Annotated in this window: 88 protein-coding genes, 1 tRNA gene and 2 pseudogenes; 48 read left to right on the top strand and 43 right to left on the bottom strand. The window is 62.9% G+C overall.

What is annotated here, in order from left to right:
* Together LVS58_RS20610 and LVS58_RS20605 are read left to right on the top strand one after the other, a co-directional pair.
* Positions 1-490 (top strand): annotated as a pseudogene (locus tag LVS58_RS20610) (type IV secretion protein Rhs); the annotation flags it as partial.
* A 251-nt stretch (positions 491-741) separates the two neighbouring features.
* Positions 742-1,419 carry a DsbA family protein gene (locus LVS58_RS20605; RefSeq protein WP_233692593.1) on the top strand — a complete coding sequence of 226 codons (678 nt, stop codon included), beginning with the start codon at positions 742-744 and terminating at the stop codon, positions 1,417-1,419.
* Between the two features lie 157 nt (positions 1,420-1,576).
* On the opposite strand, the gene LVS58_RS20600 is transcribed toward LVS58_RS20605, so the two are convergent.
* From LVS58_RS20600 to LVS58_RS20570, 7 genes are all read right to left on the bottom strand, one after another.
* Positions 1,577-1,652 (bottom strand) — tRNA-Gly (locus LVS58_RS20600).
* 63 nt (positions 1,653-1,715) lie between these two features.
* Positions 1,716-2,276, bottom strand: coding sequence for a CDP-diacylglycerol--glycerol-3-phosphate 3-phosphatidyltransferase (gene pgsA / locus LVS58_RS20595; RefSeq protein ID WP_021783204.1), 561 nt, complete (start codon positions 2,274-2,276; stop codon positions 1,716-1,718).
* 33 nt (positions 2,277-2,309) lie between these two features.
* Positions 2,310-4,133, bottom strand: coding sequence for an excinuclease ABC subunit UvrC (uvrC, locus tag LVS58_RS20590; protein ID WP_233692592.1), 1,824 nt, complete (start codon positions 4,131-4,133; stop codon positions 2,310-2,312).
* 6 nt (positions 4,134-4,139) lie between these two features.
* Positions 4,140-4,778, bottom strand: a complete 639-nt coding sequence (gene gacA, locus LVS58_RS20585) for a response regulator transcription factor GacA (protein ID WP_233692591.1) — start codon at positions 4,776-4,778, stop codon at positions 4,140-4,142.
* Positions 4,779-4,841: 63 nt separating this feature from the next.
* Positions 4,842-5,231: a helix-turn-helix domain-containing protein gene (locus LVS58_RS20580; RefSeq protein WP_233692590.1), complete on the bottom strand. Its 390-nt coding sequence runs from the start codon at positions 5,229-5,231 to the stop codon at positions 4,842-4,844.
* A 106-nt stretch (positions 5,232-5,337) separates the two neighbouring features.
* Entirely contained in the window at positions 5,338-5,781 is a 444-nt protein-coding gene (locus LVS58_RS20575; protein WP_233692589.1) for a GNAT family N-acetyltransferase, read from the bottom strand.
* Positions 5,782-5,791: 10 nt separating this feature from the next.
* Positions 5,792-6,178, bottom strand: a complete 387-nt coding sequence (locus LVS58_RS20570) for a DUF488 domain-containing protein (protein WP_233692588.1) — start codon at positions 6,176-6,178, stop codon at positions 5,792-5,794.
* Positions 6,179-6,306: 128 nt separating this feature from the next.
* Between LVS58_RS20570 and LVS58_RS20565 the strand changes: the two genes are divergently transcribed.
* Positions 6,307-7,923, top strand: coding sequence for an inorganic phosphate transporter (locus tag LVS58_RS20565; RefSeq protein ID WP_233692587.1), 1,617 nt, complete (start codon positions 6,307-6,309; stop codon positions 7,921-7,923).
* A gap of 764 nt (positions 7,924-8,687) precedes the next feature.
* On the opposite strand, the gene LVS58_RS20560 is transcribed toward LVS58_RS20565, so the two are convergent.
* The 3 genes from LVS58_RS20560 to LVS58_RS20550 all read right to left on the bottom strand — a co-directional run bounded on the left by LVS58_RS20560 (position 8,688) and on the right by LVS58_RS20550 (position 11,408).
* Positions 8,688-9,383, bottom strand: a complete 696-nt coding sequence (locus LVS58_RS20560; protein WP_233692586.1) for a glutathione S-transferase N-terminal domain-containing protein — start codon at positions 9,381-9,383, stop codon at positions 8,688-8,690.
* A gap of 87 nt (positions 9,384-9,470) precedes the next feature.
* A complete protein-coding gene (locus LVS58_RS20555) occupies positions 9,471-9,968 on the bottom strand; it encodes a PaaI family thioesterase (protein WP_233692585.1) in 498 nt (165 codons plus the stop codon).
* A gap of 57 nt (positions 9,969-10,025) precedes the next feature.
* On the bottom strand, positions 10,026-11,408 hold the full coding sequence (locus LVS58_RS20550; protein WP_233692584.1) for an amino acid permease: 1,383 nt from the start codon (positions 11,406-11,408) through the stop codon (positions 10,026-10,028).
* A 255-nt stretch (positions 11,409-11,663) separates the two neighbouring features.
* On the opposite strand from LVS58_RS20550, the gene gcvA reads away from it, so the two are divergent.
* Both gcvA and LVS58_RS20540 read left to right on the top strand, forming a co-directional pair.
* Complete coding sequence (gene gcvA / locus LVS58_RS20545) at positions 11,664-12,560, top strand: transcriptional regulator GcvA (protein ID WP_233692583.1); 897 nt, start codon at positions 11,664-11,666, stop codon at positions 12,558-12,560.
* 172 nt (positions 12,561-12,732) lie between these two features.
* Positions 12,733-13,983 carry a 2-aminoadipate transaminase gene (locus LVS58_RS20540; RefSeq protein ID WP_233692582.1) on the top strand — a complete coding sequence of 417 codons (1,251 nt, stop codon included), beginning with the start codon at positions 12,733-12,735 and terminating at the stop codon, positions 13,981-13,983.
* Positions 13,984-13,986: 3 nt separating this feature from the next.
* On the opposite strand, the gene LVS58_RS20535 is transcribed toward LVS58_RS20540, so the two are convergent.
* Positions 13,987-14,289, bottom strand: coding sequence for a hypothetical protein (locus LVS58_RS20535; protein WP_012051778.1), 303 nt, complete (start codon positions 14,287-14,289; stop codon positions 13,987-13,989).
* A gap of 210 nt (positions 14,290-14,499) precedes the next feature.
* Here LVS58_RS20535 and LVS58_RS20530 point away from each other — a divergent pair, with 210 nt between their 5' ends.
* Both LVS58_RS20530 and fusA read left to right on the top strand, forming a co-directional pair.
* Positions 14,500-14,925 carry a hypothetical protein gene (locus LVS58_RS20530; protein WP_233692581.1) on the top strand — a complete coding sequence of 142 codons (426 nt, stop codon included), beginning with the start codon at positions 14,500-14,502 and terminating at the stop codon, positions 14,923-14,925.
* Between the two features lie 73 nt (positions 14,926-14,998).
* Positions 14,999-17,110, top strand: coding sequence for an elongation factor G (fusA, locus tag LVS58_RS20525; protein WP_233692580.1), 2,112 nt, complete (start codon positions 14,999-15,001; stop codon positions 17,108-17,110).
* A gap of 112 nt (positions 17,111-17,222) precedes the next feature.
* On the opposite strand, the gene LVS58_RS20520 is transcribed toward fusA, so the two are convergent.
* The 3 genes from LVS58_RS20520 to LVS58_RS20510 form a co-directional block, all read right to left on the bottom strand.
* On the bottom strand, positions 17,223-18,665 hold the full coding sequence (locus LVS58_RS20520) for a SulP family inorganic anion transporter (protein ID WP_233692579.1): 1,443 nt from the start codon (positions 18,663-18,665) through the stop codon (positions 17,223-17,225).
* A gap of 83 nt (positions 18,666-18,748) precedes the next feature.
* Positions 18,749-20,458, bottom strand: coding sequence for a S8/S53 family peptidase (locus LVS58_RS20515; RefSeq protein WP_233692578.1), 1,710 nt, complete (start codon positions 20,456-20,458; stop codon positions 18,749-18,751).
* Between the two features lie 53 nt (positions 20,459-20,511).
* Positions 20,512-21,687 (bottom strand): hypothetical protein, encoded by a 1,176-nt coding sequence (locus LVS58_RS20510; RefSeq protein ID WP_233692577.1) that lies wholly within the window; start codon positions 21,685-21,687, stop codon positions 20,512-20,514.
* 125 nt (positions 21,688-21,812) lie between these two features.
* On the opposite strand from LVS58_RS20510, the gene LVS58_RS20505 reads away from it, so the two are divergent.
* The 16 genes and pseudogenes from LVS58_RS20505 to nuoN all read left to right on the top strand — a co-directional run bounded on the left by LVS58_RS20505 (position 21,813) and on the right by nuoN (position 40,265).
* Entirely contained in the window at positions 21,813-22,577 is a 765-nt protein-coding gene (locus tag LVS58_RS20505) for a secretin N-terminal domain-containing protein (protein ID WP_233692576.1), read from the top strand.
* 490 nt (positions 22,578-23,067) lie between these two features.
* Positions 23,068-24,393: an isocitrate lyase gene (gene aceA, locus LVS58_RS20500; RefSeq protein ID WP_012051772.1), complete on the top strand. Its 1,326-nt coding sequence runs from the start codon at positions 23,068-23,070 to the stop codon at positions 24,391-24,393.
* Positions 24,394-24,842: 449 nt separating this feature from the next.
* Positions 24,843-24,929: pseudogene (locus LVS58_RS25140) on the top strand (lysoplasmalogenase); the annotation flags it as partial.
* Between the two features lie 382 nt (positions 24,930-25,311).
* Positions 25,312-25,725 (top strand): NADH-quinone oxidoreductase subunit A, encoded by a 414-nt coding sequence (locus LVS58_RS20495; RefSeq protein WP_003251427.1) that lies wholly within the window; start codon positions 25,312-25,314, stop codon positions 25,723-25,725.
* A 9-nt stretch (positions 25,726-25,734) separates the two neighbouring features.
* Positions 25,735-26,412, top strand: a complete 678-nt coding sequence (locus LVS58_RS20490; protein WP_003251429.1) for a NuoB/complex I 20 kDa subunit family protein — start codon at positions 25,735-25,737, stop codon at positions 26,410-26,412.
* 79 nt (positions 26,413-26,491) lie between these two features.
* Positions 26,492-28,273, top strand: coding sequence for an NADH-quinone oxidoreductase subunit C/D (gene nuoC / locus LVS58_RS20485; protein WP_233692575.1), 1,782 nt, complete (start codon positions 26,492-26,494; stop codon positions 28,271-28,273).
* Between the two features lie 2 nt (positions 28,274-28,275).
* Positions 28,276-28,773: an NADH-quinone oxidoreductase subunit NuoE gene (gene nuoE / locus LVS58_RS20480; RefSeq protein ID WP_233692574.1), complete on the top strand. Its 498-nt coding sequence runs from the start codon at positions 28,276-28,278 to the stop codon at positions 28,771-28,773.
* Positions 28,770-30,131: an NADH-quinone oxidoreductase subunit NuoF gene (gene nuoF / locus LVS58_RS20475; protein ID WP_233692573.1), complete on the top strand. Its 1,362-nt coding sequence runs from the start codon at positions 28,770-28,772 to the stop codon at positions 30,129-30,131. The genes nuoE and nuoF overlap by 4 nt, the downstream gene beginning before the upstream one ends.
* 132 nt (positions 30,132-30,263) lie before the next feature.
* Positions 30,264-32,978, top strand: a complete 2,715-nt coding sequence (nuoG, locus tag LVS58_RS20470; protein WP_233692572.1) for an NADH-quinone oxidoreductase subunit NuoG — start codon at positions 30,264-30,266, stop codon at positions 32,976-32,978.
* The gene (gene nuoH / locus LVS58_RS20465) at positions 32,975-33,982 is read left to right on the top strand and encodes an NADH-quinone oxidoreductase subunit NuoH (RefSeq protein ID WP_233692571.1); all 1,008 of its coding nucleotides are present in this window, start codon (positions 32,975-32,977) and stop codon (positions 33,980-33,982) included. Before nuoG ends, nuoH begins: the two co-directional genes overlap by 4 nt.
* Positions 33,983-33,993: 11 nt before the next feature.
* Positions 33,994-34,542 (top strand): NADH-quinone oxidoreductase subunit NuoI, encoded by a 549-nt coding sequence (gene nuoI, locus LVS58_RS20460; RefSeq protein WP_003251442.1) that lies wholly within the window; start codon positions 33,994-33,996, stop codon positions 34,540-34,542.
* A 10-nt stretch (positions 34,543-34,552) separates the two neighbouring features.
* Positions 34,553-35,053 carry an NADH-quinone oxidoreductase subunit J gene (nuoJ, locus tag LVS58_RS20455; RefSeq protein ID WP_233692570.1) on the top strand — a complete coding sequence of 167 codons (501 nt, stop codon included), beginning with the start codon at positions 34,553-34,555 and terminating at the stop codon, positions 35,051-35,053.
* A 3-nt stretch (positions 35,054-35,056) separates the two neighbouring features.
* Entirely contained in the window at positions 35,057-35,365 is a 309-nt protein-coding gene (gene nuoK, locus LVS58_RS20450; RefSeq protein WP_003251446.1) for an NADH-quinone oxidoreductase subunit NuoK, read from the top strand.
* Positions 35,362-37,215: an NADH-quinone oxidoreductase subunit L gene (gene nuoL / locus LVS58_RS20445; RefSeq protein ID WP_233692569.1), complete on the top strand. Its 1,854-nt coding sequence runs from the start codon at positions 35,362-35,364 to the stop codon at positions 37,213-37,215. The genes nuoK and nuoL overlap by 4 nt, the downstream gene beginning before the upstream one ends.
* 40 nt (positions 37,216-37,255) lie before the next feature.
* Positions 37,256-38,788: an NADH-quinone oxidoreductase subunit M gene (gene nuoM, locus LVS58_RS20440; protein ID WP_233692568.1), complete on the top strand. Its 1,533-nt coding sequence runs from the start codon at positions 37,256-37,258 to the stop codon at positions 38,786-38,788.
* Positions 38,789-38,795: 7 nt separating this feature from the next.
* Complete coding sequence (gene nuoN / locus LVS58_RS20435) at positions 38,796-40,265, top strand: NADH-quinone oxidoreductase subunit NuoN (protein ID WP_003251449.1); 1,470 nt, start codon at positions 38,796-38,798, stop codon at positions 40,263-40,265.
* A gap of 90 nt (positions 40,266-40,355) precedes the next feature.
* Here the strand turns inward: nuoN and LVS58_RS20430 are convergent, their stop codons facing one another.
* Positions 40,356-40,619 carry an ogr/Delta-like zinc finger family protein gene (locus LVS58_RS20430; RefSeq protein WP_233692567.1) on the bottom strand — a complete coding sequence of 88 codons (264 nt, stop codon included), beginning with the start codon at positions 40,617-40,619 and terminating at the stop codon, positions 40,356-40,358.
* Between the two features lie 179 nt (positions 40,620-40,798).
* Here LVS58_RS20430 and LVS58_RS20425 point away from each other — a divergent pair, with 179 nt between their 5' ends.
* A complete protein-coding gene (locus LVS58_RS20425; protein ID WP_233692566.1) occupies positions 40,799-41,179 on the top strand; it encodes a helix-turn-helix domain-containing protein in 381 nt (126 codons plus the stop codon).
* Here the strand turns inward: LVS58_RS20425 and LVS58_RS20420 are convergent.
* From LVS58_RS20420 to LVS58_RS20410, 3 genes are read right to left on the bottom strand one after another with little or no spacing between them, the layout of a single operon-like run.
* On the bottom strand, positions 41,176-41,538 hold the full coding sequence (locus tag LVS58_RS20420) for a hypothetical protein (RefSeq protein ID WP_233692565.1): 363 nt from the start codon (positions 41,536-41,538) through the stop codon (positions 41,176-41,178). The two genes, LVS58_RS20425 and LVS58_RS20420, sit on opposite strands and share 4 nt — an antisense overlap.
* A complete protein-coding gene (locus LVS58_RS20415; RefSeq protein WP_233692564.1) occupies positions 41,531-41,878 on the bottom strand; it encodes a head completion/stabilization protein in 348 nt (115 codons plus the stop codon). Before LVS58_RS20415 ends, LVS58_RS20420 begins: the two co-directional genes overlap by 8 nt.
* An 11-nt stretch (positions 41,879-41,889) precedes the next feature.
* A complete protein-coding gene (locus LVS58_RS20410; protein ID WP_003251454.1) occupies positions 41,890-42,138 on the bottom strand; it encodes a helix-turn-helix domain-containing protein in 249 nt (82 codons plus the stop codon).
* A gap of 220 nt (positions 42,139-42,358) precedes the next feature.
* Here LVS58_RS20410 and LVS58_RS20405 point away from each other — a divergent pair, with 220 nt between their 5' ends.
* Complete coding sequence (locus tag LVS58_RS20405; protein ID WP_233692563.1) at positions 42,359-44,422, top strand: TonB-dependent receptor family protein; 2,064 nt, start codon at positions 42,359-42,361, stop codon at positions 44,420-44,422.
* Between the two features lie 100 nt (positions 44,423-44,522).
* On the opposite strand, the gene chrR is transcribed toward LVS58_RS20405, so the two are convergent.
* Complete coding sequence (gene chrR, locus LVS58_RS20400; RefSeq protein WP_233692562.1) at positions 44,523-45,083, bottom strand: class I chromate reductase ChrR; 561 nt, start codon at positions 45,081-45,083, stop codon at positions 44,523-44,525.
* Between the two features lie 156 nt (positions 45,084-45,239).
* On the opposite strand from chrR, the gene LVS58_RS20395 reads away from it, so the two are divergent.
* Positions 45,240-45,458: a hypothetical protein gene (locus LVS58_RS20395; RefSeq protein ID WP_010954911.1), complete on the top strand. Its 219-nt coding sequence runs from the start codon at positions 45,240-45,242 to the stop codon at positions 45,456-45,458.
* Here the strand turns inward: LVS58_RS20395 and LVS58_RS20390 are convergent.
* The 4 genes from LVS58_RS20390 to LVS58_RS20375 all read right to left on the bottom strand — a co-directional run bounded on the left by LVS58_RS20390 (position 45,442) and on the right by LVS58_RS20375 (position 49,969).
* Positions 45,442-47,691: an Orn/Lys/Arg decarboxylase N-terminal domain-containing protein gene (locus tag LVS58_RS20390; RefSeq protein ID WP_233692561.1), complete on the bottom strand. Its 2,250-nt coding sequence runs from the start codon at positions 47,689-47,691 to the stop codon at positions 45,442-45,444. The two genes, LVS58_RS20395 and LVS58_RS20390, sit on opposite strands and share 17 nt — an antisense overlap.
* Before the next feature lie 233 nt (positions 47,692-47,924).
* A complete protein-coding gene (dnaQ, locus tag LVS58_RS20385) occupies positions 47,925-48,683 on the bottom strand; it encodes a DNA polymerase III subunit epsilon (RefSeq protein WP_233692560.1) in 759 nt (252 codons plus the stop codon).
* A 50-nt stretch (positions 48,684-48,733) separates the two neighbouring features.
* Positions 48,734-49,180, bottom strand: a complete 447-nt coding sequence (gene rnhA / locus LVS58_RS20380; protein ID WP_233692559.1) for a ribonuclease HI — start codon at positions 49,178-49,180, stop codon at positions 48,734-48,736.
* Positions 49,181-49,195: 15 nt separating this feature from the next.
* Positions 49,196-49,969, bottom strand: a complete 774-nt coding sequence (locus LVS58_RS20375) for a class I SAM-dependent methyltransferase (RefSeq protein WP_233692558.1) — start codon at positions 49,967-49,969, stop codon at positions 49,196-49,198.
* Between the two features lie 85 nt (positions 49,970-50,054).
* On the opposite strand from LVS58_RS20375, the gene gloB reads away from it, so the two are divergent.
* The 8 genes from gloB (at position 50,055) to LVS58_RS20335 (ending at position 63,188) form a co-directional block, all read left to right on the top strand.
* Entirely contained in the window at positions 50,055-50,834 is a 780-nt protein-coding gene (gene gloB / locus LVS58_RS20370; protein WP_233692557.1) for a hydroxyacylglutathione hydrolase, read from the top strand.
* Between the two features lie 100 nt (positions 50,835-50,934).
* Entirely contained in the window at positions 50,935-52,365 is a 1,431-nt protein-coding gene (locus LVS58_RS20365; protein WP_233692556.1) for a lytic transglycosylase domain-containing protein, read from the top strand.
* Positions 52,366-52,586: 221 nt separating this feature from the next.
* Complete coding sequence (locus tag LVS58_RS20360; RefSeq protein WP_233692555.1) at positions 52,587-54,416, top strand: extracellular solute-binding protein; 1,830 nt, start codon at positions 52,587-52,589, stop codon at positions 54,414-54,416.
* Positions 54,413-56,248, top strand: a complete 1,836-nt coding sequence (locus tag LVS58_RS20355; protein ID WP_233692554.1) for an extracellular solute-binding protein — start codon at positions 54,413-54,415, stop codon at positions 56,246-56,248. Before LVS58_RS20360 ends, LVS58_RS20355 begins: the two co-directional genes overlap by 4 nt.
* A gap of 1 nt (position 56,249) precedes the next feature.
* Positions 56,250-57,323, top strand: a complete 1,074-nt coding sequence (locus tag LVS58_RS20350) for a microcin C ABC transporter permease YejB (protein ID WP_233692553.1) — start codon at positions 56,250-56,252, stop codon at positions 57,321-57,323.
* A gap of 1 nt (position 57,324) precedes the next feature.
* Positions 57,325-58,344 (top strand): ABC transporter permease, encoded by a 1,020-nt coding sequence (locus LVS58_RS20345; protein ID WP_233692552.1) that lies wholly within the window; start codon positions 57,325-57,327, stop codon positions 58,342-58,344.
* A 1-nt stretch (position 58,345) separates the two neighbouring features.
* Entirely contained in the window at positions 58,346-59,953 is a 1,608-nt protein-coding gene (locus LVS58_RS20340; RefSeq protein WP_233692551.1) for an ABC transporter ATP-binding protein, read from the top strand.
* 304 nt (positions 59,954-60,257) lie between these two features.
* Positions 60,258-63,188: an aminotransferase gene (locus LVS58_RS20335; protein ID WP_233692550.1), complete on the top strand. Its 2,931-nt coding sequence runs from the start codon at positions 60,258-60,260 to the stop codon at positions 63,186-63,188.
* Between the two features lie 3 nt (positions 63,189-63,191).
* On the opposite strand, the gene LVS58_RS20330 is transcribed toward LVS58_RS20335, so the two are convergent.
* The gene (locus LVS58_RS20330) at positions 63,192-64,427 is read right to left on the bottom strand and encodes a flavin monoamine oxidase family protein (protein WP_233692549.1); all 1,236 of its coding nucleotides are present in this window, start codon (positions 64,425-64,427) and stop codon (positions 63,192-63,194) included.
* 77 nt (positions 64,428-64,504) lie between these two features.
* Here LVS58_RS20330 and LVS58_RS20325 point away from each other — a divergent pair, with 77 nt between their 5' ends.
* The gene (locus LVS58_RS20325) at positions 64,505-65,410 is read left to right on the top strand and encodes a LysR family transcriptional regulator (RefSeq protein WP_233692548.1); all 906 of its coding nucleotides are present in this window, start codon (positions 64,505-64,507) and stop codon (positions 65,408-65,410) included.
* A 54-nt stretch (positions 65,411-65,464) separates the two neighbouring features.
* Here the strand turns inward: LVS58_RS20325 and LVS58_RS20320 are convergent, their stop codons facing one another.
* The 14 genes from LVS58_RS20320 to LVS58_RS20255 form a co-directional block, all read right to left on the bottom strand.
* Positions 65,465-66,160, bottom strand: coding sequence for a response regulator (locus LVS58_RS20320; protein ID WP_233692547.1), 696 nt, complete (start codon positions 66,158-66,160; stop codon positions 65,465-65,467).
* Positions 66,157-68,811, bottom strand: coding sequence for a sensor histidine kinase (locus LVS58_RS20315; RefSeq protein ID WP_233692546.1), 2,655 nt, complete (start codon positions 68,809-68,811; stop codon positions 66,157-66,159). The genes LVS58_RS20320 and LVS58_RS20315 overlap by 4 nt, the downstream gene beginning before the upstream one ends.
* Positions 68,812-68,952: 141 nt before the next feature.
* A complete protein-coding gene (kdpC, locus tag LVS58_RS20310; RefSeq protein WP_233692545.1) occupies positions 68,953-69,504 on the bottom strand; it encodes a potassium-transporting ATPase subunit KdpC in 552 nt (183 codons plus the stop codon).
* 10 nt (positions 69,505-69,514) lie between these two features.
* Positions 69,515-71,566 (bottom strand): potassium-transporting ATPase subunit KdpB, encoded by a 2,052-nt coding sequence (gene kdpB, locus LVS58_RS20305; RefSeq protein ID WP_233692544.1) that lies wholly within the window; start codon positions 71,564-71,566, stop codon positions 69,515-69,517.
* Between the two features lie 9 nt (positions 71,567-71,575).
* Positions 71,576-73,270, bottom strand: coding sequence for a potassium-transporting ATPase subunit KdpA (gene kdpA, locus LVS58_RS20300; RefSeq protein ID WP_233692543.1), 1,695 nt, complete (start codon positions 73,268-73,270; stop codon positions 71,576-71,578).
* A 9-nt stretch (positions 73,271-73,279) separates the two neighbouring features.
* Positions 73,280-73,369, bottom strand: a complete 90-nt coding sequence (gene kdpF, locus LVS58_RS20295; RefSeq protein ID WP_233692542.1) for a K(+)-transporting ATPase subunit F — start codon at positions 73,367-73,369, stop codon at positions 73,280-73,282.
* Between the two features lie 176 nt (positions 73,370-73,545).
* Positions 73,546-74,598, bottom strand: coding sequence for an AI-2E family transporter (locus LVS58_RS20290; protein WP_233692541.1), 1,053 nt, complete (start codon positions 74,596-74,598; stop codon positions 73,546-73,548).
* A 12-nt stretch (positions 74,599-74,610) separates the two neighbouring features.
* Entirely contained in the window at positions 74,611-75,405 is a 795-nt protein-coding gene (locus tag LVS58_RS20285) for a DUF4892 domain-containing protein (RefSeq protein WP_233692540.1), read from the bottom strand.
* Positions 75,406-75,514: 109 nt separating this feature from the next.
* Positions 75,515-76,369: an alpha/beta hydrolase gene (locus tag LVS58_RS20280; protein WP_233692539.1), complete on the bottom strand. Its 855-nt coding sequence runs from the start codon at positions 76,367-76,369 to the stop codon at positions 75,515-75,517.
* Positions 76,366-77,154, bottom strand: a complete 789-nt coding sequence (locus LVS58_RS20275; RefSeq protein WP_233692538.1) for an alpha/beta fold hydrolase — start codon at positions 77,152-77,154, stop codon at positions 76,366-76,368. Before LVS58_RS20275 ends, LVS58_RS20280 begins: the two co-directional genes overlap by 4 nt.
* A 92-nt stretch (positions 77,155-77,246) precedes the next feature.
* Positions 77,247-77,621 (bottom strand): hypothetical protein, encoded by a 375-nt coding sequence (locus tag LVS58_RS20270; RefSeq protein ID WP_233692595.1) that lies wholly within the window; start codon positions 77,619-77,621, stop codon positions 77,247-77,249.
* A gap of 162 nt (positions 77,622-77,783) precedes the next feature.
* Positions 77,784-78,242: a phosphohistidine phosphatase SixA gene (gene sixA / locus LVS58_RS20265; RefSeq protein ID WP_233692537.1), complete on the bottom strand. Its 459-nt coding sequence runs from the start codon at positions 78,240-78,242 to the stop codon at positions 77,784-77,786.
* Positions 78,239-78,586, bottom strand: coding sequence for a DUF4389 domain-containing protein (locus LVS58_RS20260; RefSeq protein WP_003251499.1), 348 nt, complete (start codon positions 78,584-78,586; stop codon positions 78,239-78,241). Before LVS58_RS20260 ends, sixA begins: the two co-directional genes overlap by 4 nt.
* Positions 78,587-78,622: 36 nt before the next feature.
* Complete coding sequence (locus tag LVS58_RS20255) at positions 78,623-79,648, bottom strand: NAD(P)H-dependent glycerol-3-phosphate dehydrogenase (protein WP_233692536.1); 1,026 nt, start codon at positions 79,646-79,648, stop codon at positions 78,623-78,625.
* A gap of 250 nt (positions 79,649-79,898) precedes the next feature.
* Here LVS58_RS20255 and LVS58_RS20250 point away from each other — a divergent pair, with 250 nt between their 5' ends.
* From LVS58_RS20250 to fabB, 5 genes are all read left to right on the top strand, one after another.
* Complete coding sequence (locus LVS58_RS20250) at positions 79,899-82,013, top strand: TonB-dependent receptor plug domain-containing protein (RefSeq protein WP_233692535.1); 2,115 nt, start codon at positions 79,899-79,901, stop codon at positions 82,011-82,013.
* On the top strand, positions 82,013-82,903 hold the full coding sequence (locus tag LVS58_RS20245) for an ABC transporter substrate-binding protein (RefSeq protein WP_233692534.1): 891 nt from the start codon (positions 82,013-82,015) through the stop codon (positions 82,901-82,903). The genes LVS58_RS20250 and LVS58_RS20245 overlap by 1 nt, the downstream gene beginning before the upstream one ends.
* Positions 82,900-84,831 (top strand): response regulator, encoded by a 1,932-nt coding sequence (locus tag LVS58_RS20240; protein ID WP_233692533.1) that lies wholly within the window; start codon positions 82,900-82,902, stop codon positions 84,829-84,831. The genes LVS58_RS20245 and LVS58_RS20240 overlap by 4 nt, the downstream gene beginning before the upstream one ends.
* 207 nt (positions 84,832-85,038) lie before the next feature.
* Positions 85,039-85,554: a 3-hydroxyacyl-[acyl-carrier-protein] dehydratase FabA gene (gene fabA, locus LVS58_RS20235; RefSeq protein WP_003251509.1), complete on the top strand. Its 516-nt coding sequence runs from the start codon at positions 85,039-85,041 to the stop codon at positions 85,552-85,554.
* A gap of 11 nt (positions 85,555-85,565) precedes the next feature.
* The gene (gene fabB, locus LVS58_RS20230) at positions 85,566-86,786 is read left to right on the top strand and encodes a beta-ketoacyl-ACP synthase I (RefSeq protein WP_003251511.1); all 1,221 of its coding nucleotides are present in this window, start codon (positions 85,566-85,568) and stop codon (positions 86,784-86,786) included.
* A gap of 130 nt (positions 86,787-86,916) precedes the next feature.
* Here fabB and LVS58_RS20225 read toward each other — a convergent pair whose 3' ends face one another.
* The gene (locus LVS58_RS20225; RefSeq protein ID WP_233692532.1) at positions 86,917-87,924 is read right to left on the bottom strand and encodes an amidohydrolase family protein; all 1,008 of its coding nucleotides are present in this window, start codon (positions 87,922-87,924) and stop codon (positions 86,917-86,919) included.
* 116 nt (positions 87,925-88,040) lie between these two features.
* Between LVS58_RS20225 and LVS58_RS20220 the strand changes: the two genes are divergently transcribed.
* Complete coding sequence (locus LVS58_RS20220) at positions 88,041-88,904, top strand: pirin family protein (protein WP_233692531.1); 864 nt, start codon at positions 88,041-88,043, stop codon at positions 88,902-88,904.
* A gap of 246 nt (positions 88,905-89,150) precedes the next feature.
* Here LVS58_RS20220 and LVS58_RS20215 read toward each other — a convergent pair whose 3' ends face one another.
* The 4 genes from LVS58_RS20215 to LVS58_RS20200 form a co-directional block, all read right to left on the bottom strand.
* Positions 89,151-89,876, bottom strand: coding sequence for a dienelactone hydrolase family protein (locus tag LVS58_RS20215; protein WP_233692530.1), 726 nt, complete (start codon positions 89,874-89,876; stop codon positions 89,151-89,153).
* Positions 89,877-89,940: 64 nt separating this feature from the next.
* A complete protein-coding gene (gene htpG / locus LVS58_RS20210; protein WP_233692529.1) occupies positions 89,941-91,845 on the bottom strand; it encodes a molecular chaperone HtpG in 1,905 nt (634 codons plus the stop codon).
* Positions 91,846-91,914: 69 nt separating this feature from the next.
* Complete coding sequence (locus LVS58_RS20205) at positions 91,915-92,397, bottom strand: PaaI family thioesterase (RefSeq protein ID WP_233692528.1); 483 nt, start codon at positions 92,395-92,397, stop codon at positions 91,915-91,917.
* A complete protein-coding gene (locus tag LVS58_RS20200; protein WP_233692527.1) occupies positions 92,394-92,870 on the bottom strand; it encodes a PaaI family thioesterase in 477 nt (158 codons plus the stop codon). Before LVS58_RS20200 ends, LVS58_RS20205 begins: the two co-directional genes overlap by 4 nt.
* Positions 92,871-93,024: 154 nt before the next feature.
* Between LVS58_RS20200 and LVS58_RS20195 the strand changes: the two genes are divergently transcribed.
* The 7 genes from LVS58_RS20195 to LVS58_RS20165 form a co-directional block, all read left to right on the top strand.
* Positions 93,025-93,297: a hypothetical protein gene (locus tag LVS58_RS20195; RefSeq protein WP_003251523.1), complete on the top strand. Its 273-nt coding sequence runs from the start codon at positions 93,025-93,027 to the stop codon at positions 93,295-93,297.
* Positions 93,298-93,502: 205 nt separating this feature from the next.
* Positions 93,503-94,666: an efflux RND transporter periplasmic adaptor subunit gene (locus LVS58_RS20190; protein ID WP_233692526.1), complete on the top strand. Its 1,164-nt coding sequence runs from the start codon at positions 93,503-93,505 to the stop codon at positions 94,664-94,666.
* On the top strand, positions 94,667-96,637 hold the full coding sequence (locus LVS58_RS20185) for a MacB family efflux pump subunit (RefSeq protein ID WP_233692525.1): 1,971 nt from the start codon (positions 94,667-94,669) through the stop codon (positions 96,635-96,637). It abuts the gene before it with no gap.
* The gene (locus LVS58_RS20180; RefSeq protein WP_267954592.1) at positions 96,634-98,073 is read left to right on the top strand and encodes an efflux transporter outer membrane subunit; all 1,440 of its coding nucleotides are present in this window, start codon (positions 96,634-96,636) and stop codon (positions 98,071-98,073) included. Before LVS58_RS20185 ends, LVS58_RS20180 begins: the two co-directional genes overlap by 4 nt.
* 77 nt (positions 98,074-98,150) lie before the next feature.
* Positions 98,151-99,170, top strand: coding sequence for a GNAT family N-acetyltransferase (locus tag LVS58_RS20175; protein WP_233692524.1), 1,020 nt, complete (start codon positions 98,151-98,153; stop codon positions 99,168-99,170).
* A 22-nt stretch (positions 99,171-99,192) separates the two neighbouring features.
* The gene (locus tag LVS58_RS20170; protein WP_233692523.1) at positions 99,193-100,842 is read left to right on the top strand and encodes a cyclic peptide export ABC transporter; all 1,650 of its coding nucleotides are present in this window, start codon (positions 99,193-99,195) and stop codon (positions 100,840-100,842) included.
* A 205-nt stretch (positions 100,843-101,047) separates the two neighbouring features.
* Positions 101,048-102,548, top strand: a 1,501-nt coding sequence (locus LVS58_RS20165; protein ID WP_233692522.1) for a condensation domain-containing protein, incomplete at its 3' end; no start/stop codon positions are given.

Here is a 102,548-nt window from a genome sequence, read left to right as displayed (position 1 = left end):
TCGCTACGACGCACGTGGCTATCTGGTCGAAAGCGAACGACCGGACGGTCGCATTGACCGCTACGAAATTGATGTGGCCGGCCAGCTGACGCGCTATATCGACCCTGCCCAGAAAACCCTGCAATTTCGCTACGACCCCAGCGGCCGGTTGGTCGAACGCACCGACGCCATGGGCTACAGCGTGAAGTTCCGCTACGACGCCTATGGTCGGCTACTTCAACTGACCAACGAGAATGACGAGTCATACCGCTTCGGCTGGGACGAGCTGGACCGGCTGGTGGCACAAAAGGACCTGGATGGCAGTGGCCGCCTCTCTGCCTACAACGTGCTGGATGAGGTCGTTCGTCTTACCCATGTGCCCTCGCCTGACGAGCAGCCGCCCCTGTCCGACAACGCCCCGCCGACACGGACGGCTGCCATCCGTCATGACTTCGAGCGCGACGCAATCGGCCGGCTTGTCAGCAAGCGCACTGAAGATGGCACCCTCTGAATACGGCAACGACGCCAACGGGCAGCTGCTCAGCGAAACATCGTTGAAACAAAGGAGTAGCCGTTGTTCCGCACCGTGCCACCCGTTCATATCTGGCACTGGCAAGGACGGAACCTGAAGAGGAAGCCAGCGTCATAGCCTCATGCAGCAACTCGGCATCAGTGGACTCGATGCCGCCATCCGCATGACTCAGGATGGAGACGGCGCACCGGTTTCTAGCCGTTCGATCTGGAATTGCCAGGAGCAACAACATGCGCAAACGGATGAGTGCAACCAACCTAAAGTGGGCCTGCGGCTGGCTCGCAGCCGCGGTTTTGGCACTGTGCTGGTGGCTGCCGTTACCTTTTCGTTCCACCGCCGATGATGGCCCGCAGCGGATTTATGGCAACCCCGAAGCGCGCTTCACCATCACCCTCTACGCCGACCTCGAATGCCCGCGCTGCCAGGGCTATCTGCCGCAACTGCAACGCTGGATCGTCACCAACGATCACGTCAACCTGGCCTGGCGTCACCTGCCTCTCCCCCAGCATGAACCGGCCGCCAGTCGGGAAGCGCGACTGATCGAATGCATGGGCCAGCGTGAGGGTCACGAAGGCGTTTGGGGGCCAGTGCTCCGGGTCTACCTGAATACCCAAGGCAACGGCCGTGGGTTGGCTGCTGGACACGACTATCCGGACATCAGCCCGCCCCTGCAACGCTGCCTGGCCGGCGAACGGGCTGCCCAAGTCGTGGACACGCAAAAAGCGCAAGCCTTGGAGAATGGATTCAACGCTACACCCACGCTGCGCCTGACCGACAATCACACCCAGCACACGCTGATCCTGGAAGACCCAATCGATCCCGATGTCTTGCTGTCCGCAGTGGACCTGTTGAGCGCACCCGAGATCTTTGAAATGCCCGCTGACGTGATCAGCAATATGTCGAGGTAGCCCACGGCGTCACGGCCAGGGCGCCGCGTTGTGGTGTTTGTACTTGAGTTTCGTGGAGGGAGGGGATTGAGGCAGAATGCATTCGAACGAAAAAAGGCCCCGAAGGGCCTTTTTTCAACGACTTACAGACTTCAACTGAAACCTGTAGATCTTTATTTGGAGCGGGAAACGAGACTCGAACTCGCGACCCCGACCTTGGCAAGGTCGTGCTCTACCAACTGAGCTATTCCCGCGTCGTGATGGGTGCCATTCTAGCGATTTCTAAAACAGCGTCAACCCCTTGATTCAAAAAACTTTTATTTTTTTTCCGAGCCTTCGCGCAGGTGCGGCCAGGCGGCCAACAGGTAGTGCACCATCGACCACAGCGTCAGCCCCGCTGCCACCAGCAGCAGCCCGTAGCCCAGGATCACCCAGAAGGTCACCGCCGGCGGGTTGCCCAGCAGAATCACCAGCGCCAGCATCTGCGCCGCAGTCTTCCACTTGCCGAGGTTGGACACCGCCACATGCGCCCGCGCCCCTAGCTCAGCCATCCACTCGCGCAGCGCAGACACCACGATCTCGCGGCCGATGATCACCGCGGCTGGCAGGGTCAGCCAGAAGTTGGCGTGGGTCTGCACCAGCAGCACCAGGGCCACTGCCACCATCAGCTTGTCGGCTACCGGGTCCAGGAAGGCGCCGAACGGCGTGCTCTGCTGCAAGCGACGCGCCAGGTATCCGTCCAGCCAATCGGTGGCGGCGGCAACCGCGAATACGCTGCTGGCGGCCATGTAGCTCCACTCATAGGGCATATAGAACAGCAGAATGAAGCACGGAATGAGCAGGACGCGTAGAACGGTGAGCAGGTTTGGAATATTCATCGGTACGACTGGCTGCAAGTTGAGCCCGGCATTCTACTCGCTATGCAGGCTGGCATAAATCGACTCGGCAAGCTTTTTACTGATGCCGGGGGCTTTGGCGATTTCATCGATACTGGCGCGGTTGAGCTCCTGCAGGCCGCCGAAATGTTTCAGCAGGTCGCGGCGGCGCTTGGGCCCTACCCCGGCCACATCTTCAAGGCTGGAGACTCGACGAGCCTTGCCACGACGGGCCCGGTGGCCGGTGATAGCGAAGCGGTGGGCTTCGTCGCGGATCTGCTGGATCAGGTGCAACGCCGATGAATCGCCCTTGAGGGTGAATTCGTGATGCACATCGTTCAGGTACAGGGTTTCGAAACCCGCCTTGCGTGTGACGCCCTTGGCCACACCCAGCAGGGTCAGGTCGGTGAAGCCCAGCTCCTGCATCACATCGCGGGCCATGTTCAGCTGGCCCTTGCCGCCGTCCACCAGCAGCACGTCGGGCAGCTTGCCCTCGCCGTCCTTGATGCGCCCATAGCGGCGGGTCAGTGCCTGATGCATGGCCGCATAATCGTCACCTGCGGTGACGCCTTCGATGTTGAAGCGGCGGTAGTCGGACTTGATCGGCCCTTCTGGGCCGAACACCACGCAACTGGCCACGGTAGCTTCACCACTAGAGTGGCTGATGTCGTAGCATTCCAGGCGTTGCGGCACTTCATCCAGGCCCAGCACTTCGGCCAGGGCTTCGAAGCGAGCGGCCATGTGCTGACGGTTGGCCAGGCGGGCATTCAGCGCCTGCTCGGCATTGGTCACGGCCAGTTGCTGCCAGCGGGCGCGGGTGCCACGCACCCGGTGGCTGATGGTCAGTTCGCGGCCACGCAGCGTGTGCAGCGCTTCGGTGATGGCAGCAAAATCTTCGTGAACGACGTTGACGATCAACTCGCCGGGCAGTTCGCGTTCTGCGTTACCCAGGTAGTACTGGGAAAGGAATGCGGCCATGACCTCGGCCACCTCCTCCTCGATGCCCACCTGCGGGAAGAAGTTCTTGCTGCCCAGTACCCGCCCGCCGCGCACGCTGATCAGGTGCACACAGGCACCACCCGGGTTGACGAAGGCGGCGATGACGTCGACATCGCCACTGCCGCCCTCGATGTACTGCTGGTCCTGCACGCGGCGCAACAAGGCGATCTGGTCACGCAGCTCGGCGGCTTTTTCGAAATCGAGGGCCATGGCGGCCTTTTCCATCTCGGCATTCAACTCATTGCCCAGTTGCTGGCTACGCCCTTCCAGAAACATCACCGAATGGCGCACGTCTTCTGCGTATTCCTCGGCAGTCACCAGGTCGGTGCAGGGCCCTTTGCAGCGCTTTATCTGATACTGCAGGCATGGCCGGGTGCGGTTGGCGTAGTAGCTGTCTTCGCACTGACGCACAGAAAAAGCCTTTTGCAGCAGGCTGAGGCTTTCGCGAATGGCCCCGGCACTGGGGTACGGGCCAAAATAACGGCCCTTGGCCTTTTTCGCCCCTCGGTGAATGCCCAGGCGCGGGAACTCGCCATCGGACAGAAACACGTAGGGGTAAGACTTATCGTCGCGCAGCAGGATGTTGTAAGGCGGCCGCCACTCCTTGATCAGGTTCTGCTCCAGCAGCAACGCCTCGGTTTCGTTGGCGGTGATGGTGGTTTCAACCTGGGCGATGCGCGCAACCAGGGCGGCCGTCTTGGGCGCAAGGCCAGTCTTGCGGAAATAGCTGGCCAGGCGCTTCTTCAGGTTCTTGGCCTTGCCCACATACAGCAGGCGGGCCTCGCCGTCGAACATCCGGTATACGCCCGGGCGACCACTGCAGGTCGCCAGGAATGCGCTGGCATCAAAGACTTGGGACATGAGGTTTTACAGGCTTGCGTCAACCATACCGTGGCGAACGGCCAGCAAGGTCAGTTCGACGTCGCTGGTGACAGAGAGTTTTTCAAAGATCCGATAACGGTAAGTATTGACGGTCTTGGGCGAGAGGCACAACTTGTCAGAGATGATCTGCACTTTCTGGCAGCCGACGATCATCAGGGCAATCTGGATTTCCCGTTCGGACAACGCGTCGAACGGAGACCCCTGCGGCTGGAACGGTTTCAGCGCCAGCTGCTGGGCGATCTGCGGGCTGATATAGCGCTGGCCGGCAAAGGCCAGACGAATGGCCTGGACCATTTCGTCAAGGCCTGCCCCCTTGGTCAGGTAGCCGGCAGCGCCGGCCTGCAACAAGCGTGTGGGGAACGGGTCTTCCTCGCACACCGTCACCGCCACTACCTTGATGTCAGGATGGCTGCGCAGCAGCTTGCGGGTGGCCTCCAGGCCGCCGATGCCGGGCATTTTCACATCCATCAGGACAACGTCCGGTTTCAGCTCCCGGGCCAGTTTCAGTGCCGCTTCGCCTGAATCTCCCTCACCCACCACCTGCAGGCCGTCGATGTCGGCCAACATGCGTGTAATACCGGTTCGTACCAGATCGTGATCATCGACCACTAAGACCCTAATCAAGCACACACCTCGTCAGCAGGGCGATTGGATCCCGCCACCTTAACAAAATTTTTCACGGTGGGCCTAACGCATTGCTTCCGTCAGAAACGACTGACGTTGGACCGTGAGAGGCCTCACTATTTGCCGGGGCTTGGCGTCGTGGGTCAACCGCCCCAAAAGGTGCAAGAGCGCCGCCTGATCATCCGAGCGCAATTGCCGAAAAGCCGCCAGCAAAGCGGACTCATCCGTGTTCAAACCTTCGCGCGCTGCCGGGGTGCGCAGGCCGCTGAGTACATACAACGCATCCACGCCACGGGCCGCCAATGCCGCCAGGTAGTCTAGCCGCGGCGTGCGCTCACCGCTTTCGTACTTGCCCTGAGCGTTGGGCTCGACGCCACCGATATCGCCAAATACACGCTGGGTCATACCCAGCCGCTCACGCTCTTCCCGCAGCCGTGGGCCGATTCCGTTCATAGGGGTTCTCCTTTTCCCTTATATCCTCAAGCACGGTCTGCCCGCCTGCAGGCAGCCGTTAACGTATGGATTCACTATGCCCATGCGCTGCGGTCGCGACAAGCCATCATTTAGCTATTAAATTGATATCCCGCTGCATCCGCACAAAGCATTCGTCTTCACCCATTTCGACGAAGCCATGACGCTGGTACAGCAGGCGGGCCGGGTTGCTGCGGAACACCATCAGCCGCAACAGGGGAAGGCGCCGCTGCCTGGCCCACAGCGCCAGCTCTTCCAGCACCCAGCTACCGACGCCCCGCCCACGGTGCTCAGGCAACAGGTGCAACTCGCGGATGAACAGCGCCTGGCGGTCCTGGCTGAGGCTGCAAAAACCCAACAGGGCGTCGCCATCGATCACCAGCCACTGCTCGCGCCAGCCCCAGGCGGCGTCGAAGGCTTCCTCGATCCACAGCAGGTCGTATTCACGGTAGTAGGGCAGCATGGCGCGGCGCGTGAGGTCGCGGGCGAAGGTGCAGTGGACGTCTTTGGCGGGCATCAACTGTAAAGGCATCGCATCGCACTCATTGGGCATAGCACACTGGCGAACTGCCAGGGCCATGCCTGTCCAGTTCGTTTTCCAACCAATCGGCCAGCACCTGGGCATTGTTGTGCCCGGTGTCCTTGCCGGCATAAAGCAATGTCAGTGTCCCCTTTCTGGCCATGTCCAGTAGCGGGTACCAGTGCTCGGGGTGGGCCGCCAGCTCTTGCTGGTACCGCTGGGTAAAACCGGCGAAATCCACTTCCCCCTGATGAAACGCCTTTCGCAATTCATTCGAAGGTGCCACTTCGCGCAACCACTGCCCATGGAGGTCTTCCTTGCGCTTGTTGCGCGGCCACAGGCGGTCGACCAGTACACGCTGGCCATCTTCATCCTCAACCGCATCATAGACACGCTTGCAGCGAATCATGGGCGTCTCCTGCCATTACCGTCCGTCTTGAGCCTAGATAATTCATTGATCGAGGTCACGGCCAGGTTACGAATTGTTTCTATGCTCAAGGCCTTCGGCATTTTCGCCCAACGCCAACCGGAGCGCCCATGGCAACCCCGTCAGTGGCCAGCAGCCCACAACTGGCCCAACACGACGCCCGCCCGCAGCTCGCCCACAAGCCTGGGCGTGCCACCCTGGTGCTGTTCTTCAGCCTGCTGCTGGCAGGCATCGCCTACACTGCCTGGAGCCTCAAGCAGGATGTAGCCGCCAGTGGTACGGCAATCACCACGGTCACACCGTTCCTTCTGCTGGGCCTGGCGCTGCTGATTGCCCTGGGCTTCGAGTTCGTCAACGGCTTCCACGACACCGCCAACGCGGTAGCCACAGTGATATACACCCATTCGTTGCCGGCGCCGGTCGCGGTGGTGTGGTCCGGGCTGTGCAACTTCTTGGGCGTGCTTTTTTCCAGTGGCGCGGTGGCGTTCGGCATCATCGCCCTGCTACCCGTAGAACTGATTCTACAGGTCGGCTCTTCGGCCGGCTTCGCCATGGTCTTCGCCCTGCTGCTGGCGGCGATCATCTGGAACCTGGGCACCTGGTGGCTGGGCCTGCCGGCATCGTCCTCGCACACCCTGATTGGCTCGATCATCGGCGTGGGCGTGGCCAATGCGCTGATGCATGGGCGTGAGGGCACCAGCGGTGTGGACTGGGCCCAGGCCAGCAAGGTGGGTTATGCCCTGCTGTTCTCACCGCTGATCGGTTTTGTGTGCGCCGCCCTGTTGCTGCTGGCCCTGCGTGCGCTGGTCAAACGCAAGGCGCTGTACCAGGCACCGGAAGGCCAGACACCGCCGCCGTGGTGGATCCGCAGCATACTGATCCTGACCTGCACCGGGGTATCTTTTGCCCACGGCTCCAACGATGGCCAGAAAGGCATGGGGCTGATCATGCTGATTCTGGTCGGCACCCTGCCGATGGCCTACGCGCTGAACAAGACCATGCCCAACGGACAGGCCCTGCAGTTTTCCGCTGTCGCCGAGGTGACCCGCCAGGCACTGGTACGCAGCGACCCGCAGGCGGCCCCGGCGGACCCGCGCCAGGTACTTACCCTGTTCATTGCCGAGCCCAAGGCCAGCCCGCACCTGGTCCCGGCATTGGCGGCGCTGACCGGGATGATTGGCGAAGAGGTAAAAGGCTATGGCTCGCTCAAGCGCGTACCGGCTGAAGCCATGGCCAACGTGCGTAACGACATGTACCTGACCAGTGAAGCCATCCGCCTCATGGAGAAAAACCACCTGGTGACATTCGATGCCGACACCCGCAGCCATGTGCAGCTGTTCAAGGCCCAGTTGGACGACGCCACCCGCTATATTCCGCTGTGGGTGAAGGTGGCTGTAGCCATCGCGCTCGGGCTGGGGACCATGGTTGGCTGGCGGCGTATTGTGGTCACCGTTGGCGAGAAGATCGGCAAGACCCACCTCAGCTATGCCCAAGGCGCATCGGCCGAAGTGGTGGCGATGTGCACCATTGGCGCCGCGGATATGTTCGGGCTGCCGGTGTCGACCACGCACGTGCTGAGTTCGGGGGTGGCCGGCGCCATGGTCGCCAATGGGTCGGGGATTCAGAAGCGCACTTTGTTCAATCTGCTGATGGCCTGGGTACTGACCCTGCCAGCGGCAATGCTGTTGGCGGGCAGCCTGTACTGGTTGCTGAACCACCTCTTCTGAACCCGTGCGCCTGTGCCCAATCACCGATGTGTATCCACCAGGTGTAGGAGCAGGTTTACCCGCGAATACGGTAGCGGCTGCGACGGTGAACGTCGGGTAAAAATTGGCCTGCAGGCCCGGCCCTTTCGCGAGTGAACCCGCTCCTACGACGACCTGTGCCCAACACCCAATGTGTGTCCACCACCGGACAGGTGTAGGAGCGGGTTTACCCGCGAATACGGTAGCGGCGGCAACAGTGAACGTCGGGTAAAAATTGGCCTGCAGGCCCGGCCCTTTCGCGGGTGAACCCGCTCCTACGACGACCTGTGCCCAACACCCAATGTGTGTCCACCACCGGACAGGTGTAGGACGGGTTTACCCGCGAATACGGTAGCGGCGGCAACAGTGAACGGCAGGTGAAAATTGGCCAGCAGGCCCGGCCCTTTCGCGGGTGAACCCGCTCCTACGACGGCCTGTGTCCAACACCCGAGGTGTGTCCACCACCAATCTGTGTAGGAGCGGGTTTACCCGCGAATACGGTAGCGGCGGCAACAGTGAACGGCAGGTGAAAATTGGCCTGCAGGGCCGGCCCTTTCGCGGGTGAACCCGCTCCTACGACCCTGTGCCCAACACCCAATGTGTGTCCACCACCGATCTGTGTAGGAGCGGGTTTACCCGCGAATACGGTGGCGGCTGCCACGGTGAACGGCAGGTGAAATTGGCCTGCAGGGCCGGCCCTTTCGCTATCAGATTTTGCGCAAGGCAGTTGTCCCTACTCGGGTTGATCAGCCCGGGATTTTCAGGCCACGCTGCACGGCTGGCCGTTCGAGAAAACTCGCCAGCACGCGCTGCACTTCCTTGAACTGGTCGAAGCCCACCAGGTCACGGGCGTTATAGCGCTCCACCAGGTTACGCACCCAAGGGAAGATGGCGATGTCGGCGATGCTGTACTCCTCAACCATCCACTGCCGACCTTTCAAATGCCGATCCAGCACGCCCAGCAGCCGCTTGGACTCGTTGACATAGCGGTCGCGCGGGCGCTTGTCCTCGTATTCCTTGCCAGCAAAGAAATGGAAGAACCCGACCTGGCCAAACATCGGCCCGATGCCGCCCATCTGGAACATCAGCCACTGCAGGGTCTGGTAGCGCTGAGCAGGGTCCTGGCTGAGCAGCTGGCCGCTCTTCTCTGCCAGGTACTGCAAGATCGCCCCCGATTCGAACAGCGGCAGCGGCTGACCGCTCGGCCCGTTCGGGTCGAGGATGGCGGGGATCTTGTTGTTCGCGCTGAGCGAGATGAACTCGGGGCTCAATTGGTCATCGTTGTCGAAGCTGACCTTGTGCGCCTCGTAAGCCAAGCCAATCTCTTCGAGCATGATCGAAACCTTCACCCCGTTGGGCGTCGGTAGCGAATACAACTGCAGGCGTTCGGGGTGTTTGGCGGGCCATTTGCGGGTGATGGGGAAAGCACTGAGTTCAGTCATGATCAACCTTGCCAAGGGAATGAACCTGTCACTTTAGAGACATCCCCAGCCGCTGACCATCACCGACCACTCATCAGCGTTGGCAGCTCAGGCCTGACCGTGGGCCTTGAGCTTGAGCTTTTCGGTATCGACGCGGACAAACACGGAGTCGGCGGTCACCGTCAGTACATCGTCTGCCCAGACTTCGCAGATGACCCGGCTCTTGCGCCCCACTTCGCCTTCGACACGCGCCTTGAGCAACAGCTCGACACCCATCGGCGTAGGTTTCAGGTACGTCAGGTTGAGCGTGCCGGTAACGCAGTCGATACGCGGTAGGCTGCCCGGTTCGCGGCCTTCGTTACGGTAGTGGTAGGCCATCGCCGTCCAGTTGGAGTGGCAGTCGACCAGCATCGCCAGCAGGCCACCGTAAACCAGGCCAGGCCAGCCGATGAAGGTGCTGTCGGGCGAGTGTCGGCACACCAGGTGAACACCGTCGGCGTCCCAATGGCTTTGCAGGTGCAGGCCGCTGGGGTGGGAACAGCCGCAGCCGTAGCAAGTACCCTCAGGGGCCGCGAGGGCTTGAAGGGAAAGTGTGTGATCAGTCATACGCTTCCTGTGCTTGTTGGAATGGGGGCGCGCAACGCCCCCATTAAAGCAGAAACATCAGGCCGTCTGGGCAACCATCTTGGCACGCCGCTGGGTCAGCGAAACCAGCAGGATGAACGCGGTTACCCCGGCAGTCATCAGCGTTTCATAGCGGTAGGCATCGCTGAACAGCATGTAGCCCAGCACCATGACGATGGTGCCGATCACCAGCCAGGTCAGCCATGGGAACAGCCACATCTTCAGCTCCAACGGGCGCCCTTCACGCTCGGCACGGGCACGCATGCGCAGCTGCGACACGGCAATGACCAGGTACACCAGCAAGGCGATGGCGCCGGTGGTCGACAGCAGAAAGCCAAACACCTTGCCCGGGAACACATAGTTCACGAAGCAACCAGCAAAGCCCGCCAAGGTGGAGAAGATCACCGCCACGGTCGGCACGCCGGAACCGGAAATGCGCTTGGTCACGCTCAGCGCCTGACCACGGGCGCCAAGCGAATAGAGCATGCGCGACGCCGTATAGAGCCCCGAGTTCATGCAACTTGTCACCGCCACCAGCACCACCAGGTCAACCAGCAACTTGGCGCCCGGTACGTTCAGCACTTCCAGTACACGCTGGAACGACCCTACCGCTTTCAGCCCGGGGTCGTTCCAGGCCACCAGCGACACCACCAGGAAGATCGACGCCAGGTAGAAGATGGCGATGCGGTACACCACCAGGTTGGTGGCGCGGCGAATCTTGTCTTTCGGGTTGGCGGTTTCGTCAGCCGCGATGGTGACGATTTCGGCACCGAAGAACGAGAAGATGGTGATCAGCACGCCCCCAAGCACCGTCCCGAAGCCATTGGGCATGAAGCCGCCGCTGTCCCACAGCCGGCTGACCCCGGATACCTCCGCCAGTGGCCAGAAGCCGGACACAGCCAAGGTGCAGACCCCGATGAAGCCAATGATCGCGACCACCTTGACCAGCGCGAACCAGTACTCGAAGGCACCGAAGTTCTTCACGCTGACCAGGTTGGTGCCCGACAGCACCAGCATGATCAGGAAGGCGAACAGCCAGGACGGCACGCCAGGGAAGTAGGCATGCAGGATGTCAGCACCGGCAATGGCTTCCACCGGAATGATCAACACCCAGAACCACCAGTACAGCCAGCCAATGGTAAAGCCCGCCCAAGGCCCGATGGCTTCCGAAGCGTAAGTGGAAAAAGAGCCGCTGTTGGGGTTTGCGATGGCCATTTCACCCAGCATGCGCATGACCAGCAAGACCAGCAGGCCCGTCATGGCATAGGAAATGAGGATGGCCGGACCGGCGGTGGCAATGGCGTTGGAGGACCCGATGAACAGCCCGGCGCCGATGATGCCGGCAATGGAGATCATGGAAACCTGACGGGATGTCAGGCCGTGCTGCAGTGAGCGCTGTTTCTTGTTGTCTTGCGAAGCCATGAAGAACCCTCGAATGGGTCGGCCGCAGCAAAGCGGCTGAAGGTCTGAGCAGAATTCTTATAAATTTCTGATGTGTGTTGTTGTTGTTTTGCAGATGACGGAAGCGGGTATTGACCTCCTCTTCGCATGACCGGTTGTAATCGTTGATCCAGGTCAGTATTAATCTATAGGCCGGGGTCAACAAACGACCTTTTCGAACCACATAATTCCTTAATGGAATGAACTCCTTCCTTTTTTGCTCGGTATTCGCCCGTCATGTCCAAACGCCTGATGCCTTCGACCACCGCCCTTCAGTGCTTCGAAGCGGCCGCTCGCCACCTCAGCTTCACCCGCGCGGCCCAGGAACTGCACCTGACCCAAAGCGCCGTCAGCAAGCAGGTCGCGCAACTGGAGGACATGCTCTCGCACTCGCTGTTCCAGCGCATTCGCCGGCGCCTGCACCTCACCCCGGCCGGCGCGCTGTACCTCACCGAAGTGAACAAGATCCTCACCCAGATCGACATCTCCAGCCGCTACATCCTCAGCTACGGCGACGAAACCGAAGTGCTGCGCATCGCCACCCAGCCGACTTTCGGCGCCCGCTGGCTGGTGCCCAGGCTCAAGGGTTTTGGTGACCGCTACCCGCGCATTCACCTGGATGTGCGCAACGAGCTGGAGCCGTTCGATCTGGTACAGGCCAAGGCTGACGTCGCCTTCTTCTTCGGCCAGGGCACCTGGCCCGGGGCGACCTGCATCGAGTTGTTCAGCGAAGAAGTGGTGCCGGTGTGCAGCCCGCAGCTGCTGGCCAGCCACCGTTTCGACAGCGCCCAGGCGTTGACAGAGCACCGCCTGTTGCAATGCGTGTCGCGGCCGGAGGCCTGGCATGAGTGGTTTCTGGGGCTTGGGCTGCATAGCCAGAACAGCTACCACGGGCCGCGCTTCGACACGTTCTACCTGTGCATCCGCGCCGCCATCTCTGGCTGCGGCATAGCCCTGATTCCCCGCTATCTGGTGGCCGAGGAGCTGAGCGAGGGCAAACTGGTGGTGGCCTGGGACCACCCAGTGCCAAGCAACGGGAGGCACTTCATTGCGCATGCCGAGCATGCGGCCGAAGTGCCCAAGATCAGGGCCTTTGTGCAGTGGATCCGGGAACGGGTGGCTGAGGGGGATTGATTAACCTACTCCAGCCTCTTCGCAGCTTGCCCGCGAAGAGGCCGGTACAACCAACCCAAAAAACAGCCAAGATCACGAATCCATGGAATGATCGCAATCGAATAATTCGTTTGCGGAATAACCCGCCGACACGCTTGGATAATAAGAAACTCGAACAAGGTCCGCGTGCCCCATGAACCAGGAAAGTATCAGCCAATCCATTGCCATCGTTCACCCGATCACACTTTCCCATGGCCGTAATGCCGAAGTCTGGGACACCGACGGCAAACGTTACATCGACTTCGTCGGCGGTATCGGCGTGCTCAACCTGGGCCACTGCAACCCCGCTGTAGTCGAGGCCATCCAGGCTCAGGCCACCCGCCTGACCCATTACGCTTTCAACGCCGCCCCTCACGGCCCGTACCTGGCCCTGATGGAGCAACTGAGCCAGTTCGTGCCCGTCAGCTACCCACTGGCCGGCATGCTCACCAACAGCGGCGCGGAAGCGGCGGAAAACGCCCTGAAGGTGGCCCGCGGCGCCACCGGTAAACGCGCCATCATCGCGTTCGACGGCGGCTTCCATGGACGCACCCTGGCCACCCTGAACCTCAATGGCAAGGTCGCCCCCTACAAGCAGCGGGTCGGCGAACTGCCCGGGCCGGTGTACCACCTGCCCTACCCCAGCGCCGATACCGGGGTTACCTGCGAGCAGGCACTCAAGGCCATGGACCGCCTGTTCAGCGTCGAGCTGGCCGTGGAGGACGTCGCGGCGTTCATCTTCGAGCCGGTGCAGGGTGAAGGCGGCTTCCTTGCCCTGGACCCGGCCTTCGCCCAGGCCCTGCGCCGCTTCTGCGACGAGCGTGGCATCCTGATCATCATCGACGAGATCCAGTCGGGCTTCGGCCGCACCGGCCAGCGCTTCGCGTTTCCGCGCCTGGGTATCGAGCCGGACCTGCTGCTGCTGGCCAAGAGCATCGCTGGCGGTATGCCGCTGGGTGCAGTGGTCGGGCGCAAGGAATTGATGGCAGCGCTGCCCAAGGGCGGCCTGGGTGGCACCTATTCGGGCAACCCGATTGCCTGTGCGGCGGCCTTGGCCAGCCTGGCGCAGATGACCGACGAAAACGTTGCAACCTGGGGTGAACGGCAGGAACAGGCCATCGTCAGCCGCTATGAGCGCTGGAAGGCCTCGGGCCTAGGCCTGTCCATCGGCCGCCTGACCGGCGTGGGCGCCATGCGAGGGATCGAGTTCGTCAATGCCGATGGCAGCCCGGCACCGGCACAACTGGCCAAGGTGATGGAAGCGGCCCGAGCCAAGGGCCTGCTGCTGATGCCCAGCGGCAAGGCGCGGCACATCATTCGCCTGCTGGCACCGCTGACCATCGAGGCCGAGGTGCTCGAGGAAGGGCTGGATATCCTCGAGCAGTGCCTGGCAGAACTGAACTGAGGCTTACAGGCCGAGTTCTTCCGGAGTCAGCATGTCGGACTCGAAGGCGATCCAGCCGCCTTCCAGTTCGGCATGGCCGTTGACGATCGGGCCGTAATAGGTCAGGCCGTTCTCCAGGGTTACGCAAATGTGCGTCGCTGGTTTCTCAGGGGCCGCGAGCGTACCGACGAAATGCACCTTCTTCAGGGTTTCGGTCACCGCTTCCAGACCCACGCGCATTTTGGGGTTTTCCGAAGCCTCGGTATCTCCACCACGGTCTTCAGCGCTGATGGTCACGGTGGCGATGTACGGGTACTTGGTGCTCAAACGGGGTTACCTCGGTGGGTGTATGGACGTACGGGCGCGTAGAGTACGGCAGGCGGTCTCTGTTGTCTCTACTGGCCTTTTCGCGGGCACGCCCGCCCCACAGGGATCACATGTTGCTTGGGGTATACAGGGCACCTGCAACAGGTGATCTGGATGCCCCGATCTGTTAGGGTGCCCGCCGATGCACGCCACACCACACGAGGATCCCGAGTGAGCGCCGAAGAACCCCTGATCGCCGACCTGTTCGAAGTCGACAAACGCCTGTCCCTCAAGCCCGTCGTGGACTTCAACAACTACCTGCGCAACGCCTTCGGCGAGGGCCCATGCCGCTGCCACCGCTGCGTAGAAGGCGCCGACCAAAGCACCTACAGCCACGCGCACAATTTCACCTTCGAAGGCCGCCAGTGGCACCGCCGGTTCGCCAGTACCGCCGGCAGCGACGTCGCCCAGGTGCTGAAAAAAGCCTGGCTGTCGTACACCAAGACTGATCTGAACCTGGTCGGCGCGCTGGACCTGACCACCCTCAAGATCTTCACCGAGGCCGCCCTGCACACGCGCCTGCTGGCCTTGCTGCCGGCCAGTGGCCTGGCCCGCGAAGTGGATGGCCAGTGGATGCTGCAAGCCCAGACCGACTGACAGCCCGGTGGCAGCGCAGGATTCCACCGGTCTGCTAACTTGGTGGAATCCGCCCATCCACAGGTAGTCTGCCATGGCCCGCACAACGCCCATCGAGCTGTACCGCAATATCGGCATCGTCGCCCACGTGGATGCCGGCAAGACCACGACCACCGAGCGGATCCTCTTCTACACCGGGGTCAACCACAAGATGGGCGAAGTGCACGATGGCGCGGCGACCATGGACTGGATGGCCCAGGAGCAGGAACGCGGCATCACCATCACCTCGGCGGCGACCACTGCGTTCTGGCAAGGCTCGACCAAGCAGTTCGCCCACAAGTACCGTTTCAATATCATCGACACCCCCGGCCACGTCGATTTCACTATCGAGGTGGAGCGCTCATTACGCGTGCTCGATGGCGCGGTCGTGGTGTTCAGCGGCGCTGACGGCGTCGAGCCGCAGTCCGAAACGGTCTGGCGCCAGGCCAACAAGTACCATGTGCCACGCCTGGCCTACATCAACAAGATGGACCGCCAGGGGGCCGACTTCCTGCGCGTGGTCAAGCAGATCGATCAGCGCCTAGGGCACCACCCGGTCCCCATCCAGCTGGCCATTGGCAGCGAAGAGAACTTCATTGGCCAGATCGACCTGGTGAAGATGAAGGCCATCTACTGGAACGATGCCGACCAGGGCACCAGTTACCGCGAAGAAGACATACCCGCCGAACTGATGGCACTGGCCGACGAATGGCGTGCGCACATGATAGAAGCCGCCGCCGAGGCCAATGACGAACTGCTCAACAAGTTTCTCGAAGGCGAAGAGCTGAGCGTCGAAGAGATCAAGGCCGGATTGCGCAAACGCACCATCGCTAACGAAATCGTGCCGACCATCCTCGGCTCCTCTTTCAAGAACAAGGGCGTGCCGCTGATGCTCGATGCGGTAATCGATTACCTGCCCGCCCCCTCGGAAATTCCAGCCATCCGCGGCACCGACCCGGACGATGAAGAAAAGCACCTGGAACGGCACGCCGACGACAAAGAGCCATTCTCGGCACTGGCCTTCAAGATCGCCACCGACCCGTTCGTCGGCACCCTCACCTTCGCCCGCGTTTATTCCGGCGTGCTCAGTTCAGGCAATGCGGTACTCAACTCGGTCAAAGGCAAGAAGGAACGCATCGGCCGCATGGTGCAGATGCATGCCAACCAGCGTGCCGAAATCAAGGACGTGTGCGCAGGCGATATCGCCGCGCTGATCGGCATGAAGGACGTGACCACCGGCGATACCCTGTGCGACATGGACAAACCGATCATCCTCGAACGCATGGACTTCCCTGACCCGGTAATTTCCGTGGCCGTGGAGCCAAAGACCAAGGCCGACCAGGAAAAAATGGGCATCGCGCTGGGCAAGCTGGCCCAGGAAGACCCCTCATTCCGCGTGCGCACCGATGAAGAGACGGGCCAGACCATCATCTCGGGCATGGGCGAGCTGCACCTGGACATCATCGTCGATCGTATGCGCCGCGAGTTCAATGTCGAGGCCAACATCGGCAAGCCGCAGGTGGCCTACCGCGAGAAGATCCGCAACACCTGCGAGATCGAGGGCCGCTTCGTTCGCCAATCCGGCGGCCGCGGCCAGTACGGCCATTGCTGGATCCGTTTCGCACCCGGTGATGAAGGCAAAGAAGGCCTGGAGTTCATCAACGAGATTGTCGGCGGCGTGGTGCCGCGCGAGTACATCCCGGCGATCCAGAAGGGTATCGAGGAACAGATGAAGAACGGCGTGCTGGCCGGCTACCCACTCATCAACCTCAAGGCTGCCGTGTTCGATGGCTCGTACCACGATGTCGACTCCAACGAGATGGCCTACAAGATCGCTGCCTCGATGGCCACCAAGCAGTTGTCGCAGAAAGGCGGCGCCGTGTTGCTGGAGCCGGTGATGAAGGTAGAGGTGGTGACGCCGGAGGAATATCAGGGTGACATTCTGGGCGACCTCAGCCGGCGCCGCGGGATGATCCAGGACGGTGACGAAACGCCCGCCGGCAAGGTGATCCGTGCGGAGGTGCCCTTGGGCGAGATGTTCGGCTACGCCACCTCGATGCGCTCGATGACACAGGGCCGGGCCAGCTTCTCGATGGAGTTCACCCGCTATGCCGAGGCGCCGGCGAGCATTGCCGATGTCATCGTCAAGAAGAGCCGCGGGGAGTAAGCGGTTCTCCTGTGCCGGCCTCTTCGCGGGTAAACCCGCTCCTACAGGGGTATGCGCCCCCCCGTAGGAGCGGGTTTACCCGCGAAGAAACCGACACAGACACCAACTGTTTTCAGTGCTGCTCACCCGCCCGCTTCAGCAGCTTCTTGCACCGCTCCGACAAATGCACCACGCGCAAATGCTTGCCCGCCCTGGCATAGCGCTCGCGCAGGGTTTTCAGCGCCGCAACCGCCGAATAATCGACAAAGCTCAAATGCTGGCAATCCAGCGTGACCTGGGCCGGGTCCCCGGCCGTGTCGAACTGGTTGAGGAACGAGGTGGTCGAGGCAAAGAACAGCGTGCCATGCAGTTGATAGCGCTTACCGCCCTCCGCGTCCTCATGGATGTCGGCGTACAGCTCCCGCGCATGCTGCCAGGCAAAGTTGAGCGCCGCGATGATGATGCCGAACAACACTGCCATGGCCAGGTCGGTGAGCACCGTGACCACGGTCACTGCAATGATCGCCAGCACATCATTCACCGGCACCTTGTGCAATACCCGCAACGACGCCCAGGCAAAGGTCTGCTGGGCCACCACGAACATCACCCCAACCAGCGCCGCCAGGGGAATACGCTCGATCAGCGGCGACAGGAACAGCACGAACAGCAGAATCATCACCCCGGCCACTACCCCCGACAACCGGCCCCGGCCATTGGAGCTGAGGTTGATCACCGTCTGCCCGATCATCGCGCAGCCGCCCATGCCGCCGCACAGGCCCGACACCATGTTCGCAGCGCCCAATGCCACACACTCGCGGTCCGGAAAGCCACGGCTCTCGGTGATTTCGTCGGTCAGGTTGAGGGTGAGCAGGGTTTCCAGCAGGCCGACCATGGCCATCAGCACCGCGTAGGGGGCGATGATCTTCAGGGTTTCCAGATTCCAGGGCACATCCGGCAGTGCCAGCCCCGGCAGGCCACCGGCGATGTGCGCCATGTCGCCCAAAGTGCGGGTAGGCAGCCCGAGCACGTACACCAACAGGCCAACACCGAGGATCGCCACCAGAGCCGGCGGCACTGCGCGCGTCAGCTTCGGCACCACATACACCACCGCCATCGTCAGCGCCACCAGGCCGATCATCAGGTACAGCGGCGTGCCGCTGAGCCAGTGTTCGCCGTCCTTGAAATGCTCCAGCTGAGCCATGGCGATGACGATGGCCAGGCCGTTTACGAAGCCGAGCATGACCGGGTATGGCACCAGGCGCACCAGTTTGCCCAGACGCAGCAGGCCGAACAGGATCATGACCACCCCTCCCAGCAGCACCGTGGCCAACAGGTACTGCACGCCGTGCTGCACCACCAGGGCGACGATCACCACCGCCATCGAGCCGGCCGCGCCTGAAATCATCCCCGGCCGCCCGCCGAACAGCGCCGTCAGGGTACAGATGATGAACGCGCCATACAGGCCCATCAGCGGGTTGAGGTGGGCCACCAGGGCAAAGGCGATGCACTCGGGGACCAAGGCGAACGAGGTGGTGAGACCGGCGAGCAGGTCGGCGCGTAGTCGGGCGGGCTTCATGGGCTTCCTGTGGTGCAGTCCTGACGGACGTTAGTAAAACGAGGGGCGCGATGTTACGGAATTTGTCTGACAGCGGCCACCGCTCAACGCACACGGTCCAGGCTCTGCACGGCCAGGTCCAGCGCACGCTGCATGTCCAGCCGTGCCGAACGCCCCAGGTCCGGGTCGTTCAGGCGGCCACCACGCTCTGAGGGCAGGATCGGCGCCGTGAGGTCTTCGGCATCCATCGCTTCGAAATCCTGCTCGGCGCCCAGGGTCAAGGCACTGCGCCGCAACAGCATGCGCACCTGTTCCGGGGTAAGTGACGGGTTGATCGACAGCATCGTCGCCACAGTGGCAGTCACCAAGGGTGTTGCGTACGACGTGCCGCAATGCGCAGCCTCGGCAGACACTGGGCGTATGCAGGCAGCCGCACTGACATCCACGCGCATGTCGATATTGGAACTGTGACGCTTGCGCACATGATCGTGGGCTTCAACTGCCGTAGCCTTGCCACTGCGCTGATGCCCGCCCACCACCAGCAGTTGTTCGGTGATGAACGACGAAGGCAGGCGATATTCATCGGTCCCCGACCAGGACGCACCATTGCCCGCCGAATTCACCACCACCACATCAGGGTGCTCCTTGCGCAGCCAGAGGAAGAACTCCTCAAGTAACTCCTCGTAGCCACTCATTGCCAACCCGGAGCGCACCAGCGAATCGACCTCATCCCCCTTCACATTGCGGGCCCCGACCCGGTGAATGCCCCAGCTCCAGTTCAGCACCCGCACGCCATCTTCGACCAGATTCACCGAGGCCGCGATGTTGGCGGTGATACCGGCATCCGAGTTGCGCTCGACCATCACCTCGAAGCCAGGGCTGTGCTTACCCAGCCCTGGCAAAAAGCCCTCACCCTGCGCAGCGAGAATGCCTGCGACATGGCTGCCGTGGCTTGTCGGGCGATCACCGTCGCGCGCGTAGAGGCATGTCTGGCCTTTTTCGCAGCCCCCTTGATAAGGACTGAACCCTGGGGCGTCAAAGTCCACTTCGCGCTCGATTACCCCGACCCGCACGGGCTTTACTGGCAAGCGAGAAGCGGCAATCCGGCGCTGGTAGAAATACAGCGCGTCCATGAAGCGGTTGGCGGCCCATTCGTCCGCCTGATTGAGGGCCCGGGTGCCGCGCCCATTGCCCTCCTCCCCGCGCTCGGGGCCGGACTCTTCGACAATCACGGCATCCACGCTGACTTCAGTGCCCATGCGCAGGACCATCGCATCGCGCTGCACCAGGTCATCTACCGGCAAGCGCAGCTGGTATACATTCAGCGGCGGTATGGCACCGACAACCTGGGCGCCGTATTTACCGGCGATGCGCCGGGCCTCGTCGAGGCCGTCGTGTTTTTCTTCGATCAACAGGCTGACCAGATCGACATAGGTGGTCAGGCCGTCCATGTTCTTCGCCACTTCATCGGGCCCTGCGGCGATCACGTGACTGCGTTGGCGGGTCAGCCATACCGGGTTGCTGGCGCGGCCGCCATAGGCCAGCCAGAGCGGGGCGCTGCGCTGGGCTTCTCTGCCCAGTCTCAGCGTGAGCCGGTCACCTTGTCGCTCGATATCGGTTTCCGACAGCCGCGTATCGCCGAGCCATACCGCTGGCAGGTTTGCCCCGAGCCCTTCGGCACGCAGGCACCATCGCTGCTGGCTATCGCTGAACAAGTCGCCGCAACGCTGCAGCTGCTTGATGCGCAGCGTGTCCGCTGCAGCCTGTGCACCAAGACTGCAAAGCCATAACAGCAAGATCAGGACACCGTTCATGCAATCACCCCGCGCGCTCCCTGTGAGTGCGACTTACGGGGCACCTCAAAGGTTCACCTGTGGCTGGCAACTGCCTGGTCGCGGGCGAGCCATTCGGCCATGGAAGTATCCTCCAACGCGTACTCGCCACGATTGGCCTTCCATACCAGCTCCTTGTCGCGCAGGGCATCGAGGGCCTTCTGTACGTTTGCCGTGTTGACGTTGGCTACCGCCTGGGCCTGCTCCAGCTTGCGGCTGACCTCAACCAGGGTTTGCTCGGTAAACGGGGAAAACGGCTGCCGGCCCAGCGTGCGCTCGGCCATGACCTCCAGCACTGCCTGCTGCAACGGCGTCAGTTCGTTCCAAGCGCTTTCGTAGTCACTCCACACCCCGGCCTGATGATTCAGCGCCCCATTGCGCAGCAGTTCACCCAGATTGCCCGCCTCACCCAGGCCGACGCTAACTTCGGCCAACAGTTTGTTGAGCATTTCCGGGCGCCGGCCGACCAATTCGAACGCGTAGGCCAGGTCCTCCACCTTGAACTGGTTACTGTCGGCCAGGCGACGGTTCCACAAGGCGGTGATGAATTCGACATATTCACGCCCCAGCAACGGAAATGGCGTGATGCTGGCACCAAAGAATGGCTGCTTGCTCTTGAGTACCAGGTTGGCCAGCTTGTCACGACTGGAGCCCGTGAACACCAGGCGCAAGCCGTCCGGACGGTCGCCACGGTTAAGGTGGTCACGCGCGGCTTTCAGCGCGAACATCGCATTGAGGCCATCTTCGCTGTTAAGGGCGTGCTGAGCCTCGTCGATGATCAGCACTACCAGCTGCCCTGACACTTGATGCAACACAGCAAGCGCCTGGGCCAGGGTAGTACCTGCAGGCAGTTGCGGGCGGGTGAAATCCCAGCTCAGGGTGCGCAGCAGGTTGATCTTGTCGATACCGGCCTTTTTTGCAGTCCTGGCCAGCGCACCTTCGAAACCGGCCAGCGCAGTGCCGATGGCGCCACTGATGAGCTGCGCGGGGGCGGCGTCGCGGTCCGACCACAGGTCGACGTAAACCGGTAGCCAGCCGCGCTGTACGCATTCCGGTATGAAGTCGTTGTTGAGGAAGGTGCTCTTGCCCGTACGCCGGGGTGCGGCCAGGAACATGCCCGAGCTGTAATCGACCAACGACTCGCCGGCCAAGTCTTGAGCCAGCGCGCTGGCCAACTGATTACGGCGTAGGAGCGGACGAACGGGAGACATGCAATTACCCTCAATTATCCTGCCTACTATAATTTATAGCCTACAAGATAAATCAGGATAACACGACCCTCTGCGACAGTGCCGGCGTGATCCAGATCCGGCAGGAAGTCAGCAAATTTGCCATCATGTTGGTTCACCCTGCGGAGATCATGGACATGCCGCTACGCCCCCTTTTCGCCTCCCTGTTGCTGGTCGCCAGCCTCACCGCCCATGCCGCCACCGAGGTGGTGCCACTTCAGCATCGCAGCAGCGCCGAACTGCTGCCCGCCCTGCAGGCATTCATCGGCAAGGACGGCACGGTCAGCGCCTTCGAGAACAAACTGATCGTCAACGCCAGCCCTGAGCGCATCGACGACCTGCGCGCCCTGCTGCAACAGCTCGATACCGCGCCCAAGCGCCTGCTGATCAGCGTCGACAACAACGACAGCAATTTCCAGGACAACCGCGGCAGCGCACGCGTCATTCACTACGGCACCAGCAACCGCGACGGCGGCATGCAGCAGATACAAGCCAGCGAAGGGCAACCGGCACTGATCCAGGTGGGCCAGAGCATCCCTATTACCAGCACCAGCACAGACGGCTATGGGCGCATTCAGAGCAACACCGAATACCGCAACGTGACCCAAGGCTTCTACGTCACCCCGAGCCTGAGCGGCGAAACGGTTCGTCTGCAAATAAGCAGCAATAATGACCGCATCAGCCATGAACGTGCAGATGTAGTGAAAGTACAAAGTACCGACACGACAGTCACCGGCAAGCTCGGCGAATGGATCACCCTGGCGGGGTTCAACCAGCAGAGCCAAGCCGACCGCAGCGCGTCAAGCCATACGTACAGCACCCAACGGGGTGAAAACATGACAGTGCGTGTCAAAGTCGACCTTGTTGACTGATCCCAGGCAATTCAAGGCTTCGACCAAAGGCCTTGAAACTGACTGCCAAGTCGCATTAGACCAAAGATGTAGTAAGGACAAAAAAGCACTACAAAACATTTGACAGGGTCTTTTTCCCAAGGGCATGATGGCCTCGCTCCCGCTAATCAGGGGCCCTGGCAAGGGCCTTCGAGGCGTGCTCCTCCCACCCCTGGAGGCGCCTCGTGTCTATACGGCCCACAAGGCGGTTCGACGGGATTGCGACTGCAACGAAGAAGTTGTCCCGAGGGACGGAAGCGCATCATCGCAGTACTGGCAATCGCGTCGCACCGCAGCAAGGCAACCACGAGCCGACCTGCCGGAGCACACCTTCGCCTGAACTGCCCACCCTTCCCCTTCGAGCCTTCGCGTTCGCCGCCGCATACCTGCGAACAGGACAGCCGTCAGGCACCTGATCTGCCCAGAGCATCAGCACAATTAACCCAAGATCGATGCGACGAGGTTTATTTCCATGGCACTGACACGCGAACAGCAAATTGCAGCCCTCGAGAAAGACTGGGCCGAGAACCCGCGCTGGAAAGGCGTGACCCGTACCTACACCGCCGCTGATGTCGTTCGCCTGCGTGGCTCCGTGCAACCTGAGCACACCTTTGCTCGTCAGGGCGCAGAAAAACTGTGGAAGCTGGTCACCGAAGGTGCCCACCCATCCTTCCGCCCCGAAAAAGATTTCGTCAACTGCATGGGCGCCCTGACTGGCGGCCAGGCTGTACAACAGGTCAAGGCCGGCATCCAGGCCATCTACCTGTCCGGCTGGCAGGTTGCCGCCGACAACAACTCGGCCGAGTCGATGTACCCTGACCAGTCGCTGTACCCGGTCGACTCGGTACCGACCGTGGTCAAACGCATCAACAACGCGTTCCGCCGCGCTGACCAAATCCAGTGGAAAGCCGGCAAGAACCCGGGCGACGAAGGCTACATCGACTACTTCGCGCCCATCGTGGCCGACGCCGAAGCCGGTTTCGGCGGCGTACTGAACGCCTACGAGCTGATGAAGAACATGATCGAAGCAGGCGCCGCCGGCGTGCACTTCGAAGACCAGCTGGCCTCGGTAAAAAAATGCGGCCACATGGGTGGCAAGGTACTGGTACCCACCCAGGAAGCCGTACAGAAGCTGGTGGCTGCTCGCCTGGCCGCTGACGTATCGGGTGTACCGACCATCATCCTGGCCCGTACCGACGCCAACGCCGCCGACCTGCTGACCAGCGACTGCGACCCATACGATCAACCGTTCGTGGTTGGCGAGCGCACCCGTGAAGGCTTCTACAAGGTACGCGCCGGCCTTGACCAGGCCATTGCCCGCGGCCTGGCCTACGCCCCGTACGCCGACCTGATCTGGTGCGAAACTGCCAAGCCAGACCTGGACGAAGCCCGCCGCTTCGCCGAGGCAATCAAGAAGGAGTACCCGGACCAGATCCTGTCGTACAACTGCTCGCCTTCCTTCAACTGGAAAAAGAACCTGGACGACGCCACCATCGCCAAGTTCCAGCGCGAACTGTCGGCCATGGGTTACAAGCATCAGTTCATCACCCTGGCCGGCATCCACAACATGTGGCACGGCATGTTCAACCTGGCGCACGACTACGCCCGCAACGACATGACCGCCTACGTGAAGCTGCAGGAGCAGGAATTCGCTGATGCCAGCAAGGGCTACACCTTCGTGGCGCACCAGCAGGAAGTGGGCACTGGCTACTTCGACGACATGACCACCGTGATCCAGGGTGGCGCATCGTCGGTAACTGCCCTGACCGGCTCGACCGAGGAAGAGCAGTTCCACTGACAGTGGGTTGCTGTTGAACAAAGGGCCCGGGGCTTGCGAAAGCTCCGGGCCTTTGTTTGTGCGTGCACTAACCTCCCCGAGCAACAGGGCAGCGCCGAACATGCGGAAGCCCTTGCGTCGCGATAGGGCCGCAAAGCGGCGCCGGGAATTCTGCGGTGATTCACAGATCCCCCTTCTCCGACCGGTCCGGCGCCCCGGCAAGGTGCCTGCCTTGGTTTTTGCGGTACCGCGCAGATCGAGCGCCGCGCGGGCGGCGCTCGATCTCAAAGGCGCTGCATTCCTTTCGCCCTACCCATGGCAGCCCACCCAATCCAATGGCGTCACCAACAATCTCCACAATCAGGTCTATGCTTGTGGCAGCCCAGCAGCAAGGACCGCCCATGCTTCGCCCCAGCCACCTGACCATTTTTCGCCGTTGCCGCCGCGACCCTCTATTTATATGCACTGACCAATGGGCCATCGCTTCATCAGTCGGTCATTGCTCAACCGATAAAGTATTGACCCAGAGCGGTGCGCGCAGGACCGAGAGCTGTTAGAACAAGGGTTTTTTGCATTTGCAAGTAGGGGGAATCGCCAGATGAACTTTACAAGGCTCAGAACAGCCAAATTCAAAGGCAGCAGCTCAAATGCTATTAATTATCATTACAGAGCTTACACTTCGTTACCCATCGCAAGAAACATAATTGACAAAACCGCGCGTAATGCCCGAATTCCAAGGCTCTCAGCCAGTTACGAGGGTTTTTGTACTTAATCCTACGAATAAATTTGCTACAGAAATTTTACTTGCACCAGGTTTACCCATAAAATCAGCGCGATTGATTCGGCTGCGACATTTGGTCACTGCATGTGCGACGCCAAGTCGCCGCTCTACACTTATTTCAGACTGCAGAGCTGGGTCTCTGTATAAGGATTTCTAGCATGTCCGATTCGGCAGGACTCATCGCCCACAACTGGGGCTTTGCCATCTTCCTCCTGGGTGTCGTCGGCCTGTGCGCCTTCATGCTCGGCCTGTCCAGCCTGCTCGGTAGCAAGGCCTGGGGCCGCGCCAAGAACGAACCCTTCGAATCCGGCATGCTGCCCGTCGGCAGCGCTCGCCTGCGCCTGTCCGCCAAATTCTATCTGGTCGCGATGCTGTTCGTGATCTTCGATATCGAAGCCCTCTTTCTCTTTGCATGGTCTGTGTCCGTCCGCGAAAGCGGCTGGACCGGATTCGTCGAAGCACTCGTTTTCATAGCAATTCTGTTGGCAGGTCTTGTCTACCTATGGCGCGTCGGGGCACTTGATTGGGCTCCCGAAGGTCGCCGCAAGCGGCAAGCGAAGCTGAAACAATGAGGCTTTGGCATGCAATACAATCTCACCAGAATCGATCCGGATGCGCCCAACGAGCAGTACCCGGTCGGTGAACGGGAAACCGTCACCGATCAACTGCTAGAGGACCAGGTCCACAAGAACATCTTCATGGGCAAACTTGAAGATGTGCTGCGTGGCGCGGTCAATTGGGGCCGCAAGAACTCCCTCTGGCCGTACAACTTCGGCCTGTCCTGCTGCTACGTGGAAATGACCACGGCCTTCACGGCACCCCACGACATCGCCCGCTTCGGCGCCGAAGTCATCCGGGCCTCGCCGCGGCAGGCCGACTTCATGGTCATTGCCGGTACCTGCTTCGTGAAGATGGCGCCGATCATCCAGCGCCTGTACGAGCAGATGCTCGAGCCGAAATGGGTCATTTCCATGGGTTCGTGCGCCAACTCCGGTGGCATGTACGACATCTACTCGGTCGTTCAGGGGGTCGACAAGTTCCTCCCCGTGGACGTCTATGTGCCTGGCTGCCCGCCACGCCCTGAGGCTTTCCTGCAAGGCTTGATGCTGCTGCAGGAGTCGATCGGCCAAGAACGACGCCCGCTTTCCTGGGTTGTTGGTGATCAAGGTATTTACCGTGCCGAGATGCCAGCCCAGAAAGACCTGCGTCGTGAGCAGCGCATTGCAGTAACCAACCTGCGCAGCCCCGACGAAGTCTGATCCAGCGACCTGCCGCCCGCTCCCGAAGGAGCCGGCGGCCTGGCTTCATTCTTAACGTTGACCCAAAGCGACCGAGACCATGACAGCGGACAACGCTATTTTCATTCCGCCCTACAAGGCTGACGACCAGGATGTGGTCGTCGAACTGAACAACCGTTTTGGCGCCGAAGCATTCGTCGCCCAGGAAACCCGCACCGGCATGCCCGTGTTGTGGGTAAAACGCGCCCAGCTCAAAGAGGTGCTCAGCTTCCTGCGCGGCGTCGCCAAGCCTTACAGCATGCTGTACGACCTGCATGGCGTCGACGAGCGCCTGCGCACCCAGCGCCGTGGCCTGCCAGCCGCCGATTTCAGCGTGTTCTACCACCTGCTGTCGATCGAGCGTAACAGCGACGTGATGATCAAGGTGTCGCTCAGCGAAGGCGACCTGAACCTTCCAACCGTGACGGGCATCTGGCCGAACGCCAACTGGTACGAGCGCGAAGTCTGGGACATGTTCGGCATCGACTTTGCCGGCCACCCGCACCTCAGCCGCATCATGATGCCGCCGACCTGGGAAGGTCACCCGCTGCGCAAGGACTACCCTGCCCGTGCGACCGAGTTCGACCCTTACAGCCTGACCCTGGCCAAGCAGCAGCTTGAAGAGGAATCGGCACGCTTCAACCCGGAAGCCTGGGGTATGAAGCGTCAGGGCGCCAACGAGGACTACATGTTCCTCAACCTCGGCCCCAACCACCCTTCGGCGCACGGTGCGTTCCGTATCGTCCTGCAGCTGGACGGTGAAGAAATCGTCGACTGCGTACCGGACATCGGCTACCACCACCGTGGTGCCGAAAAAATGGCCGAGCGCCAGTCCTGGCACAGCTTCATCCCCTATACCGACCGTATCGATTACCTCGGCGGGGTGATGAACAACCTGCCGTACGTGCTCGCGGTAGAAAAGCTGGCCGGCATCAAGGTGCCGCAGAAGGTCGACGTGATTCGCATCATGCTGGCCGAGTTCTTCCGCATCACCAGCCACCTGCTGTTCCTGGGTACCTACATCCAGGACGTTGGCGCCATGACCCCGGTGTTCTTCACCTTCACCGACCGCCAGCGCGCCTACACCGTGATCGAAGCGATCACCGGTTTCCGCCTGCACCCGGCCTGGTACCGCATCGGTGGCGTCGCCCACGACCTGCCACGCGGCTGGGACAAGCTGGTCAAGGACTTCGTCGAATGGCTGCCCAAGCGCCTCGACGAATACACCAAGGCCGCCCTGCAAAACAGCATCCTCAAGGGCCGTACCATCGGCGTTGCCGCGTACAACACCAAGGAAGCGCTGGAATGGGGCACCACCGGTGCCGGCTTGCGTGCCACCGGTTGCAACTTCGACCTGCGTAAGGCCCGTCCTTACTCCGGCTACGAAAACTTCGAGTTCGAAGTGCCGCTGGCCCACAACGGCGATGCCTACGATCGCTGCATGGTCCGTGTCGAGGAGATGCGTCAGAGTATCCGCATCATCGACCAGTGTCTGCGCAACATGCCGGAAGGCCCGTACAAGGCGGATCACCCGCTGACCACGCCGCCGCCGAAAGAGCGCACCCTGCAGCACATCGAAACCCTGATCACGCACTTCCTGCAAGTTTCGTGGGGCCCGGTCATGCCGGCCAACGAGTCGCTCCAGATGATCGAAGCGACCAAGGGCATCAACAGTTACTACCTGACGAGCGATGGCGGCACCATGAGCTACCGCACCCGGATCCGCACCCCGAGCTACCCGCACCTGCAGCAGATCCCTTCGGTGATCAAAGGCAGCATGGTTGCCGACCTCATTGCGTACCTGGGCAGTATCGACTTCGTTATGGCTGACGTGGACCGCTAAGCATGAACAGCACGCTTATCCAGACAGACCGTTTCGCCCTGAGCGAAACCGAGCGCTCGGCCATCGAGCACGAAATGCATCACTACGAGGACCCGCGCGCGGCGTCCATCGAAGCCCTGAAGATCGTCCAGAAGGCGCGTGGCTGGGTGCCGGACGGCGCCATTCACGCCATCGGCGAAGTGCTGGGCATTCCGGCCAGCGACGTCGAGGGTGTCGCCACCTTCTACAGCCAGATCTTCCGCCAACCGGTCGGCCGCCACATCATCCGCGTGTGCGACAGCATGGTCTGCTACATCGGCGGCCATGAGTCGGTCGTCAGCCAGATCCAGAGCGAGCTGGGCATCGGCCTCGGCCAGACCACCGCCGACGGCCGTTTCACCCTGCTGCCCGTGTGCTGCCTGGGCAACTGCGACAAGGCCCCGGCGCTGATGATCGACGACGACACCTTCGGTGACGTGCAGCCGGCTGGCGTTTCCAAACTGCTGGAGGGTTACGTATGACCATTACTTCCTTCGGCCCGGCCAACCGCATTGCGCGCTCGGCCGAAACCCACCCGCTGACCTGGCGCCTGCGTGACGACGGCGAGCCGGTCTGGCTGGGTGAGTACGAATCGAAAAACGGCTACGCCGCAGCCCGCAAGGCGCTGGCGCAGATGTCCGCCGACGACATCGTGCAAAGCGTCAAGGACTCCGGCCTCAAGGGCCGCGGCGGTGCAGGCTTCCCCACGGGCGTGAAGTGGGGCCTGATGCCCAAAGACGAATCCATGAACATCCGCTACCTGCTGTGCAACGCGGACGAAATGGAACCGAACACCTGGAAGGACCGCATGCTGATGGAGCAACAGCCCCATCTGCTGGTCGAGGGCATGCTGATCAGCGCCCGCGCCCTCAAGGCCTACCGCGGCTACATCTTCCTGCGTGGCGAATACACCACCGCAGCGAAGAACCTCAACCGCGCCATCGACGAAGCCAAGGCCGCCGGCCTGCTGGGCAAGAATATCCTGGGCAGCGGTTTCGATTTCGAGCTGTTCGTGCACACCGGTGCCGGCCGCTACATCTGCGGTGAGGAAACCGCGCTGATCAACTCGCTGGAAGGCCGCCGCGCCAACCCGCGCTCCAAGCCGCCCTTCCCTGCAGCCGTTGGCGTGTGGGGCAAGCCGACCTGCGTGAACAACGTCGAAACCCTGTGCAACGTCCCGGCCATCGTCGCCAACGGCAACGACTGGTACAAGTCGCTGGCCCGCGAAGGCAGCGAAGACCATGGCACCAAGCTGATGGGCTTCTCCGGCAAGGTAAAGAACCCCGGCCTGTGGGAACTGCCATTCGGCGTTACCGCGCGCGAGCTGTTCGAAGACTACGCCGGTGGCATGCGCGATGGCTTCAAGCTCAAGTGCTGGCAGCCAGGCGGCGCCGGTACCGGCTTCCTGCTGCCCGAGCACCTCGATGCGCAAATGTACGCCGGTGGCATTGCCAAGGTCGGCACCCGTATGGGTACTGGCCTGGCCATGGCGGTCGACGACAGCATCAACATGGTGTCGCTGCTGCGCAACATGGAAGAGTTCTTCGCCCGCGAGTCGTGCGGCTGGTGCACCCCATGCCGTGACGGCCTGCCGTGGAGCGTGAAGATGCTGCGCGCACTGGAAAAAGGCCAGGGCCGCGCCGAAGACATCGAGACGCTGCTGGGGCTGGTCAACTTCCTCGGCCCAGGCCGTACCTTCTGTGCTCACGCACCGGGTGCCGTCGAGCCGCTGGGCAGTGCCATCAAATACTTCCGCTCGGAGTTCGAGGCCGGTGTGGCGCCAGAAAGCGCTGCCACCCTGCGCCCCGACCTGGCGAAGCCGATCGTGGTCGGCGCATAACAAGATGATTAGGCGGGTGGTCCGTGCCACTCGCCAGCTTGCCGGCAGGCCCGAGCAATCGAGGCGTGTCGCAAGCTCACCGATTTCCATTAGCCACGCCCGCTCACGCGGGCCAACGAAGAACTTTGAACAATGGCCACTATCCACGTAGACGGCAAAGCGCTCGAAGTCAACGGTGCAGACAACCTGTTACAGGCATGTCTGTCGCTCGGCCTCGACATCCCTTATTTCTGCTGGCACCCGGCGCTTGGTAGCGTTGGCGCCTGCCGGCAATGCGCAGTCAAGCAGTACACCGACGAGAACGACACCCGTGGTCGTATCGTCATGTCCTGCATGACCCCTGCTTCCGACGGCACCTGGATCTCCATCGACGACGAAGAGTCGAAGGCGTTCCGCGCCAGCGTCGTCGAATGGCTGATGACCAACCACCCGCACGACTGCCCGGTGTGCGAGGAAGGCGGTCACTGCCACCTGCAGGACATGACGGTAATGACCGGCCACAACGAGCGCCGCTACCGTTTCACCAAACGTACCCACCAGAACCAGGACCTAGGCCCGTTCATCGCCCATGAGATGAACCGCTGCATCGCCTGCTACCGCTGCGTGCGCTATTACAAGGACTACGCCGGTGGTACCGACCTGGGCGTATACGGCGCCCACGACAACGTGTACTTCGGCCGCGTCGAAGACGGCGTGCTGGAAAGCGAGTTCTCCGGCAACCTGACCGAGGTCTGCCCGACCGGGGTATTCACTGACAAGACCCACTCCGAGCGCTACAACCGCAAGTGGGACATGCAGTTCGCCCCAAGCATCTGCCATGGCTGCTCCAGCGGCTGCAACATCAGCCCGGGTGAGCGCTACGGCGAGCTGCGCCGCATCGAAAACCGCTTCAACGGTTCGGTCAACCAGTACTTCCTGTGCGACCGCGGCCGCTTCGGCTATGGCTACGTCAACCGCAAGGACCGCCCGCGCCAGCCACAGCTGGCCGACGGCACCAAGCTGGGCCTGGACGCTGCCCTGGACAAGGCCGCCGACCTGCTGCGCGGCCGTACCATCGTCGGTATCGGCTCGCCACGCGCCAGCCTCGAAAGCAACTACGGCCTGCGTGAACTTGTCGGCGCCGAGTACTTCTACTCGGGCATGGAAGCCGGCGAACTGGCCCGCGTACGCCTGGTCCTGAACGTGCTGAACAACAGCCCGCTGCCGGTGCCGACCCTGCGCGACATCGAAGACCACGACGCCGTCTTCGTGCTCGGTGAAGACCTGACCCAGACCGCTGCCCGCGTTGCCCTGGCCGTGCGCCAGGCCACCAAAGGCAAGGCTGAGGCCATGGCCGAAGCCATGAAAGTGCAGCCGTGGCTCGACGCTGCCGTGAAGAACATTGGCCAGCACGCGCTGTACCCGCTGTTCATCGCGTCCCTGGCTGAAACCAAGCTGGACGACGTCGCCGAAGAGTGCGTACACGCTGCCCCGGCCGACCTGGCCCGCATCGGTTTCGCCGTGGCCCACGCCATCGACCCGAGCGCCCCTGCCGTCGCCGGCCTGGACGACGAAGCCAAGGCCCTGGCCCAGCGCATCGCCGACGCCCTGGTCGCCGCCAAGCGCCCACTGGTCGTTTCCGGTACTTCGCTGGCCGATCCGGCGCTGATCGAAGCGGCTGCCAACATCGCCAAGGCCCTGAAGCTGCGCGAGAAAAACGGCTCGCTGAGCCTGGTGGTACCTGAGGCCAACAGCCTTGGCATGGCCATGCTCGGTGGCGAGTCGGTCGATGCGGCCCTGGACGCAGTCATCAGCGGCAAAGCCGACGCCATCGTCGTGCTGGAAAACGACCTGTACGCCCGCGTACCGGCCGCCAAAGTCGATGCAGCCCTGGCTGCAGCCAAGGTGGTGATCGTTGCCGACCATTCCAAAACCGCCACCGTCGACCGCGCCCACCTGGTGCTGCCGGCCGCCTCGTTTGCCGAGGGTGACGGTACCCTGGTCAGCCAGGAAGGCCGTGCCCAGCGCTTCTTCCAGGTGTTCGACCCGCAATACCTGGACAGCAGCATCCAGATTCACGAAGGCTGGCGCTGGATGCACGCCCTGCGTGCCACCCTGCTGAACAAGCCGGTCGACTGGACCCAGCTGGACCACGTCACCAGCGCCTGCGCCGAAGCCGCGCCGCAACTGGCCGGCATCGTCAACGCCGCGCCAAGCGCTGCGTTCCGCATCAAGGGCATGAAGCTGGCTCGCGAGCCGCTGCGCTACTCCGGCCGTACCGCCATGCGCGCCAACATCAGCGTGCACGAGCCGCGCACCCCGCAAGACAAGGACACCGCGTTCGCCTTCTCCATGGAAGGCTACTCGGGCTCGGCCGAACCGCGCCAGCAGGTGCCGTTCGCCTGGTCGCCGGGCTGGAACTCCCCGCAAGCCTGGAACAAGTTTCAGGATGAGGTCGGTGGCCACCTGCGTGCCGGTGACCCCGGCGTGCGCCTGATCGAATCGCAAGGCGACCGCCTGAACTGGTTCAACGCCATTCCGGGGGCCTTCAACCCGGCCCGTGGTACCTGGACTGCCGTGCCGTTCTTCCACCTGTTCGGCAGCGAAGAAAGCTCCTCGCGCGCCGCCCCGGTTCAAGAACGCATCCCGGCTGCCTACGTGGCCCTGGCCAAGTCCGAAGCCGACCGCCTGGGCGTCAACGAGGGTGCCCTGCTGAGCCTGAACGTCGCCGGTGTGGCCCTGCGCCTGCCGCTGCGCATCAATGAAGAGCTGGGCGCTGGCCTGGTCGCGCTGCCGAAAGGCCTGGCTGGCATTCCGCCTGCCATCTTCGGTGCATCCGTCGAAGGTCTGCAGGAGGCAGCACAATGAGCTGGTTCACCCCCGAAGTGATCGATGTGATCCTCACCGTGCTGCGGGCCATCGTGGTCCTGCTGGCCGTGGTGGTCTGCGGTGCGCTGCTCAGCTTCGTCGAGCGCCGCCTGCTGGGCTGGTGGCAGGACCGTTACGGTCCGAACCGCGTCGGCCCGTTCGGCATGTTCCAGATCGCTGCCGACATGCTGAAGATGTTCTTCAAGGAAGACTGGAACCCACCCTTCGTCGACCGCGTGATCTTCACCCTGGCACCGGTAGTGGCCATGAGCGCCCTGCTGATCGCCTTTGTGGTCATCCCGATCACCCCGACCTGGGGCGTTGCCGACCTGAACATCGGCCTGCTGTTCTTCTTCGCCATGGCCGGTCTGTCGGTCTACGCGGTACTGTTCGCCGGCTGGTCGTCGAACAACAAGTACGCCCTGCTGGGCAGCTTGCGTGCTTCGGCACAGACCGTGTCGTACGAAGTGTTCCTGGGCCTGGCGCTGATGGGCGTGGTGGTGCAGGTGGGCTCGTTCAACATGCGCGACATCGTTGAGTACCAGGCGCAGAACCTGTGGTTCATCATTCCGCAGTTCTTCGGCTTCTGCACCTTCTTCATCGCTGGCGTCGCCGTGACTCACCGTCACCCGTTCGACCAGCCGGAAGCAGAACAGGAACTGGCCGACGGCTACCACATCGAATATGCCGGCATGAAGTGGGGCATGTTCTTCGTCGGTGAGTACATCGGCATCATCCTCATCTCGGCGCTGCTGGTAACCCTGTTCTTCGGCGGCTGGTACGGCCCGTTCGGCATCCTGCCGCAACTGTCGTTCCTGTGGTTCGCCCTGAAGACCGCGTTCTTCATCATGCTGTTCATCCTGCTGCGCGCCTCGATCCCGCGCCCACGCTATGACCAGGTGATGGACTTCAGCTGGAAGTTCTGCCTGCCGCTGACCCTGATCAATTTGCTGGTGACCGCTGCGATCGTGCTCTACAACACGCCAGCCGTCGCGGCCCAGTGAGGATTTGACCCATGTTCAAGTATATCGGCGACATCGTTAAGGGCACCGGCACCCAGCTGCGCAGCCTGGCAATGGTGTTCTCCCACGGGTTCCGCAAGCGCGACACCCTGCAGTACCCCGAAGAACCCGTGTACCTGCCGCCGCGCTACCGCGGCCGCATCGTCCTCACCCGCGACCCCGATGGCGAGGAGCGCTGCGTAGCGTGCAACCTCTGCGCGGTGGCTTGCCCGGTTGGCTGCATCTCGCTGCAGAAGGCCGAGACAGAGGACGGCCGCTGGTACCCGGAGTTCTTCCGCATCAACTTCTCGCGTTGCATTTTCTGCGGCCTGTGCGAAGAAGCGTGCCCGACCACCGCGATCCAGCTGACTCCGGATTTCGAAATGGCCGAGTTCAAGCGTCAGGACCTGGTGTACGAGAAAGAAGATCTGCTGATCTCCGGCCCCGGCAAGAACCCTGACTACAACTTCTACCGTGTTGCGGGTATGGCAATCGCTGGCAAGCCGAAGGGCTCTGCACAGAACGAAGCCGAGCCGATCAACGTGAAGAGCTTGCTCCCATAAGGACAGAAAGATGGAATTCGCTTTCTACTTCGCATCCGGGATTGCCGTGGTCTCCACCCTTCGGGTGGTAACCGGCACCAACCCCGTGCACGCCTTGCTTTACCTGATCATTTCGCTGATTTCCGTGGCCATGATCTTCTTCGCCCTGGGTGCGCCGTTTGCCGGCGCCCTGGAAGTGATCGCCTACGCCGGCGCCATCATGGTGCTGTTCGTGTTCGTGGTGATGATGCTCAACCTCGGGCCGGCTTCGGTCGCCCAGGAAAGGGGCTGGCTCAAGCCCGGCATCTGGGCCGGGCCGGTGATGCTCGGCACCTTGCTGCTGGCGGAGCTGCTGTACGTCCTGTTCGTCGCCCCGAGCGGCGCCGGCATCAGTGGTACCACCGTGGGCCCGAAAGCCGTGGGCATCAGCCTGTTCGGCCCGTACCTGCTGGTGGTCGAACTGGCGTCGATGCTGCTGCTGGCTGCAGCCGTCACCGCCTTCCACCTGGGCCGCAACGAGGCGAAGGAGTAAATCATGGGTGCTATCCCTCTCGAGCATGGTCTGGCGGTCGCCGGCATCCTGTTCTGCTTAGGTCTGGTTGGCCTGATGGTCCGCCGCAACATCCTCTTCGTGCTCATGAGCCTGGAAGTCATGATGAACGCCTCTGCCCTGGCGTTCGTCGTCGCCGGTGCCCGTTGGGTCCAGCCCGACGGCCAGGTGATGTTCATTTTGGTGATCAGCCTGGCAGCCGCCGAGGCCAGCATTGGCCTGGCCATCCTGCTGCAGCTGTATCGCCGCTTCCACACTCTCGACATCGATGCTGCCAGTGAGATGCGCGGATGAACCTTCTCTTCCTGACTTTCGTCTTTCCCCTCATCGGCTTCCTGCTGCTGTCGTTCTCGCGCGGACGGTTCTCGGAGAACCTGTCCGCCCTGATCGGCGTCGGCTCGGTAGGCCTGTCGGCCGCCACGGCCGCTTACGTCATCTGGCAGTTCAATGTCGCTCCGCCCGAGGGCGGTGCGTACAGCCAGCTGCTGTGGCAGTGGATGTCGGTGGACGGCTTCGCGCCGAACTTCACCCTGTACCTGGATGGCCTGTCGGTCACCATGCTCGGTGTGGTCACCGGTGTCGGCTTCCTGATCCACCTGTTCGCATCCTGGTACATGCGTGGCGAAGCCGGCTACTCGCGCTTCTTCTCGTACACCAACCTGTTCATCGCCAGCATGCTGTTCCTGATCCTTGGCGATAACCTGCTGTTCATCTACTTCGGCTGGGAAGGCGTGGGCCTGTGCTCGTACCTGTTGATCGGTTTCTACTACAGCAACCGCAACAACGGTAACGCGGCACTCAAGGCATTCATCGTCACCCGTATCGGCGACGTGTTCATGGCCATCGGCCTGTTCATCCTGTTTGCCCAGCTGGGTACCCTGAACGTGCAGGAACTGCTGGTGCTGGCACCGCAGAAGTTCCAGGCTGGCGACACCTGGATGGTGCTGGCTACGCTGATGCTGCTGGGGGGTGCGGTCGGTAAATCGGCACAGCTGCCACTGCAGACCTGGCTGGCCGATGCAATGGCGGGCCCGACTCCGGTTTCGGCACTGATCCACGCCGCAACCATGGTGACCGCGGGCGTGTACCTCATCGCCCGTACCAACGGCCTGTTCCTGCTGGCGCCGGACATTCTGCACCTGGTAGGCGTGGTCGGTGGCGTGACCCTGGTACTGGCAGGCTTCGCGGCGCTGGTACAGACCGACATCAAGCGTATCCTCGCCTACTCGACCATGAGCCAGATCGGCTACATGTTCCTGGCCCTGGGCGTGGGTGCCTGGGACGCGGCGATCTTCCACCTGATGACCCACGCCTTCTTCAAGGCCCTGCTGTTCCTTGCCTCCGGTGCGGTGATCGTTGCCTGCCACCACGAGCAGAACATCTTCAAGATGGGCGGCCTGTGGAAGAAACTGCCGCTGGCCTACGCCAGCTTCGTGGTCGGTGGCGCGGCACTGGCGGCCCTGCCGATCGTGACCGTAGGCTTCTACTCCAAGGACGAGATCCTCTGGGAAGCCTTCGCCAGCGGCAACACCGGCCTGCTGTATGCCGGCCTAGCAGGCGCGTTCATGACCTCGCTGTACACCTTCCGCCTGATCTTCATCGCCTTCCACGGCGAAGCCAAGACCGAAGCCCACGCGGGCCACGGCATCAGCCACTGGCTGCCGCTGGGCGTGCTGATCGTGCTGTCGACCTTCGTCGGCGCCTGGATCACCCCGCCGCTGGCCGGTGTGCTGCCAGAAAGCGCCGGCCATGCCGGTGGCGAAGCCAAGCACGCGCTGGAGATCACCTCGGGTGCCATCGCCATCGCCGGTATCCTGCTGGCCGCCCTGCTGTTCCTGGGCAAGCGCCGCTTCGTCAGCGCCGTCGCCAACAGTGGCATCGGTCGCATCCTGTCGGCCTGGTGGTTCGCTGCCTGGGGCTTCGACTGGATCTACGACAAGCTTTTCGTCAAACCGTACCTGCTAATCAGCCACATCCTGCGCAAGGACCCGGTTGACCGCACCATCGGCCTGATTCCTCGGATGGCGCGTGGTGGCCACGTTGCCATGAGCAAGACCGAGACTGGCCAACTGCGCTGGTACACCGCCTCTATCGCCGTGGGTGCCGTGCTGGTGCTCGGTGCCGTGGTAGTGGCTGCGGTATGACTATGAATCTTGCGACTTTGCCAAAGGAAACCAACCCGTCATGATTTTGCCTTGGCTGATCCTGATCCCCTTCATCGGCGGCTTCCTGTGCTGGCTGGGTGAGCGCTTCGGCGCCACCCTGCCGCGCTGGATCGCGCTGCTTACCATGTCCCTGCTGCTTGGCATCGGCCTGTGGCTGTGGGGTACCGGCGACTACACCCTTGCCCCTGCCCCGGGCGCCGAACCGGCCTGGGCCCTGGAATACAAAGTCCAGTGGATCCAGCGCTTCGGCATCAGCATCCATCTGGCCCTTGACGGCCTGTCGCTGCTGATGATCCTGCTCACCGGCCTGCTCGGTGTGCTGTCGGTACTGTGTTCCTGGAAAGAGATCCAGCGCCACGTCGGCTTCTTCCACCTCAACCTGATGTGGATCCTCGGCGGCGTGGTCGGTGTGTTCCTGGCCCTGGACCTGTTCCTGTTCTTCTTCTTCTGGGAAATGATGCTGGTGCCGATGTACTTCCTCATCGCGCTCTGGGGTCACAGCTCGGCAGACGGCAAGAAGACCCGGATCTACGCGGCGACCAAGTTCTTCATCTTCACCCAGGCCAGCGGCCTGATCATGCTGGTGGCGATCCTGGGCCTGGTGCTGGTCAACTACAACACCACTGGCGTGCTCACCTTCAACTACAGCGACCTGCTCAAGGCCGAGTTGCCAGCCGGTATCGAGTACGTGCTGATGCTGGGCTTCTTCATCGCCTTCGCGGTGAAGCTGCCGGTGGTGCCGTTCCACTCCTGGCTGCCTGACGCTCACGCCCAGGCACCAACTGCTGGCTCGGTCGACCTGGCGGGTATCTTGCTGAAGACCGCGGCCTACGGCTTGCTGCGCTTCGCCCTGCCGCTGTTCCCGAACGCCTCGGCCGAGTTCGCGCCGATCGCCATGACCCTGGGCCTGATCGGTATCTTCTACGGTGCCTTCCTGGCCTTCGCACAAACCGACATCAAGCGCCTGATCGCCTTCTCCAGCGTCTCGCACATGGGCTTCGTGCTGATCGGTATCTACTCCGGCAGCCAGCAGGCCCTGCAAGGTGCGGTGATCCAGATGCTGGCCCACGGCCTGTCGGCTGCGGCGCTGTTCATCCTGTCAGGCCAGCTGTACGAGCGCCTGCACACCCGTGACATGCGTCAGATGGGTGGCCTGTGGCACCGCATCGCCTACCTGCCGGCCATCAGCCTGTTCTTCGCAGCGGCATCGCTGGGCCTGCCAGGCACCGGCAACTTCGTCGGCGAATTCCTGATCCTGATCGGCAGCTTCGCGCATGTACCGTGGATTACCGTGATTGCCACCACCGGCCTGGTGTTCGGTTCGGTGTACTCGCTGATCATGATCCACCGCGCCTACTTCGGCCCGGCCAAGGCCGACACCGTGCTGGCCGGCATGGACGGACGCGAACTGATCATGGTTCTGGGTCTGGCGGTATTGCTGATCCTGCTGGGCGTGTATCCGCAGCCGTTCCTCGACACCTCTGCCGCCACCATGAGTGGTGTGCAGCAGTGGCTCGGATCCGCTTTCACTCAACTCGCTTCGGCCCGGTAAGAGCGCTATGGAATTCACCACTCAACACTTCATCGCATTGGCGCCGATGCTGATCACCACCATCACCACGGTGGTGGTGATGCTGGCGATCGCCTGGAAGCGCAACCACTCGCAGACCTTCCTGCTGTCCACCGTGGGCCTGAACCTGGCCCTGCTGTCGCTTCTGCCGGCGCTGAAGGTCGCGCCGCTGGCGGTCACCTCGCTGATCACCATCGACAAGTTCGCCTGCCTGTACATGGCGATCATCCTCATCGCGACGCTGGCCTGCGTCACCCTCGCCCACGCCTACCTCGGCGAGGGCTCCAAGGGTTTCCCGGGCAACCGTGAAGAACTGTACCTGTTGCTGCTGATGTCGGCCCTCGGTGGCCTGGTGCTGGTCAGCGCCAACCACCTGGCCGGCCTGTTCATCGGCCTGGAGCTGCTGTCGGTACCGGTCTACGGCCTGGTGGCGTATGCCTTCTTCAACAAGCGATCGCTGGAAGCCGGCATCAAGTACATGGTGCTGTCGGCCGCAGGCTCGGCTTTCCTGCTGTTCGGCATGGCCCTGCTGTACGCCGACGCCGGCAGCCTGAGCTTCGACCAGATCGGCAAAGCCCTGGCGACCACCAGCATGCCAAGCCTGGTGGCCCAGTTGGGCCTGGGCATGATGCTGGTGGGCCTGGCCTTCAAGCTGTCGCTGGTACCGTTCCATCTGTGGACCCCGGACGTGTACGAAGGCGCTCCGGCGCCGGTCGCCGCGTTCCTGGCAACCGCCAGCAAGGTGGCAGTATTCGCCGTTGTCGTACGCCTGTTCATGCTCTCCCCTGCTGCCAGCAGCGGCGTGCTCAGTACCGTACTGGCGGTGATTGCCGTAGCCTCGATACTGATTGGCAACCTGCTGGCGCTGACCCAGAGCAACCTCAAGCGCCTGCTGGGTTACTCGTCCATCGCCCACTTCGGTTACCTGGTCATCGCGTTGGTCGCCAGCAAGGGCCTGGCCCTGGAAGCCATGGGCGTTTACCTGGTCACCTACGTGATCACCAGCCTGGGCGCCTTCGGCGTCATCACCCTGATGTCCTCGCCATACGGCGGCCGTGACGCCGATGCACTGTACGAGTACCGCGGCCTGTTCTGGCGCCGCCCGTACCTGACAGCGGTACTGACCGTGATGATGCTGTCGCTGGCGGGTATCCCGCTGACCGCCGGCTTCATCGGCAAGTTCTACATCATCGCTACCGGCGTCGAATCGCACCTGTGGTGGTTGGTCGGTGCGCTGGTGATCGGTAGCGCCATCGGCGTGTACTACTACCTGCGCGTCATGGTTACGCTGTACCTGGTCGAGCCAAACCTGCGTCGTCACGACGCCCCGCTGAAGTGGGAACAGCGCACCGGCGGTGTCATGCTGCTGGCTATCGCCATTCTCGCTTTCGTACTGGGTGTGTACCCGCAGCCACTGCTGGAACTGGTTCAACAAGCGGGCCTGCAACTGATCGGTTGATCACCCTGGCAGCCCCCGTAACAGAAAACACCCCGCCTAGGCGGGGTGTTTTTTTATCTGCACGTTTTGTTACCTGCGCCCAATGGTGCCTCACTCACTCGGGCTGCCCTGGCCTGCACCCGGCAAGGCGGCCTTGCGCAAATCACCATGGGCCGAAGGCAAGTACACTTCCGGGTTGGGCATGCCGCTGGGGGAAAGTTCATGGGTCATTTCGAATTCGGCGCGTACTGACCAGCCACACGCCTCGGTGGTGCATTGCAAATAAGCGATCCGCAGGAAAATATGGCGCCCTTCGCTAGTACGTATGCGCATCCGGCTGTGGCAATGCGGGCAAACCAGCTTGTAAGTACTCACGGCAAGTACCTGCTAGCATTGCCCAGGCTAGTCTGTGTGTCAGTATTGGCTGCAACTGTGGGTGTATTCTTCAATTTGATGGTTCTCATTGCAGAAGTGCTCCTTAAAACGCAGGGCTGTATTCATAACGAGTAGTTTAAGCCCATGGAATATCATTAAACCAGTCATGGATATTTGTTATGAGTACTCACATACTTGCTGAGGTGCTCACGCGCCTTAAGCTTCTCACGGGCGCAAACACTGATGCCGAGCTGTCACGTGCACTGTCTGTCAGCCCGCAAACGCTGAGCAGTTGGAAGGTTCGCGAAAGCATTCCTTACTCACTTTGCATAGAAATTGCCAAAAAGCATGCATGCTCACTGGACTGGCTGTTGCTCGGCCAAACCGAGCACAACGCCACCGGCCCAGGTAATGCGGGTTGGGAGTGCGACATGCTCGAACGTTTGCGCACGCTCTCGCACAGCGATCGCCAGGCCATCCTGCTGTTCATCAAGGACAAACAGCGCATCCAGCAGTTGGAACAGCAATTGAGTGAGCTCAGCGGCGCAGCCAATGGCTAACCCCGACGGCGCCAGCGCTGGATGAGTTCGCGTGGGTCGAGTGTATCCAGCCATACCATGACCTTGAGGCTAATGGGGATCACCACCACAGCGGCCACGAACGCCGCCATGCCCCGGGTCAGCAAAGGCACCAATGACGAAACCAGTGGCTCGAACAAATGGCCCACGCCCACGGTCACGAATACCAGCAGGAGTTTCTTGGCCATTGTCAGGCGCCTGGTCTGATTGGTGATCAATCGGTCGCGTGCCGCACTCACCAGCAATGCCCCCAGCAATGCGGCGAACAACACATCGCCATCCCCTCCCAGGAGCGCCACCAAGGTCGAAGCCAGGTTGTCTAGAACAGGTCGTTCAGGCATGGACTTGCACTCCGAGCGGAACAGGCAGGCACGCGCTTGACCCCAGGCTATACATGACCGCCGCTTCGACAAAACGGATGTAGCACACCCGCAAGGCACGCCCATGATCATGCCCGGCCACATCCTCGAGGCGCTTGTAGCCCCGCTCTCGCAGTACTGAACGCCAGCGGGCGAATTCGCGTGCGGCCTCGATAGCAGCGCAGCGCGCAGCCACTTCCAAAGCAGCGTCACTGACAGATCGCGGCAGTTGCAGGTGCTCACGCAAACTGCCGAAATCCACCCGCGGCCAGAACGGATCATGGCAATCGGCAAAGCGCGGTAGCCGAGGATCATTGCTCATGCTCTACCCCCTTACTGCTCGGCCAGCATGCCGTAGCGAATGGCCTTGATCACAGCGGCCACGCGGGTAGGCACTTCAAATTTGCGCAGGATGTTGGACACGTGAAAGTTCACCGTCGACTCCTTGCATTCAAGGATCTGGCCGATCTCCCACGAGCTTTTGCCATAAGCACACCACAACAGCACTTGCTGTTCACGTGGCGTCAGGCGAACCGGGGCGTCCGCCAAGGGTTGCTGCGAGTGTCGAGCGTTGTCAGTCATGTTTGAACTCCACGGGTGATTGAGCAAGGCATTACTGCCTACCTGCAATCACCTTACGAAGCACAGGCCACCCGCCTCCACCGCCGTGGTTTGTAAAGAACTTTCGTACAAGACCGTATGACGAAGGTCACGCACGATTTGCTGACTTTCTGCGTGCTCCAAGCCGCATTTCGCTCGTCTCAACGCCGTTGTCCATTCGCCTTTCGCCTGGAGTCGTACAATGCGTTCCGATTTACCCCTTTCGTCCTGCCTCGGTCTGCTGGCGGCCTTGGCGGCTACTCAGCCCGCGCTGGGGGCTGCCTCGGTCGAATTGGGCCGGGTGCTGATCACCGATGAGGAGCAGAACGCGCTGACGGCCGCCAGCGAGCGCCTGCGTGAAATACCGGGCGCCAGCAACCTGGTGGATATGCAGCGCGTGGGGCAAGGCCGAGTGGCCAGCAACCAGGACGTGCTGGCCTACCAGCCTGGGGTGTTCGCCCAATCGGCAGGCAACGACGGCATCAAGCTGTCGATACGCGGCTCGGGCCTCAACCGTGCGCCGGGGGCGCACGGTTCCGGCGTATACACGATGTTCGACGGCCTGCCGCTGACCGGCCCGGGCGGCACGCCCTACGAATTGTTCGAACCCCTGTGGCTGAGCCGTGCCGAAGTGCTGCGTGGCGCCAATGGCTTTGACCAAGGCTCCCTGGCCCTGGGCGGTGCGATCAACTACGTCACCCACACCGGCTACGACGCGCCTGCGCTGCAAGTACGCTACGAGGTCGGCAGCCGCGGCTACCAGCACCGGCACATCAGTTCGGGCCAGGTGCTGGGCAATCTCGACTATTACGTGGCCCTGACCGATTCGGAATATGACGGCTACCAGGCGCACAGCAGCGGCAGCGCCAAGGGCATTGCCGCCAATGTCGGTTACCGCTTCAACCCCAACCTGGAAACCCGCTTCTACCTGCGCTACCGGGAAACTGAAAACGAACTGCCTGGGCGCCTGACCAAAGAGCAGATCAAGCACCACCCGCGCGCGGCCAACCCCAACTATCTGGCACGCGACGACAGCCGCCCGCAGCCAGGCAGCACCTGGGTGGGCAACAAGACGACTTTCTATCTCGACGACGAGGCGCGCCTGGAAGCCGGCCTGGTCTATCACGACTACCCGATGGACCTGCGCGAAGGCCCCATGCGCCTGAAGGTCGCCTACACCGATGTCAGCGGCACGCTGAACTATTTCCGCCGCGACACACTGTTCGACCGCGAGAGCAAGACCACCGTCGGTTGGCGTACCACCAAGCACCTGCCCAACAGCGGCGCTTCGCAATTTACCCGCAATGGTGATGTATTTGGCGAGCGCACCCGTGACTTCACCTACCAGGGCTCGGACACCGTGCTGCATGTTGGCAACGACCTGGAGCTGGTCCCCAACCTGTGGCTGAGCACCGGCCTGGCCATGATCTACACACGTCGCGAAAGTGACGTGACCTACCCTGCTGAAGGCGACAAGGTGAGCATGCATGACTGGGACTATGCACCACGCCTGGGGCTGCGCTACGACATCCGCCCGGACTTGCAGGTGTACGGCAACCTGAGCCGCTCGGTAGAGCCGCCACACCCATGGTCGCTGATCTGGAGCGCGCCCACAGCGAACCAACCGATCGAAATGCAAAACCAGACCGCCACCACACTGGAATTGGGCACACGCGGCGAATCGGCATTGGGGCATTGGGACCTGGCGTGGTACTACTCGCAGGTTCGCCATGAATTGCTGGCGGTGGAAATCGTGCAAGGCGCCCCGGCCAAGGAATTCAACGCCAGCGCCACCGTGCACCAAGGCGTGGAAGCCGGCCTCGACAGCACCCTGTGGGAACGCGCGGGCACTGGCAAGCTGAGCTTGCGCCAGGCCTACACCTTCAGCGACTTCCACTACCGCGATGACGACAGGTTTGGCGACAACCGTCTGCCCGGCATCCCCATGCACTACTACCAGGCCGAGCTGCGCTATGACTGGCCGAGCGGCTTCTATGCCGGGATCAATACACAGATGGCCTCGAAGGTGCAGGTGGACTACGCCAACAGCTACCACGCCGATGAATATGCCTTGCTCGGCGCGCGCGTTGGCTGGGACTCACCGAAACAGGACTGGCAGACCTGGCTGGACCTGCGCAACCTGACCAACCAGCGCTATGCAGCGACCGTGACGCCGGCCTACGACGACGCCGGCAAGGACAGTGCCCGTTCGACACCGGGCGAAGGGTTTGCCGTATATGCGGGGGTTTCCTACAGCTTCCGCTGACGGGTAGGAGCGGGTTTACCCGCGAATGCGTCGGCAAATTCAATGACGCATTCGCGGGTAAACCCGCTCCTACGGGGGCGCTGCACAGCATAATTCGGGTTCAGACCGCCCTGTTCAACTTCACCCATGAAGCAAACTTGTCGATAAACGCCTGCAAGAACGGTCGAGTCTTGTCGTTGAGCTTGCCCGTATCCTCGAACAAGCTCGCCGCACCGCCAAGGTAAGCCTCGGGCATCTGCATGCAGGGCATGTCGAGAAACACCAGCGACTGGCGCACCGCATGGTTGGCGCCAAAGCCACCAATCGCCCCCGGCGATACACTCACCACCGCTGTCGGTTTGCCGCTCCAGGCACTTTGCCCGTAAGGACGCGACCCCACATCGATGGCATTTTTCAGGCAGCCCGGCACCGAGCGGTTGTATTCCGGGGTGACGAACAGCACCGCATCACTGCGGCGGATCTCATCGCGAAAACGCTTCCAGGTTTCCGGCGGTGCCTCGGCTTCGATATCTTCGTTGTACAGCGGCAGGTCGCCAATCTCGACGATCTTCAGCGCAAGGCTGGACGGCGCCAGCTCTGAAAGTGCGCGGGCGACCTTGCGGTTGTAGGACTCCTTGCGCAAGCTGCCCACGACGACTGCTACCGAATACACCTGGCTCATGGCAATTCCAACCTTTGCGGGTTAAATAGACGTTGTAGTTATAGATGACCGTTCTCCGGTGGCTGAGTTTTTTTTCCGCAGGGCGAAAACTTCCGAGTCTGTTTCACGGTCTATGCCTTCATACATTTCCTACGTAATTCAGAGGTTTCCACCCAAATGGCAGCAGTAATGGTCGGCCAATTCCACGCCCGTGACGCCGAAGGCCGCATCTACCCCGTGCACGAGTTCCAGGAATCCACCCTGCAACTCGACGGCAGCACGCTGGGCGCCCCCATCACCACCTACCGCCTGGCCATCGGCGACAAGGTCAACCACCTGGGTGAGAACCGTTTCGAACTGGCACGCTCCGGCGTCGAGATCACGCGCATTCCGTGATGCAATCCACGGTGTAGCGCCCCCCCTCGTGCTGCAGGCCGTGCACATCGGCGACGAACCCGGGAAAGCCCTGGTTGAATGCTCGGGCGAATGCCAGGTAGTCAAGGATCGAGCGGGTCGCCTCGGTGAACCGCTCACCCGGCATGATCAACGGGATGCCGGGCGGGTACGGCACCAGCATCACCGCCGCCACACGCCCCAGCAGCGCCTCGATCGGCACCGCCTCCACCTCGCCACGCACCATCTTGTCATAGGCCTGGGCCGGGCTTACGGCCACCTCCGGCAAACGGGTGAACAGCCGCTTCAGCTGCTTGGCCGTGGCATTGGCGCGGTAGCAGTCATGTAACTGGTCGCACAGGTCGCGCAGGCCTATGCCCTGGTAGCGCAGGGCGTTGGCGGCCCCTACACTCGGCAGGCAATTGCTGAGCGGGGTATTGCCGTCATAGTGGCGCTTGAACTCCAGCAATTCGGTGAGCAGGGTGCTCCACTTGCCCTTGGTGATGCCCATGGAAAACAGCACCAGAAAGCTGTAGAGCCCGGTTTTTTCCACCACCAGCCCGCGCTCCCAGAGAAACTTGCTGACCACCGCCGCCGGAATGCCGCGCGCGCCCAGCACACCGTCTGCGCTCAGGCCCGGCATCACCAAGGTCACCTTCAGCGGGTCGAGCAGCACATAATCGGCCGCCACTTCACCGAAACCATGCCATTGCGCCCCCGGCTGCAGCAACCAGTCCTGCGCGGCCAGACGGGGGATGCCCTCGGCACTGGGCGGCTGCCAGATGCTGAACCACCAGTCCTCTGCGGCAATGTGCTCACGCAGGTTGGCCAGGGCACGACGAAAACTCAACGCCTCGTCGAACATCTCCTGCAGCAGCGAGCACCCGGCCGGCCCTTCCATCATGGTCGAAGCCACATCCAGCGAGGCGAGAATGCTGTACTGCGGCGAGGTAGAGATGTGCATCATGAACGCTTCGTTGAAACGGTCCCGGTCCAGCTGCCGCCTGGCGCCGTCCTGCACATGAATCATCGAGGCCTGGCTGAACGCCGCCAGCAGCTTGTGGGTGGAATGGGTACTGAACACCAGCGGGCTGTCTGCCGCGCAGGCGGTGCCCATGGCGTAGCGCCCGGTGAAAAAGTCGTGGAACGCGGCATAGGCAAACCAGGCCTCGTCGAAGTGCAACACCTCGACACTGGTACCCAGAGCCTGCTTGATCAGCCCGGCGTGGTAGCACAGCCCGTCGTAGGTGGAGTTGGTCACTACCGCCAGCTTGATACGCTGCCCACGATCACGGGCAAGGGGGTTGGCCTGAATCTTCGCGGCGATCGCCTCGGGGCTGAACTCGCTGAGCGGGATCGGGCCGATGATGCCCAGTTCGTTGCGCTCCGGGCACAGGTACAGCGGGATGGCCCCCGTCATGATGATCGCATGCACCACCGACTTGTGGCAGTTGCGGTCCACCAGCACCAGGTCGTCACGACCGACCATGGCATGCCAGACGATCTTGTTGGCCGTGGAGGTACCATTGATGACGAAGAAGGTGTGGTCGGCACCGAAGTTGCGCGCCGCCCTGGCCTCGGCCTCTGCCAGCGGACCTGTGTGGTCGAGCAGCGAACCCAGCTCCGGCACGGAAACGGACAGGTCCGAGCGCAGGGTATTTTCCCCGAAGAACTGGTGAAAGGCTTGCCCTACCGGGCTCTTATGATAGGCCACACCGCCACCATGGCCCGGGGTGTGCCAGGAATAGTTGGACTGCGCGGTGTGCTGCACCAGCGCCTTGAAGAACGGCGGCAGCAGGCCATCGAGGTAGGTGTGTGCAGCACGCGCCACCTGGCGGGCCAGAAACGGCACGGTGTCTTCGAACAGGTAAAGGATGCCACGCAGCTGGTTGAGCTCGCTCATGGCTTCGGCAGGGGCATTTTCCAAGGTCACCTGCTCGCCCAGGGCGAAGATCGGCAGGTTGGGTGCACGCAGGCGGGCCAGGCCAATCAGCTCGGCCATGTTCTGCAGCAGATGGGTGTTCTCGCCAGCGCCCTCGGCCGCGATGAGCATGCAGGCCAGGCCGTGGTGGGTGGCGGCGACCAGGCGTGCTTCAGCGTGGTCGGCTGCGGCGAGAATGGCAAAGCCATCCTGGCGCAGTTCCTCGGCGATGCCCCGCACGCGCTCGCCGGCAACGCTGTCGGCCTTGATGGCGCGGTGGACAATGAGGATCGGGAACTTGAGGTCCTTGTACATCAGGTGGCTACCTCCGAAGGACATAACGTCCATTTCAGGGTAGTTGAGCCTTGTATTGCCTGTACTGGCCCTTTCGCGGGTGAACCCGCTCCTACACCTGATTGGTGGTGGACACCGGTCGGTGATTGGACACAGGCCGTCGTAGGAGCGGGTTTACCCGCGAAAGGGCCGGGCCTGCTGACCAATCTGCCCCCGCCATTCAACGACCTCCACTTCTGTTGCAGGGCGAAAGATCAGCCGGCCGGTGTCTCAGTCAGGGTCTGCCACAGCGACGGCCCACCCGCCGACTTGGCAATGGCTGCCAGCCGCTCGGCATGGGCCTCCAGCTCTTCAGCACTGGCCATGATCACCCGCCCGGGCGCACGCCCGACAATCCGGCGGATCTCACTACCGCCAGCGCCCTGCCCGTCCTCTTCGGCATCTGCCCCATTCCCAGCCAACGACAGGCTGGTCTGGCCACCAGTCATTGCCAGGTAAACGTCGGCCAGCAGTTCCGAGTCGAGCAGTGCGCCGTGCAGCTCACGGCCCGAGTTGTCGATGTCGTAGCGTTTGCACAGCGCGTCCAGGCTGTTGCGTTGCCCAGGGTGTCGCGAACGTGCCAGCAGCAGAGTGTCGAGAATGGTGCAGTGCTGCGAAATGTCAGCGCGGTCCTGCTGGCCCAGCAAGGCGAATTCGTTGTTGATGAAACCAACGTCGAACGCCGCGTTGTGGATGACCAGCGTGGCGCCCTGGATAAAGTCGAAAAACTCCTCGGCGACATCGCCAAAGCGTGGCTTGCCGACCAGGAAGGCATCCGTGATGCCGTGAACGTTGATCGCGCCCTCGTCACTTTCGCGGTCAGGCTGCAGATAGACGTGGAAGTGCCGCCCGGTCAGGCGCCGGCCGATAACCTCGACACAGCCGATCTCGATGATCCGGTGGCCTTCGCCAACCGGCATACCCGTGGTTTCGGTATCGAGAATGACGAACCGTTTATCTTGCTGCTGCTCCACGCGGGCGCTCCAACTTGCATCAATTACAAAGGCCGCGATTGTACCCCAGCTCAACGCTGGGCGCGCACCTCATCGACCCCACGGTTGGCCAACTGGTCGGCGCGTTCGTTGCCGGGGTGGCCGATATGGCCGCGCACCCACTTCCAGGTCACCTTGTGGCGGTTGACCTGCTCATCGAGCTGCTGCCACAGGTCGGCGTTCTTCACCGGTTCCTTGGCGGCGGTCTTCCAGCCGCGCCTCTTCCAGTTGACCATCCATTCGTTGATGCCTTTCATCACGTATTGCGAGTCGGTGGTCAGCACTACCTCGCATTCACGCTTGAGCGACATCAGGCCCTGGATCGCGGCCATCAGCTCCATGCGGTTGTTGGTGGTCTCACGTTCGCCGCCCCACAGTTCCTTCTCGACGCCCTTGTAGATCATCAGCACGCCCCAGCCACCTGGGCCAGGGTTGCCCTTGCAGGCACCATCAGTAAACATCTCGACGCTATCGCTCATGTACCACTCTTGAATTCAGTGCTTGTCAGTTTCGGGATTGGCTGCGGTGCGGTTGACCTTCGCCAGTGGCAGCGGCAGCAGCTTGCCCATTGGCTCACGACGCTGCGGCTGCAAAGGCCGCAGGCCTACCACCATCTTGCGCGCCACCAGCAGGTACACCCCGCCACCGGAGCCCTGCCAGCCGCCGGCCAGTCGTTCCCAGCCCTCCAGGCGTTGCTGCCAGGCAGGTGAGGCAAGCGGCGGACGATAGCACCCGAAGCGGCGTTTCTCCAGCGCGAAGCCCAGCAGGTTGAGCCAGTCGCCCACCCGGGACGGCGAGATGCAGCGCGCCTTGCGCAGCGCACCGTGGCTGAAGAAATGGCGCATGCCCCAGCTGCTCCAGGGGTTGATCCCCACGATCAGCAAGTGCCCGCCCGGGCGGACGGCACTGGCGGCCTCGCGCAGCAGGCCATGGGGCGACAGGCAGAAGTCCAGGCCATGCTGCAGCACTACCACGTCGGCAGCGTGCTCGCTCAACGGCCAGGCCTGTTCTTCGCAGACTATCTCCACGCCCGGCAAGGGCGCACCAAGGCGCACGTTACGCTGCACCTGGGGGGCTCTGGGCGGTGGCTCGGCGCAGGGCCCGTAATGCACGAGATAGCCGCCAAAGAAGCGCCCGAGCTCTTCTTCCAGCAGTTTGTCTTCCTCCTTGAGCATCAGTTGCCCGAGTGGGCCGTTGAACCACTCACGGGCCAGGCTGATCAGCTCGACCCAGTCCGGGTCGGCCTGGGCAAAGGCTTGGTCGGTCATTGCGCTCTCCCTCGAAGGTTCTCCCACCGCGCCATCGCGGCTAAGATGCCCTCATGTGCCACGCTAGGCGAATCGGATCCGCACCATGATACAGATCGATGCTCTCCCCGCTTTCTCCGACAACTACATCTGGTTGTTACAGGATACTGCCAAACGCCGTTGTGCGGTGGTCGACCCGGGCGATGCCGGCCCGGTGGAGCGCTGGCTGGCTGCCAACCCCGAGTGGGTGCTGAGCGACATCCTCGTCACCCACCACCACCATGACCATATCGGCGGTGTGGAGCGGCTCAGGCAATTGACCGGCGCACGGGTCTGTGGCCCCGCCAACGAACACATTCCCGGCCGCGACCTGGCACTGGACGAAGGCGACAGGGTGGACGTGCTGGGTGTGACGTTCCAGGTGCTGGCGGTACCCGGCCACACCCTGGGGCATATCGCCTTCTTCAGCGACCAGCCAGCAACGCCCGTCCTGTTCAGCGGCGATACCCTGTTCGCCGCCGGTTGCGGGCGCATGTTCGAGGGTACACCCGAACAGATGCAGCCTGCCCTCGCCCGCCTGGCGGCCCTGCCAGAGCAGACAGCAGTGTACTGCGCCCATGAATACACCCTCGGCAACCTGCGTTTCGCCAGGGCGGTGGAACCGTCCAACCCGCACGTTCAGCAACGGTTCGAGGACGTTAGCCGTTTGCGCGCCGAAAATCGCATCAGTTTGCCATCAACGATCGGCCTGGAGCGCCTGACCAACCCCTTTTTGCGTACCTCTGAAACATTAGTTAAACAAAAAGCAGACGAATGGAAGGGACATTCAAACACCACGCATGTCGCTGTTTTTGCTGCCTTGAGGTCTTGGAAGGACACCTTCTGATAACCGCAAGATATATCGCAAGTGATGGTCAAAGGTTGACCAGGCCCGGAGCGGTTTCTAGAATCGCCGAACTTTTTCGCCCGGATACCTGTATCAGCCGATGTCTTCCCGTAGCCGCAGAACCTCTCATTCCGTCGCCCTGACGCGCCTGGCCCAAATCAGTGCGCTGGCCCTGGCCGCCACCTTGGTGGGCTGCCAGAGCACCCGTCAGCTCGACGAATCCGATAGCGTTCGCGCGCACAACTATCAGGCGCGGATCAAGCACAAGCCTTCGCCGCTGCTGGTCAAGCCGGCCGAGCAGGCGCCGCAGGATGTCTGGGAGCGCATGCGCCAGGGCTTCGCCCTGCAGGACAGCATCGATGTCAACCCGCGCATCGAGCAGCAACGCTTGTGGTTCGCCAGCAACCCGACCTTCATCGAAAGCGCCGGGGAACGCGGCAGCCTCTACCTGCACTATATCGTCGAGCGCCTTGAAGAACGCGACATGCCGCTGGAACTGGCGCTGCTGCCGGCCATCGAAAGTGCCTACAACCCCATGGCCTACTCACGCGCCAGCGCTGCCGGCATGTGGCAGTTCATGCCGGCTACCGGTCGCCACTTCAACCTGCGCCAGACCAACTTCTATGACGGCCGCCGCGATGTCACCGCGTCGACAAACGCCGCGCTGGACTACCTGACCCGCCTGCACGACATGTTCAACGGCGACTGGCTGCTGGCCCTGGCGGCCTACAATGCCGGCGAAGGCACCGTCAGCCGAGCCATCGAGCGCAACGAAAGGCTCGGCCTGCCAACCGACTACTGGAACCTGCCGCTGCCACAGGAAACCCGCGACTACGTGCCCAAGTTGCTGGCACTGTCGCAGGTGGTGTCCACGCCAGAAGCCTACGGTGTCAATCTCACCCCGATCGCCAACGAACCGTACTTCGAAGCGGTGGCAATCAATGACCGCCTGGACCTTACCCGGGTCGCGGCCTTTGCCAACATCGACGAGGACGAGCTGATCCAGCTCAACCCGGCATTCAAGAAGCGCATGACCGTCGATGGCCCGAAACAGCTGCTGGTGCCCACCGCCAAGGCGCAGTTGCTCAGTGCCAGCCTGTCCAACCTCAACCCGGAGCAACTGGTCAGCCTGCAACCACCGAAAGCGGCGTTTGCCCAGGCCGTGGCCGAAGCCAAGGCACCGGTGTCGGCGCGCAGCTACCGGGTCAAGCGTGGCGATAACCTGAGCGCCATCGCCAAGATCAACCGTGTGTCGGTCAAGGACATCAAGCGCTGGAACCGTTTGTCCGGCAACAGCCTGCGCGCTGGCCAGGTGCTGGCCCTGCGCGGTGGCAGTGCACCGAGCGCCGCCGGCAACCGCGTTGCCGCCTCCGGGAAGCGCTCCACGCAATACAAGGTCCGCAAGGGCGACTCCCTGTACCTGGTGGCCAAGCGTTTCAATGTGGAAATGAAGCACCTCAAGCGCTGGAACCCACGCAGCGGCCATGCCCTCAAGCCAGGCCAGACCCTGACCGTCTACCTCGGGCACTGATCCCGTAACCAGGGCGCGAAGCGGCCCCAGGATTTCAACTTTTCAGCATAAACTGCCAGGGCTGCTGCGCAGCCCTTTCGCGACCCAAGGCCGCTCCCACAGGTACGGTGACAGCTGTTGCCCCCAGCTTGGGGCCTGCGCCTTCGACGCCTCTTTTTCCAACCCCACCAAGCTGTTACTGTACCCGATCAAAGCCCAACGCCTCTGGATCGGATGCCGACTTGATACGTCCCCTCCTGCTGTCACTCAGCCTGGCCTTGAGCTTTCCCGTAGCCGCGATGGTGAGCGAAAGCCACGGATACGCGCAGTTCGGCACGCTCAAGTACCCAGCCACCTTCACCCACTTCGACTGGGTCAACCCGCAAGCGCCCAAGGGCGGCACGTTGCGGGCCATGGCTTTTGGTACCTTCGACACGCTCAACCCCTACACCTTCAAAGGGTCGAGCCCGATTACCACGCCCAATTTCCAGCAGTACGGCATCAGCGAGCTGAACGAGCCACTGATGGTCGGCACTGGCCAGTACGACCCGTCCGGTGACGAGCCGACCTCCAGCTATGGCCTGATCGCCCGTTCGGTGGAGTACAGCGAGGACCGCAGCTGGGTGGTGTTCAACCTGCGCCCCGAAGCCCGCTGGCACGACGGCCTGCCCATCACCTCGGCTGACGTGGCCTTCTCCTACCGCACGCTGCTCAAGGATGGCCACCCGATCTACCGCACCAACCTGCAGGAGGTGAAGCGGGTAGATATCCTCGGCCCGCTACGCATCCGCTTCGTGTTCAAACGCGCCGGCAACCCGCTGCTGATCCTGCGTCTGGGCGAAATGCCGGTGCTGCCCAAACACTACTGGCAGAAGCGCGACTTCAAAGCCACCACCTTCGAGCCCCCCTTGGGCAGCGGCCCGTACCGCATCACCCAGGTACAACCCGGGCGACGCTTGGTGTTCGAACGGGTGAAGAACTACTGGGGCAAAGACCTGGCGGTCAACCGTGGCAAGTACAATTTCAATCGGGTGGAATACGAGTTCTATCGCGACGCGACGGTTGCCTTCGAAGCATTCAAGGCCGGCGAGTTCGATATCTATATCGAGCACCAGGCAAAAAACTGGGCCAACGGTTACAACTTCCCGGCCGTGCGCCGTGGTGAAGTGATCAAGGCACAAATCCCGCACAGCATCCCCACGCAAACACAGGGCCTGTTCATGAACAGCCGCCGGGCCGCGTTCAGTGACCCGCGGGTACGCCAGGCGTTGGGGCTGATGCTTGACTTCGAGTGGACCAACCGCGCGCTGTTCAGCAGCGCCTACCGCCGCTCGACCAGCTACTACCCCAACAGCGAGTTCGCCGCCAGCGGCCTGCCCACCGGCAAGGAGTGGCTGCTGCTGGCGCCGTTCCGAGACCAGTTGCCCGCCAAGCTGTTCAGCGAACCGTACAAGGTCAGCCACACCGATGGCCGTGGCATCAGCCGCCAGACCCTGCGCCAGGCCCTGGGCCTGCTCGCTGAAGCCGGGTGGAAGCTGAACGGCCAGCGCCTGGTCGACAGCAAGGGCCAGCAGCTGCGCATGGAGCTGCTGTTGGTAAACCCCAACCTTGAACGCATCCTGCAACCTTATGTCGAAAACCTGTCCAGCATCGGCATCGATGCGCGCTTGCGCACCGTGGACCGTGCCCAGTACAAACAACGCCTGGACCAGTTCGATTTCGACATGATACTGATGACCCTGAACCAGACCCTCAGCCCCGGCCTCGAGCAGTGGCTGTACTTCCATTCCAGCCAGGCCGCGACCAAGGGCAGCAAGAACTACGCTGGGGTCAAGGACCCGGTCGTCGACCACCTGCTCGACACCCTGCTGGCCGCACGTACCCGCGACGACCAGGTCGCTGCCGCCCGTGCCCTGGACCGCGTGCTCTCATGGCAGTACTACATGATCCCCAACTGGTACCTCGACAACCATCGCCTGGCCTACCGCAACCGGTTCGCCTTCGTCACCACACCGCCCTACACCCTTGGGCTGAACAGCTGGTGGATCAAGACTTCGGAGAAAGCCCAATGACGCCAACGCACCGTCTGCGCCGGCTGGCAGGCAGCCTGTTGCTCGCCTGCCTGAGCCTTCCCGCGCTGGCCGCACCGCAGCACGCGCTCACCCTTTACGACGAGCCACCCAAGTACCCCGCCGACTTCAAGCACTTCGACTACGTCAACCCGGATGCGCCCAAGGGCGGTACCTTCCGACAGTCCAGCTTCGGCGGCTTCGACAGCCTCAACCCGTTCATCAACAAAGGCGTGGCGGCTGAGAATATCGGCATTATCTACGACACCCTGATGCGCCAGAGCCAGGATGAACCGTTCACCGAATACGGCCTGGTTGCCGGCAGGATCGAAAAGGCCCCGGACAACAGCTGGGTACGCTTCTACCTGCGCCCCGAAGCGCGCTTCCATGATGGTCACCCGATGCGTGCCGACGACGTGGTGTTCACGTTCAACGCCCTGATCAAGGACGGCGCCCCGCTGTACCGCCAGTACTACGCCGACGTAGCCGAAGTGGTCGCCGAAGACCCGCTGAAGGTGCTGTTCAAGTTCAAGCACAGCAACAACCGCGAGCTGCCACTGATTCTTGGCCAACTGCCGGTACTGCCCAGGCACTGGTACGAAAACCGCGAGTTCAACCGCGGTAACCTTGAAATTCCGTTGGGCAGCGGCCCATACAAGGTTGCCGAGGTCAAGGCCGGGCGCTCGGTGCGCTACGAACGGGTCAAGGACTACTGGGCCAAGGACCTGCCCATCAACCGCGGCTTCTACAACTTCGATGTCATGACCTTCGACGCCTACCGCGACACCACCGTCGCCCTGGAGGCACTCAAGGCCGGAGCATTCGACTATGGCCTGGAAGTCAGTGCAAAAAACTGGGCCACCGCCTACAACGTGCCCGCCGTGCGCGAAGGTCGCCTGGTCAAGGAAGAGCTGCCCAATGGCAACCCCACCGGTATGCAGGGGTTCATCTTCAACATCCGCCGCCCGGTGTTTCAGGATGTGCGCGTGCGCCAGGCACTGAGCCTGCTGCTGGACTACGAGTGGACCAACAAGCAACTGTTCAACGGCGCCTACACCCGTACCGGCAGCTACTTCGAGAACTCGGAAATGGCCGCCCGCGGCCTGCCCAGCCCCAACGAGCTGAAAATCCTCGAACCACTGCGCGGCAAAGTGCCCGAGCACGTATTTACCGAGGTCTTCCGCAACCCGGTCAGTGACGGCAGCGGCATGATCCGCGAGCAACAGCGCCAGGCTTACACGTTGTTGCAGGCAGCCGGCTGGAAAATCGTCGACGACAAGATGGTCGACGCCCAGGGCAAACCGGTAAGCATCGAATTCCTGCTCGCGCAGACCGAGTTCGAGCGCATCCTGCTGCCGTTCAAACGCAACCTTGCCGACCTCGGTATCGAGCTGAACATTCGCCGGGTCGACGTTTCGCAATACATCACCCGCCTGCGTTCTCGGGACTATGACATGATCGTCGGCGGTTATCCGCAGTCCAACTCGCCGGGTAACGAACAGCGCGAGTTCTGGTCCAGTGCGGCCGCCGACAACCCTGGCAGCCGCAACTTCATCGGCCTGCGTGACCCGGCCATCGACCAGTTGGTGGAACAGCTGATCAACGCCGACTCGCGCCAGAGCCTGGTCGACCACTGCCGCGCGCTCGACCGCGTGTTGCTGTGGGGCTACTACGTGATCCCCAACTGGCACATCAAGACCTGGCGTGTGGCCTACTGGAACCACATCGGCCACCCAAGCGTATCGCCCAAGTACGACATCGGCATCGACACCTGGTGGATCAAGCCCGATGTCACCCCGGCGGTCAGTGAAGCGCCTGCGGACGAGGCCAACTAAGATGCTGGCCTACATCCTGCGCCGCCTGCTGCTGATCATCCCGACCCTGTTCGGTATCCTCATCATCAACTTCATCATCGTCCAGGCCGCCCCCGGTGGCCCGGTCGAGCAGATGATCGCCAAGCTCGAAGGCTTCGAAGGCGCCACCAGCCGCATTGCAGGTGGCGGCGCCGAGGTTTCCGTGGCCGGCTCCAACTACCGCGGCGCCCAGGGCCTGGACCCGGCGCTGATCGCCGAAATCGAGCGCATGTACGGCTTCGACAAGTCACCGCCCGAGCGCCTGTGGATCATGGTCAAGAACTACGCCCGGCTGGACTTCGGCGACAGCTTCTTCCGCGATGCCAAGGTGATCGACCTGATCGCCGAGAAGATGCCGGTTTCGATCTCGCTGGGGCTGTGGAGCACGCTGATCATGTACCTGGTGTCGATCCCGCTGGGGATCGCCAAGGCCGTGCGCCACGGCAGCCACTTCGACGTGTGGACCAGTTCGGCGATCATCGTCGGCTACGCCATCCCGGCGTTTCTGTTCGCCATCCTGCTGATCGTGCTGTTCGCCGGTGGCAGCTACTTCGACTGGTTCCCCCTGCGTGGCCTCACCTCCAACAACTTCGACGAACTGAGCACCACCGGCAAGGTGCTGAACTACTTCTGGCACCTGGTGCTGCCGATCACCGCGCTGGTCATCGGCAACTTCGCCACCATGACCCTACTGACCAAGAACAGCTTCCTCGACGAGATCAACAAACAGTACGTGGTCACCGCCAAAGCCAAGGGCCTGAGCCGATCACGGGTGCTGTACGGCCACGTATTCCGCAACGCCATGCTGCTGGTGATCGCCGGTTTCCCTTCGGCGTTCATCGGCATCTTCTTCACCGGCTCCTTGCTGATCGAGGTGATCTTCAGCCTCGACGGGCTGGGCCTGATGAGTTTCGAAGCGGCCATCAACCGCGACTACCCGGTGGTCTTCGGCACCCTGTTCATCTTCACCCTGCTGGGGCTGGTGGTGAAACTGATCGGCGACCTGACCTACACCTTGGTCGATCCACGCATCGACTTTGCCAGCCGGGAGCACTGACATGGCCTTGTCCCCCCTCAACCGCCGGCGCTTCGAGCGTTTCAAGGCCAACCGCCGTGGCTGGTGGTCGCTGTGGCTGTTCCTGATTCTGTTCGGGCTGAGCCTGGGCGCCGAACTGATCGCCAACGACAAACCGATCGCCGTCCGTTACGACGGCCAATGGTACTTCCCGGCCTTCAAGCGCTACCCGGAAACCACCTTCGGCGGGGAATTCCCGCTGGAAGCCAACTACAAAAGCCCCTACATCCGCGAACTGCTGAAGAAGAAAGACAGCTTCGTGCTGTGGGCGCCGATTCCGTTCAGCTACCAGAGCATCAACTATGACCTGCGTGTCCCCGCCCCCGCCCCGCCTTCGTCGGACAACTGGCTGGGCACCGACGACCAGGGCCGCGACGTGCTGGCACGGGTGATCTACGGCTTCCGCATTTCGGTTCTGTTTGCCCTCACCCTGACCGTGGCCAGCTCCATTGTCGGCGTCATCGCAGGCGCCCTGCAGGGGTTCTACGGTGGCTGGGTCGACCTCGCCGGGCAACGCTTTCTGGAAATCTGGTCCGGTCTGCCTGTGCTGTACCTGCTGATCATCCTGGCCAGTTTTGTGCAGCCCAACTTCTGGTGGCTGCTGGGCATCATGCTGCTGTTCTCGTGGATGAGCCTGGTGGATGTGGTACGTGCCGAGTTCCTGCGCGGGCGCAACCTGGAATACGTGCGCGCCGCCCGTGCCCTTGGCATGCGCAACGGCGCAATCATGTACCGGCATATCCTGCCCAACGCCATGATCTCGACCATGACCTTCATGCCGTTCATTCTCACCGGTGCCATCGGCACCCTCACCGCCCTGGACTTCCTAGGCTTCGGCCTGCCCGCCGGTTCGCCCTCGCTGGGCGAACTGGTGGCGCAGGGCAAATCCAACCTGCAAGCGCCATGGCTGGGTATCAGCGCCTTTGCTGTGCTGGCGCTGATGCTGAGCCTGCTGGTGTTCATCGGCGAATCCGCCCGCGACGCCTTCGACCCGAGGAAGTGACATGCATGAACAGAACCTGATCGAAGTGCGGGACCTGGTCGTCGAGTTCGTGACCGGGGACCAGGTCAACCGGGTGGTGGACGGCATCAGCTTCGATATTCGCAAAGGCGAGACACTGGCCCTGGTGGGCGAAAGTGGCTCGGGCAAATCGGTCACCGCGCACTCGATCCTGCGCCTGCTGCCCTATCCCCTGGCCCGGCACCCCAGCGGCAGCATCCGCTACGAAGGCAAGGACCTGTTGCAGCAGAATGAGAAGACCCTGCAGCGTATTCGCGGCAACCGCATCGCGATGATCTTCCAGGAGCCAATGACCTCGCTCAACCCGCTGCATTGCATCGAGAAGCAGATCAACGAAATCCTCCTGCTGCACAAGGGCCTGACCGGCAAGGAAGCGACTGCACGCACCCTGGAGTTGCTGGATATGGTCGGCATTCCAGAGCCGCGCAAGCGCCTCAAGGCCCTGCCCCACGAATTGTCGGGCGGGCAGCGCCAGCGGGTAATGATCGCCATGGCGCTTGCCAACGAGCCCGAGCTGCTGATTGCCGACGAGCCGACCACGGCGCTGGATGTGACCGTGCAGCTGAAGATCCTTGAGCTGCTCAAGGAATTGCAGGCGCGTATGGGCATGGCCCTGTTGCTGATCAGCCATGACCTGAACCTGGTGCGCCGCATCGCCCACCGTGTGTGCGTGATGCAGCGTGGGCAAATTGTCGAGCAAGCCGAATGCGCCACGCTGTTCAGCTCGCCACAGCACCACTACACGCAGATGCTGATCAATGCCGAGCCCAGCGGGCTGCCGGCACACAACCCGGTGGGTGCGCCATTACTGGAGGTGGATGACCTCAAGGTGTGGTTCCCGATCAAGAAGGGCTTTCTGCAGCGCACGGTCGACCATGTGAAGGCGGTGGACGGGGTCAACTTCAGCTTGCCCCAGGGCCAGACGCTGGGCATTGTTGGCGAATCCGGGTCGGGCAAGTCCACATTGGGCCTGGCGATCTTGCGGCTGATTTCCAGCCAGGGCGGCATTCGCTTTCATGGGCAGAACCTCGAAGGGCTTAACCAGAAAGCCGTGCGCCCCCTGCGGCGGGAAATGCAGGTGGTGTTCCAGGACCCGTTTGGCAGCCTGAGCCCGCGCATGTGCGTAGCGGACATTGTCGGTGAAGGGCTGCGCATTCACGGCATTGGCACCGCGCAGGAACAGGAAGCGGCGATTATCGCGGCCCTGGAGGAAGTAGGCCTGGACCCGCGCACGCGCCATCGCTACCCCCATGAGTTTTCCGGCGGGCAGCGCCAGCGCATTGCCATTGCCCGGGCGCTGGTGTTGAAGCCAGCACTGATTCTGCTGGATGAACCCACGTCCGCACTGGACCGCACCGTACAGCGGCAGGTGGTGGAATTGCTGCGTAACCTGCAGCAAAAGTACAACCTGACCTACCTGTTCATCAGCCATGACCTGGCGGTGGTGAAGGCGTTGAGTCACCAGTTGATGGTGATCAAGCATGGGCAGGTGGTGGAGCAAGGGGATGCGCAGGCGATCTTCCAGGCGCCGCAGCATCCGTATACCCGGCAGTTGCTGGAGGCGGCGTTTTTGGAGGTTGGGGGTTCGTAGGGAACGGCTGTGTGTTTGCCCTGGCGTTTGCCTTGGTTTTTGCGCCGTTTTTGAGATCGAGCGCCGCGCGGGCGGCGCTCGATGTACGCAACACCGCAAAAACCAAGGCAGGCGCCTCGCCGCCCTGACGCAATCGTGCATAAAACACCTGGAAGGTCAGATCCAACCCCTTCCCTATAGGAATTGAACACCAACTAGAACCAAGCAGCGGTAATCAATTTTTCTGACAATAATCGTCTTCCATCATCAGCCGAATCGGGCATAAATTCTCCACCGTCACCTCCCAGCACCCACGGTAGAGCTCATGTCCAGCCCACAATACCAGCCCGCTTCCCCTGCCCTGGCCACCCTGATCCAGCGTTCCGGCCTGCCCAGCCCAACGCTGAGCGAAGCCCAGGCACACGCCGTGCTGCAGGCCCACTACGGCCTTGCCGGCAACCTTTCGGTACTGGGCAGCCAGCAAGACCTGAACTTTCGCGTGGTCACACCGCAGGGTGGCTATGTGCTGAAGGCCTGCCACGGCAGCTATGCCCAGCTGGAGCTTGAAGCCCAGCACGCCGCCCTGGCCTTCCTGCGCGACCAAGGTTTGCCGGTACCGGCCGTGCGCTCAGCCCACAACGGCACGGGGCTGCTGGAACTGGACATCGACGCGCAACCACTGCGCCTGCGCCTGCTCGATTACATCGAAGGCCAACCGCTGACCCGCCTCAAGCACATGGAGCCACGCCTGATGGCTGAGCTGGGCGGGCTCTGTGCGAAGCTGGACAAGGCGCTTGCCCATTTCGATCACCCAGGCCTTGCGCGCACCTTGCAATGGGACCCGCAGCATGCCGGGGCATTGATCGATCACCTGCTTCCGGTGCTGCAGGACAGCGGGCAGCGCGCCCGCCTCGAACACGCCACGCGACAGGCCAACGAGCGCCTGATGCCGCTTGTCGATCAACTGCCCAGTCAGGCCGTGCACCTGGACATCACCGACGACAATACCGTGTGGGCCCGTGATGCCCAACGCCAGTGGCAACTGCAAGGCGTGATCGATTTCGGCGACCTGCTGCGCACCTGGCGTATCGCCGACCTGTCGGTGACCTGCGCCGCGCTGTTGCACCACGCCGAGGGCGACCCACTGCGCATCCTGCCCGCCGTGCAGGCCTACCAGGCGCTCAACCCGCTGACCGAGGCCGAGCTACGCGCCCTGTGGCCGCTGGTGATCAACCGCGCTGCGGTACTGGTGTTGAGCAGCGCCCAGCAACTGGCCGTGGACCCCGGCAACCAGTACACCCGCGACAACGTGGCCCATGAGTGGGAAATCTTCGACACCGCCACTGCCGTCCCTTTCGCGCTGATGGAGGCGGCCATCCTGCAGGCGGCAGGCGTGCAGATCGACGCTCCAGACTTGAACGGTTGCGCGCCCCTGCTCCCCGAGCTGGCCGGGCAGGATATAACGCGGGTCGACCTGGGTGTGCTCAGCCGTCATTGTGAAGCGGGCAACTGGGAGCAACCCGGTTTCGACCAGCAACTGCTGACCTCGCAAGCAGCCCCGGCCTGCACCCTGCACGGGCAATATCGCCTGTCGCAAACCCATATCGACCGGCCCGAAGAGCCCGCCACCTGCGCACTCGGCGTTGAGCTGCATGTACCCAACGGCAGCCTGGTGCAAGCCCCCGGAGCCGGCACCTGGCAGCGCCATGGCGACGGTCGCGGTTGCCTGCAGACCGCGCACTGGGCCTTGTGGTTGCAGGGCCTGGAAGACGCACCCGCTGATGGGCAGGCGATGGAAAAAGGCCAGTCGCTGGGCCATAGTTGTGGTTTCCTCAGCGTACAGCTGTGCCTGAACCTTGCCCTGCAGCCGCCCTTCTTCGCCACCCCATCCCAAGCCGAAGCCTGGCTGGCCCTGTGCCCTTCACCGGCCGCACTGCTGGGCTTCGATTGCGATGCCGAGCCGCTACCCGATCCGCAAGCCCTGCTGGCCCGCCGCGACGCCAGCTTCGCCCGCTCGCAGAAGCACTACTACGCACAACCGCCGCACATTGAACGTGGTTGGCGCAACTACCTGATCGACATGCAGGGCCGTTCCTACCTGGACATGCTCAACAACGTTGCAGTGCTGGGCCATGGCCATCCACGCATGGTTGCCGAATCGGCGCGGCAGTGGTCGCTGCTGAACACCAACTCGCGCTTCCATTACGCAGCAATCACCGAATTCTCCGAGCGCCTGCTGGACCTGGCCCCCGAAGGTTTCGACCGGGTGTTCATGGTCAACAGCGGCACCGAGGCCAACGACCTGGCGATTCGCCTGGCCTGGGCCTACAGTGGCGGGCGCGATCTGCTCAGTGTGCTGGAGGCCTACCACGGCTGGTCGGTGGCCACCGATGCCATCTCCACGTCGATCGCCGACAACCCGCAAGCCCTAGAAACCCGCCCGGACTGGGTACACCCGGTCGAAGCACCGAACACCTTCCGCGGTCGTTTCCGCGGGGCAGACAGCGCCGCCGACTACCTGCAAGACGTCGACGCCAAGCTGGCTGACCTCGACGCCCGTGGCCGTCAGCTGGCGGGCATCATCTGCGAACCGGTGTACGGCAATGCCGGCGGTATCTCGCTGCCCGCAGGCTACCTGCGCTCAGCCTATGCCAAGGTCCGCGCCCGCGGCGGGGTGTGCATCGCCGACGAAGTGCAGGTGGGTTATGGCCGCCTGGGCGAGTACTTCTGGGGCTTCGAGGAACAGGGTGTGGTGCCCGACATCATCACCATGGCCAAGGGCATGGGTAACGGCCAGCCACTGGGCGTGGTCATCACCCGTCGCGAAATCGCCGAGGCGCTGGAGGCCGAGGGCTACTTCTTCTCCTCGGCCGGTGGCAGCCCGGTCAGTTGCCGCATCGGCATGGCGGTGCTGGATGTCATGCAAGAGGAAGGCCTGTGGGACAACGCCCGTGACACCGGGCGCTACTTCAAGGCACGCCTGCAGGCGCTGGTCGACAAGCACCCGCTGGCGGGCGCGGCACATGGCTCGGGCTTCTACCTGGGGCTGGAACTGGTGCGCGACCGCGCCACCCTGGAGCCGGCTACCGAAGAAACCATGATGCTGTGCAATCGCCTGCGTGACCTGGGCATCTTCATGCAGCCGACCGGCGACTACCTGAACATCCTCAAGATCAAGCCACCGATGTGCACCAGCCGTGCCAGCGTGGACTACTTTGTCGACAGCATTGACCGGGTGCTGGGCGAAGGCCTCTAAGTATCAAGGCGCGGGCCCGACGGCTGCGGCCCACGCCTGTAATGCCTCACACGCGGCCATGACTACCTGTTCATCGGTGCGCCCGGTGAACTGCCGCTCGATCGCATCGGCGGCAATCAGCCCGGCAATGGTGGGCTTGCCGACAGCATCGGTCAGGTCCAGCCACTCCCCCCAACTGGCGGGCACGTCGTACCAGCGCAGGTAGCCTGAGGGTGAGCACGGCCACCATCGCTCATCGAACTGCAGAATCACTTTCTCCAGCTTGCCCATCCCCAGATGCGCCAGCGCTCCCTGCTGTGTTTCAGGTAACGCAGGGGTAAAGTGCAACGTTTTCAGAACCCCCACCGGGACTGTGCAAATGCAGAAGTCGCACACCTCTCCATTCACCATGACGCGCGTGCTCGACCAGTCGATGTGGGTGACAGGACTGTTCAGGCGGATATCCAGGTTCTTCGACAGCAAGTCGACAAGCTCGCTGTAGCCGCCTGGCAGCATACGATCACCATGCCCGACCCCCGCTTCATCCAAGGCACAGACCGACAGTTGTTCGACGGGCAAACACGCTTCCAGTACAAGGTTGGCGTCGATGGCGAACTGCGTGGCACGCGCGAGCGCGGGGTCGAGTGTGGCCATGTAGCCATCGATCGCGTCAGACAAAGGTTGTTGCCGATCGAGACGCCTGGTCAAGGCATCCCAGGCGGCGTCGATATCCGGCAACGCCCCACCGCGTGCCGCTGCAAGCGGGCAACTGAAATCGGTCTCGACGCAAGCCAAGCCATGTTGAAGTGCAACAGCGGCCAATGGGTTCTCGGCAAAATGCTGAAGCCATGCCGCACCCTCATCTGCTTTCACGCCGCCCAACTCGACAGTATGTGTGCGCCCACCCGTTCGCCCACGCGCCTCCAGCACAGTGCAATCGACACCCCTTTCCCGCAAGCGTTGAGCGGCAGCCAGGCCTGCACACCCCGCACCGATCACGATCACCTTGCTCGCACCGGCACTCACGGCTGCCTCGGCGGCACGCAGCCCATCACTCCACGCACCATGAGTCATTGCCGGAGCGCTGGCATTACAAGCTTCTCCAGCGATGACCAAGCGCCCATGCAGTACTTGGCCCAAGGCGCTTCGATGCAATGGCGATCCGCCAGGCAGCAAGGCACTGTAGGCACCGAGGCTGAACGGGTCGCAGCTCCAGTGGGTCACATGCCACGCGGTTGGTCTATGCACGCTTTTCTCCATTGAGGGACTGTCCTGCAGGTGCATTAATGTTCATAATTTTTAGCAATAAAAGATGATCATCATCAGGTTTACTGACAATGGCCTTTACCAGCGACTCCTTGGCGATTTTCCTCGCAGTGCTCGATGCCGGCTCGTTCTCCGCCGCCGCCCGCAAGCTGGGCCGCGTGCCTTCAGCCGTGAGCATGGCGATCGCCCAACTGGAAGCGGAGCTGGACTTGCCGCTGTTCGACCGGGCCACGCGCAAAGCCTTGCCCACCAACGCCGCCCTGGCGCTGGAGCCGCAGGCCAGGCAGGTCATCTGCCAACTCAACCTGCTGGATGCCCAGGCCCTGCAATTGCACAAAGGCCTGGAAAAGCGCCTGACCATCGCCATGGCGCCCGAGTTGCAGACCGGCCGCTGGAGCCAGCCGCTGGAAATCCTCGCCCAGGCATTTCCCAGCCTGGAAGTCGAGGTACGTTCGGCCACCCAGACCGAGGCCATTCGCCTGCTGCATGACGGCAGTGTGCAATTGGCCCTGGTGTTCGAACGGCCCGGCATCGATGAGCGCGAATCCTTCCTCGAAGCCGGCAGCCAACTGCTGGTGGCGGTCGCCTCACCGCGCCACCCGGCCGGGCAGAACAGCGGTACGCCACTGCCTGAAGAAGCCTTTGCCGAACAACGGCAGATCATCGTGGCGTCGGGCAAGCCCACCGGATCGGACCCGCGCATGGTGCTGTCCCGGCGCATCTGGCTGACCGACAGCTACCTGGCCACGCTGGACCTGGTGCAGTCCGGGCTGGGCTGGGCCTACCTGCCGCAGCCATTGGTTGAACCGCTGATTGCCTCGGGCGCACTGGCCGAGGTGCGCTTCGACAACATGGCCAGCCGCCTGCGCCTGTGGGTAGACATCATCTGGATCAAGTCGCGCCCATTGGGCCTGGGCGCGCGACGCTACCTGGAAGTCATGCGCCAGCTGTTCGAGAAGGAGCCACCCAGGGCCTGACCCCCTTGCGCGCGTCCGGCCCGGCAGGCGATCGCCCAGCCCCTGGGGCTGCGGTCATGCTGTCGGCGCTACCAACCTGTAGCCAACCCCCGCCTCGGTAATGATGAACCGCGGCGCCGTGGGGTCATCGCCCAGCTTCTGTCGCAGATGCCCGACGACGATGCGCAGGTAGTGGGTATCCTCGGCATGGGTAGGCCCCCAGATATCCTTGAGCAGCTGCTGCTGGGTAATCACCCGCCCGGGGTGCCCGGCCAACAGCGCCAGCAACGCATACTCCTTGCGTGTCAATGAAACCTCCACACCGTCGAGCGTTACCCGGCGAAAGGCAAAATCCACCGTCAGCGGCCCAAAGCTGGCCGCCACTTCCGAGCCGCCGGCCTGTGGCACCTGACGCAGCAACGCCCGCACGCGCGCGAGAAACTCCTGGATACCGAACGGCTTGGTCACATAGTCATTGGCGCCACCATCCAGCGCATCGACCTTCTGCACTTCACTGGCACGCACCGACAACACCATCACCGGCACTGCACTCCATTCGCGCAACTCACGCAGTACCTGCTGGCCGTCCATGTCCGGCAGCCCCAGGTCGAGCACCACCAGGTCCGGCTTGCCCAGTGCCGCCTGGGCCAACCCTTCGGCACCGGTGGCGGCCTCCAGCACCTTGTAGCCTTGCGAGGCCAGGCTGATGCGCAGGAACTTGCGGATCTGCGGTTCATCGTCGATGACCAGCAGGGTGGCGGACTGGCTCATGGGGTTTCGCTTTCGGCTTCAGGTTGAGGAGGCAGCGGCAAGCATAGAGTGATGCCGGTGCCTTGGCCATCAATGCCTTCGCCCACCAGAATCTGCCCGCCATGGGCACCGATCATGCCCTGGCAGATAGCCAGGCCTAGCCCGGTACCCTGCCCGCCGCGGTCGCCACGGGCGGCGGTATAGAACATGTCGAATATTTTCTCGCGGTCGGCTACAGGAATACCGGGGCCCTGGTCGCTGACAGTCAAGCGTAGCTGGTCGTCATGCACGGCCACCTGCAGCTCAAGCCGACCATTGGCCGGCGAAAAGCGTGCAGCATTTTCCAGCACGTTGACCAGTGCCTGCTCGATCAACGCCGCATGCACGAACAGCAATGGCAGCTCGGCCGGCACGTTCGTGTGCACACGCAGTGGCGCCAGCACCACCCGCAGGCGGTTGAGCGCACTGCCGACGATATCCGCCGGGGCCACCCAGTCGCGGGCCAGCTTGAGGCCGCCATGGCCCAGGCGGGTCATGTCCAGCAGGTTCTGGATGTAGCGATCGAGGCGTTCGGCTTCGTTGCGGGTGCCCTCCAGCAGCTCGCGGCGGTCTTCAGCCGCAATTGCATCACCCAACGCCAACAGGCTGTCGATGCTGCCACGCATGGCGGTCAACGGCGTGCGCAAGTCATGGGATACGGAAGCCAGCAGGGCGCTGCGCAGTTGCTCGGTTTCGCCGTGCAGGCGTGCGGCTTCCAGCTGTTCGGCCAGGCGTGCGCGGGCCAAGGCCTGGGCCAGGGGCTGGCCTAGGGCGGTGAGCAGGCGCCGGCGTGGGTCGCTGAGCGGCTGCCCGGTGCGCGGGCGCACGCCCAGCAATGCCAGCGGCTGATCGTCCACCGCCAATGGCCACCACCACCAGCGGCCATCAGGCAGGGTATCGCTGCCGTGGCCGGCGGCCTGCCCGTGCTGCCAGGCCCAATCGGCAGCAGCCCGTTCGGTGTCGCTGAAGGTGTGGGCTTCCCCGCTGGCCACTTGCAACTGGCCTTCGGCGTTGCGCTCCAGCAAGCACACCTGGGTGTCCTGCCAGCCGTCCAGGTGCTGGCCGGCAGCCTGGAATATGGCTTGGCGGTCGGTGGCTACCGTCAACCGGCGAGACAGGTCGAGCAACTGGCTGGTCTGCACCTGGGTCTCGCGCAGGGCCTGCAACTGACGACGCTGGCGCGCGGCCAGGTTGCCGGTGAGCGCAGCCATCAACAGAAAGAACACCAGTGTCAGCACGTCTTCTTCGCGCTGGATGGTGAACGAGAAGTTGGGCGGTATGAACAGGAAGTCATAGGCCAAAAACGACAGCACGGCGCAAGCCAGCGCAGGTCCCAGGCTACTGCGCACCGCGACCAGCAACACCGCCGCCAGGAACACCAGCGAGATATTGGGCAGCGCCAGCACACTGGACACCGCCCAGGCCAGCCCCGCAGCCATCACGGTGGCCAGCAGCGCCAGCAGGTAATGACGCCACACCCACACCCGCCGCACGGCAGAGCGCGGCGCTGGCGGCTGGACGTCGCGGTCCAGCACGTTGATTTCCAGGCCATGGCTTTCGCGCAGCAGCCGCGCCGCCACACCAGCGCCGAACACACGCCGATGCAAGCGGTTGCGGGACTGCCCGACTAGCACCAGGCTGGCGCGCCGCTCGACCGCATGCTGGATCAACGTGCGGGCCACTTCACCAGCACGCAGCAGCACCACTTCCCCGCCCAGTCGCTCGGCCAGTTGCTGCGCGGCTTGCAAACGATGCCGTGCGGTTTCGTCCCGCAGGCGGCCGTTGTCCACATGCACCAGGCTCCAGGGCAGGTGGCGGCGCTGGGCCACGCGACTGGCATGGCGCACCAGGCGTTCGGCCTGGTCGTCACCGTCTATGCCCACCAGCAACCGGCCGCGCAAGGCCGGCGCCTCCTGGCCGCGCTGGCGATAGCCGTGGGCCAGGTCGGCATCGACCTGGGCAGCGGCGGTCTGCATGGCCAGCTCGCGCAGGGCGGTGAGGTTGGTTTGCGAAAAGTACGCATCAATGGCCGCCCGAGCCTGCTCGGGGACATACACCTTGCCTTCACGCAGGCGTTCAAGCAGCTCTCGCGGTGGCAGGTCGATCAGCACCAGCTCGAACGCTTCCTGCAGCACCCAGTCCGGCAGGGTCTCGCGCACGTGCACGCCGGTAATGTCGCGGACCTTGTCGTTGAGGCTTTCCAGGTGCTGGACGTTGACCGTGGTGTACACGTCGATGCCCGCGGCCAAGAGTTCTTGTACGTCCTGCCAGCGTTTTGCGTGGCGGCTGCCGGGGGCGTTCGTGTGGGCCAGTTCGTCCACCAGGGCCAGCGCCGGCGCGGCACGCAACAGGCCGTCGAGGTCCATTTCCTCAAGGGTGACGCCACGGTACTGGCTGCGCAGCAAGGGCTGCTGATGCAGCCCTCCGAGCAACGCTTCGGTTTCGGCGCGGCCATGGGTTTCAACCACCCCGGCCAGCACCTGCACGCCCTGGCGTTGCTGAGCGTGTGCTGCCTGGAGCATGGCGAAGGTCTTGCCGACGCCGGGGGCGGCGCCGAGAAACACCTTCAGCCGGCCCCGGCCGGTTCGTGGGAGGTTGGCCAGCAGCGCATCGGCGCGGGCGGAGTCACTCATGTTTCATCCTTTGCTTTTGCCAGCAGTCGGCCCATTCAGGGAAAGCCCATTAACTGTAGAAGCGGGTTCACCCGCGAATACGTCAGTGGTACCACCACCGCATTCGCGGGTGAACCCGCTCCTACAGGCTTCCTGCCAGCGTTACCTGGCGAGCTTTTCCAAGGCTTGGTTCAACGCCAGCACATTGACCACCGGTGGGCCGATCAATGGGTGGAGGGTGGCCTCTTCCAGCAAGGCTTGCAAGCGCTCGACCGGCAGCTGCCGTGCCGCCGCCACCCGTGGAATCTGATAGGCCAAGGCCTCCGGTGGCAGGTGCGGGTCCAGCCCGCTGCCCGAGGTGGTCAGCAACGCCTGTGGCACCGGCCCTTGCTGCGCCTGATACAACGCAGCCGCATCGCCCCTTACCCGCTCAGCCAGCGCCGGGTTGCTCGGCGACAGGTTGCTGGCGCTGCTGGCCACGGTAGCGTAGGCACCTGCGGAGGGCCGCGAGTGGAACCAGCCATCGCCCTGGAAGTTCTGGGCGATCAATGCCGAACCCCGCACCTGCCCTTGCGCATCGCGTACCAGGCTACCGTTGGCCTGGTTCGGGAAAGCGACCTGGGCTATACCGGTCACCGCCAGCGGATACAGGGCACCCGTCACCAGGGTCATCAACAAAGCCAGGCTCAATGCCGGGCGTAGATAAGCAGTCATGGCGGCCTCCTCAGACCAGGTTCAGGGCATTGAGCAGCAGGTCGATCAGCTTGATCCCGGCAAACGGCACCACAATGCCACCCAGCCCGTAGATCAGCAGGTTGCGCCGCAACAGGTGCGCCGCACTGGCCGCCTGCACGCGCACCCCTCGCAGCGCCAGCGGGATCAGCACAATGATGATCAGCGCGTTGAACACAATCGCCGACAGGATGGCGCTCTGCGGGCTGGCCAGTTGCATCAGGTTGAGCACGCCCAGTTGCGGGTAGATGGCAGCGAACAGCGCCGGCAGGATGGCGAAGTATTTGGCCACGTCGTTGGCAATGGAGAACGTGGTCAACGCACCGCGGGTGACCAGCAGCTCCTTGCCGACCTGTACTACGTCCAGCAGCTTGGTAGGGTCGCTGTCCAGGTCGACCATGTTGGCGGCCTCCCGCGCAGCCTGAGTGCCATCGTTCATGGCCATGCCCACGTCAGCCTGGGCCAGTGCCGGGGCGTCGTTGGCACCGTCGCCACACATGGCAACCAGGCGGCCGTCATTCTGCTCCTGGCGAATGCGCGCCAGCTTTTTCTCGGGCGTGGCCTCGGCCAGCACGTCATCTACCCCCGCTTCGGCGGCGATGGCGGCCGCAGTCAACGGGTTGTCGCCGGTCACCATGACCGTGCGGATGCCCAGCTTGCGCAGCTCGGCGAAGCGCTCGCGGATGCCAGGCTTGACCACGTCCTTGAGGTGGATCACACCCAGCAAGCGCTTGTCGACGCACACCAGCAACGGTGTGCCGCCACTCTGCGCGATGCGTTCGACTTCGCGGGCCAGCGCCGCCGGCATTTCCAGGCGTTGCATACCGACGAATGCCAGCACCGCATCGACGGCGCCCTTGCGGTACCGGTGCTGCTGGAAATCGATGCCCGACAGGCGTGTCTCGGCACTGAAAGCCACCGCTTCGAACTGCCCGGCTGGCGGCTCGACAAAGTCGTGCAACTGGCGCAGGTATTCGACAATCGACTTGCCTTCGGCGGTGTCGTCAGCCAGCGAGGCCAGCAAGGCACCCTCCCCCAGTTCCTTGGCGGTAATGCCCGGCGCAGCATGCAGTGCGCTGCAGCGGCGGTTACCGAAGGTGATGGTGCCGGTCTTGTCGAGCATCAGCGTATGCACGTCCCCGGCCGCCTCGACGGCGCGGCCCGAGCGGGCTATGACATTCAGCCGTACCAGCCTGTCCATGCCGGCGATGCCGATGGCCGACAGCAGCCCGCCGATGGTAGTTGGGATCAGCGTCACCAGCAGCGCGGCCAGGAAGATCAGCGGCAAGCTGCCACCCACGAAGTGGGCGAACGGCTGCAACGTCACCACCACGATCAGGAAAATCAGGGTCAGGCCGATCAGCAGAATGTCGAGGGCTATTTCGTTCGGGGTTTTCTGCCGCTTGGCCCCTTCAACCAAGGCGATCATGCGGTCCAGGGTCGACTCGCCCGGGTTGCTGGTGATACGGACAAGCAGCCAGTCGGAGACCAGCCGCGTATTGCCGGTCACTGCCGAGCGGTCACCACCGGATTCGCGGATGACCGGCGCGGACTCACCGGTAATGGCGGCCTCGTTGACGGCGGCAATGCCTTCAATCACCTCGCCGTCGCCGGGGATCATTTCGCCGGCGACCACGCGTACCACGTCGTCCTTGCGCAGCGCGCTGGCAGCCACCGTCTCGTAGCTGCCATCACGCTGACGACGCTCAGCGGTCAGGCCCTGGCTGCCGGCCTTGAGGCTGTCGGCGCGGGCCTTGCCACGGCCTTCTGCCAGCGCCTCGGCGAAGTTGGCGAACAACACGGTGAACCACAGCCACAGGGCAATCTGCACCGCAACGCCGGTGCTCACGCCGCCGGGGGCAAAACACAGCACGGTGGTCAGCACCGCGGTCAGGGCCACCACCAGCATGACCGGTGAGCGCTTGAGCTGACGCGGGTCGAGCTTGACGAACGCCTGCACCAGCGCCGGGCGCCACAGCGCGGCGAAGCGGGTCTGGTCCTTGGCGCTGCGCCGGCTATTCACTTCGGGAATGGGCATGTTCATGATCGGTCCTCAAAAACCCAGGCTAAGGTGTTCGGCGATTGGCCCAAGGGCCAGGGTCGGCAGGAAAGTCAGGCCACCGACCAGCAGAATGGTCACCAGCAGCAAGCCGGTGAACAGCGGTCCGTGAGTCGGGAAGCTGTTCTGCCCCAGCGGCGCGCTTTTTTTCACCGCCAGGCTGCCGGCCAACGCCAGTATCGGCAGGATGTAGCCGAAGCGGCCGATGAGCATGGCCAGGCCGATCATCAGGTTGTGATACACGGTGTTGGCGCCAAACCCGGCAAAGGCCGAGCCGTTGTTGGCCGAACCCGAGGTATAGGCGTACAGCAGCTGGCTGAAACCATGCGCCCCCGGGTTGGTGACCGCCCCGGCCGGGCCGGGCAGGCTGGCGGCGATGGCACCAAGTACCAGCACGCCGACCGGCATCACCAAAAGGGTTACCACCAGCAGCTGCACCTCACGGGCCTGCAGCTTCTTGCCCAGGTATTCCGGGGTACGGCCAATCATCAGCCCGGCCAGGAACACCGCGATAAGGACGAACAGCAGCATGCCGTAGAGGCCCGCGCCGACACCGCCGAATATCACTTCGCCGACCATCATGTTGACCATCGCCACCATACCGGTCAGCGGGTTCAGGCTGTCGTGCATGGCGTTGACCGACCCGTTGGAGGCGGCGGTGGTGGTGACCGCCCACAGCACCGAACCGGTGGTGCCGAAGCGGCTTTCCTTGCCCTCCAGGGGGGCGGTCTGCTGCACCTGCGTGCTTTCCAACGCCGGGTTTGGCTGATGCTCGGACCACAACGCCGTGCTGCCGCCGATCAGGAACAGGGCAAGCATGCAGGCGAGGATGGCACGGCTCTGACGCAGGTCCTTCACGTAGTGACCGAAGGTGAACACCAACGCCACCGGAATGAGGATGATCGATGCCACCTCGAACAGGTTGCTCCAGGCCGTAGGGTTTTCGAACGGGTGTGCCGAATTGACGCCGAAGAAGCCACCGCCATTGGTGCCCAGTTGCTTGATGGCAATCTGGCTGGCGGCAGGCCCCAGCGGAATGGTCTGGTCGGCACCTTGCAAGGTCAGCGCGTGGGCGTAGTCGGCAAAGGTCTGCGGTACGCCCTGCCATACCAGCAACAGCGCCAGCAGCAAGCACAGCGGCAACAGGCCATAGAGGGTGGCACGGGTCATGTCGACCCAGAAGTTGCCCAGCGTCGTCGCGCTGCGCCGGGCGATACCGCGGCACAGGGCGACCAGCACGGCCAGACCGGTGGCAGGGCTGACAAAGTTCTGCACGGTCAGGCCAAGCATCTGGCTCAGGTAGCTGACCGACGCCTCACCGCTGTAGGCCTGCCAGTTGGTGTTGGTAACGAAACTGACGGCGGTGTTGAACGCCAGTGACCATTCCTGGCCAGGCAGGTGCTGCGGGTTGAATGGCAGGTAGCCCTGCAACAGCAACACGGCGAACAGCAGCAGGAAGCCGACCAGGTTGAACGCCAGCAGCGCCAGGGTGTATTGCCGCCAGTTCTGCTCCTGGCTGGCGTTCACACCCGCCAGCCGGTAACAGCCCTGCTCGACCGGCCCCAGCACAGGCGTCAGCCAGGTACGCTGGCCTTCCATGACCTTGAAGTAGAACCGCCCGAGCCAGGGTGCCGGTAGCAGCACGATGGCAAAGAATGCCAGGAGCAAGGCGAAATCGTAACTGTGCATGGCCGCTCCCTAGCTGCGATCGGTGCGCAGCAGCGCCACCAATAGATAAAACGCCAATGCCACTGCCAGCAGCAGTGACAGCCCGTCGAGCATGTTCATGTGTGGTTCTCCCCTGTTACGGCTTGGGCCGCTTTGGGGAAATTGTCCGAGGGAGGGGCGTAAAGGGGCGAGATCGGGGGGTGGGGGTGGGGATAAAGAATGCGTAAAGATCAGCGTTGTGGTTTGCCTGTGAAGGCCTCTTTCGCGGGCGTGCCCGCGAAAGGGCCTACGCAGGCTTACTGTTGTGGCGGCTGCGGTACCGCGTTACGGCTCCAGTCCAGCAGGAGGCTGTAGCCTACCGCCAGCAAGGTCGGCCCGATGAACAGGCCAATGAAGCCGAAGGCAAGCAAGCCGCCGAACACGCCCAGCAGCACGATCACCAGCGGCAGGTTGCCACCACGGCTGATCAGGTACGGTTTGAGCACGTTGTCCACGCCGCTGATGACGAACGTGCCCCAGACCCCCAGGAACACCGCCATGCCGTATTCGCCCTTCCACACCAGCCAAGCGGTAGCCGGGATCCAGGCCAGTGGCGGCCCCATGGGAATCAGGCTGAGCATGAAGGTTACCAACCCCAGCACGATCGCCCCAGGCACCCCGGCGATCAGGAAGCCGATCAGCGCCAGCAGGGCCTGCGCGGCTGCCGTGCCGATCACCCCGTTGACCACCCGTTGCACGGTAGCGGCTACCAGTTCCAGGTAATACTCGGCGCGTTCGCCCACCAGCCGGTGCAGCAAGCGCAGCACGAATGCCGCCAAGCGTGGCCCGTCGCGGTAGAAGAAGAACACGAACACCAGGCTCAGGGTCAGTTCCAGCACGCCGCTGCCGATCTGCGCGCTGCGCGCCAGCAACCAGTTGCCCACCTGCCCAAAGTAAGGCTTGATCGAGGCAAGCAAGGCTGCGCCTTGCTGGTCCAGCGATTGCCAACCGTTGACCAGACGCTCACCCACGAATGGAATGCCACCCAGCCAGGCCGGCGCATCGGGCAGGCCGTCGACCTGCACGTCACGTACAAACGCCGTAGCGTCGCGAATGTGATCGGCCAGGTTGAATCCCAGCCACACCAGCGGCAGTGCCACAATCAGGATCCAGGCCAGGGTCAGCAGGCCGGCTGCCAGCGTCTCACGACCGCCCAGCAGGCGCGTAAGGAAGCGCATCAACGGCCAGCTGGCAAAGGCCAGGATGGCTCCCCACAGCAGTGCCGATATGAACGGTGCCATCACCCACAGGCCGGCACCCAGCAACGCCACCAGCAGAATCTGGACCAGCAGGCGATCATTGTTAACCATGAGGGCGCTCGTTCAAGGGATCAGTTCAAGGTGCAGGCCGTCTGTGGGCGCACTGCCGACTTCAAGACGGCGACTGCGCACCCCGGCCTTGACCAGCGCCTCGCGCCAGGCCTCAGCCTGGGCGCCACTGAGGCTGACGCGCAAGGTACTGTCAAGGTTCAGGCTGCGGGCCAGCAGGCTTACCCAGGCGTCTTGCGGCGCAGCAAGGTCAGGGTAGTCGAGCTTGCCGGTGTCACGCATTTCGCGCAGCACCGTGGCGGCGGTTGGCAGCAGGTCGCCCAGCGGGCTGCCTGCGATGAACTCTTCCACATGCAGATAGGCACGGCGGTTGCCACGGGTGACGCTGTACAGCGCGACCAGGGTATCGGCCTCGTCTGCCGAGCGGCGTAGCAGGATGAACGCCTGCTGCTCGTCGCCTCCGTTGAGGCGGGCATTGGCGAATACATCATTGGCCCACAGGCTGGCCTCACCGCAATCACGCCCCTGGCACCAGAACAACGGGTAGCCACCGTCGCGCACCAGTGCTTCGCGGGCACTGGTGAAGGCCTCGCGTGCAGTACGCTCGACGGGCAATTCGTAGGTCACCGAGCTGACCTGACCGCGGCTTTCGACCTTGTCATCGACCCGCAGGCGGCCACTGATCTTGCGTAGCGGGCCCATCGGGTAGACCCGCTCCTGCACCATGGCCGGGCGTTGATCGACCACCTTGGCGTCCTGCGGGATCGGCAGGCTGCCGGCCCACGACACGGCGGTGGCGAGCACCAGACAGGTAGCCAAGGCAGTGCGAATGGAAACGGGCACGCTCATTGGCGAACCAGGCGGCGCTCAGCGCCGAATTGAAGCTCCAGGATGTCTGGCAGTTGCATGGTTGTCTCCCTGTTCAACCCGCCAAGCCTCGACACTTGTCCGGTGCAAGTCAAGCAAAGCCAAAGAAGCGATTGATACAGTCTGCAACAAGGGCCGCGCCCTGCGCATCGTTCAGGTGCAGGTGATGGCCGCCGGGTAGTGTCACCTGTTCAAAGGGTAGCTGCTCCAGCAACCCGGTGTGGCGCGCCAGCATGCCGTCGGCAGCCACCACCAACAGCGCCGGGCAACTCACCCGCCGCACATGGGCCATGGCCTGGGCCTCGCTCAGGCGCACCGGCGAGGGCAGGGTCAGCCGGCTGTCGCTGCGCCAGCTGTAGCCACCGGGCACCGGCATCAGGCCTCGCTGGGCCAGAAGCTCGGCCGCTTCACGGCTGACCGCGACCATGCCTTTCATCCGGGCTTGCACCCCTGCTTCCAATGTCGCATACACCGACTTGCGCTTGCCATCCAGCCGCAACTGGGCTTGCAGTGCCATCCCCAAGCGCTCGCCTGCGTCCTGCTCGGCGCCGGTCGGCGGGATGACGCCGTCGATAAGTGCCAGGTGACTGACCCGATCGGGCAATGCACCGGCCAGTTGCACCGAAATGATCGCGCCCAGCGAATGCCCCAGCAGGGCGAAACGCGGCCAGCCCAGTTGCTCGGCCACACGCAGCACGTCATGGGCATAGTCGGCCAGGGCATAACCGGCACCGAGCGGGCGGTGCTCCGAATAACCATGGCCGGCCAGGTCCAGGGCGACGATGCGCAGACCTTTCAGTTGCGGTGCCAGGCGGGCAAAGCTGTTGGCGTTGTCCAGCCAGCCATGCAGGGCAATCACCGGCAGCCCGTCTTCGGGGCCGAACAGGTGTGCAGCCAGTTCGATATGGCCCAGGCTCAGACGAATTTCCTCAACGTGTGCGCTCATGCCTGGCTCCAGCGGTCGAACAGGCCCTTGATCAGGCTGGCCGTGTCGGCCGGGCGCTCCAGCGGGAACATGTGCCCCCCCGGGACACTGTGGTATTCACCTTTGGGCATACCGCGCACAGCCAAGGTGTGGTGGCGACGAATGACGCTGCTACGGTTGCCGCGCACCATGGCCAGTGGCACCTGCAACTGGCGCGCGGGGGCGGGGCTGGTATGGGGGATGCTGCGGTAGATGCTGATTTCAGTAGCCGGGTCGAAGCGCAACTGTAGCCCCTGCTCCACCACCTGCAGGCCATGTTCGACATAAGCGTCGAGGCAATCGGGATCGAAATGGCGGAACAGGGATTTGCCAGCGAAATAGTCCCGGGCACTGGCGCGGTCATGGAACGTTTCGCGGCGCCCCAGGGTGCGCCCGGCCGGTGTGATGCGGTCGATGAAACCAAAACGCTTGGCTGTACGCAGCAGCCATTGATCAGCGCGGGTGAGCACCGGAGAGTCAAGCATCACCAGCCCCCGGTAGTACGCGGGGCAGCGCAATGCCGCGTGCAGGTGCAACACGCCACCCAGCGAATGGCCAACGCCCCAGACCGGCTGGTCCTGCTGTGCCAGGTGATGCAACAGTTCATCGACCAGGCTTTGCCAGTTTTCGTCCACGGGAAAGCGCGGGTCATGCGCGTGCTGGGCCAGGTGCTGCACCTGATAGTCCGGCGCCAGCGCTGCAAACAGCTTGCCGTAGGTGGCCGATGGGAAACCGTTGGCATGGGCGAAGAAGATCTGCTGCGACATGGCGGCTGGTCCGGACCGGAATGATGGCCCATTGTCGGCATCGCGGGGCGGTTCGGCAATGTCCATAAAGGTCATCGGCGAGGGGGATCAGGTCATGCCGAGCGGTCGAAACTGCTCAGCGACCGACGCAGGCAGGCCTGCATGTAGGCCACTTGGGTCTCCAGCGCCTCGCGGGCCAGACCCTGGTCCTGGTAGTCCAGTTGCAGGCGGCGCAAGGCCAGACAACTGGTTTGCAGCAGGTGCGAGACACGCAGGCAGGCGTCCTGCAGCGTACGCAAGCCCTGCTCGCATTGTTGCCTTGCAGCGGGGTCCAGCCCGGGGTTGTCGTTCACCTTGCGCATCAGGTGGTAAAGCTTGGCATCGGCCGCTTCGCGCAGCAGGCTGTATTGGGCGAAATCCAGCGAAGTACCTTGGTCAACCTGTTCCAAGGTGGGTTGCAGGTCCAGGGAGCGCAACAGCTCCAGCATTTCACCCCTCATTCGCCGTTCCCTGATGTTTGCCGTGTGGCAACGCTAGCAAGCGAGGGTGAAGTGCCGCAACTGACAAAAATGCCAGTTGCCTTATCGACCTTTACCCATGCCAGCACTCAGACTCGAGCAAGACAGTGGCCTGCACCAGCCATCGGAAGCTCAAGCGGGTGAGTGGAGGGCCCGAAGCGTCATCAACCCAGCCAACGGCCACTCCCCTTCCAGCTCCGCCAGGCTGGCAGTGCTCATGGCTGCCGGTTGTTGCCTGTGGCCGTGCTCCAGCGCACCGACCAAAGCACCTACCAGCGGCTGGTGGCTGACCAGCAGCACATGCTCAAGCCCCAGGCGCTCGATTTCGCCGATGACCTGCTGTACATCACCCTCGGGCGTCAGCCAAGGCACGGTGCGCACCGGTTCGGCGAAGCCCAGGGTGTCATGCACCAGCGCGGCAGTCTGCTGGGCGCGTACGTAAGGGCTGGCGACAATTGCCTGCAATGGCTGCCCGATCAGGTAAGCCGCACTGTGCAGCACCTGTTCGCGACCATGGGCAGTCAACCGGCGCTCGGCATCTGTCTTGGCCCGCGGCTCAGCTTCACCGTGGCGCAGCACCCACAGTTTCACAGCTTGGGTTCCTCGTCGCGCACCGGATGCGCGGCCGGTGCCACGGCGTGCGCTGCTTCACCTTCCGGCGCACGCGGGGCCGGCCAGTCAGCGAACGGCCATGGCTTCTGGTCGCTGTGGAAACTGCCGAAGCGGCCGATCTGTGCCAGGTACTGGCTCAGGCTGTCGCCGAAGTTCATCAGGCTGGCGCTGGGCGCGCCATACACCAGTCGGTAGATCAGCTGTACCAGCACCAGGCCACCCAGCAGCAACTCGGCCAGTTGCCAGACCACCAGGAACACCAGCATCCACAGCACCCGCAGGATGATCGACTCGCGCTGGGCGCGTTCGGGCGTATCGTTCATGTGTTGCTCCTTGCTCGTGTCAGAGCCGCCAAGGGCTCAGTTGAAACCGCTGATGGAAATGAAATCGACATCGGTCTTGGGCTCGGCGCGCATCAGGTGCTCGATCACCTGGTTCAGCGTGCGGCCTTCGAACAGGATGGCGTGCAGGCCGGCCACCAGCGGCATGTACACCTGTACTTGCTGGGCCTTGGTCTTGAGCACCTTGAGCGTGTTGACACCTTCGGCCACTTCGCCCAGGCGGCTGACCGCCTCTTCCAGGCTTTGGCCCTGCCCCAGTGCGTAGCCAACCTGATAGTTGCGGCTCTTGGGCGAGGAGCAGGTGACGATCAGGTCACCGACACCGGCCAGGCCGAGGAAGGTCATGGGGTTGGCGCCCTGGCTGACGGCGAAACGGGTCATCTCGGCCAAGGCCCGGGTAATCAGCATGCTCTTGGTGTTTTCGCCCATCCCCAAGGCCACAGCCATGCCGGCGATGATCGCGTAGACGTTCTTCAGTGCACCGCCCAGTTCGACGCCGAAACGGTCGGCACTGGCGTAGACGCGGAAGGTGCGCCCGTGCAGCACGGCCTGTACCTGCTGGCACAGTGCTTCGTGCTCACTGGCCACCACTGTGGCCGTCAGTGCATGTTCGGCGATTTCGCGCGCCAGGTTGGGCCCCGACAACACGCCGATGCGCGCCTCGGGGGCGATTTCTTCGAGGATCTGGCTCATCAGCTTGAAGCTTTGCGCTTCGATGCCCTTGGTCAGGCTGACCAGGCCTTTGCCGCGCAGCAGCTCGGCATGCGGTGCCAGCACGCTGCGCAAGGCACTCGATGGCAGGGCAACGAAGATCAGCTCGCTGGCCTGCAGGGTGGCCAGCAGGTCGTTGACCGGCTCAACCCCATCGTGCAGGCGGATACCCTTGAGGTAGCGCGGATTCTCGCGATTCACACGCATGGCCTCGGCCTGCGCCGGGTCGCGCATCCATTGGCGCACCGGCACTCCGTTCTCCGCCAGCAGGTTCGCCACGGCGGTGCCGAAGCTGCCGCCGCCCAGAACCGCAACAGGTTGCTGTTCAGTCATATCCAATCCATTAAAGCCAAAAGTTAAGTGGCGACCCCGCCATTATACGGCTCGCCTGCTACAGAACCAGTGTCCGGGGCGTTTGCGGTAGTCGCCATGGCATGTTCGGAACCGTCGAGATCGAGCGCCGCCCGCGCGGCGCGCGATTTCTGCCACGCTGCACATTTCAGGACGTACGCCCGACACCCACTGGCAAAAGCCCCACGGTCAGTTACCATGCCTGTTTCAATCCTGAAACAAAGGCCACTCCGTGTTCCCTGGCACGCCACCGTACCCGCGCCTGCTGTTATTGACTGCCCTGCTCGGCGGTCAGGCCGCGGCCGACGACCTGTTCATCGACACCCCCGACCTGCCACAGGTTCTGACCGCCACACGCCTGAAACAATCCCCTGCCGCTGTCCCGGGTAGCATGACCGTACTCGACAGCGAACTGATTCGCGCCAGCGGTGCCCGCGACATCCCCGAACTGCTGCGCCTGGTACCGGGCATGATGATCGGCTACGGTGCAGGTAATCAACCCACGGTCAACTACCACGGCAGCAACGTCAGCGACGCACGGCGCATGCAGGTACTGATCGATGGCCGCTCGGTGTACCGCGCAGGCCTGGCCACGGTGGACTGGAGCGACATCCCCTTGGCCATGGAGGACATCGAGCGAATCGAGGTGTTCCGCGGCCCGAACACCGTCAGCTATGGCGCCAACGCGCTGATGGCAGTGGTCAACATCCTTACCCGCAACCCTGCCGACAGCCATGGCACGCGGCTGAAGATGACCCGCGGCCAGGACGGCATCAACGACTTCTATGCCAGCCACGGCTTCGGTTGGGACGGTGGCGACATGCGCCTGTCGCTGTCGGGCCAACAGGACGACGGCTTCGACGAGAACCAGTACGGCCAGGACTACCGCGACAGCCGCCGCCTGACACGCTTCAACCTCAGCGCCAACCACAACCTGGCAGTCGACCAGAGCCTGGAGTGGCAACTGGCAGCCAAGGAAGGCAGCAATCAGCGGCCCTACACCTACCAGCCGGTGTTCCAGAGGTACGAGCCCGGAAACAATGCCGACGTCAACGCCAAGGACTATGCGGGCTCGTTCCGCTGGACCAAGGATTTCAGCGCTGAACACAGCCTTTATATCCAGGGCTCAGCCCAGCATTTTGATCGCCAGCAAGTGTGGCGCGCCTGTGATGCCTTGCAGTCATTCAGCCCCGAACTGACCCAGCTCTGGCAGATGAACCCCGACTTTGCCGAAAAAGTGGCGCGCGGCATTGCAACTGGTGCTCCCCTTGCCACTGACGACCCTGCCCTGAAAGGGCTTCTGCAAAAAGTGCAGCAGCAATGGGAAAACGGTGGACGGCAACAGGTCTGCGGCGATGTGGACCAGAGCACCCGTGAAACCCGCTATGACCTGGAAATCCAGGACACCCTGAGCCTGACCGACAGCCTGCGTCTGCTCAGTGGCATGAACTACCGCTATGATCGCGCCGACTCGCAGACCTACTTCAACGGCAGCATCGACGACCAGACCTGGCGCCTGTTCGGCCAGCTGGAATGGCGGGCCGACGAGCACTGGATACTGCAAGGTGGGGCCATGTTCGAAGACTCGCGCCTGTCTGGCAATTCGCTGACCCCGCGTGTCGCGGTCAACTACCTGATCACCCCGCGCCACGGCCTGCGTGCGGTGTACTCCGAAGCGGTGCGCTCGCCCGACATGTTCGAGAACAACGTCAACTGGAGTTACACGGTCAAGAACCTGACCCCCAATTCATTCGGGCTGCAAAACGGGGAGTACTTCGTCAAGACCCGTGGCCCTGGCGACCTTGAACAGGAGCGCATGCGCTCGCGCGAGCTGGGCTACAACGGCTACTTCACCGACATCGACCTGAGCCTGGATGTGAAGCTGTTCTACGACGAGATCACCGGCATGATCAGCGAGCCGCTGAGGAACAACCAGTACATCGCCAGCAACGCCAACAAGGCCCGTTTCAGCGGCAGCGAGGCGCAAATGGACTGGCGCCCCACCCTGCGCGACCGCCTGCGCCTGACCTATGCCTACGTCGATGCCTGGGCCAGCAACCCCGACGACCGTCGCCTTAGCGCCCGCAACAGCGGCTCGGCCGGGTGGATGCGCGAATGGGGTGCCGGCTGGTCAAGCGCGCTGTTCTACTATGGTGACGACGCCCTCAACCAGTACCGTTACGAGCGTCTGGACCTGCGCCTGGCCAAGCGCTTTCGGGTGCATGGCAGCAACCTGGAGCTGGCGGCGCTGTGGCAGCAGCGCCTGGACGATGAACCGACCTCGGCCCTGCAGAACCGCTACGACAGCCGTCACCGCCTGAGTGTGAGCGCGGAGCTGGAGTTCTGATGGCCCTGCTGCTGCGCCTGTTGCTGCTCTGCCTGTGGCCGTTGGGGCCTTTGTCCGCCAGCGAAGTCCTGTTGGTTGGGGCTGAGGACCAGTCCGGTGTACGCAGCTTCATCGCCGCACTGGAAAGCCGCCGGCCGCACGATCACATGCAGTTTCGCACCACCGCCGAACTGCCGCGCCCGGGCAAGCTCAAAGCCGACCAACGCCTGATCCTGCTCGACAACGCGGCACTGGAATGGCGCCTGGTGGAAACCGCCGGCCCGCCGGCGCTGGTCATGCGGGTCAGCCGGGTACAGGCTGAACAGCGCCTGGGAAAGTCGCGCCCCGCGTTCCTCACACTGTTGTGGAGCGACGCGCCGTTGGGACGGCAACTGCGCCTGGCACGCTACCTGTTGCCGCAGGCCAGGCGCGTTGGCGTGCTGTACGGCGCGCACAGCAGCTTTCTGCTGGACGAACTGCGCCATGCTGCACGGCCGCTAGGCCTGGAGATCGTTGCCCAGGACTGGTCCGACCCGCGTGACAACCGGCCCCTGCAGCAGCTGCTGGGCAACAGCGATGTGCTACTGGGCCTGGACGACCCTGACTTGTACAACTCCAAGACTGCAAAGAACCTGCTGTTGAGCAGTTATGGCCGGCAGATGGCACTGATCGGCCCGAACGCCGGCTTCGTTCGCGCCGGCGCCCTGGCCAGTACCTACAGCGACCAGGACGACTGGCTGTGGGTGCTCGACCAGTTGCTCGACCAGCCGCCGACACGCTGGCCGCGCAGCCTGTACCCAGTGCGCTATGGGGTCAGTGGCAACCAGCAGGTGGCCCGTGCCCTGGGCCTTGAACCGATCGATCAGAACGCCGCCGTCAAAGCCCTGGCCGAGGGAGAACCCACCCCATGAGCAAACGCTTGAGCTGGGACATTCATACCCGCACGCAGATCATCAGTCTCGGCCCCGCCCTGCTACTGACCTTGCTCCTGATCAGTTTCTTTACCTTCGTACGCATCCAGGACCTGCGCCAGGAACTCAACCACACCGGGCAACTGATCGCCAACCAGTTGGCACCGGCGTCGGAGTACGGGGTGATTTCGGGCAACAACGAAGTACTTGAAGGGCTGATGCGTGCCACCCTCAGCATCCCGCACGTGCGCTTTCTGGAAGTGCAGGACAGCCGCAACCACATCCTGGTGTACGTCGAGCAGTCCGACGAAAGTGCCAACCGCGCGCAACAGGTGGAGGTGTTCCAGGCGCCCATTCGCCTGCAGCAAATCCGCCTGGACAACGACTTCCTGCAACAGGGCAAAGCCACCACACCGGCCATCGGTGATGACTACCTGGGCCGCGTGATCGTCGGCATGTCCGATGACGCCTTCAGCCAGCGCCAGCAGGAAATCGTGATCAAGGCCGGGATCCTGGCATTGTTCGCCCTGCTGTTCACCTTCTTGCTGGCACGCCGCCTGGCCCTGAGCCTGGCCAAGCCGATCAGCGACATGGGCCATGCGGTCAAGGCGATTCAGCAAGGCGAGTACAACACCCCCTTGCCGGTCGTCGACGACAGCGAACTGGGCCACTTGGCCCGCCACATCAACAACCTGGCCAGCGCCCTGGAACAGGCCAGTGATGAACAGAAGCAGGCCATGGCCGAACTGATCCAGGCACGCGAGGAGGCCGAACAGGCCAACCGCGCCAAATCGGATTTCCTGGCGATGATGAGCCATGAATTGCGCACCCCGATGAATGGCGTGCTGGGCATGCTGCAACTGCTGGAAACCACACCGCTGAGCAATGAACAGGCCGATTACACGGCAGTGGCCAGCGAATCCACCGGGCACTTGCTGAAGGTCATCAACGACATCCTCGACTTTTCGCGCATCGAACGCGCCGCGCTGCAACTGGAGCACATCGACTTCAACCTCGGCGAGCTGATCACCAGCAGTGTGCAGTCGTTCCAGCACAGCGCCCAGCAACGCGGCCTGGGCCTGCACCTGCAACTACCGCCCGGCATCGAGCAGTTGCAGGTGAATGGCGACCCCACGCGCATCCGTCAGATCCTGCTGAACCTGGTGGGTAACGCCCTGAAGTTCACCGAACGTGGCCAAGTGCAAGTCGACGCACGCTGGCAGGTGCTCGACCGGCAGCTGATCTGGCTGACCTGCAGCGTGCGCGACACCGGCATCGGCATCGACAGCGACCGCCTGGAAATGATGTTCGTCGCCTTCCAGCAGGCCGACAGCTCGATTTCCCGTCGTTATGGCGGTACCGGGCTGGGGCTGTCGATCGCGCGTACCCTGGCCGAGCGCATGGGCGGCAAGCTACGCGGTGAAAGCCGTGAGGGGCTGGGTTCGACCTTCACCCTGGAGATGCCGCTGGCCCTCGCCAACCCTGCCCCCACCGCGCTGACGCCGCCAACGGCTGCACAAACGACGGTGGCGGACAATGATCAGGTGCTGCTGGTGGAGGACAATCCGGTCAACCGGAGTGTCGTGGAAGCCATGCTGCGCAGCCTGGGGATGGCAGTGTGCACGGCAGAAGATGGCCTCGAAGCCGTCGAGCTGGTCGGCCGGCAGCGCTTTGCTGCCGTGCTGATGGATTGCCGCCTGCCGCACCTGGACGGCTATGAAGCCACCCGACGCATCCGCCAGCTGCCCAACGGTGCCGGGCTACCGATCATCGCCCTGACCGCCAACGCCTTGCAGGGCGACCGTGAACGTTGCATGGCCGCGGGCATGGACGATTACCTGAGCAAACCCTTGCGCCGCACCGAATTGCAGCAGGTGCTGCAGCGCTGGTTACCCGGTCAGACAACCGCGACTGGCGATAAATGCTAAAGTGCGGCAGTCTTAAACACTGGACAGGACCTTCATCGGACCTGAAAATAGGCGTTTCAGTGCACACCTGTACTTCTTTCACCAGGTGCGCTGTGACTTTCACCACAACGCAATAGTCTACCTGTAGGCTGCCGCCTCGAAGCGCTTGGTTTTCGGGCCGGCCGGGAAGATTCATCCCCTGCCGCAGGGGGTTATTGAGGAGCTCGCATGACCAAACAACACGCCTTTACTCGGGAAGACCTGCTGCGCTGCAGTCGCGGTGAGCTGTTCGGCCCAGGTAATGCGCAACTGCCCGCGCCGAACATGCTGATGGTCGATCGCATCACCCACATCAGTGAAGAAGGCGGCAAGTACGGCAAAGGTGAGTTGGTCGCCGAGCTGGATATCAACCCGGACCTGTGGTTCTTCGCCTGCCATTTCGAAGGCGATCCGGTAATGCCGGGCTGCCTGGGCCTCGACGCCATGTGGCAGCTGGTTGGCTTCTTCCTCGGCTGGCAGGGCCTGCCAGGCCGTGGCCGTGCCCTGGGTTCGGGCGAGGTGAAATTCTTTGGCCAGGTACTGCCTGAAGCCAAGAAAGTCACCTACAACATTCACATCAAGCGCGTCCTGAAGGGCAAGCTGAACATGGCCATCGCCGATGGCTCGGTCAGCGTCGACGGCCGCGAGATCTACACTGCCGAAGGCCTGCGGGTCGGCGTGTTCACCTCCACTGACAATTTCTAAGGGTTATTCGCATGCGCCGCGTCGTTATCACTGGTCTGGGCATCGTATCGTGCCTGGGCAATGACAAAGCTACCGTCACCGAAAACCTGCGCAACAGCCGTCCGGGTATCCGTTTCAACCCGGAATACAAGGAAATGGGGCTGCGTAGCCAGGTTTCCGGGTCCATCGACCTCAACCTCGAAGAACTGATCGACCGCAAGGTTTACCGCTTCGTCGGCCACGCGGCTGCCTACGCCTACCTGGCCATGCAGGACGCCATCAAGGACGCCGGCCTGACCGAAGAGCAGGTTTCCAACCCGCGTACCGGCCTGGTGGCGGGTTCCGGCGGCGCCTCGACCCTGAACCAGATGGAAGCGCTGGACACCCTGCGTGAGAAAGGCGTCAAGCGCGTCGGCCCCTACCGCGTTACCCGCACCATGGGCAGCACCGTTTCGGCATGCCTGGCCACCCCGTTCAAGATCAAGGGCATCAACTACTCGATCTCGTCGGCCTGCGCCACCTCGGCTCACTGCATCGGTACCGCACTGGAGCAGATCCAGTGGGGCAAGCAGGACATCGTCTTCGCCGGTGGCGGTGAGGAAGAGCACTGGAGCCAGTCGTTCCTGTTCGATGCCATGGGCGCCCTGTCGACCAAGCGCAACGAAACCCCGGAACTGGCCTCGCGTGCCTACGACGCTGACCGTGATGGTTTCGTCATCGCTGGCGGTGGCGGCATGGTCGTGGTCGAGGAACTGGAACACGCCCTGGCCCGCGGCGCCAAGATCTACGCCGAAATCGTTGGCTACGGTGCGACTTCCGACGGCTACGATATGGTTGCACCAAGCGGCGAAGGCGCTATCCGCTGCATGCAGCAGGCGCTTTCCACTGTCGACACCCCGATCGACTACCTGAACACCCACGGCACCTCGACCCCGGTCGGTGACGTGGCCGAGATCAAGGGCGTGCGTGCCGTGTTCGGCGACAAGGCACCGAAGATCAGCTCTACCAAGAGCCTGTCGGGTCACTCGCTGGGCGCTGCTGGCGTGCACGAGGCCATCTACTGCCTGCTGATGATGGAAAACAACTTCATCGCCGGCTCTGCCAACATCGACGAGCTGGACCCGGAAGTCGCCGACTTGCCAATCCTGCGTAAAACCGAAGAAAACGCCAAGATCGACACGGTCATGAGCAACAGCTTCGGCTTCGGCGGCACCAACGCCACCCTGGTGCTCAAGCGCTGGGAAGGCAAGTAAGACGCTGCTGCTGTGAATGAAAACGCCCCGACTGGTTCGGGGCGTTTTTGTTTGGGTTGCCTGGGCTGGCCTCTTCGCGGGTAAACCCGCTCCTACACAGGTCATTTGCAGTGTTCATGGCCAGTGCAGGCTAATGGCGCGCCTTGGGCAACACTGCCAGAAAGTTCTCCCGGGCCACCTTGTGCGCCACAGCCTCCGGCAAGGCATCCAGAAACGGCACGAACCCGTGCATCTGCTCCCCCAGGCTGTCAAACCGCCCCACCACATCCGAACCCAGCATGAACCGCTGCGGGTACTTCTCGACCAGCGCCAGCCATTCCTTGCGCGGCACGCCGTGTTCATCCAGCAGATACGGCTGCAGCACACTCCACGACAAATCGACATACAGGTTCGGGTAGTCCTCCAGCAATCGCGTCAGCACCGGCAGCAGAAAGTCCATCTGCGTCTGGTGGCGGTGTATCTCCATGCTGCTGCCCGCATGCGCCCATATGAAGCGCGTATGCGGATGATTGCGCAGCGGCTCTTCGATCTCCGCCAGGTAAAGCGGGTTGCGCTCGCGCTTGGAGGTAATGTTGGAATGCAGCAGCACGGGCAGATCACGCTCGGCCGCCAGATGATAAATGCGCGTCATGGCCTCGTTGTTGGCGCGCGGCGTGTCACCACTGGTCAGCGCTGTCAGATCATCGTGGCGGGTAAACACCTCACCAATGCCCTGCCAAAGGCCCGGGTTCATTTCGAGCATGCGCTCGATATGGCTGACAGCGTTCTTGTCCACCGGGTTGAAGCCGCTGAGGAACGGGTGGAAGCGTTTGCGCTGCTCAGTCGGCAACTGCTGCAGGGCAGCCGCCACGTAAGTATCGGTGGCGCTGTACCAATAGGCATCGGCGTCATCACCGGCGTAATAGCGCGGGCGCTTGGGCTCGTCTTCGTGCCATTTCTTGGCCACGGGTATGCCTGAAATCATCGACTGCTCAACCCCTGCGGCATCCATGGCCTTGATCAGTGCCGGCATGCCTTCACTTTCCTGGAAGAAGTCCACGTAGTGCAGGTGGGCATCACTGTAGCGGTACTCGCGCGCCTGGGCCGCCTGGCACAGCCAGCCGAACAACAGCACACAAGCCAGCGCTCTGGCGGTCATGGTCATCTTCCTCATGCAAGTACGAACCCAGTAGACCAGGCGGCCGCCAAGACGGTTCAGCCACGGCGGGCAAACCGCTATGCTTGAGGCACTTCCACCGTGCCTGGAGCCTTCCCATGAGCAGCCCACTGGTCATCCCCCCCCGAGCCGAGACGGTCGAGGGCCAGCCGATCCTGCGCCCGCTGCCGTCAGCCCAGTGCCGCAGCGTCGGCCCGTTCGTGTTCTTCGACCACATGCTCGAAACAGACTATGCCCCGGGGCATGGCATGGACATCCGCCAGCATCCGCATATCGGCCTGTCGACCCTGACCTACCTGTTCGAAGGTGCAATTCTGCACAAGGACAGCCTTGGCTCGGCGCAGCGGGTGCTGCCAGGTGATGTCAGCTGGATGACCGCTGGCAGCGGCGTGGCCCACGTCGAGCGCACCCCCGAAGATGCCCTGGCCCATGGCTCGCGCCTGCATGGGCTGCAGGTATGGCTGGCGTCGCCACGCGAGTTTGAACAAGGCCCGGCAAGCTACAGCCATCATCCAGCCGCGAGCCTGCCTGTCAGTGACAGCCTGGGTGTACGTATCTGCATGATTGCTGGCAGCGGGTTCTGCCTGGCGTCACCAGTGCCGGTGCTGTCCCCTACCCTTTATGCGCATGTACGGATGCAACCGGCGACTACCTTGCTGGTTCCGACCGAGCATGTGCAGCGGGCGCTGTACGTGCTCGATGGTGAGTTGATGATGAACGATGAAGACGTGGAGCCGTGCACCCTGGTGGTGTTGCCGGAGGGCGAAGAGGTGACATTGTATGCCGAGGGTGAATGCCAACTGGTGCTGATTGGCGGTGCCCCGCTGGATGGGCCGCGTCGGATGAACTGGAACTTCGTCGCCAGCGACCCGGATCTGATCGAGCGGGCCCGGGCCAAGTGGGCTGCGGGGGATTGGCCGGGGGTGCCGGGGGAACATTCGAGGATCGAGTTGCCTCGGTGATGGGGCCGCTTAGCGGGTAAACCCGCCCCACCACCTGATCGGGGTGGACACAGGTCGGTGGTTGGGCGCAGAGGCCGGCCCTGCTGGCCAATTTCCACCCGCCGTTCAGCGTTGCTGCCGCCACCGTATTCGCGGGTAAACCCGCTCCTACACCTGGGTCGGGGGGCACACATGGGTGATTGGGCACAGGCCGACGTGTAGGAGCGGGTTCACCCGCGAAGGGCTGCAAAGCAGCCCCCTGCAACCTCAGCGCTGAAACACTTCACTCAGCAGATTATGCATCGAACGGAACGCTCGCTCCGAAGTGCGCCGGTCGTACTGCATCTTGCCCGGCATATTGGCATTCGGGTCGGTAAACGAGTGCACCGCGCCGCCGTAACTGAGCAACTGCCAGTCCACCTTGGCCGCGTTCATCTCGTCCTCGAATGCCGGCAGCTGCTCCTTAGGCACCAATGGGTCGGCGGCACCGTGCAACACCAGCACCGAGCCCTTGATGTGTTTGGCATCTTCGGGGCGCGGCGTGTCCAGGGTGCCGTGGAACGACACTGCCGCACGCAGGTCAGCGCCGCTACGGGCCAGTTCCAGGGCACAACAGCCACCGAAGCAGAAGCCGAAGGTGGCCACCTTGCCAGGCTCCAGCAGCGCCTTCGACTGCCCCAGCAATTGCGCCAAGGCTTCCTGCATGCGCTTGCGCAGTTCGCCTCGGTCATTCTTCAACGGCATCATCGCCGCGCCAGCCTCCTCGGCATTGGAAGGGCGCACCGATTGCCCGTACAGGTCGGCAATCAGCACCACATAGCCCTTCTCGGCCACTTCCTTGGCAATGCGCTCGGCACCTTCACCAATGCCCATCCAGTTCGGCGCCATCACCAGCCCTGGGCGGCCCAGCGCACCCGGCTCATAGACCAGACGGCTTTCGTAGGCCTTGCCGGACAGGTGATAAACCAGCGATTCGACGATTACTTTGCTCATCAGGCACTCCTTTGGCACTCGTCATAAAAAAAGCCCGCCGAAGCGGGCTTTCCTAAGCATCAACTCAAGCAGACAGCTCGACCAGTAGCTTGTTCAGGCGACGAACGTACGCCGCCGGGTCCTTCAGGCTGTCACCGGCCGCCAGGGCCGCCTGATCGAACAGGATGTGCGACAGCTCGGCGAAACGGTCTTCGCTCTGCTCGTGGTCCAGCTTCTCGATCAGCGGGTGGCTCGGGTTGAACTCGAAGATCGGCTTGGACTCCGGCACTTTCTGCCCGCTGGCTTCCAGGATCTGGCGCATCTGCAGGCCCAGGTCCTGCTCGCCGATGGCCAGGATCGCCGGCGAGTCGGTCAGGCGGTGCGAGACGCGCACTTCGGCCACGCTGTCACCCAGCGCACCTTTCAGTCGCTCGACCAGACCTTCCTTGTCCTTGGCCACTTCTTCCTGGGCTTTCTTGTCTTCTTCCGAATCCAGCTTGCCCAGGTCCAGGTCGCCACGGGCAATATCGACGAAGGCCTTGCCGTCGAATTCGTTGAGGTAGCTCATCAGCCACTCATCGATGCGATCGGTCAGCAGCAGCACTTCGATGCCTTTCTTGCGGAAGACTTCCAGGTGCGGGCTGTTCTTGACCTGCGCGTACGACTCGCCGGTGAGATAGTAGATCTTGTCCTGGCCTTCCTTGGCGCGGGCCAGGTAGTCGGCCAGGGCGACGCTCTGCTCGCCGCTGTCGTCCTGGGTGGACGCAAAGCGCAGCAGGGCGGCGATTTTCTCCTTGTTGGCAAAGTCTTCGGCCGGGCCCTCTTTCAGCACCTGACCGAAGTTTTTCCAGAAGCCCTTGTATTTCTCGGGTTCGTTCTTCGCCAGTTTCTCCAGCATGTCCAGCACGCGCTTGGTCAGCGCGGTCTTCATCGAATCGATGATCGGGTCTTTCTGCAGGATTTCACGCGACACGTTCAGCGACAGGTCGTTGGAATCGACCACACCCTTGATGAAGCGCAGGTACAGCGGCAGGAACGACTCGGCCTGGTCCATGATGAATACACGCTGCACGTACAGCTTCAGGCCGCGCGGCGCTTCGCGCTGGTACAGGTCGAACGGCGCACGGGCCGGCACGTACAGCAGCGAGTTGTATTCGAGCTTGCCTTCGACCTTGTTGTGGCTCCAGGCCAGCGGGTTTTCGAAGTCATGGCCAATGTGCTTGTAGAACTCCTGGTACTCCTCGTCCTTCACCTCGGTGCGCGAACGGGTCCACAGGGCGCTGGCGCGGTTGACGGTTTCCCACGCTTCGGCCGGCTGCTCTTCACCTTCGGCAGCGGCCTGCTCTTTCGGCAGTTGAATCGGCAGGGCGATGTGGTCGGAGTACTTCTTGACCACGTTGCGCAGGCGCCAGCCATCGGCGAACTCCTGCTCGTCCTTCTTCAGGTGCAGGACGATACGGGTACCGCGCTGTGGTTTGTCGATGGTAGCGACTTCGAATTCGCCCTCGCCCTTGGACGACCAGTGCACACCTTCGGCCGCTGGCTGGCCCGCACGGCGGCTGTACACGTCGACCTTGTCGGCAACGATGAACGCGGAGTAGAAGCCCACGCCGAACTGACCGATCAGGTGCGAGTCCTTCTTCTGGTCACCGGTGAGGTTCTTCATGAAGTCGGCCGTGCCGGACTTGGCGATGGTGCCCAGGTGGGCGATGACGTCTTCGCGGCTCATGCCGATGCCGTTGTCCTCGAGGGTGACGGTACCGGCGTCCTTGTCGAAGCTCAGGCGAATCTTCAGGTCAGCATCGCCCTCGAACAGCTCTGGCTTGGCCAGGGCTTCGAAACGCAGCTTGTCGGCGGCGTCGGAAGCATTGGAAATCAGCTCCCGCAGGAAGATTTCCTTGTTCGAGTACAGCGAGTGAATCATGAGGTGCAGCAGTTGCTTCACCTCGGTCTGGAAGCCCAGCGTTTCCTTTTGTGTTTCCACAGTCATGGTCTTCGAAACTCCGATCTGATGGCGGTGACGCCTAGCGGCCGGTTCGGCCAGCGTTAACGGCGGATGTCATGCAGATGGGGGCTGCCCAGATGATTTCAAGGGCTTTTCCGGTTCGATCTTGAAATGCGCACGGGCCGTGGCAATCGGCGACTGCCTGTCGCCCTGCCAGGCGGTGATGGCCACGTTGGTCACCCGCCGGCCCTGGCGCCACAGCTGGCACTGGGCGTAGGTATCGCGAAAATGCCCGGCGCGCAGGTAGTCGATAGAAAAGTCGATGATCTTCGGAATGCTTGCGCTCTCGCTGTAGATCAGCAGGTACAGCGCTGCCGACAGCTCCATGAAGCCGGCGATCACGCCGCCATGGATGGCCGGTAGCAGTGGGTTGCCGATATTGTCCGGGCTTGCCGGCAGGCGGAACAGCAGGTCATCGCCCTGACGCTCGCATTCGATGCCGATCAGCCCGGCATAGGGAATCAGCGCCAGCAATGGTCGATAGTCGCCCACCGCATGGGCGGCGTTGAGCTGCTGGCGCACCGCTTGCGGAATCATGCCTCGCCCTCCTTCAGACTGTCGCCGAAACGGATGCCGCCCTTGATGTCCTGGCCCAGGCGCATGAAAGTGCCCACCACCTGGCAAATAGGCTGCTCGGGGTCGTCCTGGTAGGCGGTGCCACGGGTAAAGATCACGTCGCGGGTGACACGGTAGCACTGGGCGTGGCCGTAGATGTCCTTGCCGGCCTCAGCCGGGTGCATGTAGTCGATGCGCAGGTCCAGCGTCGGGCACACTTCGAAGCGCGGCAGCACGCACAACGTGGCCATGCCACAGGTGGTGTCCATCAGCGTGGTCAGCGCACCGCCGTGCACGGCACCGGTTTGCGGGTTGCCGACAATCGTGGGCGACCACGGCAGGACCAGGGTCATGCCATCACCATCCGCCTGCGCCACACGCATCTGCAACAGCTGACAATGTTTTAACGCCGAGAGAAAGCGTTCGGCCATTGCCACCAAGGTTGAATCGTTCATCGGCTGTTCCCACCGGCCGCTGGGCAGCGGCATAAATTCGTTAAAAAGTCTATGTAGAACGGGGCGTTATATATCTGTAATCTTCGTGGAACTTATTCCGCGTAGTTGCACTCGAAGGAACAAGTCACTTATTCCACCAAGGAGAAACACCCCCATGCGTAAACCTTTTGCTTTTGCTCTGATGCTGGCCGCTGCCATGGGCCTGGCTGCTTGCGATAAAGCGAGCGAAGACAAAGCCCAGGACGCACAGCAACACGCCGAGCAGGCCCAGGAAAAAATGGGTGAAGCTCAGGATAAGATGAACGAAGCCGCCAAGGAAAACGCCGAAGCTGCCAAAGATCAGGCCGAAGCCGAGCAGAAGGCTGCCGAAGAAGCCGCTCCGGCTACTCCGGCTCCAGCGACGCCGGCGGAACCTGCCAAGCAGTAACTCGAGTCCACAAAAAAACCCGACAATTGTCGGGTTTTTTTGTGTTTGCAAGTTGCAGCTTAAACGTTTTACCCAATAGCTCACTCGCCGCCGGCAGTTATCAGCACCCGCCACATGCCGCGCAGTAAATTTTGCGGGCTGGTTCTCGTTCAAAGTACAACCCCGCGACGTGTCTCGGAGGAACTTACTTTGGCCGGAACCCTGCATGAAACGTCCCCCCTTGGCCCGCCGGGCCCTGATCACCGTAGTTGGCCTGGCGACAGTGCTGGCCGTAAGTGCCTGGCAGATCATGCCACCCAGCCATGATGGCCTGAATACCGTCACTGTTCGCCGGGGTGATATCGAGAGCAGCGTTACCGCCATCGGCACCTTGCAGCCACGCCGCTATGTAGACGTCGGCGCCCAGGCATCCGGGCAGATCCGTGCCATCAAGGTCGAGGTCGGCGACGCGGTGCAAGAAGGCCAATTGCTGGTCGAGATCGACCCTTCCACGCAACAGGCCAAGCTGGACGCCGGACGCTACTCGGTCGAGAACCTGCAGGCACAGTTGCAAGAGCAACGGGCTCAGCATGAGCTGGCCCGGCAGAAGGCCCAGCGCCAGCAGCATCTGGCGGCGGGCGGTGCCACGCGCGAGGAGGATGTGCAAACGGCGCGCGCCGAGCTCAAGGCCACCCAGGCACGCATCGACATGATCCAGGCGCAGATTCGCCAGGCCAAGGCCAGCCTGCGCAGTGACCAGGCCGAGCTGGGTTACACCCGCATCTATGCCCCCATGAGCGGCACCGTGGTCGCACTCGATGCCCGCGAGGGGCAGACGCTTAACGCCCAGCAGCAGACCCCGCTGATCCTGCGCATCGCCAAATTGTCACCGATGACGGTCTGGGCTGAAGTGTCGGAAGCGGACATTGGCCAGGTCAAACCCGGCATGCACGCCTATTTCACCACCCTCAGCGGTGGCACCCGGCGCTGGAACAGCACTGTGCGGCAAATCCTGCCGGTGCCGCCCAAGCCGCTGGAGCATGCCAACCAGGGCAGCGGCAGCCCGGCCAGCAAAAGCAATGGCCGCGTGGTGTTGTATACGGTCTTGCTGGACGTCGATAACGCCGACGGCGCCCTGATGGCGGAAATGACCACCCAGGTGTTCTTCGTCGCTGACCGTGCGCAGAACGTGCTGACCGCCCCGATTTCCGCGCTGAACCCTGGCACGCAACCTGATCGCAGGCTGGCACAGGTACTGACGAAACGCGGCGCCATTGAAAACCGCGAAGTGCGCACCGGCATCAGCGACCGCCTGCGCGTGCAGATTCTCGAAGGGCTGGAAGAAGGTGACCACCTGCTGATCAGCCCCTTGCTCAGTGCGGGAGGGTAAATGCCAGTCCCCTTGATCGAGCTGCGCGATATCCGCAAGCGCTATGGCGGCATCGATACACCGCAAATCGAGGTCTTGCGTGGCATCGACCTGAGCATCCATGCAGGTGAATTCGTCGCCATTGTCGGCACCTCTGGCTCAGGCAAGTCTACGCTGATGAACATACTCGGCTGCCTGGACCGTCCCTCGAGTGGCGACTACCTGTTCGCGGGTGAACAGGTGGCCAGCCTGGACAGTGACGCACTCGCCTGGCTGCGGCGTGAAGCCTTCGGTTTCGTGTTCCAGGGCTATCACCTGATTGCCTCCGGCACCGCCCAGGAAAACGTCGAAATGCCGGCAATCTACGCCGGCATGCCCGCCGCCGAGCGCCACGCGCGCGCCCATGCCCTGCTGACCCGGCTGGGCCTGGCCGCACGTACCGGTAATCGCCCGCACCAGTTGTCCGGCGGCCAGCAACAACGCGTATCGATAGCCCGCGCGCTGATGAACGGTGGCCACATCATTCTGGCAGACGAACCCACCGGCGCCCTCGACAGCCGCAGCGGTACCGAAGTCATGGCCCTGCTCGACGAACTGGCCAGCCAGGGCCATGTGGTGATCCTCATCACCCACGACCGGGAAGTCGCCGCACGGGCCAAGCGCATCATCGAAATCCGCGATGGCCGGATCATCAGCGACCAGGCCCAGCCTGAGGCACTGCCCGCTTCGCCCCCTGAGGCCGACGTGCTGCAGGCCGTCGACCTGCGCCAGCGCCTGAACGACGGCTGCGAGCACAACGGCGCCTGGAAAGGCGAACTGCTGGACGCCGTCAAGGCGGCGTGGAGGGTGATGTGGATCAACCGCTTCCGCACCGCACTGACGTTGCTGGGCATCATCATCGGCGTGGCGTCGGTGGTGGTCATGCTGGCCGTGGGTGAAGGCAGCAAACGCCAGGTCATGGCGCAGATGGGCGCCTTCGGCTCCAACATCATCTACCTCAACGGCAAGCCACCCGCACCCAGGGCGCCGGAAGGCATCATCACCCTGGACGACACCCGCGCCATCGCCACTCTGCCCCAGGTGCGCATGATCATGCCCGTCAATGGCGGCAAGGCCGGTGTGCGCTATGGCAACCAGGACCTGAAACTCTACGTAGGCGGCTCCTACACCTCCTTCCCGCAGATATTCAACTGGCCAGTGGCCCAGGGCAGCTTCTTCACCGAGGCCGACGAAGCCGCCGGCGCGGCAGTGGCGGTGATTGGCGAAAAGACCCGGGAAAAACTGTTTGCCGACCGCAACCCGGTGGGCCAGTACATACTCATCGAGAACGCACCGTTCCAGGTCATCGGGGTGCTGGCCGGCAAGGGCGCCAGTTCTGGCGACCAGGATGCCGACGCCCGGGTGATGGTGCCCTACACCACCGCCAGCGTGCGCCTGTTCGGCAACCAGGCCCCGGAGTACGTGGTGATCGCCGCTGCAGATGCGCGCCAGGTGAAGCAGACCGAGCAGGTCATCGACCAGTTGCTGCTGAAACTGCACAACGGCGTCACCGACTTTGAACTGACCAACAATGCGGCCATGATCCAGGCCGAAGCCAGGACACAGAACGCGCTGTCACTGATGCTGGGCGCCATTGCCGCCATTTCGCTGCTGGTGGGCGGTATCGGGGTGATGAACATCATGCTGATGACCGTGCGCGAGCGCACACGGGAAATTGGTATCCGCATGGCCACCGGCGCGCGTCAGCGCGACATCCTGCGCCAGTTCCTGACCGAAGCCGTGATGCTGACCATGGTCGGCGGCGTCAGCGGCATCGCCCTGGCATTGCTGATCGGCGGCGCCCTGAGCCTGGGCCAGGTCGCCGTCGCCTTCTCGCTGCCTGCCGCCATCGGTGCCTTCGCCTGCGCCGTGGTCACCGGTATCGCGTTCGGCTTCATGCCCGCCCGCAAGGCTGCCCGGCTCGACCCGGTGGCCGCCCTTACCAGCGTATGAGTACCCCAACGTTGATCAAACCCTTGCCCCTGCTCGGCGCCTGCCTGTTGCTGAGCGCCTGCGCCACCCCTGCAACGCCGCCGCAACACGGTGTGCATGCCCCGGCCCGCTGGCAGGCGGCCACGCCTCAGCGCACACCACGCCATTTGACCGGCTGGTGGCAGTCATTCGGCAGCCCGGCACTGAACCAACTGGTAGAACGAGCCCGCAGTGACAGCCACGAAATCGGCGCGGCCATGGCCCGGGTCCGCCAGGCACAGGCCGATGCGGTCATTGCCGGCGGCCCCTTGCTGCCCGAGGTCACCGGGGCAGCCAATGCCAACCGTGAGCGCCTGCAGCACGGCAACGGCTACAGCCAACTGAACTCCAGCCCGACCCAGCGCACCACTCATTACCTGGATGTGGCCCTGAAGGCCAGCTACGAGGTGGACTTCTGGGGCGGCAACGCAGCAGCGCGCGAAAGTGCCCTGCACGGCCTGCAAGCCAGTGAGTTCGACCGTGCGACCGTTGAACTGACCTTGCTCGGCAAGGTTGCCGACAGCTACATGCAGGCGCTGGCTTTCCAGCAGCAGGGGCGTATTGCCGACCTCAACCTGGCCAATGCCGAGCGTGTCCTGCAACTGGTGCAGACCCGCTTCGATGCAGGCTCGGCCACGGCACTGGAACTGGCCCAGCAACAAAGCCTGGTCGCCACCCAGCAACGGCAACGCCCGCTGTACCAGCTACAGGCCCGGGAGGCCCTGATCACCCTGGCGACCCTGGTCGGGCAGCCGGTGCAGGACCTGCAACTGGGCAACACGCGCTTTGACCAGCTCAACTGGCCCTCGATCGATGCGGGCCTGCCCAGCGAACTGCTCAGCCGACGGCCGGACATCGCCAATGCCGAGGCCAAGCTGGCGGCGGCTCAGGCCAATGTGCGCGTCGCCCGCGCGGCGATGCTGCCCAAACTCAACCTGACGGTGATGGTCGGCAGCGGCGCCGATCATTTTCCGGACGTCTTGCGCAACCCCTTCACCAGCCTCGCCGCAGGCCTGGTCACACCGGTGTTCAACAACGGCCGCCTGCGCGCTGAGCGCGACAAGGCGGTGGCAACCCAGGAGGAACTGCTGCAGAACTACCGCGGCGCCATCCTGGCCGGTTTCGGCGATGTGGAAAAGGCCCTCAATACCGTGGACGGCATCGACCGGCAACTGCATTGGCAAGCAATCGAACTGCAACAGGCGCGCAAGGCCTTCGACATCGCCGAAAGCCGCTATCAGGCAGGTGCCGAGGACCTGCTGACCGTCCTGCAAACCCAACGCACCCTGTACCAGGCTCAGGACGAGGATGTGCAACTGCGCCTCAAACGGGTCATGGGCAGCATCGCCCTGTACAAGGCCCTGGGCGGCGGCTGGCAGGTCGATGGCGCTGAAGCCGGTGCCGCACCCGGCGCTTAAACATCGGCAGGTGCGGTTCGTCTTTATCCATGGACAGCACCCGACAAGTCGCACTCGCCCCCCTCACAGGAAACCCTATGAACGCACCCTCTTTCAGTCTGATCCTGGCCGATGGCCGCAACGCCAGTGCCCAGGATGAAACGCCAGAGAGCGGCAGCCTGCGCCTGGACAGCAGCGCCGCCATTCCCTACCGGGAGGTCGACAACCGCATCGTCTTCGAACAACTTCCGCCAGCATTTCCGGCCAGCGCGATGCTGGCAGTGCTGGCGACGCGTTTCTGCCACCGCAAACAATGCAACGAGGTGAATGTGCAGGTCCCTGGCGACCGGGAATTTGCCGTGCGTGCGGTCCGTGAAGGCATTTTCGATCACTGGCAGTTCGACGACCAAGGCAGGCTTGCCCTGCGCTGCACGCGCCAGACCTTCTGGCAGCAACCCCTGCCATGGCTTCGCGAGCCGGCCAGCGTGCACACGGCCCCGCGTTATTGCTTCAGCGGCGAGAAACGCCACCCGCAACGCCCGCCAAAACCGGCGGGCGAAGTCTATCGACGCCACCTGCCGAAGCTGAACGCCACCTTTTCACTGCGCACCATCGACCCGGTGAAGGACCTTGCAGCCTTCAACCGCTGGATGAACCTGGAGCAAGTCGCGTTCTTCTGGGAGCAGACCGGCACCCCGGAAGAACATGCGCAATACATTCGCGAAATGCTCGACGACCCGCGCGTACACCCGCTGATCGGCTGCTTCGATGACGAACCCTTCGCCTACTTCGAAGTGTACTGGTGCAAGGAAGACCGCATCGCGCCCTACTACGACGTCGCCGATTACGACCGTGGCTGGCATGTGGTGATCGGCGAGCCCAAGCACCAGGGCATCGGCAAGTTGCGCGGCTGGTTCCGCTCGCTGATGCATTACATGTTCCTCGATGACCCGCGCACCCAGCGCATTCTCGGCGAGCCGCGCATCGACCATACGCGCCAGATCGACTTCCTCAAGTCCCAGGGGTTCGGCCACCTGAAGGACATTCAACTGGCCCACAAGAAAGCCGCCCTGCTGCGCCTGGAGCGTGAAGCCTTCTTTGATGACCACGTCCTTTGATCCGCCTGGAGAAGACTTCCCCATGATTCGCAAACCGCTCAGCGCGACCCGCGAGCTTGCCCAGTTGCTCAAGCCGTTCTGGCCCATCGTGCTGGTTTCCATACTGTTGGGCATCCTCGGCGGCTTCAGCGTCACCACGCTGCTGGCCACCATCAACCGCGCCCTCAACAGCGAAGCAGGGCTGACCCATGGCGTGCTGTGGTTGTTTGCCAGCCTCTGCGTGCTGACCTTGCTCAGCAGCATCTTCTCCGACATGGGCACCAATTTCGTTGGCCAGAAGATCATCGCCAAACTGCGCAAGGAGCTGGGCGAAAAAGTGCTTTCGGCGCCCATCGAGCAGATCGAGCGCTATCGCAGCCACCGCCTGATCCCGGTGCTGACCCACGATATCGATACCATCAGCGATTTCTCCTTCGCCTTCGCCCCCCTGACCATTTCGCTGACGGTGACGCTGGGCTGCATGGGCTACCTGGCAACCTTGTCCGGCCCGCTGTTCCTGCTGATGCTGCTGGCATTGGGCGCCGGCATCACCGCCCAGGTCATCGCCCGCACGCGCGGCATCAAGGGGTTCAATACCGCCCGCGAGGCCGAGGACGATCTGCAGAAGCATTACAACGCCATTGCCCAGGGCGCCAAGGAGCTGCGCATACACCGGCCGCGCCGGTATCGCATGTTCACCCGGCACATCCAGGGGATCAGCGAGCGGATCAGCGCCATCCAGATCAAGGCAGTCAACACCTACATCCTGGCCAAGACATTCGGCTCGACGCTGTTCTTCATCGTCATCGGCGTGGCACTGGCCCTGCAGAGCACCTGGACAAGCGTCGATCAGGCGGCAATGACCGGCTTCGTGCTGGTACTGCTGTACATGAAAGGCCCACTGGACCATCTGGTCAGCGTACTGCCGCTGGTCAGCAAGGCACAGGTGGCATTCCAGCGCATTGCCGAGCTGTCAGAGCAGTTTTCCTCGCCCGAACCGAACCTGCTGCTCGACGGCCAAGGCGCACCGCGCCAGGCCATCGACAGCCTGGAACTGCGCAATGTGCAGTACGCATTTCCAGCCGTCGAGGGCAGCACGCCGTTTCGCCTGGGCCCGGTGAACCTTACGATCAATCAGGGCGACATCGTGTTCATCGTCGGCGAGAACGGTTGTGGCAAGACCACGCTGATCAAGCTGCTGCTTGGCCTGTATGCGCCGCACAGTGGTGAAATCCTGCTGGATGGCCAGCCGGTCTCGGTGCTTGACCGGGATGACTACCGACAGCTGTTCACCACCATTTTCGCCGACTACTACCTGTTCGACGACGTGGTTCAGGGCGACCAGCAGATTCCCGACGATGCTACCCAATACCTGCAACGCCTGGAGATCGCGCACAAGGTCAGCGTACGTGACGGCGCCTTCACCACCACCGACCTGTCCACCGGGCAACGCAAGCGCCTGGCACTGATCAGCGCCTGGCTGGAGCAGCGCCCGGTACTGGTGTTCGACGAGTGGGCAGCCGATCAGGACCCCACCTTCCGCCGCATCTTCTACACAGAGCTGCTGCCGGACCTCAAGCGCCTGGGCAAGACCATCATTGTCATCTCCCACGATGACCGCTACTTCGATATTGCCGACCAGTTGGTACACATGGACAGCGGCAAGGTTCGCACTGCCACCCAGCCGGCCTGACCGGCTGCATCCCTCGCCCCGACCAGGCCGGCTGTCGCCCTGGCCGGGGCCTGCCGACCCGCCCCGCCCAATGCACCCGCCGGTAAATTTGCCGCACGGCGGCTCGTCTACTGGCCATACACCTCTCCAGAGGACAGCGGCCGTTCGCCGGCAACGCCGGCCCCCCACGCTGCTGTCCTTCGCCTCGACTGCCACAGGGACCGCCATGCACGAATCACCGGATGCCGACTCGCTCGCTGAAGACTTGCTGGACGACACCTTGCTCGCCCTGCTCCAGGATGAGCTGCCCGAACCCGACCGGATATCACCCCGCCAGAGCGTCGGGCCAGCCCCCCTCTCCTTCGCCCAGCAGCGCCTGTGGTACCTGCAGCAGTTCAACCCGCAGAGCGCAGCGTACAACCTGCCACGGGCACTGTCGCTCAAGGGTGAACTGCATGGCCAGCACCTGACCATGGCCTTGCAGGCGGTGGTCGATCGCCATGACATCCTGCGCAGCCGGTTCGCCGAAGTCGAAGGCATACCGCAGCAGTTCGTCGAAGCCGACGCACGCCTCGAAATGCCCTGCCACGACCTGACGGCCCTGCCCGCCGAGCAGCGCCAACATGCGCTGCAGCAGCTGATTGAAGCGGATGCGCTGGCTCCGTTCGATCTCGGCCACGCCCCCCTGATCCGGGCCCGACTGGCGAAAGTACAAGGTGACGAGCATGTGTTGCTGCTGAACATGCATCACATCGTTTCAGACGCCTGGTCCAATCCGATCCTGCTGCACGACTTGCTGGGCGCCTATTCGCAGGCAGCCGCCCAGGGAGCCTGCAAGCTGCGACGGCCCACCATCCAATATGCCGATTACGCCATCTGGCAACGCCAGGCTTACCTGCAAAGCGATGCGTGCAAAGCGTCTGCCCGCTATTGGCATACCCGGCTGGGTGACGAACTGCAGCCGTTGATGTTGCCGGGTGACGTCGACCCGCGCTGCACTGGCGCGCCGCCCGAGGGCACCAGTGCCCGCTACCATGGCCCGCAGCTGGACGCCGAGGTGTTCCGGGCCCTGCAGCAGCTCAGCCGGCAGCAAGGCGTGCAACCCTTCGTCATCGCCCTGGCCGCCTGGCAGGTGCTGCTGGGCCGCTACAGCGGCCAGCGGCAATTCAGCCTCGGCGTGCCAAGCGCCGGGCGCAACCGCAGCGAAACTCAGCAGCTGGTAGGTTTTTTCGTCAGCACCCAGATCTACCGCGCCGAACTCGACCCGCAGCAATCCGTGCAGACCCTGCTGCAAAACCTGCGCGAGCAGTCCATTGCGGCCCTGAGCCACAGTGATTACCCGATGGAGCTTTACCTGGAGACGCTGCAGCACAACGGCCAGGTGCTACCCACCCAGTTGTTCCAGGCCCTGTTCAACTGGCGCGTGGCCGGGACTGCCAGCGGCCCGCTGGCCCTGGGCCCACTGCAGCTGGACTTCCTCGACACCGCCAGCGCCCAGGCCAAATGCCTGGTCGGCATCGACCTTGAATACGCAGCCGACGGCCTTGGCTTCAGCCTCGAATACGACTGCAGCCACTTCAGCCACGCCACCGTGCAACGCATGGCCCGGCACTGGCAGAACCTGCTGCTGGCCATGGCCCGGGGGCCCGAACAACGCTTGGGTCAGCTCGACATGCTGGGCACGCAGGAGCAGCAGGCCACCTTCGCCCAGTGGAACCCGGCCCCCA

It is taken from the genome of Pseudomonas sp. JR33AA (genome assembly GCF_021378985.1).
GTDB classification, from domain to species: domain Bacteria; phylum Pseudomonadota; class Gammaproteobacteria; order Pseudomonadales; family Pseudomonadaceae; genus Aquipseudomonas; species Aquipseudomonas alloputida.
This window is presented reverse-complemented; position numbering and strand designations above follow the sequence as displayed.

What these genes read in the sequence shown, in the direction of transcription:
- LVS58_RS20520 (WP_233692579.1), bottom strand. Translation starts at nt 18,665, where the DNA reads ATGAAGCCCGCCCGACTACGCGCCGACCTGCTCGCCGGTCTCACCACC.
- LVS58_RS20395 (WP_010954911.1), top strand. Translation starts at nt 45,240, where the DNA reads ATGGCAGCAGTAATGGTCGGCCAATTCCACGCCCGTGACGCCGAAGGC.
- LVS58_RS20415 (WP_233692564.1), bottom strand. Translation starts at nt 41,878, where the DNA reads ATGAGCAATGATCCTCGGCTACCGCGCTTTGCCGATTGCCATGATCCG.
- rnhA (WP_233692559.1), bottom strand. Translation starts at nt 49,180, where the DNA reads ATGAGCGATAGCGTCGAGATGTTTACTGATGGTGCCTGCAAGGGCAAC.
- LVS58_RS20215 (WP_233692530.1), bottom strand. Translation starts at nt 89,876, where the DNA reads ATGAGCAAAGTAATCGTCGAATCGCTGGTTTATCACCTGTCCGGCAAG.
- nuoJ (WP_233692570.1), top strand. Translation starts at nt 34,553, where the DNA reads ATGGAATTCGCTTTCTACTTCGCATCCGGGATTGCCGTGGTCTCCACC.
- gloB (WP_233692557.1), top strand. Translation starts at nt 50,055, where the DNA reads ATGATACAGATCGATGCTCTCCCCGCTTTCTCCGACAACTACATCTGG.
- LVS58_RS20355 (WP_233692554.1), top strand. Translation starts at nt 54,413, where the DNA reads ATGACGCCAACGCACCGTCTGCGCCGGCTGGCAGGCAGCCTGTTGCTC.
- LVS58_RS20200 (WP_233692527.1), bottom strand. Translation starts at nt 92,870, where the DNA reads ATGAACGATTCAACCTTGGTGGCAATGGCCGAACGCTTTCTCTCGGCG.
- LVS58_RS20240 (WP_233692533.1), top strand. Translation starts at nt 82,900, where the DNA reads ATGAGCAAACGCTTGAGCTGGGACATTCATACCCGCACGCAGATCATC.
- LVS58_RS20350 (WP_233692553.1), top strand. Translation starts at nt 56,250, where the DNA reads ATGCTGGCCTACATCCTGCGCCGCCTGCTGCTGATCATCCCGACCCTG.
- LVS58_RS20340 (WP_233692551.1), top strand. Translation starts at nt 58,346, where the DNA reads ATGCATGAACAGAACCTGATCGAAGTGCGGGACCTGGTCGTCGAGTTC.
- LVS58_RS20550 (WP_233692584.1), bottom strand. Translation starts at nt 11,408, where the DNA reads ATGGCTTCGCAAGACAACAAGAAACAGCGCTCACTGCAGCACGGCCTG.
- LVS58_RS20375 (WP_233692558.1), bottom strand. Translation starts at nt 49,969, where the DNA reads ATGACCGACCAAGCCTTTGCCCAGGCCGACCCGGACTGGGTCGAGCTG.
- LVS58_RS20180 (WP_267954592.1), top strand. Translation starts at nt 96,634, where the DNA reads ATGAGTACCCCAACGTTGATCAAACCCTTGCCCCTGCTCGGCGCCTGC.
- nuoF (WP_233692573.1), top strand. Translation starts at nt 28,770, where the DNA reads ATGACCATTACTTCCTTCGGCCCGGCCAACCGCATTGCGCGCTCGGCC.
- uvrC (WP_233692592.1), bottom strand. Translation starts at nt 4,133, where the DNA reads ATGTCCCAAGTCTTTGATGCCAGCGCATTCCTGGCGACCTGCAGTGGT.
- LVS58_RS20575 (WP_233692589.1), bottom strand. Translation starts at nt 5,781, where the DNA reads ATGCCTTTACAGTTGATGCCCGCCAAAGACGTCCACTGCACCTTCGCC.
- LVS58_RS20280 (WP_233692539.1), bottom strand. Translation starts at nt 76,369, where the DNA reads ATGAGCGCACACGTTGAGGAAATTCGTCTGAGCCTGGGCCATATCGAA.
- LVS58_RS20175 (WP_233692524.1), top strand. Translation starts at nt 98,151, where the DNA reads ATGAACGCACCCTCTTTCAGTCTGATCCTGGCCGATGGCCGCAACGCC.
- LVS58_RS20570 (WP_233692588.1), bottom strand. Translation starts at nt 6,178, where the DNA reads ATGATTCGCTGCAAGCGTGTCTATGATGCGGTTGAGGATGAAGATGGC.
- LVS58_RS20565 (WP_233692587.1), top strand. Translation starts at nt 6,307, where the DNA reads ATGGCAACCCCGTCAGTGGCCAGCAGCCCACAACTGGCCCAACACGAC.
- pgsA (WP_021783204.1), bottom strand. Translation starts at nt 2,276, where the DNA reads ATGAATATTCCAAACCTGCTCACCGTTCTACGCGTCCTGCTCATTCCG.
- fabA (WP_003251509.1), top strand. Translation starts at nt 85,039, where the DNA reads ATGACCAAACAACACGCCTTTACTCGGGAAGACCTGCTGCGCTGCAGT.
- LVS58_RS20290 (WP_233692541.1), bottom strand. Translation starts at nt 74,598, where the DNA reads ATGGTTAACAATGATCGCCTGCTGGTCCAGATTCTGCTGGTGGCGTTG.
- LVS58_RS20220 (WP_233692531.1), top strand. Translation starts at nt 88,041, where the DNA reads ATGAGCAGCCCACTGGTCATCCCCCCCCGAGCCGAGACGGTCGAGGGC.
- chrR (WP_233692562.1), bottom strand. Translation starts at nt 45,083, where the DNA reads ATGAGCCAGGTGTATTCGGTAGCAGTCGTCGTGGGCAGCTTGCGCAAG.
- aceA (WP_012051772.1), top strand. Translation starts at nt 23,068, where the DNA reads ATGGCACTGACACGCGAACAGCAAATTGCAGCCCTCGAGAAAGACTGG.
- LVS58_RS20190 (WP_233692526.1), top strand. Translation starts at nt 93,503, where the DNA reads ATGAAACGTCCCCCCTTGGCCCGCCGGGCCCTGATCACCGTAGTTGGC.
- LVS58_RS20420 (WP_233692565.1), bottom strand. Translation starts at nt 41,538, where the DNA reads ATGCCTGAACGACCTGTTCTAGACAACCTGGCTTCGACCTTGGTGGCG.
- LVS58_RS20390 (WP_233692561.1), bottom strand. Translation starts at nt 47,691, where the DNA reads ATGTACAAGGACCTCAAGTTCCCGATCCTCATTGTCCACCGCGCCATC.
- htpG (WP_233692529.1), bottom strand. Translation starts at nt 91,845, where the DNA reads ATGACTGTGGAAACACAAAAGGAAACGCTGGGCTTCCAGACCGAGGTG.
- LVS58_RS20275 (WP_233692538.1), bottom strand. Translation starts at nt 77,154, where the DNA reads ATGTCGCAGCAGATCTTCTTCGCCCATGCCAACGGTTTCCCATCGGCC.
- LVS58_RS20495 (WP_003251427.1), top strand. Translation starts at nt 25,312, where the DNA reads ATGTCCGATTCGGCAGGACTCATCGCCCACAACTGGGGCTTTGCCATC.
- kdpC (WP_233692545.1), bottom strand. Translation starts at nt 69,504, where the DNA reads ATGACTGCTTATCTACGCCCGGCATTGAGCCTGGCTTTGTTGATGACC.
- LVS58_RS20425 (WP_233692566.1), top strand. Translation starts at nt 40,799, where the DNA reads ATGAGTACTCACATACTTGCTGAGGTGCTCACGCGCCTTAAGCTTCTC.
- LVS58_RS20285 (WP_233692540.1), bottom strand. Translation starts at nt 75,405, where the DNA reads ATGAGCGTGCCCGTTTCCATTCGCACTGCCTTGGCTACCTGTCTGGTG.
- nuoN (WP_003251449.1), top strand. Translation starts at nt 38,796, where the DNA reads ATGGAATTCACCACTCAACACTTCATCGCATTGGCGCCGATGCTGATC.
- LVS58_RS20580 (WP_233692590.1), bottom strand. Translation starts at nt 5,231, where the DNA reads ATGAACGGAATCGGCCCACGGCTGCGGGAAGAGCGTGAGCGGCTGGGT.
- LVS58_RS20205 (WP_233692528.1), bottom strand. Translation starts at nt 92,397, where the DNA reads ATGATTCCGCAAGCGGTGCGCCAGCAGCTCAACGCCGCCCATGCGGTG.
- LVS58_RS20540 (WP_233692582.1), top strand. Translation starts at nt 12,733, where the DNA reads ATGAACCAGGAAAGTATCAGCCAATCCATTGCCATCGTTCACCCGATC.
- LVS58_RS20225 (WP_233692532.1), bottom strand. Translation starts at nt 87,924, where the DNA reads ATGACCGCCAGAGCGCTGGCTTGTGTGCTGTTGTTCGGCTGGCTGTGC.
- nuoK (WP_003251446.1), top strand. Translation starts at nt 35,057, where the DNA reads ATGGGTGCTATCCCTCTCGAGCATGGTCTGGCGGTCGCCGGCATCCTG.
- LVS58_RS20260 (WP_003251499.1), bottom strand. Translation starts at nt 78,586, where the DNA reads ATGAACGATACGCCCGAACGCGCCCAGCGCGAGTCGATCATCCTGCGG.
- fabB (WP_003251511.1), top strand. Translation starts at nt 85,566, where the DNA reads ATGCGCCGCGTCGTTATCACTGGTCTGGGCATCGTATCGTGCCTGGGC.
- gcvA (WP_233692583.1), top strand. Translation starts at nt 11,664, where the DNA reads ATGTCCAAACGCCTGATGCCTTCGACCACCGCCCTTCAGTGCTTCGAA.
- LVS58_RS20170 (WP_233692523.1), top strand. Translation starts at nt 99,193, where the DNA reads ATGATTCGCAAACCGCTCAGCGCGACCCGCGAGCTTGCCCAGTTGCTC.
- nuoC (WP_233692575.1), top strand. Translation starts at nt 26,492, where the DNA reads ATGACAGCGGACAACGCTATTTTCATTCCGCCCTACAAGGCTGACGAC.
- LVS58_RS20320 (WP_233692547.1), bottom strand. Translation starts at nt 66,160, where the DNA reads ATGAGCCAGTCCGCCACCCTGCTGGTCATCGACGATGAACCGCAGATC.
- nuoE (WP_233692574.1), top strand. Translation starts at nt 28,276, where the DNA reads ATGAACAGCACGCTTATCCAGACAGACCGTTTCGCCCTGAGCGAAACC.
- nuoM (WP_233692568.1), top strand. Translation starts at nt 37,256, where the DNA reads ATGATTTTGCCTTGGCTGATCCTGATCCCCTTCATCGGCGGCTTCCTG.
- LVS58_RS20410 (WP_003251454.1), bottom strand. Translation starts at nt 42,138, where the DNA reads ATGACTGACAACGCTCGACACTCGCAGCAACCCTTGGCGGACGCCCCG.
- LVS58_RS20605 (WP_233692593.1), top strand. Translation starts at nt 742, where the DNA reads ATGCGCAAACGGATGAGTGCAACCAACCTAAAGTGGGCCTGCGGCTGG.
- LVS58_RS20255 (WP_233692536.1), bottom strand. Translation starts at nt 79,648, where the DNA reads ATGACTGAACAGCAACCTGTTGCGGTTCTGGGCGGCGGCAGCTTCGGC.
- LVS58_RS20515 (WP_233692578.1), bottom strand. Translation starts at nt 20,458, where the DNA reads ATGAACGGTGTCCTGATCTTGCTGTTATGGCTTTGCAGTCTTGGTGCA.
- LVS58_RS20315 (WP_233692546.1), bottom strand. Translation starts at nt 68,811, where the DNA reads ATGAGTGACTCCGCCCGCGCCGATGCGCTGCTGGCCAACCTCCCACGA.
- kdpA (WP_233692543.1), bottom strand. Translation starts at nt 73,270, where the DNA reads ATGCACAGTTACGATTTCGCCTTGCTCCTGGCATTCTTTGCCATCGTG.
- LVS58_RS20345 (WP_233692552.1), top strand. Translation starts at nt 57,325, where the DNA reads ATGGCCTTGTCCCCCCTCAACCGCCGGCGCTTCGAGCGTTTCAAGGCC.
- nuoL (WP_233692569.1), top strand. Translation starts at nt 35,362, where the DNA reads ATGAACCTTCTCTTCCTGACTTTCGTCTTTCCCCTCATCGGCTTCCTG.
- LVS58_RS20490 (WP_003251429.1), top strand. Translation starts at nt 25,735, where the DNA reads ATGCAATACAATCTCACCAGAATCGATCCGGATGCGCCCAACGAGCAG.
- nuoG (WP_233692572.1), top strand. Translation starts at nt 30,264, where the DNA reads ATGGCCACTATCCACGTAGACGGCAAAGCGCTCGAAGTCAACGGTGCA.
- LVS58_RS20195 (WP_003251523.1), top strand. Translation starts at nt 93,025, where the DNA reads ATGCGTAAACCTTTTGCTTTTGCTCTGATGCTGGCCGCTGCCATGGGC.
- LVS58_RS20510 (WP_233692577.1), bottom strand. Translation starts at nt 21,687, where the DNA reads ATGTCTCCCGTTCGTCCGCTCCTACGCCGTAATCAGTTGGCCAGCGCG.
- kdpF (WP_233692542.1), bottom strand. Translation starts at nt 73,369, where the DNA reads ATGAACATGCTCGACGGGCTGTCACTGCTGCTGGCAGTGGCATTGGCG.
- LVS58_RS20270 (WP_233692595.1), bottom strand. Translation starts at nt 77,621, where the DNA reads ATGCTGGAGCTGTTGCGCTCCCTGGACCTGCAACCCACCTTGGAACAG.
- LVS58_RS20325 (WP_233692548.1), top strand. Translation starts at nt 64,505, where the DNA reads ATGGCCTTTACCAGCGACTCCTTGGCGATTTTCCTCGCAGTGCTCGAT.
- LVS58_RS20335 (WP_233692550.1), top strand. Translation starts at nt 60,258, where the DNA reads ATGTCCAGCCCACAATACCAGCCCGCTTCCCCTGCCCTGGCCACCCTG.
- kdpB (WP_233692544.1), bottom strand. Translation starts at nt 71,566, where the DNA reads ATGAACATGCCCATTCCCGAAGTGAATAGCCGGCGCAGCGCCAAGGAC.
- LVS58_RS20560 (WP_233692586.1), bottom strand. Translation starts at nt 9,383, where the DNA reads ATGACTGAACTCAGTGCTTTCCCCATCACCCGCAAATGGCCCGCCAAA.
- LVS58_RS20365 (WP_233692556.1), top strand. Translation starts at nt 50,935, where the DNA reads ATGTCTTCCCGTAGCCGCAGAACCTCTCATTCCGTCGCCCTGACGCGC.
- LVS58_RS20405 (WP_233692563.1), top strand. Translation starts at nt 42,359, where the DNA reads ATGCGTTCCGATTTACCCCTTTCGTCCTGCCTCGGTCTGCTGGCGGCC.
- LVS58_RS20505 (WP_233692576.1), top strand. Translation starts at nt 21,813, where the DNA reads ATGTTGGTTCACCCTGCGGAGATCATGGACATGCCGCTACGCCCCCTT.
- LVS58_RS20555 (WP_233692585.1), bottom strand. Translation starts at nt 9,968, where the DNA reads ATGACTGATCACACACTTTCCCTTCAAGCCCTCGCGGCCCCTGAGGGT.
- nuoI (WP_003251442.1), top strand. Translation starts at nt 33,994, where the DNA reads ATGTTCAAGTATATCGGCGACATCGTTAAGGGCACCGGCACCCAGCTG.
- nuoH (WP_233692571.1), top strand. Translation starts at nt 32,975, where the DNA reads ATGAGCTGGTTCACCCCCGAAGTGATCGATGTGATCCTCACCGTGCTG.
- LVS58_RS20185 (WP_233692525.1), top strand. Translation starts at nt 94,667, where the DNA reads ATGCCAGTCCCCTTGATCGAGCTGCGCGATATCCGCAAGCGCTATGGC.
- LVS58_RS20330 (WP_233692549.1), bottom strand. Translation starts at nt 64,427, where the DNA reads ATGGAGAAAAGCGTGCATAGACCAACCGCGTGGCATGTGACCCACTGG.
- LVS58_RS20245 (WP_233692534.1), top strand. Translation starts at nt 82,013, where the DNA reads ATGGCCCTGCTGCTGCGCCTGTTGCTGCTCTGCCTGTGGCCGTTGGGG.
- fusA (WP_233692580.1), top strand. Translation starts at nt 14,999, where the DNA reads ATGGCCCGCACAACGCCCATCGAGCTGTACCGCAATATCGGCATCGTC.